93 protein-coding genes and 1 tRNA gene (1 of these 94 running past the window's edge) are annotated in these 90811 nt (G+C 37.3%); 41 read left to right on the top strand and 53 right to left on the bottom strand.

What is annotated here, in order from left to right; genetic code table 11:
* Window positions 1-44: 44 nt before the first annotated feature.
* The 7 genes from AC5YGI_RS13350 (at window position 45) to AC5YGI_RS13320 (ending at window position 3556) form a co-directional block, all read left to right on the top strand.
* Window positions 45-464: a DUF1801 domain-containing protein gene (locus AC5YGI_RS13350; protein ID WP_496168601.1), complete on the top strand. Its 420-nt coding sequence runs from the start codon at window positions 45-47 to the stop codon at window positions 462-464.
* Window positions 465-555: 91 nt separating this feature from the next.
* Entirely contained in the window at window positions 556-939 is a 384-nt protein-coding gene (locus AC5YGI_RS13345; protein ID WP_411413536.1) for a tetratricopeptide repeat protein, read from the top strand.
* A 28-nt stretch (window positions 940-967) separates the two neighbouring features.
* Window positions 968-1168, top strand: coding sequence for a YqaE/Pmp3 family membrane protein (locus tag AC5YGI_RS13340; protein ID WP_411413535.1), 201 nt, complete (start codon window positions 968-970; stop codon window positions 1166-1168).
* 162 nt (window positions 1169-1330) lie between these two features.
* Complete coding sequence (locus AC5YGI_RS13335; protein ID WP_047378845.1) at window positions 1331-1651, top strand: ArsR/SmtB family transcription factor; 321 nt, start codon at window positions 1331-1333, stop codon at window positions 1649-1651.
* Between the two features lie 35 nt (window positions 1652-1686).
* Entirely contained in the window at window positions 1687-2190 is a 504-nt protein-coding gene (locus tag AC5YGI_RS13330) for an SRPBCC family protein (RefSeq protein WP_330747483.1), read from the top strand.
* Window positions 2191-2192: 2 nt separating this feature from the next.
* Window positions 2193-2606 (top strand): SRPBCC family protein, encoded by a 414-nt coding sequence (locus tag AC5YGI_RS13325; RefSeq protein WP_330747484.1) that lies wholly within the window; start codon window positions 2193-2195, stop codon window positions 2604-2606.
* 218 nt (window positions 2607-2824) lie between these two features.
* Window positions 2825-3556, top strand: a complete 732-nt coding sequence (locus tag AC5YGI_RS13320; RefSeq protein ID WP_496168596.1) for a class I SAM-dependent methyltransferase — start codon at window positions 2825-2827, stop codon at window positions 3554-3556.
* A gap of 67 nt (window positions 3557-3623) precedes the next feature.
* Here AC5YGI_RS13320 and AC5YGI_RS13315 read toward each other — a convergent pair whose 3' ends face one another.
* Window positions 3624-5030: an MFS transporter gene (locus tag AC5YGI_RS13315; protein WP_330747485.1), complete on the bottom strand. Its 1407-nt coding sequence runs from the start codon at window positions 5028-5030 to the stop codon at window positions 3624-3626.
* A 39-nt stretch (window positions 5031-5069) separates the two neighbouring features.
* Window positions 5070-5633, bottom strand: a complete 564-nt coding sequence (locus AC5YGI_RS13310) for a TetR/AcrR family transcriptional regulator (protein WP_330747486.1) — start codon at window positions 5631-5633, stop codon at window positions 5070-5072.
* A 310-nt stretch (window positions 5634-5943) separates the two neighbouring features.
* On the opposite strand from AC5YGI_RS13310, the gene AC5YGI_RS13305 reads away from it, so the two are divergent.
* On the top strand, window positions 5944-6567 hold the full coding sequence (locus AC5YGI_RS13305) for a hypothetical protein (RefSeq protein ID WP_202841106.1): 624 nt from the start codon (window positions 5944-5946) through the stop codon (window positions 6565-6567).
* 95 nt (window positions 6568-6662) lie between these two features.
* Here the strand turns inward: AC5YGI_RS13305 and AC5YGI_RS13300 are convergent, their stop codons facing one another.
* Window positions 6663-7037, bottom strand: a complete 375-nt coding sequence (locus tag AC5YGI_RS13300; protein ID WP_496168594.1) for a hypothetical protein — start codon at window positions 7035-7037, stop codon at window positions 6663-6665.
* Window positions 7037-7171, bottom strand: coding sequence for a hypothetical protein (locus AC5YGI_RS13295; RefSeq protein ID WP_496168592.1), 135 nt, complete (start codon window positions 7169-7171; stop codon window positions 7037-7039). The genes AC5YGI_RS13300 and AC5YGI_RS13295 overlap by 1 nt, the downstream gene beginning before the upstream one ends.
* A gap of 99 nt (window positions 7172-7270) precedes the next feature.
* Here AC5YGI_RS13295 and AC5YGI_RS13290 point away from each other — a divergent pair, with 99 nt between their 5' ends.
* From AC5YGI_RS13290 to AC5YGI_RS13260, 7 genes are all read left to right on the top strand, one after another.
* Entirely contained in the window at window positions 7271-7891 is a 621-nt protein-coding gene (locus AC5YGI_RS13290) for a TetR/AcrR family transcriptional regulator (protein WP_496168591.1), read from the top strand.
* Window positions 7869-8363, top strand: coding sequence for a GNAT family N-acetyltransferase (locus tag AC5YGI_RS13285; protein ID WP_496168589.1), 495 nt, complete (start codon window positions 7869-7871; stop codon window positions 8361-8363). The genes AC5YGI_RS13290 and AC5YGI_RS13285 overlap by 23 nt, the downstream gene beginning before the upstream one ends.
* A gap of 10 nt (window positions 8364-8373) precedes the next feature.
* Entirely contained in the window at window positions 8374-9192 is an 819-nt protein-coding gene (locus tag AC5YGI_RS13280; RefSeq protein WP_496168587.1) for a helix-turn-helix domain-containing protein, read from the top strand.
* A gap of 75 nt (window positions 9193-9267) precedes the next feature.
* Complete coding sequence (locus AC5YGI_RS13275) at window positions 9268-9858, top strand: NAD(P)H-dependent oxidoreductase (protein WP_496168585.1); 591 nt, start codon at window positions 9268-9270, stop codon at window positions 9856-9858.
* Between the two features lie 479 nt (window positions 9859-10337).
* Window positions 10338-11537, top strand: a complete 1200-nt coding sequence (tyrS, locus tag AC5YGI_RS13270) for a tyrosine--tRNA ligase (protein WP_496168583.1) — start codon at window positions 10338-10340, stop codon at window positions 11535-11537.
* Between the two features lie 204 nt (window positions 11538-11741).
* Window positions 11742-12263 carry a 3'-5' exoribonuclease domain-containing protein gene (locus AC5YGI_RS13265; protein WP_114820390.1) on the top strand — a complete coding sequence of 174 codons (522 nt, stop codon included), beginning with the start codon at window positions 11742-11744 and terminating at the stop codon, window positions 12261-12263.
* An 18-nt stretch (window positions 12264-12281) separates the two neighbouring features.
* Window positions 12282-12722, top strand: coding sequence for a GNAT family N-acetyltransferase (locus AC5YGI_RS13260; RefSeq protein WP_496168581.1), 441 nt, complete (start codon window positions 12282-12284; stop codon window positions 12720-12722).
* Between the two features lie 168 nt (window positions 12723-12890).
* On the opposite strand, the gene AC5YGI_RS13255 is transcribed toward AC5YGI_RS13260, so the two are convergent.
* The 8 genes from AC5YGI_RS13255 to panD form a co-directional block, all read right to left on the bottom strand.
* On the bottom strand, window positions 12891-14402 hold the full coding sequence (locus AC5YGI_RS13255; protein ID WP_496168579.1) for a helix-hairpin-helix domain-containing protein: 1512 nt from the start codon (window positions 14400-14402) through the stop codon (window positions 12891-12893).
* A 5-nt stretch (window positions 14403-14407) separates the two neighbouring features.
* Entirely contained in the window at window positions 14408-15685 is a 1278-nt protein-coding gene (locus AC5YGI_RS13250; RefSeq protein ID WP_496168577.1) for a PP2C family serine/threonine-protein phosphatase, read from the bottom strand.
* Window positions 15685-16728 (bottom strand): TerY-C metal binding domain-containing protein, encoded by a 1044-nt coding sequence (locus AC5YGI_RS13245; RefSeq protein WP_330747503.1) that lies wholly within the window; start codon window positions 16726-16728, stop codon window positions 15685-15687. Before AC5YGI_RS13245 ends, AC5YGI_RS13250 begins: the two co-directional genes overlap by 1 nt.
* Window positions 16729-16745: 17 nt before the next feature.
* Entirely contained in the window at window positions 16746-17384 is a 639-nt protein-coding gene (locus AC5YGI_RS13240; protein ID WP_110010091.1) for a vWA domain-containing protein, read from the bottom strand.
* Window positions 17385-17472: 88 nt separating this feature from the next.
* Entirely contained in the window at window positions 17473-18150 is a 678-nt protein-coding gene (locus tag AC5YGI_RS13235; RefSeq protein ID WP_034698935.1) for a TerD family protein, read from the bottom strand.
* A 27-nt stretch (window positions 18151-18177) separates the two neighbouring features.
* Window positions 18178-18753: a TerD family protein gene (locus tag AC5YGI_RS13230; RefSeq protein ID WP_034698933.1), complete on the bottom strand. Its 576-nt coding sequence runs from the start codon at window positions 18751-18753 to the stop codon at window positions 18178-18180.
* A gap of 177 nt (window positions 18754-18930) precedes the next feature.
* Window positions 18931-19959, bottom strand: coding sequence for a lysylphosphatidylglycerol synthase transmembrane domain-containing protein (locus AC5YGI_RS13225; protein WP_330747507.1), 1029 nt, complete (start codon window positions 19957-19959; stop codon window positions 18931-18933).
* 3 nt (window positions 19960-19962) lie between these two features.
* Window positions 19963-20313 carry an aspartate 1-decarboxylase gene (gene panD / locus AC5YGI_RS13220; RefSeq protein WP_002976902.1) on the bottom strand — a complete coding sequence of 117 codons (351 nt, stop codon included), beginning with the start codon at window positions 20311-20313 and terminating at the stop codon, window positions 19963-19965.
* 399 nt (window positions 20314-20712) lie between these two features.
* On the opposite strand from panD, the gene AC5YGI_RS13215 reads away from it, so the two are divergent.
* Entirely contained in the window at window positions 20713-21003 is a 291-nt protein-coding gene (locus AC5YGI_RS13215; RefSeq protein WP_002976900.1) for an HU family DNA-binding protein, read from the top strand.
* Between the two features lie 270 nt (window positions 21004-21273).
* On the opposite strand, the gene pdxH is transcribed toward AC5YGI_RS13215, so the two are convergent.
* The gene (pdxH, locus tag AC5YGI_RS13210; RefSeq protein ID WP_330747522.1) at window positions 21274-21915 is read right to left on the bottom strand and encodes a pyridoxamine 5'-phosphate oxidase; all 642 of its coding nucleotides are present in this window, start codon (window positions 21913-21915) and stop codon (window positions 21274-21276) included.
* A gap of 24 nt (window positions 21916-21939) precedes the next feature.
* On the opposite strand from pdxH, the gene AC5YGI_RS13205 reads away from it, so the two are divergent.
* A complete protein-coding gene (locus tag AC5YGI_RS13205) occupies window positions 21940-22488 on the top strand; it encodes a YqgE/AlgH family protein (RefSeq protein ID WP_330747524.1) in 549 nt (182 codons plus the stop codon).
* Window positions 22489-22591: 103 nt separating this feature from the next.
* Window positions 22592-23176, top strand: a complete 585-nt coding sequence (locus AC5YGI_RS13200) for an N-acetylmuramoyl-L-alanine amidase family protein (RefSeq protein ID WP_330747526.1) — start codon at window positions 22592-22594, stop codon at window positions 23174-23176.
* An 84-nt stretch (window positions 23177-23260) separates the two neighbouring features.
* Here AC5YGI_RS13200 and AC5YGI_RS13195 read toward each other — a convergent pair whose 3' ends face one another.
* The 9 genes from AC5YGI_RS13195 to AC5YGI_RS13155 all read right to left on the bottom strand — a co-directional run bounded on the left by AC5YGI_RS13195 (window position 23261) and on the right by AC5YGI_RS13155 (window position 34095).
* Window positions 23261-24076, bottom strand: a complete 816-nt coding sequence (locus tag AC5YGI_RS13195) for an aminotransferase class IV (protein WP_330747528.1) — start codon at window positions 24074-24076, stop codon at window positions 23261-23263.
* A gap of 78 nt (window positions 24077-24154) precedes the next feature.
* On the bottom strand, window positions 24155-24541 hold the full coding sequence (locus tag AC5YGI_RS13190; protein ID WP_034696870.1) for an START-like domain-containing protein: 387 nt from the start codon (window positions 24539-24541) through the stop codon (window positions 24155-24157).
* Window positions 24542-24728: 187 nt separating this feature from the next.
* A complete protein-coding gene (locus AC5YGI_RS13185; protein WP_330747682.1) occupies window positions 24729-25904 on the bottom strand; it encodes an aspartate aminotransferase family protein in 1176 nt (391 codons plus the stop codon).
* Between the two features lie 97 nt (window positions 25905-26001).
* On the bottom strand, window positions 26002-27741 hold the full coding sequence (locus tag AC5YGI_RS13180) for an OstA-like protein (RefSeq protein ID WP_496168573.1): 1740 nt from the start codon (window positions 27739-27741) through the stop codon (window positions 26002-26004).
* 3 nt (window positions 27742-27744) lie between these two features.
* Window positions 27745-28218, bottom strand: a complete 474-nt coding sequence (locus AC5YGI_RS13175) for a Fur family transcriptional regulator (RefSeq protein WP_002976876.1) — start codon at window positions 28216-28218, stop codon at window positions 27745-27747.
* A 64-nt stretch (window positions 28219-28282) separates the two neighbouring features.
* Window positions 28283-30277, bottom strand: coding sequence for a KUP/HAK/KT family potassium transporter (locus AC5YGI_RS13170; RefSeq protein WP_330747536.1), 1995 nt, complete (start codon window positions 30275-30277; stop codon window positions 28283-28285).
* 114 nt (window positions 30278-30391) lie between these two features.
* Window positions 30392-31372, bottom strand: a complete 981-nt coding sequence (locus AC5YGI_RS13165; protein WP_110007971.1) for a pyruvate dehydrogenase complex E1 component subunit beta — start codon at window positions 31370-31372, stop codon at window positions 30392-30394.
* A 225-nt stretch (window positions 31373-31597) separates the two neighbouring features.
* Window positions 31598-32017, bottom strand: a complete 420-nt coding sequence (locus AC5YGI_RS13160) for a DUF2147 domain-containing protein (protein ID WP_454510205.1) — start codon at window positions 32015-32017, stop codon at window positions 31598-31600.
* Between the two features lie 149 nt (window positions 32018-32166).
* The gene (locus AC5YGI_RS13155; protein ID WP_496168571.1) at window positions 32167-34095 is read right to left on the bottom strand and encodes an LTA synthase family protein; all 1929 of its coding nucleotides are present in this window, start codon (window positions 34093-34095) and stop codon (window positions 32167-32169) included.
* 89 nt (window positions 34096-34184) lie between these two features.
* Between AC5YGI_RS13155 and AC5YGI_RS13150 the strand changes: the two genes are divergently transcribed.
* The 5 genes from AC5YGI_RS13150 to AC5YGI_RS13130 all read left to right on the top strand — a co-directional run bounded on the left by AC5YGI_RS13150 (window position 34185) and on the right by AC5YGI_RS13130 (window position 37274).
* Window positions 34185-34898: a CDP-alcohol phosphatidyltransferase family protein gene (locus AC5YGI_RS13150; RefSeq protein WP_496168570.1), complete on the top strand. Its 714-nt coding sequence runs from the start codon at window positions 34185-34187 to the stop codon at window positions 34896-34898.
* A 40-nt stretch (window positions 34899-34938) separates the two neighbouring features.
* On the top strand, window positions 34939-35703 hold the full coding sequence (locus AC5YGI_RS13145) for a 3'-5' exonuclease (RefSeq protein WP_131435691.1): 765 nt from the start codon (window positions 34939-34941) through the stop codon (window positions 35701-35703).
* A gap of 2 nt (window positions 35704-35705) precedes the next feature.
* On the top strand, window positions 35706-36104 hold the full coding sequence (locus AC5YGI_RS13140) for a putative signal transducing protein (RefSeq protein ID WP_446104989.1): 399 nt from the start codon (window positions 35706-35708) through the stop codon (window positions 36102-36104).
* A gap of 67 nt (window positions 36105-36171) precedes the next feature.
* Window positions 36172-36777 carry a fumarylacetoacetate hydrolase family protein gene (locus AC5YGI_RS13135; RefSeq protein WP_202841142.1) on the top strand — a complete coding sequence of 202 codons (606 nt, stop codon included), beginning with the start codon at window positions 36172-36174 and terminating at the stop codon, window positions 36775-36777.
* A 59-nt stretch (window positions 36778-36836) separates the two neighbouring features.
* Window positions 36837-37274: a universal stress protein gene (locus AC5YGI_RS13130; protein WP_062673831.1), complete on the top strand. Its 438-nt coding sequence runs from the start codon at window positions 36837-36839 to the stop codon at window positions 37272-37274.
* An 83-nt stretch (window positions 37275-37357) separates the two neighbouring features.
* Here the strand turns inward: AC5YGI_RS13130 and AC5YGI_RS13125 are convergent, their stop codons facing one another.
* On the bottom strand, window positions 37358-37591 hold the full coding sequence (locus AC5YGI_RS13125; protein ID WP_002976854.1) for a DUF6341 family protein: 234 nt from the start codon (window positions 37589-37591) through the stop codon (window positions 37358-37360).
* 42 nt (window positions 37592-37633) lie between these two features.
* Between AC5YGI_RS13125 and AC5YGI_RS13120 the strand changes: the two genes are divergently transcribed.
* Complete coding sequence (locus AC5YGI_RS13120) at window positions 37634-38539, top strand: DUF6427 family protein (RefSeq protein ID WP_454510201.1); 906 nt, start codon at window positions 37634-37636, stop codon at window positions 38537-38539.
* 6 nt (window positions 38540-38545) lie between these two features.
* Window positions 38546-39130: a DUF3109 family protein gene (locus AC5YGI_RS13115; RefSeq protein ID WP_110007981.1), complete on the top strand. Its 585-nt coding sequence runs from the start codon at window positions 38546-38548 to the stop codon at window positions 39128-39130.
* 78 nt (window positions 39131-39208) lie between these two features.
* On the opposite strand, the gene AC5YGI_RS13110 is transcribed toward AC5YGI_RS13115, so the two are convergent.
* The 13 genes from AC5YGI_RS13110 to AC5YGI_RS13050 all read right to left on the bottom strand — a co-directional run bounded on the left by AC5YGI_RS13110 (window position 39209) and on the right by AC5YGI_RS13050 (window position 55790).
* Complete coding sequence (locus AC5YGI_RS13110; RefSeq protein WP_496168569.1) at window positions 39209-42052, bottom strand: M16 family metallopeptidase; 2844 nt, start codon at window positions 42050-42052, stop codon at window positions 39209-39211.
* A 416-nt stretch (window positions 42053-42468) separates the two neighbouring features.
* The gene (locus tag AC5YGI_RS13105; RefSeq protein ID WP_110007983.1) at window positions 42469-43155 is read right to left on the bottom strand and encodes a hypothetical protein; all 687 of its coding nucleotides are present in this window, start codon (window positions 43153-43155) and stop codon (window positions 42469-42471) included.
* A 242-nt stretch (window positions 43156-43397) separates the two neighbouring features.
* Window positions 43398-44732 carry a trigger factor gene (locus AC5YGI_RS13100; RefSeq protein WP_330747557.1) on the bottom strand — a complete coding sequence of 445 codons (1335 nt, stop codon included), beginning with the start codon at window positions 44730-44732 and terminating at the stop codon, window positions 43398-43400.
* 136 nt (window positions 44733-44868) lie between these two features.
* Window positions 44869-45441: a hypothetical protein gene (locus tag AC5YGI_RS13095; protein ID WP_496168566.1), complete on the bottom strand. Its 573-nt coding sequence runs from the start codon at window positions 45439-45441 to the stop codon at window positions 44869-44871.
* Window positions 45442-45494: 53 nt separating this feature from the next.
* Complete coding sequence (locus tag AC5YGI_RS13090) at window positions 45495-47879, bottom strand: TonB-dependent receptor (RefSeq protein ID WP_496168564.1); 2385 nt, start codon at window positions 47877-47879, stop codon at window positions 45495-45497.
* Window positions 47880-48129: 250 nt separating this feature from the next.
* On the bottom strand, window positions 48130-48486 hold the full coding sequence (locus AC5YGI_RS13085; protein WP_227943437.1) for a hypothetical protein: 357 nt from the start codon (window positions 48484-48486) through the stop codon (window positions 48130-48132).
* 147 nt (window positions 48487-48633) lie between these two features.
* Window positions 48634-50562 carry an ABC-F family ATP-binding cassette domain-containing protein gene (locus AC5YGI_RS13080; protein ID WP_110007987.1) on the bottom strand — a complete coding sequence of 643 codons (1929 nt, stop codon included), beginning with the start codon at window positions 50560-50562 and terminating at the stop codon, window positions 48634-48636.
* A gap of 204 nt (window positions 50563-50766) precedes the next feature.
* A complete protein-coding gene (locus AC5YGI_RS13075) occupies window positions 50767-52110 on the bottom strand; it encodes a T6SS phospholipase effector Tle1-like catalytic domain-containing protein (protein ID WP_496168562.1) in 1344 nt (447 codons plus the stop codon).
* 149 nt (window positions 52111-52259) lie between these two features.
* The gene (locus AC5YGI_RS13070; protein ID WP_227943440.1) at window positions 52260-52937 is read right to left on the bottom strand and encodes a response regulator transcription factor; all 678 of its coding nucleotides are present in this window, start codon (window positions 52935-52937) and stop codon (window positions 52260-52262) included.
* Window positions 52906-53538 carry a sensor histidine kinase gene (locus AC5YGI_RS13065; RefSeq protein ID WP_330747565.1) on the bottom strand — a complete coding sequence of 211 codons (633 nt, stop codon included), beginning with the start codon at window positions 53536-53538 and terminating at the stop codon, window positions 52906-52908. The genes AC5YGI_RS13070 and AC5YGI_RS13065 overlap by 32 nt, the downstream gene beginning before the upstream one ends.
* Window positions 53539-53687: 149 nt before the next feature.
* Window positions 53688-54311: a hypothetical protein gene (locus tag AC5YGI_RS13060; protein ID WP_496168559.1), complete on the bottom strand. Its 624-nt coding sequence runs from the start codon at window positions 54309-54311 to the stop codon at window positions 53688-53690.
* 16 nt (window positions 54312-54327) lie between these two features.
* Entirely contained in the window at window positions 54328-55107 is a 780-nt protein-coding gene (locus tag AC5YGI_RS13055) for a hypothetical protein (RefSeq protein WP_454510196.1), read from the bottom strand.
* Between the two features lie 62 nt (window positions 55108-55169).
* Complete coding sequence (locus AC5YGI_RS13050) at window positions 55170-55790, bottom strand: DUF5715 family protein (protein ID WP_227943444.1); 621 nt, start codon at window positions 55788-55790, stop codon at window positions 55170-55172.
* Window positions 55791-56008: 218 nt separating this feature from the next.
* Here AC5YGI_RS13050 and aqpZ point away from each other — a divergent pair, with 218 nt between their 5' ends.
* The gene (aqpZ, locus tag AC5YGI_RS13045) at window positions 56009-56725 is read left to right on the top strand and encodes an aquaporin Z (protein ID WP_110008304.1); all 717 of its coding nucleotides are present in this window, start codon (window positions 56009-56011) and stop codon (window positions 56723-56725) included.
* Window positions 56726-57003: 278 nt separating this feature from the next.
* Here the strand turns inward: aqpZ and AC5YGI_RS13040 are convergent, their stop codons facing one another.
* The 8 genes from AC5YGI_RS13040 to aceB all read right to left on the bottom strand — a co-directional run bounded on the left by AC5YGI_RS13040 (window position 57004) and on the right by aceB (window position 64473).
* Window positions 57004-57549, bottom strand: a complete 546-nt coding sequence (locus AC5YGI_RS13040) for a hypothetical protein (RefSeq protein WP_330747571.1) — start codon at window positions 57547-57549, stop codon at window positions 57004-57006.
* A gap of 179 nt (window positions 57550-57728) precedes the next feature.
* Window positions 57729-58721 (bottom strand): LuxE/PaaK family acyltransferase, encoded by a 993-nt coding sequence (locus AC5YGI_RS13035; RefSeq protein ID WP_330747573.1) that lies wholly within the window; start codon window positions 58719-58721, stop codon window positions 57729-57731.
* 193 nt (window positions 58722-58914) lie between these two features.
* On the bottom strand, window positions 58915-59685 hold the full coding sequence (locus AC5YGI_RS13030; RefSeq protein ID WP_110007996.1) for a UDP-2,3-diacylglucosamine diphosphatase: 771 nt from the start codon (window positions 59683-59685) through the stop codon (window positions 58915-58917).
* A 20-nt stretch (window positions 59686-59705) separates the two neighbouring features.
* On the bottom strand, window positions 59706-60152 hold the full coding sequence (locus AC5YGI_RS13025) for a 6-pyruvoyl trahydropterin synthase family protein (protein ID WP_047097353.1): 447 nt from the start codon (window positions 60150-60152) through the stop codon (window positions 59706-59708).
* 84 nt (window positions 60153-60236) lie between these two features.
* Complete coding sequence (locus AC5YGI_RS13020; protein WP_496168557.1) at window positions 60237-60620, bottom strand: acyl-CoA thioesterase; 384 nt, start codon at window positions 60618-60620, stop codon at window positions 60237-60239.
* 129 nt (window positions 60621-60749) lie between these two features.
* Window positions 60750-61322, bottom strand: a complete 573-nt coding sequence (locus tag AC5YGI_RS13015) for an OmpH/Skp family outer membrane protein (RefSeq protein WP_110008000.1) — start codon at window positions 61320-61322, stop codon at window positions 60750-60752.
* A 167-nt stretch (window positions 61323-61489) separates the two neighbouring features.
* Window positions 61490-62770 carry an isocitrate lyase gene (aceA, locus tag AC5YGI_RS13010; protein WP_227943448.1) on the bottom strand — a complete coding sequence of 427 codons (1281 nt, stop codon included), beginning with the start codon at window positions 62768-62770 and terminating at the stop codon, window positions 61490-61492.
* A gap of 128 nt (window positions 62771-62898) precedes the next feature.
* Window positions 62899-64473, bottom strand: a complete 1575-nt coding sequence (gene aceB, locus AC5YGI_RS13005) for a malate synthase A (protein ID WP_496168554.1) — start codon at window positions 64471-64473, stop codon at window positions 62899-62901.
* A 126-nt stretch (window positions 64474-64599) separates the two neighbouring features.
* Between aceB and AC5YGI_RS13000 the strand changes: the two genes are divergently transcribed.
* The 3 genes from AC5YGI_RS13000 (at window position 64600) to AC5YGI_RS12990 (ending at window position 67888) form a co-directional block, all read left to right on the top strand.
* On the top strand, window positions 64600-66081 hold the full coding sequence (locus tag AC5YGI_RS13000) for a helix-turn-helix domain-containing protein (protein ID WP_446104966.1): 1482 nt from the start codon (window positions 64600-64602) through the stop codon (window positions 66079-66081).
* A gap of 307 nt (window positions 66082-66388) precedes the next feature.
* Complete coding sequence (locus tag AC5YGI_RS12995; RefSeq protein ID WP_446104965.1) at window positions 66389-67042, top strand: ComF family protein; 654 nt, start codon at window positions 66389-66391, stop codon at window positions 67040-67042.
* A gap of 159 nt (window positions 67043-67201) precedes the next feature.
* Window positions 67202-67888 (top strand): alpha/beta fold hydrolase, encoded by a 687-nt coding sequence (locus tag AC5YGI_RS12990; RefSeq protein ID WP_496168551.1) that lies wholly within the window; start codon window positions 67202-67204, stop codon window positions 67886-67888.
* Here the strand turns inward: AC5YGI_RS12990 and upp are convergent, their stop codons facing one another.
* Together upp and der are read right to left on the bottom strand one after the other, a co-directional pair.
* Complete coding sequence (gene upp, locus AC5YGI_RS12985) at window positions 67889-68539, bottom strand: uracil phosphoribosyltransferase (RefSeq protein ID WP_496168550.1); 651 nt, start codon at window positions 68537-68539, stop codon at window positions 67889-67891. It lies immediately after the preceding gene.
* 162 nt (window positions 68540-68701) lie between these two features.
* Window positions 68702-70012 (bottom strand): ribosome biogenesis GTPase Der, encoded by a 1311-nt coding sequence (der, locus tag AC5YGI_RS12980; RefSeq protein ID WP_110008006.1) that lies wholly within the window; start codon window positions 70010-70012, stop codon window positions 68702-68704.
* Window positions 70013-70372: 360 nt separating this feature from the next.
* On the opposite strand from der, the gene AC5YGI_RS12975 reads away from it, so the two are divergent.
* Window positions 70373-70443 (top strand) — tRNA-Gln (locus AC5YGI_RS12975).
* Between the two features lie 155 nt (window positions 70444-70598).
* A complete protein-coding gene (locus AC5YGI_RS12970; RefSeq protein WP_446104963.1) occupies window positions 70599-70850 on the top strand; it encodes a hypothetical protein in 252 nt (83 codons plus the stop codon).
* Between the two features lie 102 nt (window positions 70851-70952).
* On the opposite strand, the gene katG is transcribed toward AC5YGI_RS12970, so the two are convergent.
* Window positions 70953-73232: a catalase/peroxidase HPI gene (katG, locus tag AC5YGI_RS12965; RefSeq protein WP_496168548.1), complete on the bottom strand. Its 2280-nt coding sequence runs from the start codon at window positions 73230-73232 to the stop codon at window positions 70953-70955.
* 431 nt (window positions 73233-73663) lie between these two features.
* Here katG and AC5YGI_RS12960 point away from each other — a divergent pair, with 431 nt between their 5' ends.
* Both AC5YGI_RS12960 and AC5YGI_RS12955 read left to right on the top strand, forming a co-directional pair.
* On the top strand, window positions 73664-74131 hold the full coding sequence (locus AC5YGI_RS12960; RefSeq protein WP_227942832.1) for a heme-binding domain-containing protein: 468 nt from the start codon (window positions 73664-73666) through the stop codon (window positions 74129-74131).
* A 4-nt stretch (window positions 74132-74135) separates the two neighbouring features.
* Complete coding sequence (locus tag AC5YGI_RS12955) at window positions 74136-74546, top strand: thiol-disulfide oxidoreductase DCC family protein (RefSeq protein WP_110008019.1); 411 nt, start codon at window positions 74136-74138, stop codon at window positions 74544-74546.
* Between the two features lie 219 nt (window positions 74547-74765).
* On the opposite strand, the gene AC5YGI_RS12950 is transcribed toward AC5YGI_RS12955, so the two are convergent.
* Complete coding sequence (locus AC5YGI_RS12950; RefSeq protein WP_496168546.1) at window positions 74766-76205, bottom strand: alpha-amylase; 1440 nt, start codon at window positions 76203-76205, stop codon at window positions 74766-74768.
* A 188-nt stretch (window positions 76206-76393) separates the two neighbouring features.
* Between AC5YGI_RS12950 and AC5YGI_RS12945 the strand changes: the two genes are divergently transcribed.
* Together AC5YGI_RS12945 and murA are read left to right on the top strand one after the other, a co-directional pair.
* A complete protein-coding gene (locus AC5YGI_RS12945) occupies window positions 76394-77059 on the top strand; it encodes a DUF4290 domain-containing protein (RefSeq protein WP_202841191.1) in 666 nt (221 codons plus the stop codon).
* A complete protein-coding gene (gene murA, locus AC5YGI_RS12940) occupies window positions 77059-78366 on the top strand; it encodes a UDP-N-acetylglucosamine 1-carboxyvinyltransferase (protein WP_110008022.1) in 1308 nt (435 codons plus the stop codon). The genes AC5YGI_RS12945 and murA overlap by 1 nt, the downstream gene beginning before the upstream one ends.
* A gap of 454 nt (window positions 78367-78820) precedes the next feature.
* Here murA and AC5YGI_RS12935 read toward each other — a convergent pair whose 3' ends face one another.
* Entirely contained in the window at window positions 78821-79132 is a 312-nt protein-coding gene (locus AC5YGI_RS12935; RefSeq protein WP_062676181.1) for an NIL domain-containing protein, read from the bottom strand.
* 160 nt (window positions 79133-79292) lie between these two features.
* Entirely contained in the window at window positions 79293-79952 is a 660-nt protein-coding gene (locus AC5YGI_RS12930) for a YiiX/YebB-like N1pC/P60 family cysteine hydrolase (RefSeq protein WP_496168544.1), read from the bottom strand.
* A 100-nt stretch (window positions 79953-80052) separates the two neighbouring features.
* Here AC5YGI_RS12930 and AC5YGI_RS12925 point away from each other — a divergent pair, with 100 nt between their 5' ends.
* Together AC5YGI_RS12925 and AC5YGI_RS12920 are read left to right on the top strand one after the other, a co-directional pair.
* A complete protein-coding gene (locus AC5YGI_RS12925; RefSeq protein ID WP_446104960.1) occupies window positions 80053-80757 on the top strand; it encodes a response regulator transcription factor in 705 nt (234 codons plus the stop codon).
* A 27-nt stretch (window positions 80758-80784) separates the two neighbouring features.
* Window positions 80785-82146, top strand: coding sequence for a sensor histidine kinase (locus AC5YGI_RS12920; RefSeq protein WP_496168543.1), 1362 nt, complete (start codon window positions 80785-80787; stop codon window positions 82144-82146).
* 81 nt (window positions 82147-82227) lie between these two features.
* On the opposite strand, the gene AC5YGI_RS12915 is transcribed toward AC5YGI_RS12920, so the two are convergent.
* Window positions 82228-83079, bottom strand: coding sequence for an EamA family transporter (locus AC5YGI_RS12915; RefSeq protein ID WP_496168542.1), 852 nt, complete (start codon window positions 83077-83079; stop codon window positions 82228-82230).
* Between the two features lie 405 nt (window positions 83080-83484).
* Here AC5YGI_RS12915 and AC5YGI_RS12910 point away from each other — a divergent pair, with 405 nt between their 5' ends.
* Genes AC5YGI_RS12910 through AC5YGI_RS12895 form a run of 4 tightly spaced genes read left to right on the top strand, consistent with a single transcriptional unit; the run spans window position 83485 to window position 89438 of the window.
* Complete coding sequence (locus AC5YGI_RS12910; protein ID WP_227942839.1) at window positions 83485-83967, top strand: MgtC/SapB family protein; 483 nt, start codon at window positions 83485-83487, stop codon at window positions 83965-83967.
* Window positions 83968-83971: 4 nt separating this feature from the next.
* Window positions 83972-85072 (top strand): efflux RND transporter periplasmic adaptor subunit, encoded by a 1101-nt coding sequence (locus AC5YGI_RS12905; protein WP_496168541.1) that lies wholly within the window; start codon window positions 83972-83974, stop codon window positions 85070-85072.
* Window positions 85073-85087: 15 nt separating this feature from the next.
* Window positions 85088-88183, top strand: a complete 3096-nt coding sequence (locus AC5YGI_RS12900; RefSeq protein ID WP_496168540.1) for an efflux RND transporter permease subunit — start codon at window positions 85088-85090, stop codon at window positions 88181-88183.
* Entirely contained in the window at window positions 88173-89438 is a 1266-nt protein-coding gene (locus AC5YGI_RS12895) for a TolC family protein (RefSeq protein ID WP_496168539.1), read from the top strand. The genes AC5YGI_RS12900 and AC5YGI_RS12895 overlap by 11 nt, the downstream gene beginning before the upstream one ends.
* Window positions 89439-89640: 202 nt before the next feature.
* Here AC5YGI_RS12895 and AC5YGI_RS12890 read toward each other — a convergent pair whose 3' ends face one another.
* Together AC5YGI_RS12890 and AC5YGI_RS12885 are read right to left on the bottom strand one after the other, a co-directional pair.
* Window positions 89641-90096: a DUF1801 domain-containing protein gene (locus AC5YGI_RS12890; protein ID WP_330747645.1), complete on the bottom strand. Its 456-nt coding sequence runs from the start codon at window positions 90094-90096 to the stop codon at window positions 89641-89643.
* A gap of 24 nt (window positions 90097-90120) precedes the next feature.
* Window positions 90121-90811, bottom strand: partial view of a hypothetical protein gene (locus tag AC5YGI_RS12885; RefSeq protein WP_446104955.1) — the 3' portion only. It continues 731 nt past the right edge of the window; only the last 691 of its 1422 coding nucleotides appear in the window; its start codon lies off the right edge, out of view; its stop codon occupies window positions 90121-90123.

Raw genomic sequence — 90811 nt, 5'->3', positions numbered from 1 at the left:
TGTTTTAAATTAGCCGCTCGAAAACTTCAAATAATTCCTGATCCATGACCATTCAAGAACAAATCCACGACTATATCAACAGCCAGCCTGAAAAGAAACGTAATGATATGCTCGAGCTCCACCGCATCATTCTGGAGCTTATACCGGATGGCCAGCTGTGGTTTCTGGATGGTAAAGACAATGACAATAAAACAGTTTCCAATCCTAATATCGGGTATGGATTTTATACATTACAATATGCTGACGGAAAAACCAGAGATTTTTACCAGATTGGGATGAGTGCCAATACCACAGGGATTTCCATTTATATTATGAATATCAGTGACAAAACTTACCTTTCAAAAACGTATGGAGAAAAGATAGGTAAAGCTGTTGTAACGGGATATTGCATCAGGTTTAAAACTTTAAAAGATATTAATAGTGAAATATTGAAAGCAGCCATACTGGATGGACTCAAAGAATAATTTTTTTAATTCTGCAAAAAATAACAGATCATTTTCAGGAAAGCTAAATTTGTACAGGAAACGAATAGTATCCATTTTGTAATTCTAAATAATGAGCACGATAAAACAAAGATTAGAAAACGTAAAAAAACTTCAGGCTAAAAGATGGGAAAACGAAGATCACTGGGATACTTTAAACGATCTGCTGATCAGAGAGCTGGATGAAATTTTACTGATTGAGCCTGACAACACTCCGGCTTTAATTAATATAGGGGCTGTTTATTCCGATATGGGAGAAAATGAAAAAGCACTGGAATATTTAAATACAGCATTAAATTTAGGTTCTGAAGACAAAAATCTGTTTGTCAACCTTTCCATTGTGCTTGTTTATATGGGAAAACATCAGGAAGAGTATCTTGAATATCTTGAAGAAGCGGAGGACAAAACTGAAGATCCTCTTACTTTTAAAGCACATTTTGATCCTCAATCCCTTTAAAAAATCATTTAAATTAAAACTTACAATCATGTTACTGGCCATATTATTACCCTTTTTATCTTTTATCGTCCGTGGAAAAATTTTCACCGGAATCATCTGCCTGATTTTACAAATTACTCTTATCGGATGGCTTCCTGCGGCAATCTGGGCAGTTCTTTCTTTAAACAATGAAAGAGCTGACAAAAGAAATGACAGATTGATCAAAGCGATGCGGGAAAATAAAAAATAAAACCTGCTCAAACCCATACAAGCACCTGTTTTAAAAACAATTAACAGATATCATCTATTATTTCTTAGTTTTTGATTTGTAATTTTCATCAAAAAAAATTGCGAAACCGAAAAGTTGCGCATATATTTGCAACCATATGGTTTCATTTAAAAATCATCGTTTATGAGAAGAGATATTTTTCAGGCTATAGCAGATCCCACACGCCGGGCTATTATTGCACTGATTGCAGTACAGGCGATGACCCCCAATGCCATCGCAGAGCATTTTGATACCACCAGACAGGCTGTTTCAAAACATCTGAAAATTCTGACGGAATGTGAATTGGTAACCCAGAATCACCAGGGAAGAGAAATTTATTACTTTTTAGAAATTGATAAAATGAAAGAAATAGATCATTGGCTGGAACAATTCAGAAAGATATGGGAAAGCCGTTTCGAACAGCTTGACACGTTACTGGCAACCCTGAAAAGCCAGCAGAAATAAAGTTAATACAACAACCAAACTATAAAAATATTAATATGAAACATCATCTTCAGTTCGATTTTCTTGCAGACAAGGAAAAGAACACCCTTACGATCAGACGTGAATTTATGGCAAACCGGCAAATGGTTTGGGACTGTTACACAAAAAGTGAACTTCTAGACCGTTGGTTTGCTCCAAAACCGCTGACCACGAAAACAAAGTCAATGGAATTCCGTGAAGGCGGGCACTGGCATTATGCAATGGTAGAGCCTAATGGAACAGAATACTGGGGCTGGGTAAGCTACCACACGATAAACCCAATAGATTCTTATACATCAGGTGATGCTTTTTGTAATGAAAAAGGAGAAATCAACACCCATCTTCCTCAGGCAGAATGGACAGTAACTTTCACTGATAAAAATGAAAATACCCTTGTGGAAACAATCGTACGCTATCAGTCCTTAGCTGATCTGGAAACCATTATCGAAATGGGAATGGAACAGGGAATGATGGCAACTCTTGAAAAACTCGACGAATTACTATTAACATTAAAACCATAAAAATGAGCCACAAAATCACAGTTTCTGCCACCATCAATGCAGATGCACAAAAAGTATGGAATTATTACACCAACCCTGAACACATCACCCAGTGGAACTTTGCAGATCCTTCCTGGCAATGTCCATCTGCTTCCAATGATATGAAAGTCGGAGGAAAATATGCCGCAAGAATGGAAGCAAAAGACGGAAGTTTCGGTTTCGACTTTGAAGCTGTTTATAATGAAATAAAAGATGGGGAAAACTTTACCTATACTATGCCGGACGGAAGACAGGTACATGTTGACTTTAAAGAAAACAATGGCTACACCAATGTAGATGTTGCTTTTGATCCGGAAAGCGAGAATCCTGAAGACATGCAGAGAGGCGGCTGGCAGGCTATTCTTGATAATTTCAAAAAATATGCGGAATCGAATTAAAAATTTTCAATTGAGAGTTGATATAAAGCTGGATGTTCTACATTCAGCTTTTATTTTTCAGGGATCGGAAACCTCTCATCTCTGATATTGTCGTAAATTTATATTTCAAAATCTGGAATATCTGAGATTAATATCAGAAAGAACAGTAGTCTTTGATCCTTGTCAAAGTTTAAAACCTTTACAAGGATAGAGAATGAAGAACCCAATTTTTTGAAGCTATGAAAGAAAATAAATACGACAACCCTTCATTTTTTGATCAATACGAGAAAATGCTCCGTTCTCAGATAGGATTAGAGGGAGCAGGAGAATGGCACACCTTAAAAAATATGCTGCCTGATTTTCAGGGAAAAAATGTTCTTGACCTCGGCTGCGGTTTCGGATGGCATTGCCGCTATGCGATAGAACACGGAGCAAAATCTGTAACCGGAATTGATCTTTCAGAAAAAATGCTGGCAAAAGCTATGGAAATCAATAATCTTGAAGGAATTCAATATGAAAGAAAAGCCCTTGAAGATGTTGACTATCCTGCAGAACAATTTGACATCATATTGAGCTCTCTCACTTTACATTATGTAGAGTCATTCGATAACATTGCTCAAAATATTTATAAATGGCTTACACCCGGCGGATCTTTTGTATTTTCAGTAGAACATCCTGTTTTCACTGCAGAAGGCGGTCAGGACTGGATATATGATAAAAATGGTGAAAAAACCTGCTGGCCGGTAGACCGTTATTTTATAGAAGGAAAAAGGAACACTACTTTTCTGGGAGAACATGTCATCAAATATCACCGTACTTTAACATCTTATTTAAATACATTATTAAAAGCAGGTTTTAAAATCAAAGAAGTTATTGAACCTCAACCAGGCGAAGAGATGTTGAAAGAAATTCCGGAGATGAAAGAGGAACTCCGCAGACCAATGATGTTACTCATTTCAGCTGAAAAATAATTTTCAACCAGAAATTTGAATTTATTTCTCTTACAATCTGATGATCTATCAACGTTAAAATCCAGTATCATTTTCTGTTTCTCAGTTCCGGAAGAACATGATCCGGCACTTTAAGAATACAGATCATTACCAAAATCAGACAGAGAATATTAATCAGCAAAGCAACAGAGAAAGCATTGTGATAATGTTGTGCATCAGGTTTTTCTCCAAGAAAATAATAGAAAACACTTCCTACAGCAACAATTCCGATAATGGCAGCAATCTGCTGAAAGGTATTATAAACACCTGAGGCATTGCCAATCAGCTTTTCAGACATTCCGGACAGGGCTATATTGGCCAGGGAGGGAATAATTGATCCTATTCCCAATCCATGTAAAAATAACAGCAGACAAAAAACAGGAAAATTCGTCTGCCTATTGAATAAAAACAATTGAAGGATTAGGATAACCATAATAAAGCCAAGTCCTGCTATCAGGGATTTCTTTCCATATTTCAAAATCAGTTTTACAGAAACGAACGATGCCAGGATAAAACCTAACCCTTGAAAAACAATAATCTCCCCTGCGTCCAACGGGCTGATCTTTAATCCATTCTGAAAGAAAAGGGACAGAATATAAAAATAAGAATCCAGCATAATAAAAAAGAAAGAAACCGCTATGATTCCAAGATTAAAATTTTTACATCTGAATAGTTCAAAATCAATGAGATAAGAACGTTTATAGTGAATCCTTTTCTTCTGATTTTTTATAAAAGTGAATAAAATCCCGCCAGAAATCATCATTAAAGAAATATTTTTGAAATGCAGCCCTTCATGCTCAGATGTGGTTAAAGCATAAGTAGCACAGAACAATCCTGCAGAAAGAATCAGAACACCCGCCACATCAAAGGACTGTTTCACAGGAATTTTAGATTCTTCCAATAATTTCAAGGTAAGAAAAACTGCCGGCAGGCCAATTGGAATATTGATCAGAAAAATGAGTCTCCAGGGTTCATTCATCATGCTCAGAGAAGAAAAATAACCACCCAGAAACTGTCCCAAAACAGTTCCTATCCCAATAGTTATACCGTACCAGCCCATCGCTTTGGTCCGTTCATGATGATCCGGAAACAGAATCTGTATCATAGAAAGTACCTGGGGCGCCATCATTGCTGCACTGATTCCCTGTACAAATCTTGAAATAATCAACTGACCTGCTCCTGCAGAAAATCCGCACACCACCGAGCTTATCATAAAAGCCAATAACCCGATCATATAGATCTTTTTTCTCCCGTACAGATCACCCAATCGCCCTCCTGTAATGAGTAAAGAAGCAAAACCGATAAGATAAGCTGCAATCATCAGCTGCATTTCTCCGTTGGAAGCCTGAAGATCACGCTGTATGGAAGGTATGGATACATTCATGATAAAAATATCCATAATTATCAGCAACTGACCAAAAAGAACTACCAATAATTTCAAATACTTACGTTTCATTTTTATATAGATATATCTATTTTTTATAATTAAAAAAAATTAGGGTAATAAGCCCTGTATCATTTTTTTCATGTGATCAAATGAGTTGTTCTGCCTGTTGATTGTGGAAGTTACAACCGCTCCTTCTATTAAAAGGAAAATATTTTCTGTTATCAAATCCGGATCATTCAGCTTTGCTTCTGCTGTGTATTCGTTAACGATTGCTTTAATCAGTTCTTTTTGTTTTTCTTTATGTTGTTTTGCAAAAGCAGAAACGGCAGGATTTCCCTCTCCGATTTCAGAAACAATTTTAATGAAATGACAGCCTGCAAACTTTGAAGTCTGCTGGAGTTTCTTCCGGTAATCAATAAGCGCAAGAATCTTTTCTTTCGGGTTTGAAATTTTGGATGTGGTGCTTTCAAATCCTTCAAACCATTCATGCTCTTCTTTAACCAGATAAGCCCGGAGAAGATCATTTTTAGATGAAAAGTGATTGTACAAAGAGCCAATCGCAATGCCAGCCTCCGCAATGATCTGATTGATTCCCGTTGAGTTGTAGCCTTGTTTATAAAACAAATCTGAAGCAACCCTGATAATCCTTTCACGTACTTTTTCCTTTTTCATCTTGAAAATTTTTACAAATGTAGATAAAAAAAATAGATAAGTCTATCTATTTTTAAAATTGAGATAAAAACTTTATTTTTAGAAGATCAATACAATCTGTTCAAAATGAAGGTTCTGTTTTTTACGCCAAAAGAATTGATGAAAATATGAATTTGCAGCAGCAGAGTTCGAAGACCCGGAAGGAAACAGAATTGCAATGCAAAAAACAGTACAACAGCATACCATTCATTGCATATTATTTTTTTTAATACAGTTGATGCATATTTTGTATATTTAAACAACCATTTGAAATCTAATTTGGTAAATAACTATGGCGGAAGAACTATATTTCATCAAGACCAATCCCACTATTGCCAAAATTAATTTGTACAATAAGCTCAGCCGTGAAGAAGAACATATTCTGAAATTTCTTCAGCCTGAAGCGAAAAACAGCCTTGAAACCATTAAAGAAAAAGTAAAAAGTTCTGTTGAAGAGCTTACTCAGGAAGAACTTCTGCTTATTTTTCAATGGTTTCACAAAGTATATTCTTCAGATCACGAAGAGACCAAAACACAGCTTTTCATCAATGGTATCGATCTTTTTTATGAAATTCCAACAACCGTTCATGCCGAGAATTTCCTTCAGATCCTTTCCGATTATGAAAAACTGCTGAAACAGGACATGAATTATATTGTGGATGCTAAAAATTTCAATCAATTTCTGATCTACGGAATATTTCTGACAGAGATGATCAACAGAAAACAAAATTCTGATAATATCCTTTGTGAATATCTGAAGCCGGATAACCAGTCTTTGTACCTTCTGGCAGAAGACCAATGTGGCTTGAAAGATTTTGATCCTGCCATCATCCCGGATCTTCAGCATTACTTTACCGATCTTTATGATCTGACCAGATTTTATAAGGGATCTATCATCAAGCTTGAACAGGAATAGAAAATTATGCGGTTTATGTAACATCCTGCAATCAATAATTGTCTTTTATAGTATTGAACCAGGATAAAAACTATAACACAGCCGGCAGTCTCCTTTTACCGTGCAGAACTGCTGGCTTTTTTATATATCTGCTTTACTGCAAAAAGATAGTACCCCACTCCTCCTGCAACATAAGCCACCACATCAAAAAAATCTCCGGTAAAATGAGTTGATAGTTTTGGGCAGAGCACTTCAAATAAAAAAGATAGATACAGCACTGAGGTCAACACAAACTTCAAATCAGGTTTCCATTGATATCCAAGAATCCCATTCATGATATATTCTATCAGATAACAATACATGGGAATTGTAATACAATCTGTAAAATGGTCATTGATAACTGGAATAATAATTCCGTTTCTTCTCAGCAGAATAATAAGTGCCCATGCTGCAAGTCCCAGCAGGAACCAAAAGGAAATTCTTTTTTTCATCACATATGCAAAACAGCCATTATTACTCCGAGAATGACCTGCAGTATTTTTGATATAACTTCCCCAGGATCTGTTTTACTTTCTTGATCAGTATTTTCAGCTGATGTATAATTGAATTTCTGTTTACCTTCCATTGTCATAAGATTTGATACTGCAAAGATATCAAATTAGAACAATTGTTCTAATTTTAAAAATATGATTTATTTCCACTCTGATATTCTTATCTTTGGGTTATGAAGACCAAGGATAAAATTCTGTCTAAAGCACTGGAATTATTTAATGATAAAGGGTATAACAATATTACCACAAGGCATATTGCGGCTGAACTGCACATCAGTGCAGGAAATCTGCATTATCATTTCAAACATTCTGAAGACATCATTACAATCCTATTCTCAGAGCTTACCCTGGAAATGGATGAGCTGCTGAACCAGATGAAAAAAAAGGAAAATAAAAGTCTGGACGACCTTTATCAGTTTACCTATTCTACCTGTGAAATTTTTTATTCTTACCGTTTTATATTTATTAATTTTATAGATATTCTGAACCGGAATCCTGACATCAAAGCCAATTATGAAGGGATTAATTTCAGCAGAAAAGAGGAATTTCAAATGATCTTTTCAGATCTTCAGAAGAACAATATATTTTTGAAAGATGTACCTCATTTTATTTTAGATGGTCTTGTTGAGCAGATTTTCATCATTGCCGACAACTGGCTTACCCATAACAGGCTTATTTTGAAACTCAGTCCGAAAGAAGCCATTCAGCATTATACCCTTCTGCAGATGAATCTTTTCTACCCACTTCTCAATAAAGAACAGCAAAAACTTTATGAACAGCAATACATCAGATAATCATATCATCCTCAGAAAAGGAATTTACAATGATCTTCCGGAAATGCTGCAGCTGTTTACGGCAACAATAGATGAGGTATGCAAAAAAGATTATGATCTACAACAGCTCGAAGCCTGGAAATCCGGTGCAGAGAACGAAGAAAGATGGAGACAAGTGATCAGAGATCAATACGCTGTTGTAGCTGTCATAGAGAATAAAATAGCCGGTTTCTGTACACTCGATCAGGGAAATTATATTGATCTGCTTTTTGTACACAAAGATTTTCAGCACAAAGGAATCGCAACTATGCTTTACCATCATATTGAGAAAAAAGCTTTGCTGAATAATGAGAAAGAACTTACCGCTGATGTCAGTAAAACGGCCAGATCCTTTTTTCAAAAAACAGGTTTTCAGGTGATTCAGGAGCAGACTGTTCATGTAAAAGGAATTGCTATGACCAACTATAAAATGATAAAACACCTCATCATTTAATTTCAGGCTTATGGAATTACGTTCAGAATATAACGAGTACAGAATTTCAGTTCCACAGGAATTTGAAAGTGTATTTACTCATTTCTATTTTGCTGAAAATGCTTCTGAAACCTCCATTACCAAAACACTTTTGCCTACTTATCAGACAATTCTGTTATTTTGTTTTGGAGAAGATGCTACGATGTTTACGCGGGAAAAAACGATGATAAGTGTGGACAAATGCATGGTATTCGGACCGGTAAGACAAGCTTTTGAATATACACTTCCCGCAGGATGCTCTATTTTGGTTGCCAATTTTAAGGATGATGCATTCTTCAGATTTTTTGGAAAAATATCTATTGAACAATCGGTAAAACATCCGGATGAATTACTGGAAGAAAATTGTTTTACAGACCTTTGGCATCAGCTTACAAGATTAGATTCAGTCACAAAGCAGGTAGATTACATTCTTGAATTCTGTAAACCTTATCTGCAGGATCGGGACATTACAGGACAGCTTTTGAGCAGTTTTGAGAATGATCTGTTAAATCCCGTTAAAGTAATTGCAGAACAGACTCAGCAGACAGAAAGAAACATCCAGCGAAAGCAGAAAGAGCAGTTTGGCTATTCTTTAAAAGAACTTACCCGCTACAACCGTTTTTTAAAAGCAATACAAATCATTGAAAAGGAAACAGAAAGGCAAAACCCTGTCAAGTGGTTTACGATCATTGATGAATGTGGCTATTATGATCAGAGCCAGCTTATCCATGATTTTAAGCATTTTATCAACATTTCACCGTCTCAGTATTTAAAATTCCAGCAGGAAATCTGTAATCCCAGGTCCGGATAGACCGTATCGTTTTCTTACAATTTTTGAAAAGAGCACTGTGCTACTTTTGTCTCATTAATCTTAACAATCAAAACAATGAGACATTTAATCATTTACGCACATCCTAATGAAAACAGTTTAAATCATCATCTTTTAAACACAGTTGTTGAAACCCTTCAGCTCCGTAACGAGGAAGTTGTTGTGAGAGATCTTTATACCATAGGCTTTGATCCTGTACTTTCACTGGAAGACATGCAGGGACAGCGTGTAGGAAAAGTTTCGGATGATGTAAAAACCGAACAGGAACATATTTCATGGGCAGAACAGATTACTTTTATCTACCCAATCTGGTGGACCGGACTTCCTGCGATAATGAAAGGATATATAGACCGTGTTTTCAGTTATGGTTTTGCTTACCGATATGACCAGGGTATACAGAAAGGGCTTCTGGAAGGTAAAAAGACGGTGATTATCAATACTCATGGAAAATCTCATGAAGAATATGAAAAAACAGGAATGGATAAAGCATTGACATTAACTTCTGACAATGGCATTTTTATCTATTCAGGGCTTGAAATTATCAGGCATTTATTTTTTGATAAAGCAGATAAAGCTTCTCCCGAAAATCTGGAAATCTGGAAAGGTCAGATTAGAAATTTATACTCTGAACATGTTCTTAACTATTAATTTTTTTCATGAAAACAATGATAGAAAAACAGAGAATATGCCTATTTTAAAGACTTCTTATCAGGTGACAAAGAAAATAATAAAATACAGTTTTTACATCTTTGTCCTGTATTTTATTTTTAAGGAATTTATGGCATGAAATTAGCTTCAAAAACCGCAAGTAAAATTGTTTTGAACCATTATTTTAAGCCATTAAGATTGATGGATGGTTAAGTTTTTCTTTTAAAACAAATCTTGTTATAACCCTGCAATGCGTCTTAATGGTTTAAATATTGGATCCTCAGGAAATTCCTGTATATTTGCATCACAATGAAACATCTGAACAGTATATTACGTCTTCCATTCTTCAGTGAATATTACACTCCGGGCTATCGTTCGGGAAGACTTTCTATATCTGTAATCCAATAAAAATAATCTAACGTATATATAGAGCCCGGACAGTACCTGTCCGGGCTTTTTTCATTTTAAAACTATTCAACATGATTCATCCATTACAAGAAAATGTGGCTATCATCCTGCCTGAAAACGGGCTGGAAGAAAAACTGGCTGTGGCCTCTAAAGAAAACAGAAAACTTTCCATCAAACTGGGTTTTGACCCCACGGCTCCGGATCTGCATCTGGGACATGCGGTAGTCCTGAAAAAGCTGAAACAGTTTCAGGATCTGGGGCATCAGATCATTATTGTTGTAGGAAGTTTTACAGCAAGGATTGGCGATCCTACAGGAAAAAATAAAGCAAGAAAACCATTGAGCGCTGAGGATGTTCAGCATAATGCCCAGACTTACATCAATCAGCTTTCAAAGGTTATTGATGTAGAGAAGACGAAGATTGTTTTCAATTCTGACTGGCTGGATGCTCTTGATTTTTCTGAGGTCATCCAACTGCTTTCAAAAGTGACCGTAGCTCAATTGATGCACCGAAATGATTTTAATAAAAGGTTTACAGAAAATACACCTATTGCCATGCATGAATTGGTTTACCCGATTCTTCAGGGTTTTGATTCTGTAAAAATTGAGTGCGATATCGAGATGGGAGGCACAGACCAGCTGTTCAACTGCACGATGGGAAGACAGCTTCAGGAGGTGCATCAAATGCCCGCTCAGATTGTCATGTGTATGCCCTTACTGAGAGGTCTTGACGGAAAAGAAAAAATGAGTAAATCTCTGAATAATATTATTGGATTGACGGACGAACCCAATGAAATGTTTGGAAAAACCATGTCTATTCCAGATACTTTGATTGAAGAGTTTATCAATCTTACTACCGATTTTTCTATGGAAGAAAAAACAGCCATTTTTTCCCGGTTAAACGAAGGCGAAAACCCAATGAATATTAAAAAAATCATTGCTAAAAATATCGTCAGCCAGTACCATGATTCTACTTCAGCTGAAGATGCAGAACAGTTCTTTATCAACCAGTTTCAGAATAAAAATTTTGAAGAGAAAGTGTATGAACCTGTAGCTATCGGTTCATTGAAAAGTATGGAGAACAGAATTTCCCTCGTTGAACTGTGTCATCAGCTTAAAAATGACCTCAGCAAATCGGCCATCCGGAGATTAATTGAGAATGGAGGCGTTCAGATCAATACAATCAAAATAACGGACTCAAATGAAGAAATGGAACTGATCCCTCAAACGAAAATAAAAATCGGGAAAAGGGGCTTTTTTGAGTTAGTATAAGGATGGAAGATGGGAGGTGGAGTTTATTTAAGACAATGAACTTATGGAGGTTGATGATTGAGATATTTTTGAAAATATTCATTCATTTAAAAACACCGAAGTTATTTATGAAACAAAAAGTAACTTCCAGCTTCCTTCCTCCCGCTTCCATCTTCCATCTCTCAGCATATTTCAATATCTTCGTCCTGTTAAAAACTATTTCCAATGAGCTACATCATGGTTGACATAGAGTCGGACGGCCCGATTCCCGGGGATTTTTCTATGGTCTGTTTCGGAGCAGTCCTCGTGAATGAGGAACTGGACACTACTTTTTATGGAAAATTAAAGCCTGTTTCTGAGAAGTTCAATCCTGATGCTTTAGCAGTTTCGGGCTTCAGCAGAGAAGAAACAATGAGTTTTGACGATCCTGAAACCGTAATGCTGGCCTTTGAAGACTGGATTAAAACCCATTCCAAAGGTAGACCTATTTTCATCAGTGATAATAACGGTTTCGACTGGATGTTTATCTGCTGGTATTTTCATCATTTTATCGGAAGGAATCCTTTTGGCTTTTCTTCCCGAAGACTTTCTGATCTGTACTGCGGACTGGAAAAAGATACTTTTGCCCAATGGAAGCATCTCCGCAAAACGGAACACACGCACAATCCGGTTGACGATGCCAGAGGAAATGCCGAAGTTTTATTGCACATGAAAGAAGAAATGGGACTAAAAATTGCATTAAAGTAAGAACTCTAATTTTTGAATATGAATCCTGATCTGCATTACAAACAAGCTGATGAAACTGACATTGATTTTCTTCTCAATCTCAGAATGAAAACCATGAATCCTCATTATGAAAGTTCCGGGCTTTCTACAGACAGAGAAACAACCCTTCAAAGAGTTTTGTATCAGTTTGAAAAAGCCAATATTATTTTTTTAAACAATAAACCCATGGGGCTGTTAAAAGTAGACAGAACGTTTACGAATATTGAGGTGCTGCAGCTTCAGATTGATCCCAGTCAACAGGGCAAAGGGCTTGGAAAAAGGATTTTGTCTGATATTTTAGAAGAAGCTTCATTAGCTGGAAAAACGGTTTCATTAAGTGTTTTAAAGACCAATAAAGCACAACATCTTTATCAAAGTCTTGGGTTCAGAATTGTGGGGGAAGACCAGTATTCTTATTTTATGGAAACGGAAAGACAATAGATGCTTTTTTTAAGTTTTGACTAAAGCCGTTGAATGTTCCCTTTGATTTAAACACAAATCTCACAAATAAATGAGCACAAATGGCCACAATCATCTGTGAGATTCTTCATTACATTTCATTCCATTCAGAATGACACTCCGGAACAAGCCTTGATTATCCGTTAGTCTTTACTGGTTTGCCATGGTTACGTAAATCAATCTTCCGCCTTCTTGTGAGGAAAGCAGTATTTTTTTACCATCGGTAAGTTCAACCATAGAGCCTGGTGGAATTTCTTTCTGTTCTGTGACATCCTTCATTCCTGATAAGCTCTGGTTGACCAATACCCATCTTCCCTGGTGGAACGTAAAATATCCTACCGGCATTTTATCCTGCAGCGTCAGATTTTCATTGCGTATCACTTTCCTGGAAACATGCCATTTGAAAAGATACTGATTATGATAAACCATGAGCCTGTGATTTTCCGGTTTCCAGACCTCATCATCAAATTTAAAATATAAGTCTAAAACGGGTAATGTTCCCTGATGTGGTGTTCCGCAAAACGGACATTTGGGATTACTCGTATTATCAAAGACGTACCATTTTTCTGTACAATCCGGATTAAGACATGGTTGGATCAGATCTACGGTTTTCAGTAAAGCAGTTTCCCACTCATTGGCCGTGGGACGTCTGATGGGATCATGTAATCCGTCTACGAATGTTTTCCTGAACAGTTCTGAAATATATGGCCCTGTAACGGTATATGGAATCTTTTGAGGATCTCCCCAGAATGCATCCCATTTTCTGAGATGATCGGACTTCACATGGTTGGAATTATTTTGCGGATGTTCTACAAACATTGCTTTTTCTCCCATGGACAGAATTTCATCTTTTTCAGAATCCAGATCCCAGATTTTACCTCCACGCAGCGGATGCCTTCTCAGCAGATACATATAAATGAGAACCGCAAGAGCATGCAGGTCTGTTTTTTGATTGGGTAAATGCCTGTCCGGATCCTGAAGTTTCAGATGTTGGGTTTTTAAAACTTCCGGCGCAATAAAATCAGAAGTTCCTATCACTTCCGGTGGAAAGAGTTTGGGTACCACAAGGCCGTCAATATCTATGATACAGGCAGATTTTGTGACAGGATCCACCAGAATATTATTGTAAGATAAATCGGAATGTGCAAGCCCCATCTGATGCAGCTTTTTCACTCCCCGGCTGATATTGACTGCAATCTGAAAATAGCTCAGCCAATCTCCAAGCTCCGACTGATCCAGTCTTAAAGGGTATTGCTGATTCCTGAACATAGGAGCTGTAAACCACTTCCCCACTTTATCCTGTCCCTGGATATTATCCGAACCGATATAACCTTTGGCAAAATAAAATTTATGGTGATAAACAGGAACTACAATTCCTGTGAGTTTATTTCTTTCAACAATATCATAAGGCCATCTGAATATTTCGTTCAGGAAGTATTCTGAAGCATTTCCACTCTGTATACTTTGCAGATAAGTGGAAACAATTCTCATGATCCTTTCTTTTTGTCCTTCATCCAGCGGATTCCGGTAAAAAGCAACTACATATTCTTTATCAGGCGAAAAATAAACATCTTTCACCCCGCCCCGGATAGGGTTTTCATCTACATATTCATAGGATTTGGCTGTGTCCAGAACAGAAACAACCTTAATGGTCTTTTTCATTCGTATTAATAGATTATTGCCAATGTACGGTCATCGTGGTTTCCTCTGCTCCAGAAATCGCTCCAGATTAAAAGTTCTTCATCAATCTTTTCATCATTGATAAAATCTGCTTTCGCCCTGTCATCATTATTTCCGGCTAGGTCTTCAAAAAGTGCTTTCCAGCTTGTTGTATCTTCCAGTTTGTTTTCGGTGGTAAATTTAGGATCATAAATACCATCTGTCATTAGCACCAGATAAGAAAAATCTTCTACACAGGTAATCCGGAAACGGGAAGCTATTGTATCATTAAAAATTTCTTTCATGGTGATGAAACGTGTCCCTCCACCAAATTCTCCCACATCCATCCGGTTTAAAAGCTTAACTTCAGAAAAGTCTGTGTTAATAAGATTGATCGGGCAGTCTCCCACTCCAAAGCTCAGAATGACATATCCGAAACTGAACTTTTTAAGTAAAGTAAAAATAAGAGTAGCATGCAGATCATTTATTGAAAGGGTATTTTCTGCTGCGGCTTTTTCTAATGTGTGATAAACATGTAAAACACCTTCTGATAAGATATTGATGATATCCTGCTTGGCTTTCAATTGTTCTTCATCAGAAAACTGATTGATATATAAAACATTGATGTTATTTTCAATCTGATTTAAAATTTCCTGTGAGTTAAAAAACCGGTTGATCGTTTCCGTTGCCAGTCTGGAACCTTCTCTTGCAGCTTTTGCTGAGCCCGCTCCATCTGAAACAGCAATAATATTCCAGCCATCGTGAAGCCTATTTACAGCAAAATCGTCTTCACGAAATTTGCCTTCATGCGCATGGGAACGTCCTCTTTTGGAAGCCACCACAATTTTTTTGTCTGAAAAAGAACCTTTGAATGAGTCTTCTTCCGGTTTATAAAAAGCGGCGTTTGTATCGCTTGGAATATTCTTCCATAAATCTTTGGGATCTGCATTGACGAAGAGCTGTATTTTCTTTGTTTCAATCTGATGCTGATCATGAATATGATAAAACTGAATATCCAGATGATACATATTATTGGTAACCGGGACTCCTGAGATTCTATTGTTTTCAAAAGTAAGCCCTGCTTCTTCAATGTTTCCGATATTCTGAATCTGTATGTTCGGGAAATCTTCCATATCGAAAGTGAATTCATAGAAGTGCTTTGCACTGGCATTTTTCAATACCCAATGAGCATCTTTGAACTCTTCTTTTTCTTTAAAAACAACAGCCTGTTGCATCGTCTTTGGTTTGGATTCTGCGGCAGACTTCCTGAAAAATTTCCCCATCATTAGCCCAGCGTTCGGTTAATATCAAATCCTCCTCCAGAAAATCCGTAATAATCCGAAGTTCCACACCAAGGACATTTGCTGTATCCTTCTCCTCTCAGACAGTGTATACCTCCACACGAGCAGGTAGCTAATGCAATGGGATTGGCACAGTGCGGGCATGAAGTTCCTCCGTCCAGTTCTTCGATATTGATTTTAAGATGCGTTTTCTGATTGGAAGAAAGTCTGTAGTAGGCTTTTTCATCAATTTTATACGCTCCGTCCAATCTGTAATATCTTGTAGCCATTCCCGGTATGCTTGATTCTGCGAACGCTTTTTTAAACTTCATCAGATAAAGCTTTTCCGTTTCCTGGCATTTTCCGTTCAATACTACAAAATTATTATCCGGGAATCTCTGTTCCATTTCTGGATCTACTTTCTCCAGAATCATGGAATCTATTTTAGACAAATTAATTCCTTCTTTTTTGGCTTCTGTGACACTCTGGCTGGTTGTTTTAATAGAATCTGTTACCCATTTGAAAAACTCTTTGTAAGAATTCTCATCAGAATTATTGAAGAGTAAAACGTTATCCGCCAGAGAACCTAGAAGTTTATAATTCGTATTTTCACCTATAGATACGGCAATGGTATTAGATTTTCCGTTGTATTTGGTATTCCATCTTTCAATGGCTTTGGTGGCATCATCAGTGGGCACTCCGTCTGTAAACAGGAAGACGATAGGTTTCCAGTCGCCTTTTCTTTCATACGTTGTTTTCACAATATCCCTGTCAATACAATCCATTAGTTTAATTAGACCCTGGGAAAGTGACGTACCACTTCCGACCGGAATTTTAGGCGGATAAAAACTGATAATATCCTGCATCGGCGTAATGACTTCAGCTTCTCCCGCAAAACCAATCACGGAAATATAAACGGTTTCAAGTGAATAAGGATCTTTTTTTAATTCCCTGATGATATTGGCGATCCCTTCCTGCACCTGCTCAATAGGTTCTCCTACCATAGATTCGGAGACATCTACTAAAAAATAAATAGGCAGTCTTCTCATGCTGTAAAGACAATTTTTTAAATAATAATAGTAAGCTCCGATGGCGGCGGAGGTAATGTGATGTTTTCTCCTGTATTCTGCGATTGTCCTCCCTGTGTAATGGAGGAGCTCACCCATTTGAAAAAAGAAGAAAGGGTAATGGCATCTGTAGTATCAAGCTTTACCACATGATCTGTGAGTTCCTTCAGAAACTTTTCATCAGCTTTCGGGCCTGCTGCACATCCTACGATGGCACCAAATTCCAGTCCTCTGATCACAGGGATCATCTGCCTGTATTTTTGAATATCCGAAGGTTTTCCATCCGTAAATATAAAAAGCAGAGGCTGCCAGTCTCCCTTTGTATCGGCAGATTCTTTTACAATTTCTTTCTGCATCAATTCTGAAACCATTTCCAGGGCTGCTCCTGTATGCGTCGGGCCACTGTCCGGACAGGTAATTTCCATGGGATAAAAGCTCGCCAGGTCTGTTAAGGGTATCATATTTTTAACGTCTCTATCGAAGGTAATAACGCTCAAATGCAGGCTGTCCATTGCCTGCGGATCTGCACGGAGCATACTGATAAGGCCGTTGAAACCATTATTCAGGGCCTGAATAGGCTCTCCGTTCATGGAACCTGATGTATCTAATAAAAAATAAGCTAATAATCTCCTGCTCATTATAGATAAGTATTAATTCTGAAGCGGTCGGCGGAAGTCTCCGACTTCCGCCGACCGCTTTTATTATAGTTTAATAAAATTCGGGAATCTAGTTGGAATATGCGTATTGCTGTCTCAGAATATCGATAAAATTATCTGTATTGTGTGGTTCTCCTACTGCACGGAATTTCCAGTCGCCATTGTGACGGTAGGCTTCTGCAAAAACCATTGCACATTTACCATTCATACTTGAATCACCGGAAAGGCTGTACTTTGTAATTTCTTTTCCTGAAGCATCTACCGCACGGATAAATGCATTTTCAATCATTCCGAAGTGCTGGTTATTGGTTCTTCCCTGATAAATGGTAACAATGAACACAATTTTCTGGTAGCTCTGATCCAGCTGGTCCAGTCTTACAATGATCTGTTCATCATCTCCATCTCCTGCTCCGGTTCTGTTGTCTCCGGTAAGCCATACATTTCCGCTTGGATGCTGCATGGAGTTGAAGAAAACCACATCTCCCTGGTAAAGTCCCATCTGTCTTCCGTCATTGGTCTGTACTGTTCTTCCGAGATTAGCTACTTTTCCGTTGCCATCTAAAAGAAATGCTACTGCATCAAGGTCGTATTCGGCTTCTTTGCTGAATAGTTTTCCAAAAAAACCGCTGCTTTGTTTTCTTACATCCCATCCTAAGCCGATGGTTACTTTTGAAAGATCATAAACGCTTTCACCGCGGTCATTCTTTCTTAAATCTATCGTTTGTCCTTTCTGTAAATTAATTGCCATAGTTATAGTTTTTGTGTATTTGACGATTTATTTGATGATTTGTCCTTTGTAGTATTTTTCAAGGAAGAAACCAAGATCTGCTCTGTATCCTATTCCTGAAGCTTCAAACTTCCAGCTTCCGTTTCTTTTGTACAGTCTTCCGAACTCTACTCCTGTTTCAATGGAGAAATCTTCATCCAGTTCGTATTTTGCAATTTCCTGGTTGGAATGGTTATCTACTACTCTGATATAGGAGTTTCTTACCTGTCCGAAATTCTGTCTTCTTCTTTCAAAGTCTTCTATGGTAACCACAAAAAGGATCTCTTCTACTCTTGAATCTACTTTATCAAGGTCTATAATGATCGCTTCATCATCGTCACCATCACTGTTTTTACCACTCGGATCATCTCCTGTATGGGTAAGGGCTCCATCCGGAGAATTTAAGTTATTGTAAAAAACGAAGTATTCTTCGCTTACTAATTTTCTGTCAGAATCAATCATGATTGCAGAAGCATCCAGGTCAAAATCGTAGCCGGTTCCTTCATTCGGATCCCAGCCTAATCCAATCGTCATTTTCGTCAATCCTATCTCGATCTTTTGTCCTTTCTGTAGATTAATTGCCATAGTGTTTTATATTATGATTATTTTTTGCATTAAGATAGAAGTGATTTATGAACTGACCAAATTTATTGATGAAAAAATGCTATAGACCGCTTAATTAAAACGATTTAAGTTAAAAAACAGCCATAAAAAAAGGTCCAATTAAAAAATTGAACCTTATATTGTATAAAATGTATTGAATTAATTTTCAAATTCTTTATCCGAAACTGCTGTATTTCTTGCTTTGGCGAGCATAGGAATAGAGATTAATCCCATTACCAGCATAATCACAATCTGCAGCGGTAAAGAAATAAAGGAGTACGTAAGTCCCATTTCACCACCGAAATCTGCACTTTTTCCTACTGAAATAAACAGCGCCATAAAGCCATACTTCATCGCAAGGTTATACGCTCCGATTCCTCCACTGGCAGGAATAATCATTCCTAAAGTTCCTACTACAATAATGAAGAAACCGTCTGCAAAGGTAAATGCTGAAGTTTCAGGAAGTGCAAAACATACCAGATAAGCGGCTAAATAATAGCAAATCCAGATTCCTAATGTATAAAGGATGAATTTTCCTTTTTCTTTTAATTTAAAAATGGAAGTGATCCCCTGAAAAATCCCGTCAATAAAGCTAACCACTTTTCCTAAAAAAGGAATCCCTGAAAGTTTCTTTTTAAATACAAAGAACAAAACTGTTCCTGCAATCAGAATAGAAAGAACCAGTATGATCTTGTTGGGATTCATTGTTATTCCTGAATTTTTATAGAATGACAGAATGGCTTCATATTTAAACAATAATGTCAGCCCTAAGAAACCAAGCATACAGATCAGATCTACTACTCTTTCCAGAATAATAGTTCCGAAAGATTTATCTACAGGTACTTTTTCCACGCCATATAAAGCGGTTGCCCTTGCTACTTCGCCACTTCTGGGAATCGTAAGATTCATCAGATAACCAAATGAGATAGACCAAAGCGCATTGGAATTGGAAATTCTGTGTCCCATCGGTTCCAGCATCAGATTCCAGCGGATCGCCCTGAACCAGTACGCTAAAAGACCGAATACGGAAGCAAATAATACCCAGACATAATTAGCCTTTGCCAGTGACTTCTGAATGACTTTAAAATCCAGCCCTCTTAAGGCAAGCCATAAAAAAAAGCCTGCAAAAGCAAGCGATATTACTATTGTAAGTATTGATTTTACCGGACTTTTTGATGTTTTCTCCATGTACTACGTAAGAAGATTTGTTTTTTCATCCGGGAAAACGATCTTTGGCTGGAAGTCTTTTGCTTCTTCCGGAGTCATCTGAGCATAAGCAATGATGATAATGATATCATCTTTCTGTACTTTTCTTGCTGCAGGACCATTCAGACACACTTCTCCTGATTTTCTTTTCCCTTTGATCACGTAGGTATCAAAACGTTCTCCGTTGTTCACATTCACGATATAGACTCTTTCTCCCACTACCAGACCGGCAGCTTCTATAAGATCTTCATCGATCGTTATACTCCCTATATAATTAAGGTCAGAGGCAGTTACTCTCACCCTATGAATCTTAGACTTGAAAACTTCTATTAACATGTTGCAAATTTATTAATAAAAATTAATAAAACAGGCGTTTATTATCATTTTAAAACTCCCACAAACACAGGGGTTTAATTTAACAAAATACAAGAAATATAAAAATTACTTATAAATTTAATAATCATATGGTCAAAAAAATTAATTCTTCATACACAATTTAGGATTTAATAAATACGAAAAATAATATTAACTTTTTGCTAAAGTCAATACACATAAGCATTTGGCATGATTTTAGTAACCTGTAACGTAGATTTTCTGTGAAAAGTGGAATTATCATATTTTAACTGATTTCAGTGAAATGCAAAAAAATTTCACAAGTTTTAATAAAAAAATTGCACAATTAGAAAATAGTACTATATTTGCTATAATTACGAACTAACTTTAATATTAAAAATTATGAACAAGTCTGAATTAATCGACGCAATCGCAAAAGATGCAGGTATCACTAAAGTTGCAGCTAAAGCTGCTCTAGAGTCTTTCATTGGTAACGTTACAACTACATTAAAGAAAAAAGACGGAAAAGTTTCTTTAGTAGGTTTCGGTACTTTCTCAGTAGCTGAGAGAGCGGCTAGACAAGGTATTAACCCTGCAACTAAAAAACCGATCAAAATTGCTGCTAAAAAAGTTGCTAAATTCAAAGCTGGAGCTGATTTATCAAATGCAGTTTCAGGTGCTAAGAAAAAATAATCATTCAGATTACAAAAATTCAGGGCTGTTTCTTAGAAACAGCCTTTTTTATGTTCAATGATGATAGAAAATTAAACCATTAAGAAATTTTAAGGGGTTTATAAGTATTAAGTTTTGGCTAAAGCCTCTATCATTATGCATCATAAAAATAAGCGGGCTAAAGCCCGCTTCTATTGATATTACAAATTTTATATTTTCAGGTGACTTATCTTCTATTGAAAACCGCCACTTCTAACTTCTAACTTCTAACTTCTAACTTCTAACTTCTCATTACGGAGCCAGTCTTGAAATTTTCCAGTCCAGATCTTCAAGCTCATAAATAATCCTGTCATGAAGGCGATTGGGTCTTCCCTGCCAGAATTCAATTTCATAAGGTCTTGCAAGGTATCCTCCCCAATGGGCTGGTCTTGGAACTTCCGTATTTTCATACTCCTTTTCCAGCTCTTTTAACTTATCTTCCAGAAATTCTCTATTGGGAATCTCCTGGCTTTGCGGAGAGACCACAGCGCCGAGCTGACTTCCTTTCGGCCTGGAATGGAAATAACCGTCGCTAAGGTTTTCTGCAACCTTTTCAAGATCAGCTTTGATGATAATCTGCCTTTCAAGATTAGGCCAGAAAAAATGCAGGCAGGCCTTATGGTTGTTTTCTATTGCTTTTCCTTTTTTACTGTTATAATTGGTATAAAAAATAAATCCTTCGTGGGTATATGCTTTAAGAAGCACCATTCTTGTTCTTGGACACCCATCTTCTTCCACTGTAGAAACCGCCATAGCATTAGCTTCTGAGATCATCGGACTCTCATTAGCTTCCAAAAACCAGTCTCTGAACTGTTCAATTGGATTTTGTTTTATCTCACTTTCAATAAGTTGGGATTTCTCGTACACTTTTCTTCTGTCGTGCAGGTTTTCCATAAATATTTTTTATTAAATTTGAGTATGAATCACTCATACAAAGGTAAAATATTAATCTCGACACCCGACATTTCCGGCGATATTTTTTCAAGATCGGTAGTATTGATTATTGAACATAATGAAAGTGGTGCATTTGGTTTGATATTGAACAAAAAGAATAGCCAGATGAGTAGCAAATTCAAAGATTTTTTTGACTTTAAAATTGAGGTATATGATGGAGGACCTGTGGAAAACGACAAGGTATTTTTCATTGTAAAAGGCAAAAGAGTTACAGAGATCTATACAGACATTACAGATGAATACTATCTTACAGAAGATATCGAACGTATTATTAATGCGGTTTTAAGCAGTGAACTGGATATCAACCATATCAAAATATTTTCAGGATATTCCGGATGGTCTTCTCATCAGCTGGATACTGAAGTTCAAAGAAAAATGTGGACGGTAGTGGATGTTTACAATCTTGATTATACGCTTCCCAATGATCAGAACCTATGGAAGTCTATCATGCAGAATCTTGGAGGAGAATTTCTTCTCTGGGCTAATTCCCCTGAAGATATTTCCCTGAACTAAAAGTATATTTTTCGTATAATTCTGATAATTAACAAACTTTAAGATTCTCTTAACCAATTTTAAAGAAAGTTTTTCCGTTCTTTGAAAAACTAAAATCACTGATATGAAAGGTATTACACTACTTGCTTTATCAATATTTTCTACAGCGTTTTTATCATTTACTCCTATCAGCAAAAAATACATTGTCATTGATGCCGGACATGGCGGAAATGATTTTGGGGCTGCTTATGGTGAAATTCTGGAAAAAAATATTGCATTAAGCATTGCTAAGGAAATCCGGAAGATCAATGAAAGCCAGGACAAATATGAAGTTATTTTAACGAGAGACTCAGACAGCTCTCCTACCCTTGCTGAAAGAACAGATCAGATCAATAAGCTGAAGCCTGAAATGGTCATTTCTCTTCACGTTAACAGTTCACCTCAGAAGGAGAGATCTGACAACGGATTTGAAGTTTACGTTCAGAATTCTGACGTATCAAAGGAATTGGCCGGAAAAATCTATAAGAAATTCAATGCCCGTAAAATTGAAGAACGCCAAAATCTTCACATGCTAAGAGAAACCAAAGTACCTGCTGTATTGGTAGAACTTGGCTTCATTAATAATTCTGATAACAGGAATTATATTACCAGTGAGAAAGGGCAGAAAGAAATCGCACAAAAATTTGTTGAGATTATCAACGAATATTAAATAAAGAAACAATTTCTGATTTATTCAGAATAAAACCCGGTAAAGGACTTCTGGAACTTTGTTGTTTACCGGGTTTGTCAATTTTTATGGATGAAAACTTTTCTTCCAGCTTTCTACCAATTCGGAGAAACGGGAAGTTTCAAAAGTCTTATTTCTTATCTTACCTACAGAAAACATACCTTTCTCATCAGAAATCATTAAAATTTCTTCAGCCTTCTGGGATTCAAATGCGATAATCTCGTGTTCCTGAATATCAGCAAGGTTATTTTTATGTAAAAAAGTAACAAAGTTTTCCATCAAAGGAGAAATGTAAGCTCCTTCCGTCTGCTTGGGTACCTTGATGACATCACCTTCTAAAAAGAGAAGATTTCCGGCAGTGGTACGTGCTATTCTTTTGTTTGGATTCAGAAGGATCACATCGTCAAGATCATTTTCCTGTGCATAGATCACTCCGTAAATGTTTTCCGGACAGTGAACCCGGATATTGCTCAAAAGGTTGTTATTAACATTAATTTCCTTAATCAAATCCAATTCCAGAGGTCTTTGATGAATAGCAAGCACATCAGCCATTTCCGTCACCTCGTAAAAATAGGAAACAGAAGATTTTGCCAATGTCATTCCATCATTATTTCTGAACACCTGGAAATTGATAATTCCATTGCTTATGCCTTTGCCTTCAATAATTTCTTTTTGAAAAAGGGTCTGGAAAAACTCCAGCGTGTAAGTCAAAGGAATATTCAGTCTCATCTTTCTCATGGAAGCCATTAGAAAAAAATAGCATTCTTCGTCCATGATCAATCCACCATTTCTTAGAAAGAAAGAAACTTTTACTGAGTCTCCCCAAAGAAAAGCTCTGTTCTTTACATGTAACTCGTCTGATGTAAAATATTGATTTTCCAAATTTTGATGTAATTTATTTACAAAAAAATAATGAACGATAAATCGTTCATCAGTTTTATCATTTCATATAGCCCGGTATTATGCCGCACCTAGTTTTATTCTGAGGTTTTCGATAAGATTTTCCCAATACATTGCATTTTCCTCTTCATCACCTTCTTCACAGAAGTCTGTAATATTTAAAGCCAGATCTTCTGTAATATCATCAATTGTGATAGTCATTTCAAAGAAATTTTTTGTTCCTTCATCTTCTTCCCATCTGAAACGCACGAAACCTTCAGGCTTATATCTGATCAAAGTGGCCTTCTCAGCAGGACCTCCACCCCAGCTAAAAAAGAAATCATCGCCTTTCTCTGTTACCTCATCCGCAAACCATTCAGACAATCCCTCTGCAGTCGCCAGATATTCGTATAAAATCTCTGATAAACAGTGCATTGGAAATTCGTAATGGACTTTATGTTTCGCCATATAATCTTTGTTTTATCGTCCCGCAATATATAAATTAATTTTTTTATTACGCAAAAAAACAATTACTTTTTTATAGAATCTGCATGATATTTATCACTGGCTTTACATCCCTGTGATGGTAAGTTTTAAAGCCAAAAACTACCATGTAAAACATAAAAAAATCTCTCCTTTACAGAGAGATTTTATTTTAATTTTCATTCAGTATATCGATAATAATCTGACATCCTTCTCTTATTTCATCCAGAGATAATGTAAGAGGTGGAGAGATTCTCAGATATTCATTTCTGTACAGCTGCCAGAAAACAATAAGTCCTCTTTCCATACATTTTTTAGCTACTTCCAGAGTATATTCAGGAGTTCCGAGATTGACAGCCAGCATCAAGCCTTTACCATTGATATTTTTGATTTTTGGGTGAACCAAAAGTTCTCTGAACAACTTCTCTTTTTCCTCTACTTCCTTCATTAAACCGCTTTCCAGCACTTCTTTCAATGTAGCATAGCTTGCCGCTGCAATGAGTGGATTTCCTCCAAAAGTAGTAATGTGGCCCAATTTAGGGGAATGTGAAAGCGTTTCCATGATTTCTCTGGAGCTCATAAAAGCTCCCACAGGAACTCCGCCTCCCATTCCTTTACCCATCACAAGAATATCCGGAACAATTCCAAAGTGTTCGAAAGAGAACAACTTCCCTGTTCGTCCGAATCCCGGCTGTATTTCATCCAGAATCAGAAGTGCCCCTACTTCTTCACATCTTCTCTTCAGTTTGATCAGGTAGTCGTTATCCGGTACCAGAAATCCTGCTGCTCCCTGAATGGTTTCAAGGATAACACAAGCCGTCTTTTCTGTAATTTTATCGAAGTCTTCTTCATTGTTAAATTCAATAAAAGAAACCATCGGTAATAAAGGACGGAATTCTCTCTTGTGAGTTTCATTTCCTGAAACACTCAAAGCGCCATGCGTATTTCCGTGATAGGAGTTTTTAAAGGAAACAATTTCTTCTCTTCCGGTATATCTTTTGGCTAATTTTAAGCTTCCGTCAATGGCTTCTGCACCGCTGTTCACAAGGTATGTAACTTCCAGGGGATCAGGAGTTGCTTCAGCAAGCAATTTGCATAGTGCTACAGGCTTTTCCTGTGCATATTCACCATACACCATTACGTGAAGGTATTTATCCGTCTGTTCTTTAATTGCATCCACAACTTTAGGATGTGAATGTCCCAGCGTATTGGCAGAAACTCCTGCTACAAAGTCAAGATATCTTTTTCCGTCTGTACCGTAAATATAGCTTCCTATTGCTTTCTCTACTTCAAAACCTGCAGCAAATTTTGTGGTTTGTGCCTGATATGTAAAAAAATCTTTATGCATTTCCATTGTCTCCAAAAATTTCAGCAAAGCTATAAAAGATTCATTAAACGTTAAAATTAATCCACAAAAAAGACCAGCATTTTACTGGTCTTTTCTGTTATTTTCTGGTACGCTTAGGCTTTTTAGCTTCTTCTTTGGCCTTTTCATCGTCTATTGCTTTCTGTGCTTTATCAAAGAGCTCATTATCTGCTGTATATTGTATTTCTTCGTTATTCGGAGTGTCTACAAGGATGTCCTGCCATTTCCGGATCCGGTCTTTGGTATTCCAGTTAAAATCCGGGAACTTTCTTTTCGACGGTTCTATCATACTCATCGGATAAGTATCGGAAACAGCTCCGATACTGCAGGAAATAATCTGTAATGCTCTTTCTTCAAATAACGCTCCGATAATTCCGCAGGTAGACAAGGTAATCCCTATTCTTTCCGGTTTTTTGGTTTCCTGATCGGTATCATCAACATAAACGATAGATTGGGCGTTTCCAACTACTCTTGCTTCTTTAATAGCATTGTTCTCATAGTATACCGTCATGAATTTCCCTTTCACCTGGTTGAACTCATCTTTTAGGTTCAGGGAGTCTACTTTACTGATGGCAAAAGCATTTCCGATTACTTTTAAGGAATCTATATCTTCTGTCTTGGTATTGAAATAAGCTTCCACTTTATCTCCGGTTACCTGCTTTTCGCCGCTCCAGAGAATCGGATTGGTGTACATATGCATGATTCCGTCTGTTTCATTGAAAGCAATGGAATCTGCTCTTCCCTGCGCATTGGATTTATAAATACGGGCTTTTTTGAAGGCTCTCAGATAGCTTTTCTTCACTTTGATATCCAGTGAGTCCGGTCTTTGATAAGAGATGATTTTTTCTGCGGCGAAATAAATGGAGTCTTTTTCCATTACTTTTACAGCATACGGACTTTTAGTCATCATTGCGGAGTCTTTTTTCTCGAAAATCTCTCCGTACCCTCCTTTTATATATCTTCTTTCTTTAGGATCATCCAGGGTTACATTGCCTGTTGCTTTACCAAACCCTGAAATCTGATTGTAGTACATATCATCACCGGTAAGGATTTTTTCATTGTAAAATATCCTTGAGTTTTTGGTTAAATACGCCTCCTTGGAATCCATTTTATAGGTTCCTCTTTCCGTATAGATTCTGTTTCGTGGATTGGTTTTGCTGGTAATGGTTGTAGGACCATTAAAATCGGCAATTTTTGTATTTTGATTTTGCTTGATATTTGGACCTTCTATAGTATACTGAGGGGTTTCAATCTTTACATTCCCGGTAAGATCCACCACTCTCGTATTGAGAAAATAAGTTCCTACTTTCGCATAGGTAACATTCTGGCCGTCCGAAATTGTTCCTCCTGTATTAAAATACGCCTGATTAGCCAGTCTGTCGTAATACAGAATATCTGTTTTTATGGTCTGTTTAGGATCCGTCAGGACCACATTTTTTCTGGCAACACCTTTCTGGGTATTGGCATCATATTCCATTTCTCCTGCTGTGATTACAGAGCCGTCTGTATTTTGAAGTCTTGTATTGCCTATTGCTTTTACAAAGTTTTCTTCATTATACAGAACAACTTCATCCGCAGTAAGAATGGAGCCCTGATGTTCTATCTGAACATGGCCGGTAAAATATTGATTCCCGTCGTATTTTTCAGGATCTTTCTTGATTTCGTCTGCGTGGATGATCTTTACTTTATCTTCAGGTCTCACCTGTTGAGGCTGAGTGGGTGAAGGAGCCTGCAAATATGGATCTCTCTTCACAGGAGTTTTATCCTGCGCAAAGTTGAGCGTAGAAATAAAGAGTAACAGAAAAAGGGCTATTCTCATTAATTAGTCATTCTTAGTGCCATAGAAATATAGCGAATGAGAATCAATTTTTACGCCAAATGCTTCTTCAATGGCTTCTTTGATTCCTTGGATTCTTGGGTCACAGAATTCAATAATTTCCTCAATCTCTTTATCAGAGTCTTTTTTGTAGATCACCAGGTGGTCATGCTGTTTGTCAAAATAAGACTTTTCATAAGACGAAGAAGTCAATGTCTTTTCTCCGAACTGATGCTTGCGGATTAAACCTGCATCAAGGAAAATTTCAATCGTGTTATAAATCGTTGCTTTGGAAACGTGATATTTTTTCTGCATCATCAGAAGATACAGATCATCAACATTGAAGTGATGATCCATATTATAAATTTCTTCCAATATCGTATATCTCTCAGGTGTGTTTCTGAACCCTTTTTCTAATAAGTAGTTTCTCAAAACATCCTTGATCAAAGCTATATTTTTTTCTTTTTGTATTGTATCCATTAAAAAAATTATCTACAAATTTATTGAATTTTATTTAAATAGATAGTATGGTTAATACGAGTGGCTACGAGTTGTGACGGAAATACCCGGACTGCTCGATCTTATTGTCATAAACTGTTAATTCTGTAATCGGTGCAGATTCCACTTCAACATTGTGCGAAGATACTCCCCATGCCTTAAAGTCGTCACTTCCGATATACTTCACAAAGTTATAAATGTTAAGAGTAATCTTTTGTTTAACAGTTAAAAGGATATCGTTGATATAGGTGTTATCTATGATCACATATTTAAGATCCGGCGGTATATCATGAGCTCTTAAAGATGGATGGCTGCTTCTTGAAGGAATGGTTCCGTCCGCCATTAAGTCTTTAAGAACCATATTAAAATAATCGTTGATTCTTCGGTCTACTTTAAATCCTAAAAGGAAATTGATCTTATAGACGGTTCCCGGAAGAATCTCATCTACGGTATATCTGAAAGTATAGGGATCTTCCTGGTTTACGATGCTCAGGATAAAATAATGATCTGCTCTTTTCGGCTGTTTTTTGATGATGGAATAGATAATTTTGGATTCCACTTCATCATTTCTTTTTGCCCTGCTCAGGTAAGCAAGGTTAGTAGCATATTTCGGAATAGTTTCGTCCAGCTTCATGTCTTTAAGTATAGATACATATTTTTCTATTTTCACAAACTGGATAAATCTTGTTTTGATCAGTCTTCCGTTATACCATGCATACATAGAAACTCCGATAGAACCGGCCAATACAACGGTAATCCATCCACCTTCCATGAACTTGATGATGTTGGCACTGAAGAATCCTAATTCGATAGCCATGTAAACCATTGCGAAAACCAGAATCAGTACCTTGCTTACTCTGTGTTTCAGCAGCCAGAATACCAATAAAACGGTGGTCATCAACATCGTTACGGTAATGGAAAGACCGTAAGCGGCTTCCATTTTTCCTGATTCTTTAAAATGCAGAACAACAATGATACACAAAATAAGAAGTCCCCAGTTGATTCTTGGAATATACATCTGTCCTTTTACTCCGGAAGGATAATCAATTTTCTGATTAGGCCAAAGGTTAAGGGACATTGCTTCTGAGAATATGGTGAACGAACCTGTAATCAATGCCTGGCTGGCAATAATTGCAGCGGCTGTTGCTAAAATTACTCCCGGGATGATCATCCATTCTTCCATGATTCCAAAGAAAGGATTCACTACAGAAAATCCTGGTTTGTTATAATTGGTTAAAAGCCATGCTCCCTGTCCAAGATAATTAAGAATAAGCATAATTTTAACGAATGCCCAGCTTACTCTAATGTTTTTGGCACCACAGTGCCCTAAATCGGAATATAATGCTTCCGCTCCGGTTGTACAAAGGAAAACAGCTCCTAAAATAACAATGGCACTCGGAGAGTTCACAATAAGTTTGTAAGCATAGTAAGGATTGAAAGATCTTAAAATCTCAAAATTTTCACTTAAATGCATTACTCCCAGACCTCCTAATACAAGGAACCAAACCACCATTACCGGGCCAAAAAACTTTCCGATAAAGCTGGTCCCGAACTGCTGTACGACAAAAATGGCAATCAGAATTCCGATGGTGATTGGAACAACAGGAGTATGGGGATTATAAATTTCAAGACCTTCAATAGCTGACATTACCGTCAGTGATGGGGTAATTACTCCGTCTGCAATAAGTGCCGCAGCACCAATAATTGCAATGAGGTACAGCCATCCTTTTTTAAGGTTTCTCACCAGTGAAAACAAGGCAAGAATACCTCCTTCACCTTTGTTGTCTGCTCTCAAAGCAATGATCACATATTTGATTGTAGTCTGCAGGGTAAGGGTCCAGATAATACATGAAAGAGCTCCTTCTATGTATTCATTGAAAGGCATGTTGCTCCCCTGGGATCTTGCATTCACAATTGCTTTCATTACGTAAAGCGGAGAGGTACCAATATCTCCAAAAACAATTCCTAGAGACACTAAAACTCCTATGAAGGAAAGTTTCTTTATGTCGAAGTGGTAGCCATCTTCTGTAACTTCTGCCATATCAGCTTAATTTATTTTAAAGGCGCAAATTTATACTAATTTTATGACGTCAAGAATTTTTCTTCATGAATATAATAAATGAAAAAACTTCCTTTCGGAAGTTTTTTTCTATAACTATTTTACGTACATCGCTTTTTTGATCTCCTCTTTTACTTTTTCAAGTTTTGGGAACCATTCTGCAAATAATGCTGCAGAGTAAGGTGCAGGTGCATCAGGAGTAGTAATTCTCTTGATCGGAGCATCTAAATAATCAAATGCTTTTTGCTGTACCATATAAGTAATTTCTGAAGATACTGACCCGAATGGCCAGGCTTCTTCTAAAATAACCAGTCTGTTTGTTTTCTTTACAGATTCTAAAATTGTATCGAAGTCAAGAGGACGAACAGTTCTAAGGTCGATAACTTCTACAGAGATTCCTTCTTTAGCCATATCTTCTGCTGCCTGTAAAGCCAGTTTCATGATCTTTCCGAAAGAAACCAGAGTAACGTCTGTACCTTGTCTCTTGATATCTGCTTTTCCTATTGGTAAGTAGTATTCTTCTTCAGGAATTTCCATTTTATCTCCATACATCTGCTCAGATTCCATGAAAATTACAGGGTCATTATCCTGGATCGCTGTTTTTAACAATCCTTTTGCGTCATAAGGGTTAGAAGGTACCACTACTTTAAGTCCAGGGCAGTTGGCAAACCAATTTTCAAATGCCTGAGAGTGAGTAGCTCCTAATTGTCCTGCAGAAGCAGTAGGACCACGGAAAACAATTGGGCAATTCCATTGTCCTCCACTCATCTGACGGATTTTCGCTGCGTTATTGATAATCTGATCAATTCCTACCAGTGAGAAATTGAATGTCATAAATTCTACGATGGGTCTGTTACCATTCATTGCGGCTCCCACAGAAATTCCTGTAAATCCAAGTTCTGCAATGGGTGTGTCAATTATTCTTTTTGGACCAAATTCATCCAGCATTCCTTTTGAAGCCTTATATGCACCATTATATTCTGCAACTTCCTCCCCCATCAGGTAGATGGATTCGTCTTTACGCATTTCCTCGCTCATTGCCTGTGCAATTACCTCACGAAAAGTATATTCTGCCATATTTTCTTGAAAAATTTAGACTACAAAAGTAGTGTTTTTTTATTATACACATCATAAAAACGCTCTTCATTTCCATGAGAAGTCATAATATTAACTGTATTTAAAATAAATTTTTCTTCCTGATGTCCCCTTCTTGTGGATTTTTCCGCTTCCTGAGAATTCTTATCCATAAAAAATGACATCTCATTTCTGAAATGTCATCTAAAATTCTATTTTAAACTTAAATTAATTCGCTTTCTCCCAAACCTGGGTTCTTCCTAATAAAGATAATCCCAAATACCCTCTTACGTTCAGTTTATCACCGCTTCTTGTAATGGTACATTTGTATGTTTTTCCTGTTTTAGGATCCGTGATGGTTCCTCCTGTGAACTCATCACCATCTTTCTTCAGTCCTCTGATGATTTCCAATCCTAAAATTGGTTTTCCTTTTCTGTCATCTTTACAAGCCGTACAGTTTGATTCAGCTGGTTTTATTAATAACTGAGAAACTTTCCCATAGTATTTTCCGTCTGATTTTTTGTACACTTCAACAATAGATTTTGCCTGTTTTGTTTCATCATCTATCGTTTTCCACTTACCTTCTATCTGTGCAAATGTAAGTACGCCACATAAAGAAAGTGTGAACGTTAACAATATTTTTTTCATATTTTTTATAGTTTTAATTTTTATACAATACTTTTATCTACGTATTGATAAAAATATAAATTAATTTTCAACGAACAAAAACTTTTATTATACAAAGCATAAAGAGACAAAGAAAAGTAAAAAAACAATCCAAAGTTGCCTCTTTCTCCTTAATAAAGTTTCCTGTTGATCACCCTATCCATATAATCCTGATACCAGGCTTTTGCAGTTTTCTTTCCTTGTTCTATTTCTGGATTTCTAACTTCATTCATGATATTTTTTTCCAGGCTCAGATCAGATTTATCATATACTCCGATGATTTCTTTTCCGTCAAAACGGTAAATATAATTTCCAATCATGAACTGATCCGTACTTCCATCTGAGTTGACAACGATGAAAGGATACTTTTTATCACTCACCAGACTTCTTCCCCAGCTTCTTATTGGTTTGTTGTACCCGATAAGGTCAGCCAATGTAGGATAGATATCTGCCTGCTGCGCAATTTCCTCACTGACTCCTTTTAACTGATAGGCAGGATTCGGAGAATAGAAAACCAACGGAACAGCATAACGGTTCATGGCTCTTTCATATTCAGGATAATATACCTGGTTGGTGTGATCTCCTGTGAAAACAAAGATCGTATTATTATACCACGGCTGTTTTTTAGCTGTTTCAAAATATTTTTTGATCGCATAATCCGTATACTGCATCGGCTCATGGATTTCTATTTTTCCTTTTTTAAATTTACCGTTATATTTTTCAGGGATTTTAAAAGGGTGATGGGATGATGCCGTAAATACAGTAGTCATAAAAGGCTGCTTCTTTCCGACATTTTTCGCAAAATACTGAAGGAAAGGTTCATCCCAGATGGCCCACATTCCATCAAAATCTTCATCATGATTATATTCTGTTTTCCCGAAATAATGTTTAAATCCTAAGATATTTCCGAATCCAAGGAATCCCATAGAACCATTAGGCGCCCCATGATAGAAAGAAGTATCATAGCCAAGATCATTACATACGGAAACAATGGACTGAATTTTCTGATTGGAATACGGAGACCCTGTAAACGCATCCGTCAGGCTCGGAATTCCGGCCAATACACTGCTCATCCCGTGAATCGACTGTCTTCCGTTCGCAAAAGTATTCGGAAAAATAAGGCTTTGGGCAGCCAGGCTATCCATAAACGGAGTATAAGAAACGTAATCTTTGATATTTTTATCCTTATTAAATGCCCCGGAATATTCTCTCCCGAAAGATTCTACGATGAAAATAACAATATTCGGACGGTTCTCTACTTTTCTGTCGTACACTTTATAAGGCTGAACATTTTCTTCAATATATTTTTCATCTACAAAATGTACTTCCTTGAAATTATTGGTATTTAAAGTCCTGAAAAAGGAAAATGTACTATTGAGCACCATATTACCCTGCAGAGGATTGGTTACAAAACGGGTTGCATCCACCATATTAATCGGTCTGGTACTGTGTTTAAAATCTCCTCTGATTCCTCCTACAACCAGCACCGCTGTGATACAAAGTGTAAGAACGGAAGTGATAAAGTAAGGAAGCAGTTTCGCAGGTTTCACCTCTTCCACTTTTACCCTTTTGTAAAGGAAAACCCATACAATCATCAACACAATGAACCAAATCAGTACAAAAGGATGCTGTCCGATAGAAATCATCAGCACTTTAGAAATATTAGATTCGTGTTCAGCCACCTGAAATACTGCCGAAGTAAGCCTTGCCTGTGAAAATTTATAGTAAATAAAATCTCCGAAGTTCATCGCATAAGCAATCCCGTTGGTAATAAAGTACAGCCAGAAAAGAACTTTCTGAAAAACTTTCTTTGTGTTGATGACCAATGGCAGTAAACTAAGCAATATAAACAGTGCATTAACATACAAAATGGCTGTGGTATCAAAAGCAGTACCATGGAAAGCCAGCTTTATATATTCTGAAACGGAGTCTACTTTAATCAGATCTTTATTAAAATACCAGAATAAAAGTCTGGCAATCTGATAAAAAACATAGGCCAGAAAAATCCTGTAAACCAATGCCAGAACTTCCTGTTTTCTAAATCCTTTTAAAAATTTCATGGAGCAAATTTACATCAAAATCACTTTAATGCCTTTTTTAGTTCAGATTATTTTGAGTTAGAATTTTTAAAAACTGTAATTTTGTGTTTATGGATTTTATAAAGAATAATCTGGCCAATGCCTTAACCCTGGCTAATTTATTTGCAGGCTGTGTAGGTGCAATACATTTAATTTTAGGAGATTATCAGACAACGGCAATCTGCCTTATTCTCTCTTCGGTTTTCGATTTTTTTGACGGCTTTGTAGCCAGAGCTTTAAAATCAAACTCCAATCTTGGCCTTCAGCTGGACTCACTTGCGGATATGGTAAGCTTTGGAGTGATCCCGGGGCTTACGATGTATAAAGCCCTTGAACCTTTTGGAGCTGAGCTTTTGGGAATGCATTTCCCATTTGAGATCAAGTATCTGGGACTCATTGTCACTGTATTTTCCTGCCTGAGGCTTGCTATTTTCAATCTGGATGAAGAACAGCGTTATTATTTCAAAGGGTTGAATACACCTACCAATACCGTTTTACTGTTCGGTCTTTATTATGCCTTTAAAGAAACAGGAAATTTCAGCTTTTTGTTTGATCATGAATTGTTACTGATTCTGCTCACTCTTCTTACGTCATGGCTTCTGATCAGCCCGATTAAGATGATGGCGATGAAATTCAAATCAAAACAATTAAAAGATAACTACCCTAAAGTTGTATTACTGGTGGGAGGAATTGCTATTCTTGGGATATTCCAGGTTGTTGGAATTCCAATGCTGGTTATTTATTATATGCTGGTGTCACTCATTTTTCAGGGACAGCTAAAATAATTATTAAAATAAAACACATTTCAAATTATTAATCATTAACATGAATTTAAAACTCCATAAACCGCTTTGTATTTTTGACCTGGAAACCACAGGAACCAATATCGGAAAAGACAGAATTGTTGAAATCTGTATCTTAAAAGTAAACCCGGATGCCTCAAGAGAGAGCAAAACATGGCGTGTAAATCCTGAAATGCCGATTCCAAAAGAATGCAGTGAAATCCACGGGATCTATGATGAAGATGTAAAAGATGCTCCTACTTTCAGGGATATTGCCGCTAAAATTATGGAAATGATTTCAGGAAGTGATCTGGGAGGATTCAATTCCAACAGGTTTGATGTTCCGCTTTTGGCTGAAGAGCTTTTAAGAGTAGGAATGGATTTTGACCTGAGTAAATTCAGACTCGTCGATGCACAGACTATTTTCCATAAAAAAGAACCCAGAAATTTAGGTGCAGCTTACCAGTTCTACTGTGGAAAAACATTGGAAAATGCCCACTCTGCAGAAGCTGATGTAATGGCGACGTTTGAAGTTCTTGATGCTCAGGTTGGAAAATATGACGATATTCCGAATGAAATAGCACCGTTAAGTGAATTTACATTCCATAATAAGAATGCAGACCTTGCCGGATTTATCGGATATAATGAAAAAATGGAAGAAGTTTTCAACTTTGGAAAATATAAAGGACAAGGCGTGAAAGCGGTATTCCAAAAAGACTTAGGATATTTCGGGTGGCTTCAGAACGCTGATTTCCCGTTGTATACCAAAAAGATTTTTACAAAAATTCAATTATCAAGCAGGTTTTAAAAATGTCTGATCTGGTTCGTTTTAAATTTTATGAAACTGCCCTTGAAGCTAACAGGGACAAGCAGATACTGGCTGAAAACGGTATCAACAGTTTCATTGCGAATGAGCAGCTCATCCAGTCGGATTGGCTTCTGTCTCAGGCAGTAGGCGGTATCCAGCTTCAGGTATTTGAAGAAGATATGGAAAAAGCTAAGCAAATCCTGCAGGACTATAAAGACAATGAACAATACTCGCTGGAAGTAGAACATACCATTGAAGATCCTGAGTTTGATTTTGTCTGCCCGAAATGTGGCTCCAATCATATTTACAGGGATGACAGTGCTACCAGTTTCTTTGGAATTTCATTTCTGACGAGTCACAAATTCAAATGTTACTATTGCGGGAATGAGTTTACCCACTAGTCTTTAGAAGATCTAAGATTGCTTCGTCCCTCACAATGACGGGGTTAAAAAATATAAAAAAAGAGTTATGAAAATAATCTGCATAGGAAGAAACTACAGTGAACACGCGAAAGAATTGGGAAATGAAATTCCTGAAAATCCTGTTATATTCATGAAACCGGATACGGCAGTTCTAAAGGGAAATGATTTCTACATCCCTGAATTTTCCAATGATATTCACTACGAGCTTGAAGTGGTATTAAAAATTTCAAAGGGAGGAAAATATATTCAGAAAGAAACAGCGCACAAGCATTATGAAGAAATTGGTCTTGGAATCGATTTTACAGCCAGAGATCTTCAGAGTGAACTGAAATCAAAAGGGCTTCCATGGGAGCTTGCCAAAGGTTTTGACGGTTCTGCTGTGGTAAGCAGTTTCTTTAAAAAAGAGAACTTCAGTCTTGAAAACCTTCAGTTTTCGTTATTAAAAAACAAAGAGAAGGTGCAGGATGGCAATACAAAAGATATGATGTTCAATTTTGATGATATTGTAGCTTTTGCGTCTCAGTATTTTACGTTAAGGGTAGGTGATCTTATTTTCACAGGAACTCCAAAAGGGGTTGGCAAAGTAGAAGAAAATGATATTCTGGAAGCTTATCTTCAGGAGGAAAAAATCCTTGATATCCGAATATTATAAGTATTTAATATCAAAGTCTGACAAATTTTTCCTATCTTTAGGTAACAAAATTAGAGGTTATGATAAATATTGTATTACCCGTAGATTTTGGCGACAAGACAGACCAACTGGTAGACGGTGCCATAAAATTTGCAAAACAGCTTAACGGCAGAATTTACCTGATCCACGTAGCGCCATCAGATATCGGCTTTGCTATTGGTGACATGGGATTTCAATATTTTCCGGAAGTGGAAGCCAACGAAATCAGGGAAGAGCTGGTGCAGCTTAATAAAATTGAGCAAAGAATCATCAGCCATGATATTGATTGTGAACACCTTTTAAAACAGGGACTTGCAAAAGATATTATTCTTGAACATGCAAAAGCCAAAAATGCTGATTATATCGTGATGGGATCACACGGCAGAAGCGGAATTTATGATGTATTCGTGGGAAGCTTAACCAAAGGGATCACGAAAAGTTCAAGCATTCCTGTGCTGGTACTTCCGATTCACGACTAAGAAAAAGAAAATTTTAATCGTTAGTAATAAAAAAACCGATCAAACCTATTGTTTGATCGGTTTTTTACTATATAACCAATTAATTAACCTTCTTTTTTGTAGATATTCGGATCGTAGTAAGGATGCTTACCTTCCGTTGGAGAATAATAGTCTTTATCTTTATCGCCACCTAGTGTAACCACCAGTACGTAGCACCAATAAGTGAATAGTACACAGCAAACTATAAATAGAATCCAGTTTAAAACATTACCGAAAGCATCAAAGAAACCGAAAGACCATTTGAAAACTTTGCTTAAGAATAGAAAGAAAGACGTCATTATTTTCCTTTTTTAAATTAACTTTGTACAAATTTATAAAAAATGTTTAAATTACTTTCAAAAGAAAGCAATATTTTTTCAATTCCTGTTTATATTGGTTTTCTTCTTTTAGTAGTCATAATATTTAACATACTGAATTTCAATACTTACGAAGCCATAATTGCCGGAATAACTTTTCTGGGAATTGCTTTGGGATATTTTTGTTTTCACAGTGTTGCCCTTAATTATCAGACCCATCTGCCCTTATTTTTATATACCTTTTTTATTTTCGGGCTGTATCCCGGAAATCTGGATATAGGAATTGCAGTTTCTCTGCTTACCAACTCTTTCCTTATCCTGCTTCTGACGAGTGCAGATGAAGATATCAGGAAAAAATCCTATGTATTGGTAGGATCTATTGTAGCCCTGAACTTTATTTTTCTTCCTACCACCTGGCCAATGGCTGTTTTTGTGATCATTCACGTGATTGCCACCTCTGCCAAAATCGGGTTGAATCTTTTCAGATTCCTTCTGGGAATTGTTCTGATTACATTCAGTTATTTTTCTGTCATGTATTTCGTTCAGTTCACTTCATGGAATATCGATTATTTTCCGTTTGGAAAAATGAAGCCGGTAACGGATTACACGGAACTTCTTCCGCTGATTCCTGTGGTTCTGATGCTTATTTATGCAGTGTATGACCATTTTAAAAATTATAACAAGAAAAGTCCGATAAGCAGATATAAATACACTTTCCTGCTGGTCTTTTCAGTAGCACAGCTTGTTACCATCATTCTATATATGAATAAAAGCTATGAATATCTGCTGCTTCTGGCATTTCCTTCAAGTATTATTCTGAGCAGAATGATGAGATTCTTACCTAAATACTGGATGCGTGAAGCCAGTGTTTGGCTTATTATTATTAGTTTACTGACCTTCAAAGCGGGTACAGTTTTTGATTTATTTTAAAAAATTATGATTCAGATAGACGATAAATTGATTTCTGAGGAAATTTTTTCCGAAGAATTTGTTTGCAACCTTACGAAATGTAAAGGTGCATGTTGTGTGGAAGGAGATGTGGGAGCTCCGTTGGATAAAGACGAGCTTGAAATATTGGACAGTATTTTTGACAAAATAAAACCTTACCTTACTCAGGAAGGTATTAAAGCCCTTGAAGAACAGGGAACATGGACTACTGATCCACACGACGGAATGTATGTTACTCCAATGGTGGAGAACCGCGAGTGTGCCTATGTAACCTTTGATGAAAAAGGAATTACCAAATGTGGTATTGAGAAAGCATATGAAGATGGTGCAGTAGACTGGCAGAAACCTATTTCATGCCATCTTTACCCAATCCGTGTTACGGAATACTCTTCATTTACCGCATTGAATTATCATGAGTGGAATGTATGCAGCGATGCCTGTACGCTTGGAAAAGAACTTCAGGTTCCTGTGTATAAGTTTTTAAAAACTCCACTGACGAGAAAGTATGGTGAAGAATTTTATACCGTTCTGAGCGAAGCTGCTGAAGAATGGAAAAAAGAGTATGGTTCTTAACCGATACGTATTCGAATGAAACAATAAAAACCGCAGCTCTCTCTGCGGTTTTTTATTTTTGTTGTCAATAAAAATGAATTAGTTCGTTGTACTTCCTTTTTCGGTTTCATTTTTTTTAACATTCTCCCAACCGTCTTCAGGCATAAGTATGGCTACATTTTTTTCTTTTGTCAGATATTTCCTGGCAACATCCTGAAGGTCTTTTACCGTAAGTGCTTTTACTTTGTCCGGGTAATTCAGAATATTATACTGATCACTCCCGTCTAATTGATTTTGAGCAATTCCCTGTAACCAGAATCCATTGTCTTTAAGACTTGTTTTGTATTCATTATATTCTCCTTCTTTGTATTTATCGAGATCTTTTTGCTCAGGACCCTTGTCTATCAGTTTTTGTAGTTCGGCCACTGCACTTTTTGTAAGCTGATCTACATTTTCAGGACCACAAGGGAAATTAATACTAAAATCATAAGCACTGTAAGGAATTTTGCTGAAGCTTCCGCTTGCACCTCCGCCGTAAATACCGCTTTCGTCTTCTCTCAGTTTTTCGAGAACTTTAATCGTAGCGACCTCTCCAAGAGCTGAAAGTGCCATAGCCTCCTTCTCATTATAAGGCGCTTCTCCGCTGTAAGAAATTGTGACAAGGCTCTTCGGTTCTTTTCCTTTTTTATAAACCTTTGTATATCCTCCTTTCACTGGTCTGTAGCCCGTATCTTTAAATGTAGACGATTTTCCTGTAGCAGGAAGGGAAGCAATATACTGCAGGATCTCACTTTTAAGCTGCCCTTCATCTATATTCCCCACAAAATAGAAGTGAAAATTACCTGCATTGGCAAATTTATCTTTGTAAATATCATATGCTTTTTTATAATCTGTATTCGCCCAGTCTTTTTCGGTAGGTTCTAGGCCGGTAAATCTTGGATTCTTCTGATTGATAAATTTGGAATATTCACTGGAGAAATAGTATTCCGGATCAGAATCCACATTCGCCAGCATGGCAGATTTCTTTGTCTTATAGGTGTTGAATGACTCCGGGTTATAATTTAAGTCTGTAAAGCAGGCATAGATCAGTTCCATGGCAGTCTTCAGATCTTTTTTCGAACTTGTTCCTGAAATACCTTCTGTAAGACCACCGACATAAGAGCTTACACTCACCTGTTTTCCTGCAAGATAGTGAGCAAGATCATTTTTTGAAAGCCCTGCTAATCCGGCTTCCAGCAAAGCATCAAATGCAAATTTTGTTTTATTGTACTCGGCATCCGGAATGACAGACAGCCCTCCCAGGCTTATTGCTGCAAAAACAATTTCATCATCTTTAAAATCTGTTTTCTTGAAAGTAACTTGAGCTCCGTTGTTCAAAGTCCAGGTGGTCGTTCCTAATTTGGCGTCTGCTTCTGTTTTAGTAATTTTTCCTTCGGATTTAAAAGGCTTTACTAAGCTTTCAGTTTTCGTTTTTTCTTCGTAAGGTTTAAGATCAGCCACTTTCACAGCATCAAACGTCTTCAGAACCATCGCCTCTGTTGGCATGGTAATACCTTCCTTTTTTGGACCTGTAATAATAATGACCCTGCTGTCATCCTTTACCCGCTTTTTGATAATTTCATTGGTCTGTTCCAGTGCTATGGCCGGAAGAACTTCTTTAATATGTTCATATCCCCAGGTAATTCCAGGTATTGGCTCCTGTCTCAGAAAATGGTTCACGTAGCCATCGATAAGTTCACCGCTTTGGTTTTTGTCTTTGTTGTTGTAAGCCCATTCATAAGAGGAAAGCATCCGGGCTTTTGCCCTGTCCAGTTCAGATTGGGTAAACCCGAATCTTTTGGCTCTTTCCACTTCTTCCAAAAGAACTTTCAACGCATTCAGCTGGTCGCCGTCTTTTGTAGCTGCGGCACCCTGAAATGCTTCTTTGTTTCTTGCGTAAGTTCCTCCATGGTATACTGAACCATAAGTAAAAGGAGGATTCGGAGAATTAACAAGTTCTGCCAGTCTGCTGTTCAGCATAATATTTACAAGGCCTTCAACAATACTTTTATCATATTGCTGCACTGTTACATCCGGCTGGTATACTTCAGAATCTTTGATGATGAACTGTACTCCCGAACCCGTAGCATCAGGATCTGTCTCAATAGCTACCAGTGCTTCTTTGTGATTCGGAAGATCAAATGATTTTCTTTCTCTGGGTTTTGAAGGATTTTTATATTTGCTGAAGCTATTCCTGATTTTTTTCTCTATTTCATCCACATTGATATCTCCTACTACCACAATTGCCATCAGATCCGGACGGTACCAATCCTGATGGAACTTCCGGATAAGATCAGGTCTGAAGTTTTCCAGCACTTCTTTTTTACCGATAGGAAGTCTTTCTGCGTACTGAGATTGGTATAAAAGCTTTGGCAGGTATTTATCCATCATTCTCTTATCCGGTCCGAGACCTAATCTTAGCTCTTCCAGTACTACTCCCCTTTCTTTATTGATCTGTTCGTCAGAAAGTGTTGCATTAAATGCCCAGTCTTCCATCACTTTCAATCCGGCATCCAGATTTCCCGGTTTATCCAGCGGGACAGGAAGCATGTAGACGGTTTCGTCAAATCCGGTGTAAGCATTAAGGTGCTGCCCGAATTTTACCCCGATAGATTGTAAAAAGTCTACTAATTTATTGTCAGGAAAATTTTTGGTTCCATTGAAGTTCATATGCTCCATAAAGTGAGCCAGTCCTCTCTGATTTTCGTCTTCAAGAATAGATCCGGCATTGATTGCCAGACGGAATTCTACTTTTTTTTCCGGTAAAATATTTTTTTTGATATAGTACTTCATTCCATTGGAGAGAGTACCGATTCTTACGGACGGATCCACAGGGATGTTTTGTCCATAGATATTGACAGACATCAGAAAGATGGCTGAAAACGAAGATAACATTCTTTTCATCTACATTATTTTTTGACCTTTCAAAAATATCAATTCTCCCAGTGATCGGGCTTTAGCAGAGGGTTAAATTCAAGTTAAAAAATTTAATTATTATAAAATGAAAGCAAATTGTTTCTTTTATATTGCTTATATTGATTTTTAATTAAAAACATTCATTGATTATTTAAAATAGACTAATTAAAAATAAGCTCATCTGCTTCATTTTTCTTGAAATTACGGTTAACAGATCCATATATACTTCTTTTAAACCAAAAAAACCGATATAAAGTACAACAGCCTAATTGTTTTGATTGAAAAAATTCAGTTTCTGAAACGCTGAAATAGTACATTAAGAAAACTTATCAGCATTCGGTTCATATTTTCTACCATAAAAAAAACCGGGAATTCCCGGTTTTGATTACTTAAAAAGTATTTTCTTATTTAAAATCAGCATCCGTCACTCCGGAGTTGATGACTACTTTTGTAGTTTTAATGGTCATTTTCTGACCTCCGCCTTCGGCTTCCACTTCAGCAGGGAACTGTATTCCGTCTACAGCCATATAGCTTTTAATGGTTGCTTTACCTTCTCCTGCATCCGTCTTGTACAAAAGTCCTGTTCCCGCATCGAAATAGAATTTTCCTTTGTCTGAAGAAAGGACATTATAATCTTTTCCGTCAAGTTTTTCGGTAGAAACAGTCTTGAAATTCGAAGCATCAAATGCTAAGGCATCCATTGGCTTTCCTTTTTTCAGGTCAGCAATTTTGTCAGCAGGAATATCTGTTTTAGTTCCCATCTGATCAAAATATCCTTTCTCACCGTCAAAAAGCTGCACCATTTCTTTTCCCATGAAGGATTGTACAGATTTGAATTTATTGCCTAATTTCTTAGTTGTCATTTGGATTTCCATTCCCTGCACAGCAACAGTGTTATCAGTAATGGTAGATTTTACAGCGTCTAGTTTATCTTTTCCACCTAGTGCTTTGAAATAATTATCAACAACCTCTTTAGGTGTAAGTTTTGATTGTACGGCTTCTGTTTTAGCAGATGCAGCCCCTTTCTTCTGAGCTGCTGCAGGCACTGAGAAAAGTACAGCGCAGAAAAATGGAATGATGATCTTTTTCATATTTATAATAAAGTTTAAAGGGTAAATATAGGAATATTGGCGGACATATAAATAAGTAATGAGTAATGAGCACTTAGTAATGATTGATAATTGATAATTGATGAATGCTCTATGAGAACTTTGAAAACAAAAACCCGGCCAATTAGTTAACGAATACATCTGGCATAATTCTTAGAAAAGATTTACAACAAAAAAAACCGCCAAAGAATTGACGGTTTTCAAATATTTATATCTGAGTATAATTACTTCTTAAGTTCTTCTAAAAATTCGTCGTGAGAAATTTTAGTTTCTTTTTTAGTCGCTTTTTCAAGAATTACATCTTTCAGTTTAGCCATAGCTACTTCAGAAGAAATTTGTCTTACCTGCTCCTGGTCTTTCAACATTTCAACAGCATATTTCTGGATTTCTTCATCCCCTAGGTGGTGGATTCCGTAGATAGCCAATTGGTTTTTCACCAATTGTTCAGCCTGAGCCAATACATCAGCATAGTCAAGGTTGATTTCGTTCTCAGTCATCAATTTACCTTCGATGATCTGATATTTCAACTGGTTTTTCTCAGCTTCAAGAATTTCTTTAGCCTGTTCTTCAGACTGGATATTCTGGTTAGAGAATAACAACCACTTCACAAGGAAAGATTCAGGAAGTTTTACTTCTTCTTTCTCTGTTACCTGCTCCAATACTTTATTCACAAAGTGAACATCAGCATTCTGCTGGAAATACTCGTCTAATTCAGTTTTTACTTTATCTTTAAGCTCTTCTTCAGACTTGATGTTTCCTTCTCCGTATACTTTGTCGAAAAGATCCTGGTTAAGCTCAGCTAAGTTTAATGAATAGAAATCTTTTACTTTAACTTCTACCTCATTGTGGTGTAGGTGCTCAACTTCTTCTTTGCTGAATCCTAATTCTTTAGCTAATTCTTCGTCACCTGCAAGAGTTTCTTTAGTCACTTTTACAGATTCATCCATTTTCAAACCTTTTACCAACTTGAAAGCTTCTTTGTTTTCAGCTGTAATAGTAAGGTTTTTTGGGTGGTGGTGATGCTCACCTTCAGCATCTTCTTCCACAACCTGAGAAACTTCTAAAGCAATGTAAGAATCTTTAGTGATTTTATCTTGAGGAACCTGCTCAGCGAAACGCTTCTGCATGTTTTCAATGCTCTTACCGATTTCTTTGTCAGAAGCTTCTACTTTGTAGTGAGGAGCTTCATATTTAGCTAAATCTATAGTGAATTCAGGCTCAAATCCTACTTCGAAAGCAACTTCTAATTGATCAGCATTGTAATCGAATTCGTTTACTGGCTGAGGAACAGGCTGACCAACTAATCTTAGTTTGTTTTCATTAACATAGTTGTTTAAAGCATCAGAAACTTGTCTGTTGATTTCTTCAAATGCAATACCTGCTTCATATTGTTTTTTAACCATACTCAAAGGCACTTTCCCTTTTCTGAATCCAGGAACTTGCGCATTTTTAGCATAATTAATCAACTGCTTCTCTACTTTTTCTTTGTAGTCAGATTTTTCCAATGTTACTGTAAGCAATGCACTTACATCATCATGGTTTTGTGCGGTAACCTTCATTATTGATTAAAATTTTAGGTTGCAAAAATAGGAATTTTTTATGAAAAAAACTCATTTAAAATCAACTTATAAAGCCAAATATTGTTAAATAAAAAACCACCGGAAAATTCCGGTGGCCCAAACAAGATTAATTGTCCTAATTACTTAGGTTGTATTTTGCCTCAGCATCTGTTTCTCCTCCTACTACGCTTCCCCAGGCAGTTCCTGATTTGGCATCATTTACGCTTTGTGGAGAGTGAATCAGAGTTAATTTTAAAAATGGTTCTGTTCCATCAACAGCTTTTACAACAGTCCATTTTGTTCTCAGTCCTACTCTTTTCCCATCGCTTCTAAGATCACTGCCATCCACTCTTTCCACGGTAATATTAGACTTTGGAAAATCAAAAATTAAAAAATGTTCATTTTTAGCATCAATAATTTCCTGAGTAGCATCTTCATTTCCGTTTTTGAATTTTGCCTGAACAGTATAGGTTTTTCCATTTGTAAGCGGTATTGTAGGTGTCCCCCCCGCCCCGATACTGTAATCATAGGTCTGAGTAGTTCCGGCCGCATCATCTGTCACCAACAAAAGGATGTTGGTAAGTTCTTCCTGAGGAAGATCATCTTCTTCTGCGGAACCGTTTCTCTGACAAGAAGTAACAACAGTAACAGTGATGAATAAAACAGCTAATAATTTGATAATATTTTTAGTATTGAATAGATTTTTCATTTTTTAAGAATTTTAAAATTGTAAAATTTTGATTGAATTTTTCTTTGAAATCTTTAGAATCTGTATCTAAAGTTTAAAATAAAGTTTCTTCCAGCCTCATTTGCAAAGAATCTTAAACGGTTCAGATATTCTCTGTAAGAAGTATTGAAAAGATTGTTTACGATAAGTCCTGCAGAAAGATTTTTGCTGATGTTGATTCCGGTTTGGATATTCCAAAGTGAATATCCGTTGGGTGGAGTACTGAAATCTATTTCCTTGTCCACCAATTCACCATTCACATACAGCTCTAATGTGGCATTTCTAATCGGGAATCTGGTTTGTTTTAAAAATGTTTGATTTTCAACAGTGAAATAGAAGTTGCTCCATTCCTGTTTTTTAAACTGCAGTGCATTGGAAAAATTTGGAGGCATCATTAAAATTAATGGCTCATTATGGGTATCATCCTGACCATACACGTAGCTTCCTTTCCCTACATAGGTAAGGTTATCAGTAAGTCTCCAGTTGATATCCAGATCCACTCCATACATTTTTGCATCAATCTGCTGATAAGCCCATTCCGGAAATACACCTCTGATTGTTCCTTTAATTCCTACAGGAATTTCATTAATGAAATTTTTAGTAATGAAAAAATATGGATTCACAGAGACATTTAACCCTTTCAGAACATTAAACTTTGAGTCAACATTCAAATTAAACTGATGTCCCTGTTCATTTTTCAATCCCATATACCCTGTTTCAATAATTCCTGCAGAATGGTGCAGTCCATCTGAAAATAATTCAGCGACATTAGGAGATCTTCCCACTTTTGCGTAATTAAATTTCAGATCAAAATTAGCATTGGGACGGTATTCCAAACCTGCATTGAAAGAAACGTTATTATAATTTAGCTGAGGGCGTGTTAAAACTCTGTTTTGATCTGTTTTCACATAAAATTGTGGATAAGCATCTGCATATAATTTTTCCCAGTCACTTTTATCATACCATTTGGTTACATCATAACGGGTAAAGTCATATCTTGCTCCTGCTTCAAAATTGAATTCAGGTGAAATTTTATATTTGAAAACAGAATATGCTCCCGCAGAATATTTATCGTAATTGGGTATCAGACGTCTTGCTTTGGTTGCCGGATCTGAATAATTGTTTTGAAAACTTGCATCAATTCCGGTTTCTAAAGACCATTTTTCCCTTTCTAATAAATCATTAATGTTAAATTGATGCGTCATGAGCTCCATATCAAGTGAGGGAGTTTCGTTTAGATTTCCTCTTCTGATATCATATTCCTGTCTGTGATTATACTGATAGCTATACGTTGCAGATAGTTTTCCTATATTTTCAAATCTTTTGAAAGCTGAAACTTTTGCAATATGATGCTCAATAACCTGTCTCGGATTATCAATATCATAAGTAAATTTGCCTGAATATATTGGCGGAGTGGCATTCATGGCTCTGTCATAATCTTCAGAAGTTGAGACGTGTGAATCTCTTAATATCCCTATGTTCTGATTCGTCAGATAATAATCAAAGGAAATTCCTCTTTCATAAGTATTATTTTGAACAGTGAAATTGAAGGAAGAAAAATCCATTCCCGTATTTTTCAGATTATAATTGGGAGCACTCTGATCCCCCAGTTTCTTAATGCTTCCTCCAGATTTTACAGCCCATCCGTTTTTCCACACTCTGGCAACATCTGCATCTAATCCAAGCCCCCTTCCATTGGAGATTCCGGTAAGTCCGATTGAACCTTTTATGGTATCTTTTTTAGGAAAAATTTCCGGTTCCATTACCACAACTCCACCAATAGCATCGCTTCCATATTTCAAAGCAGATGCTCCTTTTATCACGTCGATATGTTGAAAATTATTAATATCAACATTCGGAGCATGTTCTACACCCCATTCCTGCTCAGCAAGACGTACCCCATTATTTAAAATACTGATACGGCTTCCATACAACCCGTGAATAACAGGTTTTGAAATATTATTCCCGGTCTTCAAAGCAGTTACCCCTGAAATTCTAGATAATAAATTCCCAAGATTGTCCGTAGAATTTTTCTCTATATCAGATTTATTGAGCGTTTTAACTACCAGTGAACCATTATTTTTATGACTTCCGTGAATGGTCACAGTTTCGATATCTTTAATGTGGTGTTCCAGTGTAATCACCAGCTGAACATCCTTATCAACTCCTATATTTTCAGTATAATCATTGCAATCAGGATGTTGAGCAATGAGTGTATACTTTCCTGCAGGAATTTTGTCAAAAGAAAATTGACCTTTCTTATTGGTTTTAGCCGTAAAGTTCCCGATTTTAATCACTGCATTTTCCAGCCATGTTTTATCATGAAAATCCTGAACGGTTCCCTCTACAGTATAAGTTTTTTGTGCACTTGTAAATACTGATCCACAAAAGACCAGCAGCAGGCAATATATCAATTTCATTGTAAATAGATTGATTGCGTACCCATTTCAACAGGGTACATTTTCGTTAAAATTTGTGAGAAGGGCTAGTTTTAATTGTACAATGTAAAAGTCTAATGTCTGATGAGAAGTTAGAGGTTAGAAGCTAGAAATTAGTAATTGAACATTATTTAAATACCAATTACAAATCAACAGTTGTTTTTCCAGCAACTTTAAACCTTAAACATTGAATTGTAAAGTACAAAACTTTAAACCCTATAGAATCTATGAATTATGCAAGTGCGGGCGGTCCCCGAAGCTGGAAGGTGAATTTGGTCTGTGACCAGATTTTCTCCTGAATGGCGATGATTTGTTTTACTTCATGGCTGTAATGCTCAAAAGTAAAGTTGAATTCTTCAGGAGCTAATGTATGTCCGGTAACCAAAAAGTGGCAGGCCAGACAGTCGCCAGCTTTCTCTTTAGTAACGGCTTTCGTCATCGTATTTTCTGCTTTTTTAAGATGAAAAGCCTTAAAATAATCTACAGAATCGTGATGGTGAAAGCTTTGAGAAAGCAGCGCGAGAAAATATACTCCAAACAACAGCTTGGAGATAAAACTCTTTAGGTTTCTGCTTTCTTTAAAAATCATGGTTCAAAATTATGAAAATAATTTAATTGTTTCCTTAAACTTTTATTAAATTACTTAATAACTGTTGACAATAGGTAGAAGTTAATACGGTTTTGTTACAAAAAAAATGCTTCATCATTTTAGTTGATAAAGCATTTATATTTTGGTTTAATCCAGTTGGGTTCCAAGATATTCCCACTCCTGTAAAGCTGTATCCAGTTCCTCCTTAGCTTTGTTGTATTCTTCTAAGGTTTCATCTGAAGGATTTTCTTTGGCAAAAGATGCTTCCATCTGCTCTACTTTTGTTTCAAGCTCAGAAATTTTCTCTTCCACTTTCTTGATTTTATTCTGAATATTTTTCTGTTCTTTACTTACAATATTTGAAGACTGGCTGGAGCTTACAACAGGTTTTTCCTCTACTTTCTTGGGTTCCACCTTTACTTCCGTATGAAGTTTGGCTTTTTCTGCAGAAATCTCTCTGATGGTTTCTTTCTGTCTGTACTCAAGATACTCGTTGATATCACCAAGGAATTCTTTCATTTTCCCATCACGGAATTCGTAGATCTTATCACAAAGTCCCTGAAGGAATTCCCTGTCGTGAGAGATGACAATTAAAGTTCCTTCAAAATTCTGCAGTGCCAGCTTGATAATTTCCTTAGACTGGATATCAAGGTGGTTGGTAGGTTCGTCCATGATCAGCGTGTTGAATGGACGAAGTAACAGTTTACAAAGTGCCAGACGGTTTCTCTCTCCTCCGGAAAGTACTTTTGTTTTTTTTGTAACGGCATCTCCCTGGAAAAGGAAAGATCCTAATAAATCTCTTACTCTTGGTCTTGTTTCTTCTGTGGCTGCATCTTCAGCTTCTTCCAGCACTGTTTTATTAGGTGTTAAAACCTCTTCCTGATTCTGAGCGAAATATCCGATATTGACATTATGCCCAAGATTCCATGTTCCTGAATAGTCTTTGATATCTCCCGCCAGGATTTTAGCCAGCGTAGTTTTACCCTGACCGTTCTGCCCCAGAAGGGCAATTCTGTCTCCTCTCTGAACGATAAAGTCTACATCATCAAAAATCTGCTTCTGTCCGTAGGCTTTTCCAAGATTGATGGCTTCGAAGATCACTTTCCCCGGAACCATAGACTGTACGAAACGGATATTGAATTTTGAAACGTCTTCGTTATCCACTTCGATACGTTCGATTTTATCTAATTTTTTAATAAGGGACTGCGCAAAAGATGCTTTGGTTGCACTTGCACGGAACTTATTAATGTTGTCTTCCATCTGCTTGATTTCCGCATCCTGATTCTTTTTAGCCTGAATCAGTTTTTCACGGCGGTCTTCCCTCATGATCAGATACTTGGAATAGTTGGCTTTGTAATCGTCAACTTTTTTGTTGTTGATATCAAAAGTACGGTTACAAACCGCTGTCATAAACTGTTTATCGTGACTTACCAGAACAATAGCTCCGGGATAATCCTTAAGGAAGTTCTCCAACCAGATGATGGATTCCATATCCAGGTGGTTGGTAGGCTCATCGAGAAGCATAATGTCATTCTTCTGAAGAAGTAATTTTGCCAATTCGATTCTCATTCTCCATCCTCCGGAAAATTCATCGGTGATTTTCTGGAAATCATCTGCTTTAAACCCTAAACCAAATAACACTTTTTCCATGTCACCCTCAAGATTGTAGGCATCATGGTTCATCAAAAGGTCGTTCAGCTCGGTCATTTTATTAATCAGATCCGTATAGGAATCACTTTCGTAATCTGTTCTTACAGTCATCTGGTGATTCACTTCTTCAAGCTCATTCTTCCAGGCATTGATCTGTTCAAAAGCCTGCATAGTTTCTGCCCAGACCGTTCTTCCTTTTACGAAATCAAGATCCTGCTTCAGGAAACCAATGGTAACACTTCCTTCAGTGACAACTTCCCCCTCGTAGAAATTAATTTCTCCGGAAAGCATTTTCAATAAAGTGGACTTTCCTGCTCCGTTTTTACCAACGAGACCCACTTTATCATCCTTTTTAATGGTGAAATTGACATTTTGAAATAAATAATTTCCTGAATGATGTAATCCTAAACTTTGAACCGAAAGCATCTTAATTAATAATTAGTAATGAATAATGAATTTTCGGGTGCAAAAATACGGAAAAAGAAATGAATAGCCGAGAAATAAAAAAACAGTCCGGAATTTAGCAGTTTTTCCTTATCTGTAATATACTAAACCAAAAAAAAGGAGACACCATGAGATGTCCCCTAACCTAAATTTAAAACTGAGAAGTCTTTTCACTCATTCTTGCATTCATTGTAATCTAACAGCTGCCGGTGTTTTTACAATAGAGCGCAGCCAGATATCATTGTTGGGAACGTTTGTTCCATAAAGAAAATCAGCAACAAAGCTGTCTTCCGGCAGATGAAGTTCTACGGAAAGCCTTTTTGTCCTGCTTATTTCATCAACTGAGGTACTGCTTGAGACATTTAATCCGTTATTGATCAGCTCAATATTAATTTCACGCTGGGTTCTATACCGCAAACTATCACTATACAATCCGAAGTTTGATGAAATATGCGTATACTCTGCAAATCTTCCGAAATCATATATTGGCTTTTTGCTTCCGGAGAGGTCCCTCAGATATTCTTTCATTTTCAAATAATACCTGTTGAGAAAAGAATGTTTATTATCATCTGTCCCGAAGTAGGCATCATTTTCTGTACTAAATACCGACAATATAATATTGGTCTCATCCATCATCAGTTTTCCATATACTTTTGAGAGATCGTTATATACTTTATCACGGCACACAAATGCCTGCGAAAGTCCGTTCACAGTTTCCACTTTATATTCTGAGAGCAATGCATCCCAGATTTTATTTCCATCAGCACTGGTTTTTGCATTTCTGATATCTGAAACATAGTTATGCAGATCATCAACATTCTTGAAATCTGTAGAAATATAAACAGATTGTGGTCCTTCAAGATAGCCGCCTCCAATATCGGCATGATCTCCGGGTACAAATACTTCTTTCCAAACTGATGATTGCTTTTCTGATTTCTGATCCTGCATTGTTTTTGAATTCTCAAATAAACCGGTAAGTGGAAAGAAAAACCTGCCCTCATTAACTGCACAGAAATGCAGAGCATTCTCTATCTGTACAGACATATTCATATTATAAGTATTAAACGGTTTGGACTCTACCGTATCAAAAAGCCCTAAAAATTTTATTCTGCAATTTCCCACAGCATACTTAGTCAGAAGCTGATTACAGAAAGTTCTTGCCAACATACCTCCCCGGCCGAATCCGTATATAAAAAAATGGTATTCTTTGGTGTCATCATGGGCTATTTTTTGCACAAATTCCCCGGCTTTCTGAAGTTTATCATCAGATGAATAACCACTTCCATAGGGTGGGTTTGAACATGTTGCCATAGCAAAATTATTATCTTCATGCCCCGTTACAGTACCAATCCCTTCAATATATATCTTTTCATCTCCAACGAACAGACTGTATAATTTATAGATATTGCTGAAAGTCCCGTAGTAGCTTTCATTATTATTCAGCGGTTTATCCGGTGAAAGAATATTGACCCCATTGTTTCCTGTGCCGTCAAAGAAAATCCCGACGGAAATCACTCTGTTACCATTCATGTTTCTACTTTAATTTTTTATTACAGATCCTGTTGTGTTTTTTTCAACTGACATCCCTTAAAGAGACATTCCAAAATAACAGAAGAAAAACAAGGTTCGCTAGAGTGAAAAGTACCAAATAAAAAATTCCGTATTTCTACGGAATCAATTTATATTTTTTCAAGAGAGTAAATATTGTTGACAATAGCATAGATGACTATTCCTACTGTATTTCTGGCTCCGATTTTTTCGAGAATACGCTGTCTGTGGCTTTCTACAGTTCTCGGGCTGATAAAAAGTTTTTCTCCGATTTCGTTGTTGGTCAGTTCCTGGCAGATCAGTTTTACCACATCTTTTTCTCTTTCGGATAGTTCATCTTCTGTTTCAAAAAGAGAATTTTTCTTGGCAGAACTATTCATATAAGTAAACAGCATCTGATGATCTTCGGCCGTAAAAAAAACTCCGTTTTTGTCTACCATTGTAATGGCATCAATAAAGGTTTTCTTATTCGAATTTTTCGGCAGAAATGCAGATACTCCCAGCTTGACCATATATCCGAGAATTGAGGTTTTATAATGGGATGACAGGATAATAATTTTAAGATCAGGATATTTTTCTTTGAGGATTTCTACCAGTTCAAAACCGTTCATGGGTTTCATCTGAACATCTACGAGAGCAATATCAGGGAATTCATCTTTTGAAAGTTTTCCGAGGTCTTCTATAAAACCGGGGCCATTATCTGCGGTAAGGGTTACCGATATATTTTTTTCATTGGACAGCAGCATTTTTACCCCTTCGAGGATCAGCTGTTCATCATCAATCAGTGCTAGTTTGATTTGGGAACTCATGATATTTTGGAATTTTTATGATTAAACGACTTCCTTTGTTTGAAAATGTTTTTTTCCATTTGTGTGTAGCATTCATAGATTTGATACGGGATTCGATATTTTTTATTCCCATTCCTTTTTTCACTTCTTCATATTCAAAGCCCTGCCCGTTATCCGAAATTACTACAGCCATATTTTCAGGATAATCTTTCATGTAAATCCAAATATCCGTAGCATCGGAATGTCTGATCACATTGGTGGTAAACTCCTGAATAATCCTGTACAGCTGTACTTCCACGAAAAGATCTTTCTTTTCATATCCCTGCATCACCTGCAAAGAGATATTGATTTTATGGGAAAGGTTGGCTATTAATTCTTCAACATATAAAACCAGCCCCACCGACTCCAGATTTACAGGATATAATGAATGGGAAATACTTCTGGCAGCATCAATCAGGGAAGACATCTGGCCGTAGATATTTTTTTTGATCAGCTCATCGCCCTGAGTATCCAGATTATTTAACCATAAGGAAAGAATATTGAGACGGTTTCCGATATCATCATGAATCATGACCGCAATTCTTTTTCTTTCTTCTTCCTGGGCTTTGATGTTTTCCAGCACTAATTTCTTCTGATGGAGAACTTCCGCCTCATGCTGTACATTTTTCTCCTTAATGATTCTGGTTATAAAAGCCCTGTACGCTAACAGAATAAAGGATACGATAACTGTTATGGTAACAATTATAAGGATCAGCAGATTGATATTTAAAGTTACTTCTTTAATCTGATAAAAGTGTATAAAAATGAACAGTACAAAATACCCGAAAGAATATTATTGGCACTGAGAATTGTATAGTAATCATTTTCCGACAGATTGGCAATCTGATGCTGGATGATAAAAATAAATATCGAAACGGAATAGTAGAAAAAAATACTGGCATCTACGAGAAGAAAACGGTTCTGTAGAGAGGTATTCTTAATCTCACGGATCAGCGTAAACCCGGAAAGACAGATGATAATGATATTGGAAACTACTTTCGCGATATCGGCATTGGCAGGATAATCGAATCCATATTTCGAGATCATAAAGCCAGCTGCCAATGCACCTGTAATCCACAGAACAGCTTTTGGCCAGTCTAGTTTTCTGACAAATAAACCCGTCAGAAGGAAAAATTCTCCTGCGATATATAAAGGATAGAGAAATGAGGTATCATTCAGCCTGAAGATATAAGGCAGGGCCAGATTCAGCAGCTCAATAAAAAAAAGAAAAGCAATACAATGAAAATATTGCTTTTCTTTATGATTTAATATGCGGTATTTTGCTGCTCCCAGCAGTATAACAGATAGAAGCAGTGTATAATTCAGGAATAAAATTGCCTTATAAAGTCCAGCCATTCCTCAGTATATCGTTTTAAAATTCACTTCCTACCTCCACATCCGGAATACGGCAGATAGGAGGACACGGCTTTGCCCAGTCATAAGTATTGGAAATCACTTCTGCTCCCAGTTCTGCATTCCTGAGATTTTCACGGAAAGAGATAAAAATAAGGGTTACCAGCATTTTTCCATAGATATCATTGTATCTGATACCAAAAGAACAGGTAATACCAGCCAACCCTTCATCTGAAAGGCAAAGGTCTGCTACAGGAACATAGAATTTTCTGAAAATTCCGCTGCCTTCATTTTCTCTGCTCTCTTTATAAAACCAGTCCATCCCCTGGTTTCTCCAGCGTTCAATAGCATCTACAGCTTTGTCCTGCTCAAGAACCGGTGTATTGGAAACCGGGAATCCCATATTGGCATTCTTCTCCATACTCTCAAGATCTCTGGAAAGAACCGCATTTCTGATGACGGTATATTCCTGGATTTCCTGCAGCCTCAGATCTTTATCAAGTTCGGTAAGGAAACTGTATGGATATTCTTTTACATCTATTTTTTCCCCGTCGTTATTCATAGGATAAAAAATAAGAATCAATCGGTCTCTGTAAATTCCTACTGCAGCACAGAAGTCTTTATAATCACTGAACCCTTTCATCCATTCAAGGTGTTCTCTGGAAATATTAAAAACATAGTTGGTAGGGATAAGCTTTTGAATCCTGGAAAAGTCTGAAAGAGATGCTTTCCACTCATTTGATGCTGTCCTGCATTCTTCTACAGGCAGCATATAGTCTACAATGTTTAATGTTGACATAAGCATAGTTTTTAGTCGTATAAAAATATAGAAACTAAATATGCTACGCAAGAGGATTTTAATTAATAATTTTTCACAGTAATATGATAACAGCTCTGTTGTTTCTCTTTGATGAAATATATTCTACCGGCTTTCTCATAATACTTTAAAACTTTCTCCAATGCCAATTCCATTTTCGGATTGTATTTTAAAACGTTGTTGAATCTTACATAAGAAATGTCAAAAGAATTACCATAATTATGTGAACTAATCCCTAGTGAGGCGTTGGAATTCACTCTTCTAAGCCTGCATTGGTCTTCAAGCGTTCTGGTAATGGATGAAACAGTAAAGGTACCGCCTTTTGTATCCTTGCTGAACTTAGAACCTATTTTTTCCAATGTAGTTTTTGCCTTCGATACCATATAAGCCCTGCTGTAATCAAGTTTTTGAACGCGATATCCTTTACCCGATTTTTTTATTTTGTGGAATTTGCCGCTATTGATGTATCGCTGCACTGTTTTGGAATCTTTCAGCAGCTGTACCCCAAAACTTTTTGAGGCATCAAGATGAGATTTATAAAGCGGCGTAGGTTCAACCTTCAATACAGTGGCAAGATCATAGCAGGGAAAAGCTTTTTTAGCTGCCTGCGAATAATGTAAACTATAAATAAAAGGTACAAAGACCACACAAAAAAACTTTCTCATTCACCATCCTTTTAAATTACAAATGAAAGATAAAACATTTATGTTATATCTTTCAAAACCGACTATTATACTCTCTAAACAAATCCCAAACAAACTTTACACCAAATTACAGATTTTGTAATTTTTGTTCTCTCTTTTTTGAAATATTTTTCAGATTTATCTTTTTACTTTAAGATTTAAATTTTACATTTGAGATACTTTAAACAATAAACAACATGATAAAAAAACTTTTCGCTGAATTTTTCGGCACATTTTGGCTTGTTTTCGGAGGATGTGGAAGCGCTGTTTTCGCAGCCGGTGTTCCAGATATTGGCATCGGACTTTTAGGAGTTGCTTTAGCCTTCGGTCTTACTGTTCTTACCATGGCTTACGCTGTAGGGCATATCTCAGGAGGGCATTTTAATCCGGCAGTTTCTTTTGGACTTTTAGCAGGAGGAAGATTTTCTGCAAAAGACCTTATCCCTTACATTGTAGCACAGTGTCTGGGAGCAATTGTAGCAGCAGGATGCCTGTATACGATTCTTAACGGAGCCGGAGCGGTAGAATTCTCAAAACCCGGAGATTTCGCTACCAACTTCTACGGTGAAGCCGTTTATAATGGAAAAGCTTTCAGTATGGGAGCTGCATTTCTTGCTGAGTTCTTATTAACCGCTTTTTTCCTTATTGTAATCATGGGAGCCACGGATAAGTGGGCTAACGGTAAGTTTGCCGGTCTTGCCATCGGTCTTGCTCTTACGTTGATCCACCTGATCTCAATCCCGATTACAAATACTTCTGTAAACCCTGCGAGATCACTTTCTCAGGCAGTCTTTATGGGAGGAATTGCCATGTCGCAGCTTTGGCTGTTCTGGGTTGCCCCTATTTTGGGAGGAGTTGTAGGAGGTTTAATCTACAAGTTCTTACTTCAGAGAGATACTGCTGAAATTGCAGATTAATTTAAAATACTATTCAATGATAAAATCCTGTCAGGCGGCAGGATTTTTTTTATTTTCTGATTTTGAATAATTGTTTTGGAATTCTTTGTAAACGCAAAGTTTTATAAAGATGAATTTTTATTTAAGGAAGCAAAGTGGTTACGACTAAGTCGTTGATAAAGTGATAGGTTTTACGATCGCTTAATAAAAATCAATGAAATTGTGATTCCTTCTTTGCTTTCTTAAACTTTAAATATAGAAAATGAGGCTTTGCGTTAGAATAAGAAACCTCCTTAATATTATTTCAGTTTTTTGATTTCAAAAGGATTTTTAAAAATAAGTTCCTCATGCTTTCCTTTGATTTCCATTTTACGCTGGAGAAGATTCAAAGCCATCTTCCTGATAAAAAAATCTTTGTCATTCAGTTTCCAGTAGGAATCTTCATGGAGTTTTTTAGGCTGGCGGATCAGATAAAATTCGGTATCCCAGGTATCCGCATTGTGATAGAATTCAATGATTCCGCAATGTTCCGGAATTAAAGCAACATCTACCATTCCCATCGGGAGCAAAAAACTGAAAGAATTACACATATAATCCCCACAGGAAATTTTATCGTGTTTCAGAAATTTTTCTCCGGTGTCTTTATTCAGGTATGATTTTTTGAAATCATTTTTAAAATCACTTTTTGAAAGTTTAATTTCAATTTCATGACTTCCACCTTCCGAATCTATGATTAAGATGTCTGCTTCCCAATCTGCCTGAAAATAATTCGTCAGTACGATTTCTTTTTCAAAATCGCAATGGGAATGGATGTAGGCGTGTATGAGTTCTTCTATTTTGATCATTTTTTATGATGGTAAAAATATTTTAATAAAACGCAATGCCCGCAAAGTTTTTAATAGTTAAATGTTTAAAGGCTCGCAAAGGCGTTTCACTCAGCAAAAGTCGCAAACTATTTTATGATACAAAAATTGACAAGTGGAGCGAATTGATGATTCACAATTGCTTTCTTCGGTTTAAATCATCAGCTAACCAGTAAACTACATCCTCTGATATCTGAATGGTCTATCCTTCCCAACACCTGAAATTTATCACCGATTATTTTTCCTAAATCCTGTGTGGCAATAAATGAGCACGAATGGGTATTGGCAAGATCAATAATATTAATAGCTCCTGTGCGGCCTTCTTTTTCGTACGCTAAGGGATCTTCTGCATTGCGGACCATAATTCTCATCCAGTTGGGACACTCATATTCATTATTTCCAAGGGAGTAAGCCTGCGAAAGCAACTCTGTCATAGAATATTCTGAATAGATTTTCTCTGTTTTAAGACCTTCCTGCAATATTTTAAGCAATTCATCCTTGGTCATTTCTTCCTTTCGCCCTTTCATACCACCGGTTTCAATTACGATTAAATTTTCAGGAAAATTCAGGGATTCTTCGCTTTGCTCAGAATGACAATAATCCAGAAAATCAAGAAGGGCAAAGGAAACTCCGAAAAGAATCACTTTTTTATCCTGCAACGTGTTCAATAGTTCAAAGAGTTCAGCATGATTATAAAGGAAATATCCGTTTTCCGGCTTGGCAGATTTTTTCATCAGATAATCTACCATATAGATCAGTGATGAATTCTGTCTCTCAAGATAACTTGGAAGCAGCCCCAGAAAAATAAAGTCTTCCGGTTTTCCGATGAACTGTTCAAAGCTTTTATAAATACTCTCCTCATAAAGTTCCGGATCTGCGATGAAATGTTTGGAAAGGTTCATCTGGGTGGTTCCCGAACTTTGAAAAAAAAGGTCCGTATCCACATTTTTATCCAGAATCTTATGATTTTTAAACATTTCAATAGGAAGAAACGGAATTTTTGCCAGGCTATCTACCTCATCGGGACTAACCTTCAGAAAATCAACAAATTTCCTGTATATTTCAACATTGTCATATTGATAACGAAATGTTTTCAATGAGGCATTCAGGAAATCCTGTTCAGTCTGTATGTTGAATATATTTTTCAGTTCCATAATTTTTTGAGTTTCTTAATCCCCGGCTGCAGGGCAATTATAGAGATAGAATATTTTTTTAATAATTTTTTAATGCATAAAACCTATTTTGGTAGACTTATTGCAATGACTTATCCGGAATATGGATTAAAAACAAGAGTGGGTTTTCCACCCGTTCGAAAGTTACCTCTTTTTAGGGGTAATTTTTTTTGCTTTATTTTTCAAAAGTTTTCAGTTCAAAATCTTTTTCAAAAACCCCGTAAGTGAAATAGGAAATCCAGTCTCCAAGGTTGATATATTTTGCATTCTGTTCCAGATCCAGTACCATAGGCAGATGCCTGTGTCCATAGATAAAATAATCAATCTTCTGGGTTTTCAGCTTTTCTTTGGAATAAATGATGAGAAACTCTTTATCTTCTCCCAGAAAAGCCTTGTCCTCTTCTCCTGAGATCATTTTATTTTTTTGGGAAAGATACAATGCCACTTTCATCGCAATATCGGGATGAAGCCATTTGAAGAACCATTGTGCCACAGGATTTGTGAATAATTTTTTCATTCTTTTATATCCTTTGTCTCCAGGTCCCAAACCATCTCCATGGGCCAGCAGAAACTGCTTCCCTCCCATTTCAAAATATTGTTTCTGATAGAATACGGTACAACCGATTTCTTCTTCCAGATAATCTTTCATCCAAAGATCATGATTTCCGACAAAGAAATAAATATGAATTCCTCTGTCTTTCAATTCTGCAATTTTCCCGAGCACCCTGACATATCCTTTGGGAATGACATGCTTCCATTCGTGCCAGAAGTCAAAAAGATCACCCATTAAAAACAAAACCTGCGCATCTTCCTTGATCTCATCCATCCAGCGTATAAATCTCTCTTCCCGCACCTTGCTTTCCTTTGGTGTAGGAGCACCAAAATGCTGATCCGAAGCGAAATACACTTTTTTTCCAGGTTCTAAATTAATTGTTGTTTTTAACACCTTCTGAGTTTTGTGAAAAATTATTGATTATCTTCTGCAAACCATTCTCCATAAGAGTTTTCTGTCTCGTGAAGTTTAAGATAGGCTAAAGAAATTCCTTCGGGAAGTCTTGATTTGATTTTAGCAGCAATGGCATACAACATGTTTTCACAGGTTGGCTGGAAGCTGCAATAGATTACTTTATGTCCTTTCTGCTCAAGGTCATCTCCCAGTTCTTTATGTGGAGACAGCGCATTCACAAGAACCGCATGGTCCCAAACATCTACGATCTCAGATTTTACGATACTTTTGATATCTCCGAAATCTACCACCATTCCATTTTTAGGATTTTCAATATCATTAATCGGTTTTCCTTTCACTGTTACAAACAGTTTATAGGAGTGCCCATGCATATTTTTACACTTCCCATCGTAGTTGTAAAGCACGTGAGCCGTTTCGAATGTAAAAATTTTTGTAATACGTATCATAATACAAAGATAGGATAAAACAGCTTAATAGAGAAAAGACTGTTTCTATTACAGCGATTTTAAAATATTCTTTTCAGTAGCTTCTTAAAATTTTTCCAGCCAGTCACTCTCCAATCGTTTGATCTTCTTGGTTTCCGGATCAAACAGGATCCAAAGTGTGCTTGAGTCTACTACAAGCTCGTCATTACAGTAAAATTCTACTTTTCTTGGCTGTTTGGCTCCTTCGGAAGTCAGAGGATAAGTTCTTACCGTAATGATATCACCCAGATAAACCTGTTTTTTATATCGGATATGATGATCCAGAAGCATCCAGGCGTCGTTTACATATTCTGTTTGCTGTTTCAGAAGATTCCAGTGCTCTGCTGCCACTTCTTCCACCCAGTGTACATATTGTACATTATTCACATGGTTGTTCTGATCAATATGCTCTTCTGTTACTTTGATCTGTTTTTCGTACATCAAATTCATTCTCCTGAAAGTTTACTCAAATTTATCATTTTAAAATAAAACTTTCTTCATCCAGCTACTCACTTTTGTCCATAAAAAAACGGAATCATCGATCTGATTCCGTTACAATATTCAGTATATTAAAAATTCTTATTTAGATTTTCCAGCTGGCTTGGCAGTTGTTGCCGTAGCCCCTAATTTGGTTTTCACAGTAGCAGTGATATCTTCGCTTCCATCTGTGTAAAGAAGGTTATTAGATTCCTGTGATGCTACATCAAATACAAAATTCAGGTTTCTTTCTTTTGCTACAGCATAAATAGCATCTTTTACTTTCTTCTGTAAAGGACTAAACAATTCGTTTTGTTTGGCAGAAATATCTTTAGCAGCCTGTGTTCTGGTTTCCTCTATCTTCTTACCTAAAGCCTGTAGTTCTGTTTGTGCTGCAATCAGTTCTTTAGTCACAGCTTCTTTATTCGCCTCGCTTAACGTTTTTTCTTTATCCTGTGCCGCTTTCAATTTAGTCTGATAATCACCGATAAGCTTCTCAATTTCAGTCTGTCTGGTCTTAGTCAGGTTATCAATAGTAGTTCCTATAGTTTTTACTTCAGATAAACTTGCAAAAATGTCCTCTGTATTTACACTTCCAATCTTCTGTTGAGCATTTACAATATTTGCAGTAAGTGTTAATCCTAACGCAATAAAAATTGTCTTAATTAAATTCATTTGTAATAATATTTTTTTTCGCTCCCAAATATAACTCAAATTTCAATTACTTATCATGTAATTATTAATTTGAAATTAAATGATGTAAAAAACAGGTTTAAACAACTTCAGACAAAGAAAAACCTCCTCAAAGAGAAGGTTTAACATCAAAAAATATGGAAAAATGACTAATGGAACTGTGCTGTTTCTGTAGAATCTTTCATCGCTACAGTAGCCGAGGAACCGTTGGTGACAATATTCTGTACTTCATCAAAATATCCCGTTCCTACAAAAGACTGATGCTTCACCGCTCTGAATCCTTTCTGCTGTAATGCAAATTCGCGCTCCTGAAGTTCAGAATATCCTGCCATTCCTCTTTCTTTATAAGCCAGTGCCAGCTCAAACATGGCTGTATTCAAAGCATGGAATCCTGCAAGGGTAATAAACTGGAATTTGTAGCCCATTTTAGCCAGCTCTTCTCTGAAAGTAGACATTTCTTCCACACTCAGTTTTGCAGCCCAGTTGAATGAAGGTGAACAGTTATAAGCAAGCATTTTTCCAGGGAATTTTGCATGAATTCCATCTGCAAATCTTCTGGCTTGCTCCAGATCAGGATTGGAGGTTTCCATCCAGATCAGATCAGCATATGGTGCATAAGACAGTCCTCTGTCGATTCCCTGCTCAACTCCGTTTCTTACCACGTAAAAACCTTCAGAAGTTCTTTCTCCGGTTACGAATTTCTTATCCCTGTCATCAATATCAGAAGTCAGTAAATCTGCTGCATCCGCATCCGTTCTTGCAATGATGAGGCTTGGAACGCCCAATACATCGGCAGCCAGACGCGCTGCTATCAACTTATTGACCGCTTCTTGAGTAGGTACCAATACTTTCCCGCCCAAGTGGCCGCATTTTTTAGCGGAAGAAAGCTGATCTTCAAAATGTACGGCAGCTGCTCCAGCTTCAATCATTTGTTTCATCAGTTCAAAAGCATTCAGATTACCTCCAAAACCTGCTTCTGCATCGGCAATAATAGGCACAAGATATTCTTTATTTCCTGTTCCGCTTACAGACTGTACCTGATCTGCTCTCAGTAAGGCATTATTAATTTTCTTTACCACAGAAGGCACTGAATTGGCCGGATACAATGACTGATCCGGATACATCTCCCCTGACAGGTTAGCATCTGCAGCCACCTGCCATCCTGAAAGATAAATTGCTTCCAGGCCGGCATCTACTTCCTGCACCGCCTGATTACCTGTCAGTGCACCTAGTCCCGCCACATAATCCTGGGTATTTAATTTATCCCAGAATTTTTTGGACATTTCTGTAGCAATAGTATAATCTATGGTATAAGAACCGCGAAGTTTTAAAACTTCTTCAGCTGTATAAGGTCTCTTAATGCCTTTCCAACGTGGATTTGTCAGCCAATCTTGCTCAATAGCCTGGATTTGTTCTTGTCTTGTTTTCATAATATTTGGATTTTGTTTGATTAGATTTTGGGGTTCGGGTTACGGGGTTCGGGGTTCGGGTTACGAGGTTCGGAGGTACGAGATATTATTGTAAAACTTTCACACACTTGTACTCTCCCACTCTATAACTAGATAAAAGGATAAGCTTTAAGGGTTAGAAATTCTTCAAAATTTTCGCAGAAAATCAATTCATTGAAAAGTTCTTTGGCGAGGTTGAATTTTCCGCTTTTGAATCGGGTTTCACCTACATATTTTTCAATATGATCCATTTCTTCTTTTTCCCACTGCAGTACCATGCTTCGGGTTAACGTTCTGTCATCACTCAGAACCGCTTCATTTTTCAGCCATTGCCAGATTTGTGTTCTTGAAATCTCAGCAGTAGCGGCATCTTCCATCAGATTATAAATGGCGGCTGCGCCAGTTCCCATCAGCCAGCTTTCAAGGTAAAGAATTCCAACATTGATATTTTTACGGACTCCTTTTTCTGTGATTTCTCCTTTGGGAATTTCCAGCAGCTGGCTTTCTGTTATATGGTATTCAAATTTTTTATCAATCTGATTTTGGGAAGGCATATACTGGTCAAAAACTTGTTTTGCTACAGCTACCAATGCCGGATGTGCAACCCACGTTCCGTCGTGGCCATCTTTCACTTCCCTTTCTTTATCATTTCTTACTTTTTCAAAAGCAATAGTATTGGCTTCGTCATCGTCTTTTACCGGAATTTGAGCGGCCATTCCACCTATTGCATGTACATTTCTTTTATGGCAGATTTCAATCACCCTTTTTGAATAAGCACTCATAAAGGGAGACGTCATAGTTACCTGATCTCTGTCCGGAACGATAAATTCGGGAAGATTTCTGAATTTTTTAATGTAAGAGAAAATATAATCCCATCTTCCGCAATTCAGTCCGGCACTATGTTCTTTTAATTCAAATAAAATTTCATCAATCTGAAATGAAGCGGTAATTGTTTCTATTAAAACAGTCGCTTTAATGGTTCCCTCCGGAATTCCAAGATAGTTTTGCGCAAAAACAAAAACTTCATTCCACCAGCGTGCTTCCTTATAATGTTCCAGTTTTGGAAGATAGAAATAAGGACCGCTACCGTTTTCCAAAAGCTGTTTTGCATTTCTGAAGAAAAATATTCCAAAATCTGTCAGTGATCCGGAAGCTTTTTCTCCATTGATCTCAATATGTTTTTCAGGAAGGTGCAGTCCGCGTGGACGAACCTGTAAAACAGCCGTTTTCTCATTAAGGGTATAAGCCTTTCCTTTTTCGTTAACAAAATCAATAGTCCGGTTAATGGCATCAGAAAGATTAACCTGCCCCTGAATACAGTTTTCCCACACCGGCGAGCTGCTGTCTTCAAAGTCGGCCATAAAGGTAGAAGCACCGGAATTCAAGGCATTGATAATCATTTTGCGGTCAACAGGACCGGTAATTTCTACTCTTCTATCCAGCATATCGTCAGGAAGCGGAGCACATACCCAATTTCCAGTCCGGATGTCTGCAGTTTCTTTCAAGAACTCAGGAAGATTTCCTTTATCAAAATTTTGCTGAGTAATTTTTCTTTCTTCTAAAAGTTCAAGTCTTTTATGATTAAAGTTCTGATGAAGCGAAATCAGAAAATCTGTCAAATCGGGAGTAAATATTTCCTCAAACTGCTTCTGTGACTTTATTTCTAATTGAGTCTTTGTTTCCATAACTTATTGATTTTGTGATTTGATATTACAAACATAAATAAAAATTTTCACAAATAGCGAACGTTCGCTAAATTTATTTAAAAATTATTATGCGAATAATCGCATCTATTTATTTATATTTGAGTAATGAATTCAGAAAGCGACTTTATCAAAACAGTTTTCGGGCTAAAACTGAAACAGCAGAGACAAAAGAAAAACTGGTCTCTGCAGGATCTTGCTGTAAAGACAGGATTATCAAAATCTTACCTCAACGAAATTGAAAACGGAAAAAAATATCCCAAGCACGATAAAATCATTCAGCTTTCTGAAGCACTGAGCTGTACTTTTGATGATCTGGTTTCTACCAAACTTGATAAAAGCCTTTCCCCTTTTAATGAAATCCTGCAGTCTGATTTCTTTAAAGAAGTTCCGCTGGAGTTATTCGGAATTAATAAAAACAACCTCATCAGCATTATCAGCGATGCTCCGAAAAAAGTAACGGCTTTTATTAATGCCCTGATCGAAATTTCTCAGAATTATAATCTTGGTAAGGAAAGATTTTATTTTGCCGTCTTAAGGTCATTTCAGGAATTATATGATAACTATTTTCCGGAAATTGAAGAAAAGGTTGATCTGTTTACCCGGGAAAATCAGTTACAACCCGGAAAAGATCTAAGGTCTGACATCCTGGAGGCAATTCTTTCAGAAAAATTCAGTTACACCATTCAGTCTGAAGATTTTGAAAAATATGGAACTCTGGATAATCTCCGCTCTCTTTTCATTCCTGAAAAAAAACTATTGCTGCTGAATCAAAAACTGGAAAAGGATCAGAAAACATTTATTCTGGCTAAAGAAATCGGCTTCAATGTACTGGAATTAAAAAACCGTCCCAATACCTATTCGTGGCTTGATTTCGGAAGTTTTGAAGAAATTCTGAACAACTTTTACGCCTCTTATTTCGCAGGAGCATTGCTCATTTCAAAGGGGCCTGTCATTGAAAAGACCTCAGAATTTTTCCAGCAAAATACATGGGAACCTAAAAATTTTGAGAGTCTTATCAGCAGTTTCACCCACTCGCCTGAAACATTTTATTACCGGCTGACCAACATCCTCTCGGCTGAAATGGGAATCAAAGATCTTTTTTATTTATGTCTGGTAAAAAAGAAAAATTCGGATAAAATCCAGATTTTAAAGGAGCTTCATCTTAATCATCAGCAGGCTCCTCATGCCAATGCAATGAACGAGCATTACTGCAGAAGATGGATTGCGGTAAAAAATCTTGGTGATTTAAAAGAAAATGAAACCCTGACGGATGCTCAGGTTTCTCATTATAAAGATCAGGGAATAAGTTATCTGGTAATTTCTACTTCACAAAAAAATCCATTCTCAGATGGAAGTAACAGAAGTTATTGCCTGGGTATTTTACTGAATTCCCAAACGATTAAAAAAATAGGCTTTATCAAGTCTCCATCTTTAAAAACCATTAATGTAGGCGTTACATGCGAATCCTGCAGTATTCCTGACTGTGAAGTAAGACAGGCACCACCGGTGAGACTGGAAAAGGAACATTTTAATATGAGTATGAAGAATGCTGTTGAGAAGATCAGGAAGACGTTTGATGATATTTAAAAAGTGAATGGTGAATTGTCAATACGAATTTTTATGTGAGGTTCAGGATGCGGGATTCGGGTTTATGAATAATCGATTTGCTGCTGAAATTTACGGGTAACTAATTTTTCTAAACGCAGAATTTGCAAAGTTTTCTATACTATTTAATAGCTTTTTCAGGCGCTATGGCGTTCCACTCAACAACGAAAAAATTCCTTTTTGCTACATGAAATAATTAGCTCATAAAATTCGCGAACAATAATAATTCACTATTGACTTTGGGAAGCAAAAATTGACAATTATTTTCATATCTTAGTAAAAACACACTATGATATTAGACATATTGTTTCCTAACCGCTGCATTCACTGCAACAGAATCATCGATCCTGAACTTTTGGTTTGTGATCTTTGTTTCAGCCAGGTTCACTTTACCCATTACAATTATTTTGAAAATAATCCGATTAAGGAAAAATGCAGTTTATTTTTTCCGGTTGAAAACGCATTCGCTTTAATACAGTTTGAAAAAGAAGGCTTAAGCCGTCAGATTATTCACGATCTGAAATATAGAAGCAGGGAAAAAACAGGAAAAATCTTAGCCGATTGGACAGCAGAACGACTTGATTTCAAAGATAATTTCCCTGACCTTTTAGTAAGTGTACCACTTCATCCAAAGAAACTGAAGAAACGGGGATACAACCAGCTTCATTTGTTTACCGAAACTTTATCTTCATTTTATAACATTCCTTTTGATCATAATTTAATCAAACGAAATCATTATTCTAAAGCACAGGCCTTAAAAGACAAGAAGCACAGGCTGGAAACTATCAATACATTCTCCACAACCAAGCCTGTTACCGGAAAACATATTCTTTTGATTGATGATGTTTTCACAACAGGAAATACGGTTTCATCAGTCGCGTGGGAGATTTTAAATGCCGGAGATAATAAAGTAAGTGTTTTGGTGATGGCTGAGGATGTTTGATATGGGAACGGGGTGCTAGGTGCGAGTTTCGGGATTTCTGTACGGAGAAATAATCAAAAATATTTTTAAACCCGAAAACTCTCAGACACTCTTACACTTCCACCTCATCCATTTTCACGATTCAATTCTTTTTCCTAATTTTCAGGAAACTATACAACTATGCCCAATCTGATTTTACTGCACGGAGCTTTAGGTCACAGCGACATTTTCAAACCTTATCTGAATGTCCTGTCATCCTATTTTACAGTTCATACTCCTCTTTTTTCAGGACATGGAGACCTGAAACTTCCTGAAGGCGGCCTCAATATTAAAAAGTATGTCGGGGAATTATCGGAGTATTGTACAGTGAACCATCTGACAGACGTATCTATTTTCGGGCACAGCATGGGTGGTTATGTCGCACTTTGCTACGCAATGGAAAATCCTGAGAATGTAAATTCTGTTATAACACTGGGCACAAAGTTCGACTGGACTGAAGAACAGGCTTTAAAAGAAAGTAAGATGCTTAATCCCGATGTTATCCTTGAAAAAATTCCGCAGTATGCCCAGCTTTTAGAATCACAGCACGGAACAAAGTGGAAACAGCTTCTTCCTGGTATTGCTGATTTAATGATTGATTTAGGTAAAAATCCTCCTCTGGAAAATAATTTTGCTACGATTACCACTCCGGTTCAAATTATGGTGGGTGATAAAGACAATATGGTAACGCTGGAAGAGAGTTCAAGGGTTTACAGAAGCCTTCCAAATGCAAAACTGGCCGTACTTCCGGATACAAAGCATCCTATAGATAAAGTACGACCTGATTTATTATTGAACTTAATAAAAGATTTCTGGAATCTTTCTTAATTATCGCTGAAGTTTTTCTCCGTAGCTCAAATCCCCGGCATCTCCCAATCCTGGTGTGATATACCCTTTTGAAGTTAAGTGTTCATCAATGGCTCCTACCCAGATATGAGCTTCAGGATATGCATTCTGAACAGTTTCTACTCCCTGTTTCGATGCAATGGCTGCAACAATATGAAGCTGGGTTGGATTTCCGTTGGTCAGCAAATCTTTGATGGCTTCAATAAGAGAAGCGCCAGTTGCAAGCATAGGATCAGCTACAATAAGGAGTCTGCCTTCAATACTTGGGCACGTAAGATAATCCTGTTTGATTGAGAAATAATCGTTGGCATCATGTTTTCTGTAAGCTGCCACAAAACCGCAGTCTGCTCTGTCTAAATAGTTCAGGATTCCTTCGAATAACGGAACACCTGCTCTTAAAATGGTTGTAATAACCGGCTGCACAGCTATTTCCCTGCTTTTTATTGTATCTAAAGGAGTTTGAATTTCAACTTCTCTGTACTCCAGCCCTTTACTGATTTCAAAAGCGGCAATCTCCCCGATTCTTTCCATATTCCTTCTGAATCTCATTCGGTCATGCTGGATCGTAACGTTTCTAAGTTCGTTAATCCATTCGTTGACAAGAGAAAAGTGTTGCGATAAAATAGTAAGCATGAAAATTTTATTTTTAATTTCAGTTAATTGATATTAATTGCCGCAAAATTACAACTAAAAAACGAATTGAAAGATCGGCCTGGAAGAGAAAGTCTGGTTGGGTGATATAAAAATCTCCGGCAAGCTTCGCTTGCCGGAGATTTCCGATGAACATTTGTTCTATTATTTTTGTCTGAAATACACTTCAATCGGAACTCCGGTAAATCCGAATTCTTTTCTCAGCTGATTTTCAGTAAATCTTTTATATGGTTCTTTCACATACTGTGGAAGGTTGCAGAAAAACACAAACTGTGGTGACGGTGTAGGAAGCTGAACACAATATTTGATTTTGATATATTTTCCTTTCAATGCCGGCGGCGGTGTATTTTCGAAGATCGGAAGCATTACTTCATTCAGTTTTGAAGTTTTAATTTTCTTCTTACGGTCTTCATAAACCTGCATAGCTACTTCTACAGCCTTCAGAATTCTTTGTTTCGTTAAAGCTGAAACAAATAAGATTGGAATATCCTGGAACTGACCGATTTTATCTTTGATTGATTTTTCAAAATCACGCATCGTATTGGTCTGCTTGTCCTCGATCAAATCCCACTTATTCACTAGGATTACGATTCCTTTTCTGTTTTTCTGAGCCAGTCCGAAGATATTCATATCCTGAGATTCCCATCCCTGTGTAGCATCCACCATGATGATCACCACGTCAGAATATTCGATAGAACGGATCGATCTCATTACAGAGTAGAATTCAAGGTCTTCGTTTACCTTAGACTTTCTTCTCATCCCTGCAGTATCTACCAACACAAATTCGTGTCCGAATTTGTTATATAAAGTCTGGATACTATCTCTCGTAGTTCCTGCGATATCGGTTACAATATTTCTTTCAACATCCAATAAAGCATTAGTCATCGTGGACTTTCCTACGTTTGGACGGCCTGCAATCGTAATTTTAGGCAATCCTTCAAATGGATCTTTATATTCTGTAGTAGGGAAATCTTTAACGATATCATCTAACAAATCCCCTGTTCCTGAACCTGTAGCAGAAGAAAGTGTGTAATATTTATCAATTCCTAACTGATAGAATTCTGTTGCAGGAAGTTCTTCCTTGGAAGAATCTACTTTATTGATAACAATATAAATAGGTTTGTTGGATCTTCTGAGAAGTCTGTAAATTTCGTGGTCTGTATCAGTAAGCCCTTCTTCCACGTTCATCATAAAGATAATAGAAGTGGCTTCATCCACCGCTAATTGTACCTGCTTACGGATTTCTTCTTCGAAGATATCATCTGTACCTACATCATAACCTCCGGTATCAATTACCGTAAAGTCTACTCCGTTCCAGTCTGATTTTCCGTAGTGACGGTCTCTGGTAACACCAGCTGTAGAATCTACAATAGCTTCTCTTCTTTCTAATAAACGATTAAAAAGCGTGGATTTTCCTACGTTGGGACGTCCAACGATTGCGACAATATTTGACATAAAAAATGTTTAATAATCCTTTTGCTTTGCTCAGGATATGTTATTAATGGGTTACTCCAACTTTTGGAGCCCAATTTTTTGCAAAGATAAGGTTTTATTATTTAACAGATTGAAGCTGGGAGAAGGAGGCTGGATGTTATTATCCATCGGATAAATTAATGTAAGCCCTACTCTTTCAATCTAACAATAGCCGCAAATCTACTGTTTATGGGTAGAAGAAGATTTTTTTTAAAATTTTTAATGAAAAATAATTCTTTGGATATCAATACATAAAGCTATCTTCTTACTAATTATGTTAATTAATCTTTAATTTAGATTTTCATATTTAAAATAATTTCTATAATTTCGCGACATAGAAACAGACCCATGGTGTAGCGGTAACACTACTGATTTTGGTTCAGTCATCTGGGGTTCGAATCCCTGTGGGTCTACAAACCATCCTTTTTTAAGGGTGGTTTTTTGTTTTTATATCTTCATGGCAAATTCTTAAATTGTAAATTTAACCCGGAACAGAAATAATGTCATAGCAGGCCAAAAATTATTTAATCCAACAATTAATTAAAAATCCGACTAAAACAAAAGTAAAATGACAGATTTAGAATTAAAAAACATCATGGAAATATGTAATAAAGCTACTCAATCTCCATGGACATCCTATATTGAGGGAAGAGACTTTAATTCCGGATCCAGTTTTATAATGACTGGGGAAGAAGAAAACAGAGATTATGATATAGAATTTATTTCAATAAAACCGGAGGATCAGGATTTCATTGCTATGGCTAGAAACGTGATTCCATTATTAGTAGATGAAATTATTACATTAAAAAGAGGTCAATAAAATAAACAAGCTCCATTACCCTTTCAAAATCACCGATAAGTATAAAAAAACGGGCTGTCTTTGCAAAGGCAGCCCGTTTTTTTATTTTCAATTTTTTACTTATTAAACCAGATCAAACCTGTCCAGATTCATCACCTTCGTCCATGCTGCCACAAAGTCTTTCACAAACTTACCTTGTGCATCAGCACTTCCATATACCTCAGCCACGGCTCTCAATTCAGAATTGGATCCGAAAACAAGATCTGCACGCGTAGCAGTCCATTTTGGCTGACCTGTTTTTCGGTCAGTTCCTATATAAAGTTCTCTGTCATCTGACATTGCTTTCCACTGAGTTCCCATATCCAGAAGATTTACAAAGAAATCATTGGTAAGAACGCCCGGACGGCTGGTGAATACACCATGTTTTGAACCGTCAAAGTTCGTATCCAAAGCACGCATTCCTCCGACCAATACGGTTAGTTCCGGAGCGGTAAGGGTTAATAGCTGTGCTTTGTCAATCAGTAAAGATTCTGTAGAGACCGTATATTTTCTTTTCAGATAATTTCGGAATCCATCCGCTGCAGGCTCAAGGTAACCCATAGATTCTACATCCGTCTGTTCCTGAGAAGCATCCATTCTTCCCGGAGCAAAAGGAACTTTTACGTCCTGACCAGCATTTCTGGCAGCCACTTCAACAGCAGCATTTCCTGCTAGTACAATTAAGTCTGCCAATGATATTTTTTTTCCTCCGTTTTGAGAATCGTTGAATTCTTTCTGGATTCCTTCCAGAACATTTAATACTTTATTCAATTGAGAAGGATTGTTGACTTCCCAGTTTCTTTGAGGCTCCAGTCTGATTCTGGCTCCGTTGGCACCACCACGTTTATCACTTCCTCTGAAAGTAGAAGCGGAAGCCCAGGCTGTAGATATAAGTTCTGTATTGCTTAGTCCTGAATTTAAAACTTTTGATTTCAATGCCTCCACATCATTTTCATCAACCAGTTCGTGATTGACTTCCGGAATAGGATCCTGCCAGATCAGTTCTTCCTGTGGTACATCCGGTCCCAGATAACGGGCACGTGGTCCCATATCTCTGTGTGTTAATTTAAACCATGCTCTGGCAAACGCATCGGCAAACGCATCAGGATTTTCGTAGAAGTGTCTTGAAATTTTTTCGTATACAGGATCCATTCTTAACGAAAGGTCTGTGGTAAGCATGGTTGGTTTATGTTTTTTGCCAGCATCAAATGCATCAGGAATGATTTCAGCACCGTCTTTGGCTACCCATTGGTGAGCTCCTGCAGGGCTTTTTGTTAATTCCCACTCATTTTCAAAAAGATTTTTAAAGAAGTAATTACTCCATTGGGTAGGAGTTTCTGTCCAGGTTACTTCCAGTCCGCTGGAAATCGCGTCTCTTCCGCTACCAGACTTATACGTGCTTGCCCAGCCCAATCCCTGCTGTTCAATTCCAGCTCCTTCAGGTTCTTTTCCTACATGATCTGCCGGACCTGCTCCATGGGTTTTACCGAAAGTATGTCCTCCGGCAATCAAAGCAACAGTTTCTTCATCGTTCATCGCCATACGTCCGAAAGTATCACGGATGTCTTTGGCAGCAGCAATAGGGTCAGGATTTCCGTCCGGACCTTCAGGGTTTACATAAATAAGTCCCATTTGTACGGCAGCCAAAGGGTTTTCAAGGTTTCTTGAATGAATATCTCCATCTGCATCATCATCGGTAGGAAGAACCGCTGAATGTCCTTCTGCTACTCCCTCCGAACCGTGAGCATAACGTAAATCACCTCCAAGCCATGTCTTCTCAGATCCCCAATAAACATCGGAATCCGGTTCCCAAACGTCTGCACGTCCTCCCGCAAATCCAAATGTTTTAAAGCCCATAGATTCAAGAGCAATATTTCCCGTAAGGATAAGAAGGTCTGCCCATGAGATGTTTCTTCCATATTTTTGTTTGATGGGCCACAATAATCTTCGTGCTTTATCAAGACTTACGTTATCAGGCCAGCTGTTCAACGGTGCGAAACGCTGTTGCCCAGCTCCTGCTCCACCTCTTCCGTCACCTACACGATACGTTCCGGCGCTGTGCCATGCCATACGGATAAACAGAGGGCCATAATGACCAAAGTCGGCCGGCCACCAATCCTGAGAATCTGTCATCAATGCATGAAGGTCTTTTTTTACAGCCTCCAGATCTAGGCTTTCGAATGCTTTGGCATAATCAAAATCCTTATCCATAGGATCTGAAAGGGAAGAATGCTGGCGCAGAAGATCTACTCTAAGCTGATCAGGCCACCAATCAGAATTCTGGGTTCCTCCTCCTGCTACATTCTTCTTCATTGTTCCGTTGTGAAACGGGCATTTACTGATGTCATTCAAATCTTTTTCCATTGTCGTTTATTTATTTTTTATGTTGATTAATACAGTTTCCAATTGTGTTCTAAGAACATCACAAACCTACAACGTTTGTTTAATAAATACAATCTATTAATTTTTATTTCAACGATAGTTAAAAACTATAAACAAATATTTTCAACGGCACAATATCTGGTCAGAATTGTGGTATTAAGTTAGTCATTTTTAAGATTAACTTAAATAAAAACAACAGTATACCGTCCAATTTAGAATTACTCAACGTAAGAATTTAATAGGAAAAGGAAGTTGAAAAGAGGATGTTTGATATCACCATGAAAATAACATAGTAATTGCCGAAAAAATACACTATTACAACATTTTTTGAAAGGTTTTCCCTCTTCCAGCTTTCAACTTCTCACTAAAAATAAATTAACTATCTTTATATTATAAAAACATGAACATCCGCTATGAAAAAAATAATTGTTGTCATTCTCGTTGTATTTATCATCATACAGTTTTTTCCGATCGATAAAACGAATCCGCCGCCAACTCCCGGCATGGATTTTCTGAAAATTAAAAATACTCCTGAAAAGATAGCGCATACTATCAGAACATCATGTTATGACTGTCATTCCAATGAAACAAAGTATCCATGGTACAGCAATATCTCCCCGATGTCATGGTGGGTAAAAAATCATATTGACGAGGGCAGGAATCATCTTAATTTTTCTACCTTTGCAGTGTATGAACCTAAAAGACAGCTTCATAAACTTGAGGAATGTATAGAAATGGTTGAAAAAAAAGAGATGCCGCTTGAATCCTATTATTTAGGACATCAGAATGCTAAACTGTCGGATGAACAGCGTGCAGATCTTATCCATTATTTCAAAAAAGTAAAAGAAGACACGGAAAGGAGAATTCTATTTAATAAATAACGTCATGGAAAATTGGGAAAATAAGCATATTGTATTTTTTGACGGAGATTGCGGAGTCTGCAATTTCTGGGTACAATGGATTTTGGAGCGGGACAATAAAGACCAGTTCATGTTTGCTTCTCTTCAATCTGATTTCGGACAGCAGTTTTTATCCGAAAGAGGACTGGAAACCAATGTATTCAATACTATGTATCTGTGGAAACCCGGACGGTTTTATCTGATCAAGTCAAAGGCAGTACTGGAAATTGCTAACTTGTTGGGAGGCATATATAAACTTTCGTTTATCGGAAAAATCATTCCGGCATTTTTAAGGGACAAGGCTTATGATCTTATTTCCAGAAACAGGATGAAACTGGCCAATCAGAAATGTTATTTACCGGACCTTCATCAGAAGAAAAAATTTATTCAGGTGTAATCAATGATTCTTACACCGTTTCATTTAACTTATAAAAAGATCATTCCGTAAGAATTTCCTACAATATTAATGCTTTGTATAGATATTCCTACGGAATGATAAATAAGACGTATAGTTTTGCTTGTTTAATGTTTAATAAAAATTAAACTGAAGAGCAATCTCTTACCAGCTTAATCAATTATAATTATCAATTATCAATACTTACCCATTGCTCATTACTCATAAATTCAGCGACCACACAGAATAAGAATTCGGCGGGCACTGGATTTTCACCCATTTATCTCCCTGAGTTGTTGGGTACCAGCTTGAGTTCCCTGTAAAATCTTTGATCTGCTGGCTGCTCCAGTTGGTTTCTATCCATCTTTCCTGCCAGTTTGAAGACGTATTGATATAAACTACAAGTCCCGGATTACCATTATAACCGTTACGTCTTGCAATATATTCATCATTATCGGTGTAGAGAATGGAAGTTGTTCCGGTGGCTTTGTTATTGTGAATCCAGATCAGATTGTTCAGTCGTTCTTTATTTAACCATTCTTCATAATCTCTGTAAAAAATGGTAGGATATCCTTCATGGGTTAAGATATAGGCATATGCCGGCATTTTATTGTAAATGATATCGGTATCGTGATTGGCAACAAAGGTGACTGCTTTGTATGGATTTCTTTTCCACATCATATCATCATTCAAAGCATTTAGATTACCATTATCAAAGGCTTCATCCATTTTATAATAAGCCGCAAAATCAAATACGGAACTGTTGGCATTGTTGGCCCACCACTCCAATGTGTTGACATTGGAATCCCATAATTCTCCAACAGAAAATCCACCTACGTTAGAATTCCAGGTGTTAACCACCCATGGCCCGAACCCTTTAACGTAATCAAACCTCCAGCCGTCAAATTTCATCACATTTTTATAATATTTTGCGACAGAATCATCTCTTCCCCAAAGCCAGTCCTGCACATGAGGATTCGCGTGGCATAAATCCGGAAAACCGCCAAAAGCTCCTTCATCATTATTTCCATAAGCATTTTTGTAAAAGTCATTATAGTTTCTCTGGAATTTCCCTGATGCCACTCCTGAAAAATTAGTCCAGGTATTGGTTCCTGTAAAAGGATTGGCTTCAGACTGTCCTCCACTGTTATGATTGATTACAATATCTGCGTATACCTGCATATTTTCGGCATGGGCTTTCGTAATCAATGCTTCCAGTTCAGCTCTGGATCCGAAACGGGTTTCCGTGCTTCCATTCTGATTAAAATCTCCAAAATCATAGTAATCTGTAGGATCGTACCCCATAGAATATGCACCGTTCTGTGCTTTTGATGCCGGCGGCAGCCATACTGCCCCAATTCCTGCATTGGACCACGCTGTTATTTTGTCTTTAACGGTATTCCACCAGTTACCACCTTCCGGAACATCCCAGTAAAAGCCCTGCATAAGAACTCCGCCACCCGGTCCTGCTACGAATTTACTTTGGGCAGAACCTGAACCGCTTCCTGTACTGAAAGGCCGGCCATCATGATTGGTCACATTCACTGTTTTGTTATGAACCTCTTCCTGCTTGGTAGGTTCTGTGATTAATTCATCACTTGTACGGCATGAGCTCATTAATGCTAAAGCCAGTAGTGAAAGGAAAAAGTTTGTTTTTTTCATCGCTGTAATTAATTATCAATCTATTAAACAAGATACAATTTTATTAAAAACAAAATCAAATAAATGGGAAATATTTTCATTTTACCTAATAAATCAAGATGAAAGGCATTCAATTTTTTTCATTAAAAAATCATAAATTTTTCAGATTCCCGAGACAATTTTTCTTTTAATGCATATATTTGCATACTATGGAATACAACACCCAAAAAACTCAGCTTCATATGCCGGAATATGGCAGAATTATACAACAGTTGGTTGAGCGCTGCAAAGAACTTCCTTCCAAAGATGAAAGGAATGAAATGGCTATGGCAATCATCGATTTTATGGGTCAGAGAAACCCACAACTTCGCGACGAGGAAAATTATAAACATAAACTTTGGGACCATCTTTTTATTCTTGCCAACTATGATCTGGATGTAGATTCTCCTTATCCGTTCCCAACGATGGAACAGCTGGCAGAAAAACCTAAAAGAATGGAATACCCAAAACTTCAAGGTGACTTTAAGTTCTACGGAAAAAGTATTCTTCAATTGATAGAAAAAGCAATCGAACTGGAAACGGGTGATGAAAAAGAAGCCCTTATCGAGGTGATTGCCAACAATATGAAGAAGTCTTATAATGTCTATAATAAAGAACATGTGACGGATGATGTTATTTTCCGCCACCTGAAAGAACTGTCTGAAAACAGGCTGGATCTTACCGGAATAGATTCTCTTGAAAAGAGTAAAATCTATTACACCAGCAATAATAACAACAGGAACAATAATAACAACAACAGGAACAACAGCAACAATAAAAATAATAACCAGCCCAACAAAAGAAGGCATAATAACAATCATAAAAACAGAAAATAATGAGTGGAACATTTCAAATAAGAGGAGGAAAAAGACTGCAGGGTGAAATAACTCCACAAGGAGCCAAAAATGAGGCTCTACAAATTTTATGTGCTGTTCTTCTGACAGACGAAGAAGTAAGAATCAAAAATATTCCTGATATCCATGATGTGAACCGACTGATTGAAATTCTTGGGGATTTTGGAGTAAAAATTACCAAAAACGGACAGGGAGATTATACTTTCAAAGCAGATCAGGTTAATTTTGATTATATAAAATCTAACGAGTTTAAAAAAGACGGAGCCAAACTTCGCGGATCCATTATGCTGATGGGACCAATGCTTGCCCGTTATGGAGAAGCGTATATGCCGACTCCGGGTGGTGATAAAATCGGGAGAAGAAGATTGGATACTCACTTTCAGGGACTTGTTGAATTAGGTGCTGAATTCAATTATGATGAAGAGGAATATTTCTATTCTTTAAAAGCTAAAGAACTGAGAGGAAAATTCATCCTATTGGAAGAAGCTTCTGTAACCGGAACGGCCAATATTGTAATGGCAGCTGCTCTGGCTAAAGGAAAAACAAGAATCTACAATGCTGCCTGCGAACCTTATCTTCAGCAATTATGTAAAATGCTGAACAGAATGGGAGCCAATATCTCAGGAATCGGATCCAACCTTCTTACTATTGAAGGGGTTGAATATCTGAGAGGTACTGAGCATACCATGCTTCCGGATATGGTAGAGATCGGTTCATGGATTGGTCTTGCAGCCATGACAAAATCTGAAATCACCATTAAAAATGTAAACTGGAACCAGCTTGGTGTGATTCCGAATACCTTCAGAAAACTGGGAATTCAGCTTGAGCAAAGCGGTGATGATATCTATATTCCTGCACAGGAGCATTATAAAATCCAGAAATTTATTGATGGTTCTATCCTTACGATTTCGGATGCGCCATGGCCTGGATTTACACCGGATTTATTATCTATTATTTTAGTAGTGGCTACTCAGGCCAAAGGAAGTATTCTGGTTCATCAGAAAATGTTTGAATCCAGATTATTCTTTGTGGATAAATTAATTGATATGGGTGCTCAGATCATTTTATGTGATCCGCACAGAGCTACGGTAATCGGATTGAACCAGGAAGCTCCGTTAAGAGGAACGACAATGGTTTCCCCGGATATCAGAGCCGGAAACGCCCTTCTTATTGCTGCTCTTTCTGCTGAAGGAAAATCTATTATCCACAATATCGAGCAAATCGACAGAGGATATGAAAATATTGATGGAAGACTGAGAGCTATTGGTGCTGACATTGAAAGAATCTAAAATTATTTTATTGAGCTAATCTTTAAATAATGGCTTCGCCAGGCTCAGCCTGACAATGTTTAAAAATTTCGGTTGGTTTTAGGGTTGTCACCCTGAGCCTGTCGGAGGGTTATCAATAAGAAAACCTTGTTAATTATTAATCTCCGGTATTAACTAAAGGGATAAGCCAAAAATTTTATAAAAGCGTTCAGAATATCTGAGCGCTTTTTTTGTTTTACTTCTGTACTTCTGTCATTGACTACGTCGAATCTTTGATTTCTGACGAAGGAAGAATCTTATTGCCAATCAAATATATAAGATTCTTTACTACATTTCATTTCGCTCAGAATAACTCCCTTGAGGCATCTCTGTTCTGCAGCAATTTGATTCGTCATTTAAATCTGTTATAGTGCAAAATAAAAAGCGCCCGGTAAAAACCTGACGCTTTGAGTAATTAAAACTATATGAATCTCACTTAAAAATAAGTTCTGCAGGTATATTCTACCGTCGTATTGATAAGTTTATTTTTATTCAGATAGACTTCAAGCTGCTGAAAATCTTCTGAATTGACATTAATATATAACTGTACTGAACCGAAACTATACCCGTTCACATACTCTACGTTAGCAGATAACACTCTATGACAAATGCCAAATTGATTGTAGATCGTATTCATCAAATGTTCAAATTTCATTTTACCATTCAACTCTATTTCCAATAACAATTCTTTTTTAGGCAGGTTAATTTTATTTTGTAAAACCTGCAGGCCGGGATTAGGTGTAATCATTGCTAAACATTTTTGGGTTAAACTCTGTCAGATCATATGACACTTTTGTTTTTAAATCTGTGACAAAAATATAAAAAAATATTAGTCCACCAAATTAGTAGACTAATATTTTTTAAAATTTAACATAAAAAAAAGAAGCCTGTTGAGCTTCTCTTATGTTTTAATAGTTCCCTATTCTTTCTAATTTACCAGAACCGGCCAATCCGTTTGGGTTGCAACCAGGCTCACCTTCAGGGACTTTGAGATTTTTCTTAGTATAAAATTCTTCCCAGAATGTGTTTGTTTTTCCTGTTTTCGGATCAATAAATGTCATGGGTTCCAGTTTGAAAATATGTTCGTCCCGAAAAGCTCTTTCCACAAAATCTGAACAGTAATAGGAATTTTCATCAAGGATATAATTGAAATTGTAAGGTTTTCCCAGCATGGAATGCGCTTTTTTAACCGCTTCAGGAATTGCCTTCTGATATTCCGGTTTTAACCGGTAAACAATCACTTCCTGACCTTCTTCTTTCTGATCTTTAATAAAGTCTTTTAAATCTTGTCTCTGAGAACCGCCTTTTGGTGCAGCATGCAGAACAAACATTTTGCGGCCCTCTTTTTCCAGAATTCCTATATGATCAAATGAAGCTGTTTTTTGTTGTTGAGTTACATTATTAATCGCTCCGGAAAGCCCTGTTTCTTTTGCAGTTACAAAAAGCAAGTCTCCGTTTCTGATATCTACAGTACTTACAGAAACATTATTATGACACTGTACCAATAATAACATCAGACTGTATAAAAATCCAGCCACATACTTCTTTTTTAATCTAAATTCAGACATTCGATTCTATTTTCGGAACCAAAATTACAAAATAGAATTCATTACATTTGTGAGAATATTGATCTATTCTTCACCCCAACCCAAACACTTCAGGAATTTTATGCCCCATATTTTATTAATTGAAGACGACGACAGACTTTCAAAATTGATTGCAAAGGGATTTCAGGAAGCAGAGTTTGAGGTCACTGCAGCTTACGATGGAAATACCGGTCTGAAGCTGGCTTTACAGACCCATTTTGATCTGGTAGTTACAGATATTGTATTGCCCAAAAAAGATGGTCTTGAATTCTGTAATGAAATCAAAAGTTTAAAACCCAATCTTCCTGTCATTATGCTTACTGCATTGGGAACTACGGATGATAAGCTGGAAGGATTTGATGCCGGAGCTGATGATTATCTCACCAAACCTTTTGAAATGCGTGAACTGGTAGCAAGGATCAAAGTACTTCTGAAAAGATTTTCACAACAGCCCCACCAAAGAGTTTCTGTTCTTACATATGAAGGTATTGAAATGAATCTGGAACAAAAAACCGTGAGCCGTGACCATACGCCTATAAAATTGACCCCGAAAGAATTTAATCTCTTAAAATTCATGATGGAAAATTCAGAAAGAGTACTTTCCAGAAGTGAAATTGCAGAAAAGGTGTGGGAAACCCATTTTGATACGGGGACCAACTTTATTGATGTCTATATCAATTATCTACGAAAAAAAATAGATAAAGATTTTGAAACCAAACTGATCCATACCAAAGCGGGCATGGGATTCATTCTTAAAAAAGACTACGAAAAAGGTATTGTACAGTAAGCATTGAGATAAATTAAAAATATCCGGATGAAAATAAGAACCCGACTTACCCTGCTTTTTACCTTAATCACTGCAATGCTTTTAAGTATTTACAGTATTTCGATCTATTATTCATCCAAAGAAGCCAGAGAACAATCTTTTTACAGCGAACTTCAAAATGAAGCGATTGCCAAAGCCGATTTATTTTTCCGAAGTTCACTTCCCGAGCAGGAAATGCACAAGCTTTATAAAAACAATACCAGAACGCTTAACGAAGTTCAGGTAGCGATTTATGACAGTAATAAGGAGCTGGTTTATCATGATGACGCCAAAGTAGATTATGTAAAGGAAACTTCGGAAATGCTTTCCAAGATATTTCAAAAAAAGAAAATTAATTTCTTTCTCAATGATCTGCAGGTCATTGGAATCGTGTATCATTATGAAGGAAAAACGTATGCGGTAACTGCAGCAGCCTATGATCAATACGGATATGATTATCTTACACATCTTCTTACCATCAGTCTCATCTCGTTTTTCATTATTCTGATTTTGATTTATCTGGCCGGAATATTTCTTTCCAAAAAAGCATTGAGTCCGCTGACGGACATGGTTACTCAGATAAAAAAAATAACCGCCGGGAAATTACAGTTACGCCTGAAAACAACCAAAGAAAAAGACGAACTTAATGAGCTTGCTGAAAACTTCAATGGAATGCTGGAACGGCTTGAAAATTCCTTTGATTCGCAAAAACATTTTGTATCCAATATTTCACACGAACTGAGAACGCCTTTATCAGCCATCATCACCGAACTGGAACTGGCTTCTGTAAAAGATAAAACCAGGGAAGAATATCAGGAAACCATTCAATTCGCGCTGGATGATGCCCGGAATATGGTAAAACTGTCCAATAGCTTAATGGATCTCGCCAAAGCAAGCTATGATCCCAATGAGATCAGTTTTTCGGAAGTACGTCTTGACGAGGTTCTTCTGGAATCTTATACCAAAATCACCAAAGAAAATTCAGGATATAAAGTTTCTCTGAACATAGAAGATTCCGTGGAAGAACATCAGCTTATCATTCAGGGAAATGAATATCTTCTTCAGGTGGCCTTCAACAATCTTATCGACAATGCCTGTAAATATTCTCCGGAACATACCTGCCTGATTGATGTTAATACGGATTCAAAAATTCTTACAATCAGTTTTACCAATACCGGAAATAGTATCCATGAAAAAGATTTACTGCATATTTTCGAGCCTTTTTTCAGAAGTGAAAACTCCAAACGTGAAAAAGGTCATGGAATAGGATTATTTCTCACGGAGAAAATTATTCACCTTCACAATGCAAAAATCAAAGTTGTATCAGAACAGAATAAAACTACTTTTAAGGTAGAGTTTATCACCCAGTAATTGATCAGAAACTTCATTCAAATGTATTTGAATCTTAACTTTCCTTACAACCTTCATTTACTTAATGGTTAAAAAATTTCATCAATCATGAGAAAGAGATTTCTTATTGAAAACGGTCGTTCCAATACTCGCTGTAATTACACAGGCAATAGAAATCCATTGCAAAAAAGATAATTCTTCAGCAAGAAAAACCAATCCTGAGAGTGCGGCAAATGCCGGTTCCAGACTCATCAGAATACTGAAAGTCTTTGCAGGAAGTTTTTTCAAGGCCATCATTTCCAGTGAAAAGGGCAAAGCACTCGAAAGAACAGCCACGCCAAGTCCTTTTATAAAAATAGCAGGAGTAAGATTGAAAACGGCTCCATCCCAGATGGTAAAGGGAATAATGACAAGGCTGGCAAATATCATCCCGGTGGTAACCGCATCTTTTCCATCCATTATTTTCGAAACCTTTCCACCCATTACAATATACAGGGCCCAGAACATCCCTGCCAGAAAGGCCAATCCAAGTCCTAGCAAATCGACATGATCATTTTTCCAAGGAACAATTAACAGAATTCCCACGCAGGCCAGTAATGCCCACACGACATCCAGCAGTTTACGGGACAATGCCAATGCAAGAAATAATGGACCCGCAAATTCCACAGTAACAGCCAATCCCAGCGGAATTCTTTGAATGGCCATATAAAAAATAAGATTCATTGCAGCCAATCCAACTCCATAGATCGCACAGTATTTCCATTTCTGGCTGTTAAATTGTAAAAACTTAGGACGGTTAATCAAAGTAAGCAAAACAGCAGAAAGTACAATTCTTAAAGTAACTGTACCAATAGCTCCGATTACAGGAAAAAGCTGTTTTGCAATGGAGGCTCCTCCCTGCACACAGATAATCGCTAAAAGCGTAGCCGGTATTGCTAAGTTTGATGTTTTCATTTCTACAATATATAATTCAAAAGATAATGGAAGGAAGTCTCCGGGATTTAACAAGCTTTTATTTCATATGACAGATTGTAAAATTCATCATACAAAAATCAGCCTCCAAATGTATTGAAATTTTATCGCTTATCATGGGTACAGTTTACACATATTAAAAGGATATAATAAACAACTATTTCCTGCAGAATCATCAAAAAAAACAGAAAGGAACTTTCTCTAATGATTTTCTAATCACATTCTAAAGCTTTTCTAACGGCAAAAAAGGGCAGTCAGTTTTACTTTTGCACAGTAAAAAATAAAGCAATATGGACTCAGATCCTTACAGTAATTATCAATCTTAAAAGCTTTAGTTGTACTCACTTTTCCCGTACAGCTGAAAAGCTTACAAAAACAGGAAAAGTTATGAATACATTCGAATTTACCCTTCGTCTCCTTACCGCATTTTGTCTGGGAGCCGGTATTGGCTTCGAAAGACAGTGGCGCAAAAAAAATGCAGGTCTCCGCACCAACACTCTGGTATGCATCGGTTCTGCGGCATTCGTACTGATTGCCATCAGAATTGGTGGCGATGCAGCCGGCCGAATCACTTCTTACATCGTCAGTGGAATAGGTTTCCTTGGCGGCGGTGTTATCATGAAAGACGGCCTTACCGTAAGAGGATTAAATACAGCAGCCACATTATGGTGTTCAGCAGCCATAGGCGCATTATGCGCTTTGGGATATCCTCTGGAAGCCTTTATCACAGTTCTCTTCATTGTATCTACCAATATATTCCTGAGACCTACCCTATCCTCTCAGAAAGAAGCCAGAAGCAAGAAATGGTTCAGTACCAGGAAAAATAACAAAGAAAAAGTAAAAATCAGCAACAGCACTCAATTGTATTAAGATCATGAAAAAAATAATCTTAAGTAGTATTATTCTCTTTGCAGTCTCTTGTAAAGACAATGCAGCTCAGCAAAGCAGAGAACCGGAAATTATAACAAAAGGCAACCAGATCACCATTCCGGAAAGCCATCCGGTTTTCAAAAAAATTAAAACACAGATGGTAACCGAACAGGAACACAGCGACGGTGTGATTTCAGCGGGAACAATCCAGGCAATCCCCAATCATTATGCGGAAATTGCCAGCCCTTTTTCCGGAAGGATTACAAAATCTTTTATTCAGCTTGGGCAAAATGTTTCTGCCGGAAACCCACTTTTTGAAATCCTTTCATCGGATTATTTTTCAGTTCAAAAAGATTACACAGATGCTCTGAATGATGTACAGCTTGCAGAAAAAAATTACAGACGCCAGCAGGACCTCGTAAAACACGGAGTCGGTATCCAGAAAGAGCTGGACGAAGCGGAAACGGATTTTAAAAATAAAAAAACATCCCTTTCCAATGCATCTTCTGCCCTGAAGGTCTATAACAGCAAAAGTGGAGGCATAGGAAGTCCGCTTGTTGTAAGAGCACCCATTAACGGAGAAGTTATTTCCAACAAAATTGTCAACGGCCAATATCTGAAGGGAGATGCAGATCCGGTTGTGATCATCGCAGAATTATCAAAAGTCTGGATTTCCGGTGATGTAAAGGAAAAAGATATCCGCTTTGTCAATATTGGCGACCAGGTTTCTGTAAAAGTGAGTGCCTATCCCGAAAGAAATATTACCGGAAAAGTATACCACATCAATGAAATGGTGGATGAAGATACCCGAAGCATTAAAGTTCTTATTGAATGTGATAATCCGGACAGAAAATTAAAGCCGGGAATGTACGCCACCGTAAACTTCTCAACAACCCCTGAAAAGACGGTGATGATTCCTGTAACGGCCTTAATGCAGGAGGACAGTTCACAATATGTATGGATAAAAACAGGAAAAAGCCAATTTACCAGACGTTCTGTGACAACGGGAGAAACCGATGAGAAAACTGTAAGAATCATATCAGGATTAAAACCCGGAGAAACCATCATGACCGAAGGCGGAATTTATATGCCGGATACAAAATAATGTAAAAGAAAAACTATGAAGAAATTATTGACAATCTCTATACAGAAGAGATGGCTGATGCTTGCCCTCTTCCTTTTACTGGGATTCTTCGGATACTATTCCTGGACCAGATTATCCATAGAAGCCTATCCTGATATTGCTGATGTCACTTCCCAGGTGGTAACGCAGGTTCCGGGCCTGGCCGCCGAAGAAGTAGAACAACAAATTACCATTCCTCTGGAAAGATCTCTGAACGGTCTTCCAGGAATGCATGTGATGCGAAGCAAAAGTACCTTCGGGCTTTCCATTATTACCATTGTTTTTGATGATGGCATAGATGATTACTGGGCAAGGCAGCGTATCCAGGAAAGGCTGACGGAAGTGGAACTTCCTTATGGGGCACAGCCGGGATTAGATCCTCTCACCTCTCCCATCGGCGAAGTATATCGTTACATTATTGAAAGTAACAGCCACAGCCTGCGGGAATTGACAGATTTACAGCAATTTGTTATTATTCCCCGAATCAAGCAGGTTTCAGGAATTGCTGATGTCACCAATTTCGGAGGAATTACCACCCAGTTCCAGATTGAGCTGGATCCGCATAAGCTTGAACAGTATGGATTATCCCTGTCAGAAGTTACCGAAACAATCTCCAAAAATAATGTCAGCGCCGGAGGAAGCATGCTTCCCCGCGGAAACCTTGCGTATGTCATCCGTGGAATAGGTTTGGTAAAAGACCTGGATGATCTGGGAAAAATTGTAGTCAAAACCCAGAATGGGGTTCCTGTTTTCCTGAATGACATAGGAACATTAAAATACGGAAACCTTGAAAGAAAAGGAGTTCTTGGCTACACAGACCGAAACCGTAATTATTCTGAAAGTGTAGAAGGAATTGTACTATTGCTAAGAGGACAAAACCCTTCCCAGGTACTGGAAGGTGTACATGAAGCGATTGAAGAACTTAATAATGAAACACTTCCACCCGGAGTAAAGATCCATCCTTTTCTGGACAGAACAGATCTTGTAAAAACAACGCTTACCACAGTTTCTCATACCCTTACCGAAGGAATTGTACTGGTGATTATTGTGCTGATTGTATTTCTGGGAAGCTGGCGCGGAGCATTATTGGTAGCGATTACCATTCCGCTTTCTTTATTATTTGCTTTTATACTAATGCATTTTACCAATATTCCGGCCAATCTTCTTTCACTGGGAGCTATTGATTTCGGAATCATTGTAGACGGAGCTATCGTTATGCTGGAAACCATCCTGAAGAAAAGAGAAGAAAACTCAGAAGAAACACTGGAAGAAAAGACAATTACCCAAAGAGTGATTGAAGTGGCAAAACCGATTTTCTTTTCCACCATCATTATCATTACGGCTTACCTTCCATTATTTGCTTTTGAAAGAGTGGAAAAAAAATTATTTACCCCCATGGCTTTTACTGTTGGATATGCTCTGTTGGGAGCCCTTGCTGTAGCATTACTTCTTATCCCGGGATTAGCTTATGTAATTTATCGGAAACCACAGAAGATCTATCACAATAAATGGCTGGAGAAACTCAGCACAGCCTATGGAAAAAGCATTGAAAAAATAATGCAGACTCCTAAAAGAGTTCTCATTCCCATTATGATTGTTTTAGTATCTGCCGGAATTCTCTCCTGGCATGTGGGAAAAGATTTCTTACCTGAACTGGATGAAGGCTCTATATGGCTGCAGGTACAGCTTCCACCCGGAATTTCTTTAGCCAAATCAAAAGAAATGAGTGATACCTTACGAGCCCGCACGCTGAAACATCCTGAAATTACCTATATGATGGTTCAGGCAGGACGTAACGATGATGGTACCGACCCGTGGACTGCTTCCCACTTTGAAGTTTCTGTCGGAATAAAGCCTTACAGCGAATGGCCTTCAGGAAAAACAAAAGCAGACCTCATCAAAGAACTTGCTGCAGATTATAAGGACATGCCGGGATTCACCGTCGGATTTTCACAACCTATGATTGATGGAGTTATGGACAAAATCTCCGGAGCGCACAGTGAGCTGGTGGTAAAAGTATATGGAGAAGATTTTAAAGAAACCAGAAGAATTGCAGAAAATGTATTGTCTACTTTACATAAAATTCCGGGTTCGGCAGACCTTGCCATTGATCAGGAGCCACCGTTACCTCAACTGCAGATTATTGCCAACAGAGATAAAATTGCCCAGTACGGATTGAATGTTGCCGATGTGGCCGATCTTATTGAGGTCGCATTGGGAGGAAAAGCCATTTCCCAGATCTTTATCGGCAATAAAGTGTATGATATTTCATGCCGTTACACAGAGGACAGCCGCGATACTCCGGATAAAATCGGAAATCTGATGCTTACTTCAGCTTCCGGAGCCAAAATACCTTTATCACAGGTCGCAGAAGTGAAATTAAGTACCGGAGAAAGCACCATTACCCGAGAAATGAATAAACGACATCTTACGGTAAAGCTGAATTTAAGAGGCACCGATCTTTCTTCCTTCCTGAAAAATGCACAGAATACAATTGAAAAAGAGATCCAATATGATCATGAGAAATACCAGATCAAATGGGGCGGACAGTTTGAAAATCAAAACAGGGCATATTCCAGGCTGGCATTTATTGTTCCGCTGGCATTAGCTATTATGTTTCTGCTGCTGTACGGTGCCTTTGGAGATTTCAGGCAGGCTTTGGTACTGATGTCTATCGTTCCGTTGGCTCTATTTGGGGGAATGCTGGCACTTAATATCCGCGGAATGTCTCTGAATGTATCTTCAGCAGTAGGATTTATCGCTCTCTTTGGAGTGGCCATCCAGAATGGAGTGATCATGATCTCTCATATCAATGATCTGCGGAAGAAAGGATATGAACTGAAAGAGGCTGCCATCAAAGGTGCAAAAGACCGTTTCAGACCTGTACTGATGACCGCGACGGTTGCTGTCATCGGATTATTTCCGGCATCATTGGCCACAGGAATCGGTTCTGATGTACAGCGTCCACTGGCAACAGTAATTGTTTACGGGCTGATGTTCTCTACTATTTTAACCTTATTCGTGCTTCCGGCTATTTATTTTATGACTGAACGCCGAAACAAAAAACAAAATTTAGAATCAGATGAAAATTAGAGTTCGTTTTATCATATTATCTGTCGTATTGCTCAGCATCACCGGGATGAAAGCACAGGAAAAAGAGCTTTTACCCTTTGAAGAATACCTGAGTCTTGTAGGAAATAAAAATTTAGGCTACGCTTCTCAAAAATACAATGTAAGCATGTCCGAAGCAGCTATTCAGACTGCTAATATGTTCCCTGATCCTGAGCTGGAAATGGAAACCACCAATAACGGAGTAAGACAAAGTATGGGTTATGTGTATGGTGCCTCACTTGGCTGGACACTTGAATTGGGTGGTAAAAGAAAGGCCAGGGTAAATCTGGCAAGAAATCAATCGGAGCTGAGCAAAATACAATTGCAGGATTTTTTCAGGAATCTTCGTGCAGATGCCAGCTTAGGATATATTGAGGCTTTAAAATCGAAGGCTTTGCTTGAAGTGCAGGAGGATTCTTATCAAAACATGCAGCAATTGGCAAAATCCGACAGTATCCGGTATAAATTGGGAACGATAACATTGGTCACTTCCAAACAGAGTAAGCTGGAAGCAGCTTCTTTGCTCAATGAAGTATATCAGGTTGAAAGTGCAGAGCAGCAGGCTCTCACCGGTTTATCTGTATTTCTGGGAGATGGCAAAATTACCGGCAGAGATGTTGCCGGAGACTTTAATGCTTTCAACAGAGATTTTAATATCGATGATCTGATTCTTCAGGCTTTAAATGAAAGAGCAGATTTATTGGCTGCGAAACAAAATACGGAAGTAACCAAAAGTCAGATCAGCCTTGAAAAAGCTAATCGGATCATAGATCTGGGCATCAGCGCCGGAGCAGAACGACATACTGAAGCAACGAATGAAATTGCTCCTTCTCCCACTGTAAATGCTGTAAAAATGGGTATCAGTATTCCTTTAAAATTTTCCAACAGAAGAAATGCCGGATTGAAAATTGCAGAAATGGCCCATTCGCAGGCAGAAGTTGAGTATAAACAGATCGAACAGGAGATAAAAGCTGAGGTAATGCAGGCTTTTCAGCAATACACAGCCACTCAGAAACAGCTCAGACAATTTCATAACGGAATGCTTTCTGAGGCCAAAAGTATTCTGGAAGGAATCATTTATAGCTACAAAAGAGGAGAAAGCTCTATCCTAGAAGTATTGAATGCGCAGAGAACCTATAACAGTGTTCGAAAAGATTATTATGAAGCTCTTGCAGATAATGCAGCCGCTCTGATTGAGCTTGAAAGAAAAGCAGGAATCTGGGATATTCATTTTTAGCTGGAAGAGGGAAGCTGGAGGACCGAAGTTTCTGGATGTCGATGAATAAATACACACCATTTAATTAACTTTTTAATATTCAGATTGCTCATCAAGGAATAACAATTGATAGTTTTTAAACATAAATATAACTTCCTACTCCCATCCTCCAGCTTCCAGCATAAAAAAGAGCCCTGAAATCAAATAGATTTCAGGGCTCTTTTTATTTCTTATACTGTGATTCATAAATTCCGATCCAGTCATCAGGAGTCATTTTCTGACTCAGCTCGGCAATCAGTTCAAAAGGAATATCTTCTGTTTTTTTGAAGCGGACACAGGATTTACCCATATCCAGCTTTTTCTTAGAATATTTGGGATACTCTCCTACAAACCAATCCAGAAGTTCCGGTTTTGAATACAGTCCCATATGATAGAGTGCTATAAAATTCTTCTGGGAAGCAAGGTTGATAAAAGGCAGCGGTGTCCCGGGTGCACAGTGATATCCCGCAGGATATGTTGTCAAAGGAACTACCCAGCCTATCATCCCGTAATTTGCAGCATCTTCAAAACCTTTCGGAAGGTTGTCGTTCACCGTATCAAAAAGTTTTTTAAAAGCTTCCTGTCTCTCTTCAGGAATTTTTGAGATATAATCTTCTATAGAAACCGACTGAATCTGCATGTGATAATTTTTTCTAAAATACGATTATTTTATAAAATTGTATACACTGAACATCTGAACCTCTTTGCTGCTCTTTTGAAGGAACATCATTTTATTGACATTCGGAACATACTGAATCATATTTCCATCTGCAAAACCGTAGTTCTGGAAGAAATTTCTACCTTTATAATCAAGGCTTACTTCCTGAGGTTTCAGATTGGCAAAATCAAAAACTTTCATAGAAAATCCTGTATTACCAAATGCTCCTTTAGGATAAAAAGCAGAAATATAAAGTTTGTCTCCGGCTTCAACCACATGAATTCTTTTTCCTGTAGAAGTTCCTGCTGCTACGAATTGCTTTACTTCACCTTCTTTGTTAAACTTGATCAGCATTCCCGCATCCAGAGAATATACAGGATCAGGGAAACGGTTCATTGCTGTAGGCATCGGTCTTGTCACCGTCTCCTGCTGGACAGCCATTAAAGTTTCATCCCCTTTCACAATCGTTTTAATGACTTTCACATCGCTCATATCTTTGCTTCCAGCCAGATTGGTATTGCTGATGACTGCTTTCCCAGACTTCATATCATAGTACATCACCGTTCCGAAAGTACTTGCTCCAATGGTAACCGCTGCATTTTTCCTTCCAAAAGTCACCAGATAATCACTATCATTTTTACTGAAAGCATATAATTTTTCAGGAATATATTTATCATCGAACGGAAGGTCTTTATCT

This window comes from Chryseobacterium sp. CS3K3.1 (assembly GCF_059515165.1).
Note: the sequence above shows the minus strand (reverse complement) of the source record. Positions and strands in the feature narration are given on the sequence as shown.

What these genes read in the sequence shown, in the direction of transcription:
- aceA (WP_227943448.1), bottom strand. Translation starts at nt 62,770, where the DNA reads ATGAAAACAAGACAAGAACAAATCCAGGCTATTGAGCAAGATTGGCTG.
- panD (WP_002976902.1), bottom strand. Translation starts at nt 20,313, where the DNA reads ATGTTAATAGAAGTTTTCAAGTCTAAGATTCATAGGGTGAGAGTAACT.
- AC5YGI_RS13345 (WP_411413536.1), top strand. Translation starts at nt 556, where the DNA reads ATGAGCACGATAAAACAAAGATTAGAAAACGTAAAAAAACTTCAGGCT.
- AC5YGI_RS13115 (WP_110007981.1), top strand. Translation starts at nt 38,546, where the DNA reads ATGATTCAGATAGACGATAAATTGATTTCTGAGGAAATTTTTTCCGAA.
- AC5YGI_RS13240 (WP_110010091.1), bottom strand. Translation starts at nt 17,384, where the DNA reads ATGAGCAGGAGATTATTAGCTTATTTTTTATTAGATACATCAGGTTCC.
- AC5YGI_RS13250 (WP_496168577.1), bottom strand. Translation starts at nt 15,685, where the DNA reads ATGATGGGGAAATTTTTCAGGAAGTCTGCCGCAGAATCCAAACCAAAG.
- AC5YGI_RS13325 (WP_330747484.1), top strand. Translation starts at nt 2,193, where the DNA reads ATGAGCCACAAAATCACAGTTTCTGCCACCATCAATGCAGATGCACAA.
- AC5YGI_RS13150 (WP_496168570.1), top strand. Translation starts at nt 34,185, where the DNA reads ATGGATTTTATAAAGAATAATCTGGCCAATGCCTTAACCCTGGCTAAT.
- AC5YGI_RS12960 (WP_227942832.1), top strand. Translation starts at nt 73,664, where the DNA reads ATGAAAAAAATAATTGTTGTCATTCTCGTTGTATTTATCATCATACAG.
- AC5YGI_RS13145 (WP_131435691.1), top strand. Translation starts at nt 34,939, where the DNA reads ATGAATTTAAAACTCCATAAACCGCTTTGTATTTTTGACCTGGAAACC.
- upp (WP_496168550.1), bottom strand. Translation starts at nt 68,539, where the DNA reads ATGCTTACTATTTTATCGCAACACTTTTCTCTTGTCAACGAATGGATT.
- pdxH (WP_330747522.1), bottom strand. Translation starts at nt 21,915, where the DNA reads ATGGAAAACCTGCACGACAGAAGAAAAGTGTACGAGAAATCCCAACTT.
- AC5YGI_RS12930 (WP_496168544.1), bottom strand. Translation starts at nt 79,952, where the DNA reads ATGTCTGAATTTAGATTAAAAAAGAAGTATGTGGCTGGATTTTTATAC.
- AC5YGI_RS13305 (WP_202841106.1), top strand. Translation starts at nt 5,944, where the DNA reads ATGGCGGAAGAACTATATTTCATCAAGACCAATCCCACTATTGCCAAA.
- AC5YGI_RS13340 (WP_411413535.1), top strand. Translation starts at nt 968, where the DNA reads ATGTTACTGGCCATATTATTACCCTTTTTATCTTTTATCGTCCGTGGA.
- AC5YGI_RS12990 (WP_496168551.1), top strand. Translation starts at nt 67,202, where the DNA reads ATGCCCAATCTGATTTTACTGCACGGAGCTTTAGGTCACAGCGACATT.
- AC5YGI_RS13225 (WP_330747507.1), bottom strand. Translation starts at nt 19,959, where the DNA reads ATGGAGAAAACATCAAAAAGTCCGGTAAAATCAATACTTACAATAGTA.
- AC5YGI_RS12955 (WP_110008019.1), top strand. Translation starts at nt 74,136, where the DNA reads ATGGAAAATTGGGAAAATAAGCATATTGTATTTTTTGACGGAGATTGC.
- AC5YGI_RS12920 (WP_496168543.1), top strand. Translation starts at nt 80,785, where the DNA reads ATGAAAATAAGAACCCGACTTACCCTGCTTTTTACCTTAATCACTGCA.
- AC5YGI_RS13320 (WP_496168596.1), top strand. Translation starts at nt 2,825, where the DNA reads ATGAAAGAAAATAAATACGACAACCCTTCATTTTTTGATCAATACGAG.
- AC5YGI_RS13170 (WP_330747536.1), bottom strand. Translation starts at nt 30,277, where the DNA reads ATGGCAGAAGTTACAGAAGATGGCTACCACTTCGACATAAAGAAACTT.
- AC5YGI_RS13205 (WP_330747524.1), top strand. Translation starts at nt 21,940, where the DNA reads ATGAATCACTCATACAAAGGTAAAATATTAATCTCGACACCCGACATT.
- AC5YGI_RS13300 (WP_496168594.1), bottom strand. Translation starts at nt 7,037, where the DNA reads ATGAAAAAAAGAATTTCCTTTTGGTTCCTGCTGGGACTTGCAGCATGG.
- AC5YGI_RS13025 (WP_047097353.1), bottom strand. Translation starts at nt 60,152, where the DNA reads ATGATACGTATTACAAAAATTTTTACATTCGAAACGGCTCACGTGCTT.
- AC5YGI_RS13280 (WP_496168587.1), top strand. Translation starts at nt 8,374, where the DNA reads ATGGAATTACGTTCAGAATATAACGAGTACAGAATTTCAGTTCCACAG.
- AC5YGI_RS13330 (WP_330747483.1), top strand. Translation starts at nt 1,687, where the DNA reads ATGAAACATCATCTTCAGTTCGATTTTCTTGCAGACAAGGAAAAGAAC.
- AC5YGI_RS13035 (WP_330747573.1), bottom strand. Translation starts at nt 58,721, where the DNA reads ATGGAACTGAAAAATATATTCAACATACAGACTGAACAGGATTTCCTG.
- AC5YGI_RS13105 (WP_110007983.1), bottom strand. Translation starts at nt 43,155, where the DNA reads ATGAAAAAGATCATCATTCCATTTTTCTGCGCTGTACTTTTCTCAGTG.
- AC5YGI_RS13000 (WP_446104966.1), top strand. Translation starts at nt 64,600, where the DNA reads ATGAATTCAGAAAGCGACTTTATCAAAACAGTTTTCGGGCTAAAACTG.
- AC5YGI_RS12950 (WP_496168546.1), bottom strand. Translation starts at nt 76,205, where the DNA reads ATGAAAAAAACAAACTTTTTCCTTTCACTACTGGCTTTAGCATTAATG.
- AC5YGI_RS13075 (WP_496168562.1), bottom strand. Translation starts at nt 52,110, where the DNA reads ATGAATGGTAACAGAGTGATTTCCGTCGGGATTTTCTTTGACGGCACA.
- AC5YGI_RS12905 (WP_496168541.1), top strand. Translation starts at nt 83,972, where the DNA reads ATGAAAAAAATAATCTTAAGTAGTATTATTCTCTTTGCAGTCTCTTGT.
- AC5YGI_RS13050 (WP_227943444.1), bottom strand. Translation starts at nt 55,790, where the DNA reads ATGAGAAAGTTTTTTTGTGTGGTCTTTGTACCTTTTATTTATAGTTTA.
- AC5YGI_RS13190 (WP_034696870.1), bottom strand. Translation starts at nt 24,541, where the DNA reads ATGGCGAAACATAAAGTCCATTACGAATTTCCAATGCACTGTTTATCA.
- AC5YGI_RS13290 (WP_496168591.1), top strand. Translation starts at nt 7,271, where the DNA reads ATGAAGACCAAGGATAAAATTCTGTCTAAAGCACTGGAATTATTTAAT.
- AC5YGI_RS13070 (WP_227943440.1), bottom strand. Translation starts at nt 52,937, where the DNA reads ATGAGTTCCCAAATCAAACTAGCACTGATTGATGATGAACAGCTGATC.
- AC5YGI_RS13275 (WP_496168585.1), top strand. Translation starts at nt 9,268, where the DNA reads ATGAGACATTTAATCATTTACGCACATCCTAATGAAAACAGTTTAAAT.
- AC5YGI_RS13040 (WP_330747571.1), bottom strand. Translation starts at nt 57,549, where the DNA reads ATGATCAAAATAGAAGAACTCATACACGCCTACATCCATTCCCATTGC.
- AC5YGI_RS13310 (WP_330747486.1), bottom strand. Translation starts at nt 5,633, where the DNA reads ATGAAAAAGGAAAAAGTACGTGAAAGGATTATCAGGGTTGCTTCAGAT.
- AC5YGI_RS12945 (WP_202841191.1), top strand. Translation starts at nt 76,394, where the DNA reads ATGGAATACAACACCCAAAAAACTCAGCTTCATATGCCGGAATATGGC.
- AC5YGI_RS13080 (WP_110007987.1), bottom strand. Translation starts at nt 50,562, where the DNA reads ATGCTTTCGGTTCAAAGTTTAGGATTACATCATTCAGGAAATTATTTA.
- AC5YGI_RS12895 (WP_496168539.1), top strand. Translation starts at nt 88,173, where the DNA reads ATGAAAATTAGAGTTCGTTTTATCATATTATCTGTCGTATTGCTCAGC.
- AC5YGI_RS13350 (WP_496168601.1), top strand. Translation starts at nt 45, where the DNA reads ATGACCATTCAAGAACAAATCCACGACTATATCAACAGCCAGCCTGAA.
- AC5YGI_RS13060 (WP_496168559.1), bottom strand. Translation starts at nt 54,311, where the DNA reads ATGGCTGGACTTTATAAGGCAATTTTATTCCTGAATTATACACTGCTT.
- AC5YGI_RS12915 (WP_496168542.1), bottom strand. Translation starts at nt 83,079, where the DNA reads ATGAAAACATCAAACTTAGCAATACCGGCTACGCTTTTAGCGATTATC.
- AC5YGI_RS13285 (WP_496168589.1), top strand. Translation starts at nt 7,869, where the DNA reads ATGAACAGCAATACATCAGATAATCATATCATCCTCAGAAAAGGAATT.
- AC5YGI_RS13085 (WP_227943437.1), bottom strand. Translation starts at nt 48,486, where the DNA reads ATGATTTTTAAAGAAAGCAGAAACCTAAAGAGTTTTATCTCCAAGCTG.
- AC5YGI_RS13265 (WP_114820390.1), top strand. Translation starts at nt 11,742, where the DNA reads ATGAGCTACATCATGGTTGACATAGAGTCGGACGGCCCGATTCCCGGG.
- AC5YGI_RS13175 (WP_002976876.1), bottom strand. Translation starts at nt 28,218, where the DNA reads ATGGATACAATACAAAAAGAAAAAAATATAGCTTTGATCAAGGATGTT.
- AC5YGI_RS13090 (WP_496168564.1), bottom strand. Translation starts at nt 47,879, where the DNA reads ATGAAATTGATATATTGCCTGCTGCTGGTCTTTTGTGGATCAGTATTT.
- AC5YGI_RS13165 (WP_110007971.1), bottom strand. Translation starts at nt 31,372, where the DNA reads ATGGCAGAATATACTTTTCGTGAGGTAATTGCACAGGCAATGAGCGAG.
- AC5YGI_RS13315 (WP_330747485.1), bottom strand. Translation starts at nt 5,030, where the DNA reads ATGAAACGTAAGTATTTGAAATTATTGGTAGTTCTTTTTGGTCAGTTG.
- AC5YGI_RS13245 (WP_330747503.1), bottom strand. Translation starts at nt 16,728, where the DNA reads ATGAGAAGACTGCCTATTTATTTTTTAGTAGATGTCTCCGAATCTATG.
- AC5YGI_RS13100 (WP_330747557.1), bottom strand. Translation starts at nt 44,732, where the DNA reads ATGAAGGTTACCGCACAAAACCATGATGATGTAAGTGCATTGCTTACA.
- AC5YGI_RS13120 (WP_454510201.1), top strand. Translation starts at nt 37,634, where the DNA reads ATGTTTAAATTACTTTCAAAAGAAAGCAATATTTTTTCAATTCCTGTT.
- AC5YGI_RS13015 (WP_110008000.1), bottom strand. Translation starts at nt 61,322, where the DNA reads ATGAATTTAATTAAGACAATTTTTATTGCGTTAGGATTAACACTTACT.
- aceB (WP_496168554.1), bottom strand. Translation starts at nt 64,473, where the DNA reads ATGGAAACAAAGACTCAATTAGAAATAAAGTCACAGAAGCAGTTTGAG.
- AC5YGI_RS13155 (WP_496168571.1), bottom strand. Translation starts at nt 34,095, where the DNA reads ATGAAATTTTTAAAAGGATTTAGAAAACAGGAAGTTCTGGCATTGGTT.
- AC5YGI_RS12970 (WP_446104963.1), top strand. Translation starts at nt 70,599, where the DNA reads ATGACAGATTTAGAATTAAAAAACATCATGGAAATATGTAATAAAGCT.
- AC5YGI_RS13185 (WP_330747682.1), bottom strand. Translation starts at nt 25,904, where the DNA reads ATGCATAAAGATTTTTTTACATATCAGGCACAAACCACAAAATTTGCT.
- AC5YGI_RS13110 (WP_496168569.1), bottom strand. Translation starts at nt 42,052, where the DNA reads ATGAAAAGAATGTTATCTTCGTTTTCAGCCATCTTTCTGATGTCTGTC.
- AC5YGI_RS13095 (WP_496168566.1), bottom strand. Translation starts at nt 45,441, where the DNA reads ATGAAAAATCTATTCAATACTAAAAATATTATCAAATTATTAGCTGTT.
- AC5YGI_RS13135 (WP_202841142.1), top strand. Translation starts at nt 36,172, where the DNA reads ATGAAAATAATCTGCATAGGAAGAAACTACAGTGAACACGCGAAAGAA.
- AC5YGI_RS13255 (WP_496168579.1), bottom strand. Translation starts at nt 14,402, where the DNA reads ATGAAAAAGACCATTAAGGTTGTTTCTGTTCTGGACACAGCCAAATCC.
- AC5YGI_RS13215 (WP_002976900.1), top strand. Translation starts at nt 20,713, where the DNA reads ATGAACAAGTCTGAATTAATCGACGCAATCGCAAAAGATGCAGGTATC.
- AC5YGI_RS13130 (WP_062673831.1), top strand. Translation starts at nt 36,837, where the DNA reads ATGATAAATATTGTATTACCCGTAGATTTTGGCGACAAGACAGACCAA.
- AC5YGI_RS12925 (WP_446104960.1), top strand. Translation starts at nt 80,053, where the DNA reads ATGCCCCATATTTTATTAATTGAAGACGACGACAGACTTTCAAAATTG.
- AC5YGI_RS13020 (WP_496168557.1), bottom strand. Translation starts at nt 60,620, where the DNA reads ATGAATTTGATGTACGAAAAACAGATCAAAGTAACAGAAGAGCATATT.
- AC5YGI_RS13295 (WP_496168592.1), bottom strand. Translation starts at nt 7,171, where the DNA reads ATGGAAGGTAAACAGAAATTCAATTATACATCAGCTGAAAATACTGAT.
- AC5YGI_RS13235 (WP_034698935.1), bottom strand. Translation starts at nt 18,150, where the DNA reads ATGGCAATTAATTTACAGAAAGGACAAACGATAGATTTAAGAAAGAAT.
- der (WP_110008006.1), bottom strand. Translation starts at nt 70,012, where the DNA reads ATGTCAAATATTGTCGCAATCGTTGGACGTCCCAACGTAGGAAAATCC.
- AC5YGI_RS13230 (WP_034698933.1), bottom strand. Translation starts at nt 18,753, where the DNA reads ATGGCAATTAATCTACAGAAAGGACAAAAGATCGAGATAGGATTGACG.
- AC5YGI_RS13125 (WP_002976854.1), bottom strand. Translation starts at nt 37,591, where the DNA reads ATGACGTCTTTCTTTCTATTCTTAAGCAAAGTTTTCAAATGGTCTTTC.
- AC5YGI_RS13200 (WP_330747526.1), top strand. Translation starts at nt 22,592, where the DNA reads ATGAAAGGTATTACACTACTTGCTTTATCAATATTTTCTACAGCGTTT.
- murA (WP_110008022.1), top strand. Translation starts at nt 77,059, where the DNA reads ATGAGTGGAACATTTCAAATAAGAGGAGGAAAAAGACTGCAGGGTGAA.
- AC5YGI_RS12995 (WP_446104965.1), top strand. Translation starts at nt 66,389, where the DNA reads ATGATATTAGACATATTGTTTCCTAACCGCTGCATTCACTGCAACAGA.
- AC5YGI_RS12935 (WP_062676181.1), bottom strand. Translation starts at nt 79,132, where the DNA reads ATGATTACACCTAATCCCGGCCTGCAGGTTTTACAAAATAAAATTAAC.
- AC5YGI_RS13335 (WP_047378845.1), top strand. Translation starts at nt 1,331, where the DNA reads ATGAGAAGAGATATTTTTCAGGCTATAGCAGATCCCACACGCCGGGCT.
- AC5YGI_RS12910 (WP_227942839.1), top strand. Translation starts at nt 83,485, where the DNA reads ATGAATACATTCGAATTTACCCTTCGTCTCCTTACCGCATTTTGTCTG.
- AC5YGI_RS12900 (WP_496168540.1), top strand. Translation starts at nt 85,088, where the DNA reads ATGAAGAAATTATTGACAATCTCTATACAGAAGAGATGGCTGATGCTT.
- AC5YGI_RS13180 (WP_496168573.1), bottom strand. Translation starts at nt 27,741, where the DNA reads ATGAGAATAGCCCTTTTTCTGTTACTCTTTATTTCTACGCTCAACTTT.
- AC5YGI_RS13260 (WP_496168581.1), top strand. Translation starts at nt 12,282, where the DNA reads ATGAATCCTGATCTGCATTACAAACAAGCTGATGAAACTGACATTGAT.
- tyrS (WP_496168583.1), top strand. Translation starts at nt 10,338, where the DNA reads ATGATTCATCCATTACAAGAAAATGTGGCTATCATCCTGCCTGAAAAC.
- AC5YGI_RS12890 (WP_330747645.1), bottom strand. Translation starts at nt 90,096, where the DNA reads ATGCAGATTCAGTCGGTTTCTATAGAAGATTATATCTCAAAAATTCCT.
- AC5YGI_RS13055 (WP_454510196.1), bottom strand. Translation starts at nt 55,107, where the DNA reads ATGTCAACATTAAACATTGTAGACTATATGCTGCCTGTAGAAGAATGC.
- katG (WP_496168548.1), bottom strand. Translation starts at nt 73,232, where the DNA reads ATGGAAAAAGATTTGAATGACATCAGTAAATGCCCGTTTCACAACGGA.
- AC5YGI_RS13160 (WP_454510205.1), bottom strand. Translation starts at nt 32,017, where the DNA reads ATGAAAAAAATATTGTTAACGTTCACACTTTCTTTATGTGGCGTACTT.
- AC5YGI_RS13140 (WP_446104989.1), top strand. Translation starts at nt 35,706, where the DNA reads ATGTCTGATCTGGTTCGTTTTAAATTTTATGAAACTGCCCTTGAAGCT.